Origin of the sequence: Nocardioides lijunqiniae, assembly GCF_015024225.1 — a bacterium.
Lineage (GTDB): Bacteria > Actinomycetota > Actinomycetes > Propionibacteriales > Nocardioidaceae > Nocardioides > Nocardioides lijunqiniae.
This window is the reverse complement of sequence record NZ_JACJGM010000015.1, coordinates 1-111,208: the sequence shown is the minus strand read 5'-3', so window position 1 is coordinate 111,208 and position 111,208 is coordinate 1. Positions and strand designations below refer to the sequence as shown.

At 72.7% G+C, this 111,208-nt stretch carries 106 protein-coding genes, 7 tRNA genes and 1 pseudogene (1 of these 114 cut by a window edge); 75 read left to right on the top strand and 39 right to left on the bottom strand.

The window, feature by feature from the left end:
• A protein-coding gene (locus tag IRQ30_RS11235; RefSeq protein WP_338089660.1) for a hypothetical protein crosses the window boundary here: on the bottom strand, positions 1-485 show its start. It extends 865 nt beyond the left edge of the window; 485 of the gene's 1,350 nt are visible here — the first part of the coding sequence; it begins with the start codon at positions 483-485; the stop codon falls past the left edge of the window.
• A 7-nt stretch (positions 486-492) separates the two neighbouring features.
• The gene (locus tag IRQ30_RS11230; protein ID WP_193612949.1) at positions 493-2,805 is read right to left on the bottom strand and encodes an aminotransferase class III-fold pyridoxal phosphate-dependent enzyme; all 2,313 of its coding nucleotides are present in this window, start codon (positions 2,803-2,805) and stop codon (positions 493-495) included.
• 67 nt (positions 2,806-2,872) lie between these two features.
• On the opposite strand from IRQ30_RS11230, the gene IRQ30_RS11225 reads away from it, so the two are divergent.
• Entirely contained in the window at positions 2,873-3,124 is a 252-nt protein-coding gene (locus IRQ30_RS11225) for a hypothetical protein (RefSeq protein ID WP_193612948.1), read from the top strand.
• 6 nt (positions 3,125-3,130) lie between these two features.
• On the opposite strand, the gene IRQ30_RS23785 is transcribed toward IRQ30_RS11225, so the two are convergent.
• Positions 3,131-3,262 (bottom strand): hypothetical protein, encoded by a 132-nt coding sequence (locus IRQ30_RS23785; protein ID WP_264674597.1) that lies wholly within the window; start codon positions 3,260-3,262, stop codon positions 3,131-3,133.
• A gap of 210 nt (positions 3,263-3,472) precedes the next feature.
• On the opposite strand from IRQ30_RS23785, the gene IRQ30_RS11220 reads away from it, so the two are divergent.
• Both IRQ30_RS11220 and IRQ30_RS11215 read left to right on the top strand, forming a co-directional pair.
• Positions 3,473-3,859: a hypothetical protein gene (locus tag IRQ30_RS11220; protein ID WP_193609426.1), complete on the top strand. Its 387-nt coding sequence runs from the start codon at positions 3,473-3,475 to the stop codon at positions 3,857-3,859.
• Entirely contained in the window at positions 3,859-4,359 is a 501-nt protein-coding gene (locus tag IRQ30_RS11215) for a hypothetical protein (RefSeq protein ID WP_193612947.1), read from the top strand. The genes IRQ30_RS11220 and IRQ30_RS11215 overlap by 1 nt, the downstream gene beginning before the upstream one ends.
• 9 nt (positions 4,360-4,368) lie before the next feature.
• On the opposite strand, the gene IRQ30_RS11210 is transcribed toward IRQ30_RS11215, so the two are convergent.
• Positions 4,369-5,958 carry an AMP-binding protein gene (locus tag IRQ30_RS11210; protein WP_193612946.1) on the bottom strand — a complete coding sequence of 530 codons (1,590 nt, stop codon included), beginning with the start codon at positions 5,956-5,958 and terminating at the stop codon, positions 4,369-4,371.
• 64 nt (positions 5,959-6,022) lie between these two features.
• Between IRQ30_RS11210 and IRQ30_RS11205 the strand changes: the two genes are divergently transcribed.
• Complete coding sequence (locus IRQ30_RS11205) at positions 6,023-6,652, top strand: TetR/AcrR family transcriptional regulator (RefSeq protein ID WP_193612945.1); 630 nt, start codon at positions 6,023-6,025, stop codon at positions 6,650-6,652.
• Here IRQ30_RS11205 and IRQ30_RS11200 read toward each other — a convergent pair.
• On the bottom strand, positions 6,649-7,515 hold the full coding sequence (locus IRQ30_RS11200; RefSeq protein ID WP_193612944.1) for a LysR family transcriptional regulator: 867 nt from the start codon (positions 7,513-7,515) through the stop codon (positions 6,649-6,651). The genes IRQ30_RS11205 and IRQ30_RS11200 overlap by 4 nt on opposite strands.
• A gap of 68 nt (positions 7,516-7,583) precedes the next feature.
• On the opposite strand from IRQ30_RS11200, the gene IRQ30_RS11195 reads away from it, so the two are divergent.
• Positions 7,584-8,330 (top strand): SDR family oxidoreductase, encoded by a 747-nt coding sequence (locus tag IRQ30_RS11195; protein ID WP_193612943.1) that lies wholly within the window; start codon positions 7,584-7,586, stop codon positions 8,328-8,330.
• A gap of 29 nt (positions 8,331-8,359) precedes the next feature.
• On the opposite strand, the gene IRQ30_RS11190 is transcribed toward IRQ30_RS11195, so the two are convergent.
• Positions 8,360-8,935, bottom strand: a complete 576-nt coding sequence (locus IRQ30_RS11190; protein WP_193612942.1) for a TetR/AcrR family transcriptional regulator — start codon at positions 8,933-8,935, stop codon at positions 8,360-8,362.
• A gap of 73 nt (positions 8,936-9,008) precedes the next feature.
• On the opposite strand from IRQ30_RS11190, the gene IRQ30_RS11185 reads away from it, so the two are divergent.
• From IRQ30_RS11185 to IRQ30_RS11175, 3 genes and pseudogenes are all read left to right on the top strand, one after another.
• A complete protein-coding gene (locus IRQ30_RS11185; RefSeq protein WP_193612941.1) occupies positions 9,009-9,278 on the top strand; it encodes a hypothetical protein in 270 nt (89 codons plus the stop codon).
• A gap of 79 nt (positions 9,279-9,357) precedes the next feature.
• Positions 9,358-10,139: pseudogene (locus IRQ30_RS24370) on the top strand (phosphotransferase).
• A 160-nt stretch (positions 10,140-10,299) separates the two neighbouring features.
• The gene (locus IRQ30_RS11175; protein ID WP_193612939.1) at positions 10,300-11,244 is read left to right on the top strand and encodes an NADP-dependent oxidoreductase; all 945 of its coding nucleotides are present in this window, start codon (positions 10,300-10,302) and stop codon (positions 11,242-11,244) included.
• A gap of 4 nt (positions 11,245-11,248) precedes the next feature.
• Here IRQ30_RS11175 and IRQ30_RS11170 read toward each other — a convergent pair whose 3' ends face one another.
• Genes IRQ30_RS11170 through IRQ30_RS11160 form a run of 3 tightly spaced genes read right to left on the bottom strand, consistent with a single transcriptional unit; the run spans position 11,249 to position 14,516 of the window.
• Positions 11,249-12,349: an acyl-CoA dehydrogenase family protein gene (locus IRQ30_RS11170; RefSeq protein WP_193612938.1), complete on the bottom strand. Its 1,101-nt coding sequence runs from the start codon at positions 12,347-12,349 to the stop codon at positions 11,249-11,251.
• A 2-nt stretch (positions 12,350-12,351) separates the two neighbouring features.
• Positions 12,352-13,329: an acyl-CoA dehydrogenase family protein gene (locus IRQ30_RS11165; RefSeq protein ID WP_193612937.1), complete on the bottom strand. Its 978-nt coding sequence runs from the start codon at positions 13,327-13,329 to the stop codon at positions 12,352-12,354.
• Positions 13,326-14,516: an acyl-CoA dehydrogenase family protein gene (locus IRQ30_RS11160; RefSeq protein ID WP_193612936.1), complete on the bottom strand. Its 1,191-nt coding sequence runs from the start codon at positions 14,514-14,516 to the stop codon at positions 13,326-13,328. Before IRQ30_RS11160 ends, IRQ30_RS11165 begins: the two co-directional genes overlap by 4 nt.
• Positions 14,517-14,563: 47 nt before the next feature.
• Between IRQ30_RS11160 and IRQ30_RS11155 the strand changes: the two genes are divergently transcribed.
• From IRQ30_RS11155 to IRQ30_RS11145, 3 genes are read left to right on the top strand one after another with little or no spacing between them, the layout of a single operon-like run.
• Entirely contained in the window at positions 14,564-15,745 is a 1,182-nt protein-coding gene (locus tag IRQ30_RS11155; RefSeq protein WP_193612935.1) for an acyl-CoA dehydrogenase family protein, read from the top strand.
• Entirely contained in the window at positions 15,742-16,542 is an 801-nt protein-coding gene (locus tag IRQ30_RS11150) for an SDR family oxidoreductase (RefSeq protein ID WP_193612934.1), read from the top strand. The genes IRQ30_RS11155 and IRQ30_RS11150 overlap by 4 nt, the downstream gene beginning before the upstream one ends.
• Before the next feature lie 30 nt (positions 16,543-16,572).
• Positions 16,573-17,724, top strand: a complete 1,152-nt coding sequence (locus tag IRQ30_RS11145) for an acetyl-CoA C-acetyltransferase (RefSeq protein WP_193612933.1) — start codon at positions 16,573-16,575, stop codon at positions 17,722-17,724.
• A gap of 46 nt (positions 17,725-17,770) precedes the next feature.
• On the opposite strand, the gene IRQ30_RS11140 is transcribed toward IRQ30_RS11145, so the two are convergent.
• A complete protein-coding gene (locus tag IRQ30_RS11140; protein WP_134740171.1) occupies positions 17,771-18,049 on the bottom strand; it encodes an HU family DNA-binding protein in 279 nt (92 codons plus the stop codon).
• A gap of 242 nt (positions 18,050-18,291) precedes the next feature.
• Between IRQ30_RS11140 and IRQ30_RS11135 the strand changes: the two genes are divergently transcribed.
• Entirely contained in the window at positions 18,292-18,720 is a 429-nt protein-coding gene (locus IRQ30_RS11135) for a Fur family transcriptional regulator (RefSeq protein ID WP_193612932.1), read from the top strand.
• Between the two features lie 4 nt (positions 18,721-18,724).
• On the opposite strand, the gene IRQ30_RS11130 is transcribed toward IRQ30_RS11135, so the two are convergent.
• Both IRQ30_RS11130 and IRQ30_RS11125 read right to left on the bottom strand, forming a co-directional pair.
• On the bottom strand, positions 18,725-19,456 hold the full coding sequence (locus IRQ30_RS11130; protein ID WP_193612931.1) for a TIGR03943 family putative permease subunit: 732 nt from the start codon (positions 19,454-19,456) through the stop codon (positions 18,725-18,727).
• Complete coding sequence (locus IRQ30_RS11125; RefSeq protein WP_193612930.1) at positions 19,444-20,430, bottom strand: permease; 987 nt, start codon at positions 20,428-20,430, stop codon at positions 19,444-19,446. The genes IRQ30_RS11130 and IRQ30_RS11125 overlap by 13 nt, the downstream gene beginning before the upstream one ends.
• A gap of 60 nt (positions 20,431-20,490) precedes the next feature.
• Here IRQ30_RS11125 and IRQ30_RS11120 point away from each other — a divergent pair, with 60 nt between their 5' ends.
• On the top strand, positions 20,491-20,979 hold the full coding sequence (locus IRQ30_RS11120) for a hypothetical protein (protein ID WP_193612929.1): 489 nt from the start codon (positions 20,491-20,493) through the stop codon (positions 20,977-20,979).
• Between the two features lie 45 nt (positions 20,980-21,024).
• On the opposite strand, the gene IRQ30_RS11115 is transcribed toward IRQ30_RS11120, so the two are convergent.
• A tRNA-Phe gene (locus IRQ30_RS11115) sits at positions 21,025-21,101 on the bottom strand.
• 126 nt (positions 21,102-21,227) lie between these two features.
• On the opposite strand from IRQ30_RS11115, the gene IRQ30_RS11110 reads away from it, so the two are divergent.
• The 3 genes from IRQ30_RS11110 to IRQ30_RS11100 all read left to right on the top strand — a co-directional run bounded on the left by IRQ30_RS11110 (position 21,228) and on the right by IRQ30_RS11100 (position 21,935).
• A tRNA-Glu gene (locus IRQ30_RS11110) sits at positions 21,228-21,300 on the top strand.
• Positions 21,301-21,417: 117 nt separating this feature from the next.
• Positions 21,418-21,494, top strand: a tRNA-Asp gene (locus IRQ30_RS11105).
• Between the two features lie 84 nt (positions 21,495-21,578).
• Complete coding sequence (locus IRQ30_RS11100; protein WP_193609445.1) at positions 21,579-21,935, top strand: metallopeptidase family protein; 357 nt, start codon at positions 21,579-21,581, stop codon at positions 21,933-21,935.
• On the opposite strand, the gene IRQ30_RS11095 is transcribed toward IRQ30_RS11100, so the two are convergent.
• Genes IRQ30_RS11095 through IRQ30_RS11085 form a run of 3 tightly spaced genes read right to left on the bottom strand, consistent with a single transcriptional unit; the run spans position 21,926 to position 23,519 of the window.
• Positions 21,926-22,264 carry a CrcB family protein gene (locus IRQ30_RS11095; protein ID WP_193612928.1) on the bottom strand — a complete coding sequence of 113 codons (339 nt, stop codon included), beginning with the start codon at positions 22,262-22,264 and terminating at the stop codon, positions 21,926-21,928. The genes IRQ30_RS11100 and IRQ30_RS11095 overlap by 10 nt on opposite strands.
• Positions 22,261-22,650 (bottom strand): CrcB family protein, encoded by a 390-nt coding sequence (locus IRQ30_RS11090; RefSeq protein WP_193612927.1) that lies wholly within the window; start codon positions 22,648-22,650, stop codon positions 22,261-22,263. Before IRQ30_RS11090 ends, IRQ30_RS11095 begins: the two co-directional genes overlap by 4 nt.
• Complete coding sequence (locus IRQ30_RS11085) at positions 22,647-23,519, bottom strand: ATP-binding protein (protein WP_338089659.1); 873 nt, start codon at positions 23,517-23,519, stop codon at positions 22,647-22,649. Before IRQ30_RS11085 ends, IRQ30_RS11090 begins: the two co-directional genes overlap by 4 nt.
• Positions 23,520-23,846: 327 nt before the next feature.
• Here IRQ30_RS11085 and IRQ30_RS11080 point away from each other — a divergent pair, with 327 nt between their 5' ends.
• Complete coding sequence (locus IRQ30_RS11080; RefSeq protein WP_227467423.1) at positions 23,847-25,337, top strand: NAD(P)/FAD-dependent oxidoreductase; 1,491 nt, start codon at positions 23,847-23,849, stop codon at positions 25,335-25,337.
• A 21-nt stretch (positions 25,338-25,358) separates the two neighbouring features.
• On the opposite strand, the gene IRQ30_RS24195 is transcribed toward IRQ30_RS11080, so the two are convergent.
• A complete protein-coding gene (locus tag IRQ30_RS24195) occupies positions 25,359-26,042 on the bottom strand; it encodes a hotdog family protein (RefSeq protein WP_193612924.1) in 684 nt (227 codons plus the stop codon).
• 39 nt (positions 26,043-26,081) lie between these two features.
• On the opposite strand from IRQ30_RS24195, the gene IRQ30_RS11070 reads away from it, so the two are divergent.
• On the top strand, positions 26,082-26,636 hold the full coding sequence (locus IRQ30_RS11070; protein ID WP_193612923.1) for a GNAT family N-acetyltransferase: 555 nt from the start codon (positions 26,082-26,084) through the stop codon (positions 26,634-26,636).
• Here IRQ30_RS11070 and IRQ30_RS11065 read toward each other — a convergent pair.
• Positions 26,624-27,808 (bottom strand): lytic transglycosylase domain-containing protein, encoded by a 1,185-nt coding sequence (locus IRQ30_RS11065; protein ID WP_193612922.1) that lies wholly within the window; start codon positions 27,806-27,808, stop codon positions 26,624-26,626. The genes IRQ30_RS11070 and IRQ30_RS11065 overlap by 13 nt on opposite strands.
• Before the next feature lie 250 nt (positions 27,809-28,058).
• On the opposite strand from IRQ30_RS11065, the gene hemL reads away from it, so the two are divergent.
• From hemL to ccsB, 6 genes are read left to right on the top strand one after another with little or no spacing between them, the layout of a single operon-like run.
• Positions 28,059-29,390 (top strand): glutamate-1-semialdehyde 2,1-aminomutase, encoded by a 1,332-nt coding sequence (gene hemL / locus IRQ30_RS11060; RefSeq protein ID WP_193612921.1) that lies wholly within the window; start codon positions 28,059-28,061, stop codon positions 29,388-29,390.
• Positions 29,387-30,067 (top strand): histidine phosphatase family protein, encoded by a 681-nt coding sequence (locus IRQ30_RS11055; protein ID WP_193612920.1) that lies wholly within the window; start codon positions 29,387-29,389, stop codon positions 30,065-30,067. Before hemL ends, IRQ30_RS11055 begins: the two co-directional genes overlap by 4 nt.
• 2 nt (positions 30,068-30,069) lie before the next feature.
• Entirely contained in the window at positions 30,070-30,648 is a 579-nt protein-coding gene (locus tag IRQ30_RS11050) for a TlpA family protein disulfide reductase (protein WP_193612919.1), read from the top strand.
• Positions 30,641-31,402, top strand: coding sequence for a cytochrome c biogenesis CcdA family protein (locus tag IRQ30_RS11045; protein ID WP_193612918.1), 762 nt, complete (start codon positions 30,641-30,643; stop codon positions 31,400-31,402). The genes IRQ30_RS11050 and IRQ30_RS11045 overlap by 8 nt, the downstream gene beginning before the upstream one ends.
• Positions 31,399-33,021: a cytochrome c biogenesis protein ResB gene (resB, locus tag IRQ30_RS11040; protein ID WP_338089658.1), complete on the top strand. Its 1,623-nt coding sequence runs from the start codon at positions 31,399-31,401 to the stop codon at positions 33,019-33,021. Before IRQ30_RS11045 ends, resB begins: the two co-directional genes overlap by 4 nt.
• The gene (ccsB, locus tag IRQ30_RS11035) at positions 33,018-34,022 is read left to right on the top strand and encodes a c-type cytochrome biogenesis protein CcsB (RefSeq protein ID WP_193612917.1); all 1,005 of its coding nucleotides are present in this window, start codon (positions 33,018-33,020) and stop codon (positions 34,020-34,022) included. The genes resB and ccsB overlap by 4 nt, the downstream gene beginning before the upstream one ends.
• Before the next feature lie 120 nt (positions 34,023-34,142).
• Here ccsB and IRQ30_RS11030 read toward each other — a convergent pair whose 3' ends face one another.
• Positions 34,143-34,364, bottom strand: a complete 222-nt coding sequence (locus tag IRQ30_RS11030; protein WP_193609458.1) for a hypothetical protein — start codon at positions 34,362-34,364, stop codon at positions 34,143-34,145.
• A gap of 44 nt (positions 34,365-34,408) precedes the next feature.
• Here IRQ30_RS11030 and IRQ30_RS11025 point away from each other — a divergent pair, with 44 nt between their 5' ends.
• Positions 34,409-34,711: a DUF4229 domain-containing protein gene (locus tag IRQ30_RS11025; RefSeq protein WP_193609459.1), complete on the top strand. Its 303-nt coding sequence runs from the start codon at positions 34,409-34,411 to the stop codon at positions 34,709-34,711.
• A 3-nt stretch (positions 34,712-34,714) separates the two neighbouring features.
• Here IRQ30_RS11025 and IRQ30_RS11020 read toward each other — a convergent pair whose 3' ends face one another.
• Together IRQ30_RS11020 and IRQ30_RS11015 are read right to left on the bottom strand one after the other, a co-directional pair.
• Entirely contained in the window at positions 34,715-34,909 is a 195-nt protein-coding gene (locus tag IRQ30_RS11020) for a hypothetical protein (protein WP_193612916.1), read from the bottom strand.
• Between the two features lie 104 nt (positions 34,910-35,013).
• Positions 35,014-35,889 carry a 1,4-dihydroxy-2-naphthoate polyprenyltransferase gene (locus IRQ30_RS11015; protein ID WP_193612915.1) on the bottom strand — a complete coding sequence of 292 codons (876 nt, stop codon included), beginning with the start codon at positions 35,887-35,889 and terminating at the stop codon, positions 35,014-35,016.
• Between the two features lie 95 nt (positions 35,890-35,984).
• On the opposite strand from IRQ30_RS11015, the gene IRQ30_RS11010 reads away from it, so the two are divergent.
• The 3 genes from IRQ30_RS11010 to menD are packed head-to-tail and all read left to right on the top strand — an operon-like array spanning position 35,985 to position 39,492.
• A complete protein-coding gene (locus IRQ30_RS11010; protein WP_193612914.1) occupies positions 35,985-36,962 on the top strand; it encodes an AMP-binding protein in 978 nt (325 codons plus the stop codon).
• A 26-nt stretch (positions 36,963-36,988) separates the two neighbouring features.
• Positions 36,989-37,918 carry an o-succinylbenzoate synthase gene (locus tag IRQ30_RS11005; protein ID WP_193612984.1) on the top strand — a complete coding sequence of 310 codons (930 nt, stop codon included), beginning with the start codon at positions 36,989-36,991 and terminating at the stop codon, positions 37,916-37,918.
• The gene (menD, locus tag IRQ30_RS11000) at positions 37,915-39,492 is read left to right on the top strand and encodes a 2-succinyl-5-enolpyruvyl-6-hydroxy-3-cyclohexene-1-carboxylic-acid synthase (RefSeq protein ID WP_193612913.1); all 1,578 of its coding nucleotides are present in this window, start codon (positions 37,915-37,917) and stop codon (positions 39,490-39,492) included. Before IRQ30_RS11005 ends, menD begins: the two co-directional genes overlap by 4 nt.
• 2 nt (positions 39,493-39,494) lie before the next feature.
• Here menD and IRQ30_RS10995 read toward each other — a convergent pair whose 3' ends face one another.
• A complete protein-coding gene (locus IRQ30_RS10995; protein ID WP_193612912.1) occupies positions 39,495-40,154 on the bottom strand; it encodes an alpha/beta fold hydrolase in 660 nt (219 codons plus the stop codon).
• Between the two features lie 217 nt (positions 40,155-40,371).
• Here IRQ30_RS10995 and IRQ30_RS10990 point away from each other — a divergent pair, with 217 nt between their 5' ends.
• On the top strand, positions 40,372-40,887 hold the full coding sequence (locus IRQ30_RS10990; protein ID WP_193612911.1) for a hypothetical protein: 516 nt from the start codon (positions 40,372-40,374) through the stop codon (positions 40,885-40,887).
• A gap of 7 nt (positions 40,888-40,894) precedes the next feature.
• Here IRQ30_RS10990 and IRQ30_RS10985 read toward each other — a convergent pair whose 3' ends face one another.
• Positions 40,895-41,113, bottom strand: a complete 219-nt coding sequence (locus tag IRQ30_RS10985; RefSeq protein ID WP_193612910.1) for a hypothetical protein — start codon at positions 41,111-41,113, stop codon at positions 40,895-40,897.
• On the opposite strand from IRQ30_RS10985, the gene IRQ30_RS10980 reads away from it, so the two are divergent.
• Entirely contained in the window at positions 41,112-42,977 is a 1,866-nt protein-coding gene (locus IRQ30_RS10980) for a Na+/H+ antiporter (RefSeq protein WP_193612909.1), read from the top strand. The genes IRQ30_RS10985 and IRQ30_RS10980 overlap by 2 nt on opposite strands.
• A gap of 7 nt (positions 42,978-42,984) precedes the next feature.
• Here the strand turns inward: IRQ30_RS10980 and IRQ30_RS10975 are convergent, their stop codons facing one another.
• On the bottom strand, positions 42,985-43,485 hold the full coding sequence (locus IRQ30_RS10975) for a GNAT family N-acetyltransferase (RefSeq protein ID WP_193609467.1): 501 nt from the start codon (positions 43,483-43,485) through the stop codon (positions 42,985-42,987).
• A 26-nt stretch (positions 43,486-43,511) separates the two neighbouring features.
• On the opposite strand from IRQ30_RS10975, the gene IRQ30_RS10970 reads away from it, so the two are divergent.
• The gene (locus IRQ30_RS10970; protein WP_193612908.1) at positions 43,512-44,144 is read left to right on the top strand and encodes an MBL fold metallo-hydrolase; all 633 of its coding nucleotides are present in this window, start codon (positions 43,512-43,514) and stop codon (positions 44,142-44,144) included.
• A gap of 4 nt (positions 44,145-44,148) precedes the next feature.
• On the opposite strand, the gene IRQ30_RS10965 is transcribed toward IRQ30_RS10970, so the two are convergent.
• Positions 44,149-45,420, bottom strand: a complete 1,272-nt coding sequence (locus IRQ30_RS10965; RefSeq protein WP_193612907.1) for an isochorismate synthase — start codon at positions 45,418-45,420, stop codon at positions 44,149-44,151.
• Between the two features lie 58 nt (positions 45,421-45,478).
• On the opposite strand from IRQ30_RS10965, the gene IRQ30_RS10960 reads away from it, so the two are divergent.
• Complete coding sequence (locus tag IRQ30_RS10960; RefSeq protein ID WP_193612906.1) at positions 45,479-46,099, top strand: hypothetical protein; 621 nt, start codon at positions 45,479-45,481, stop codon at positions 46,097-46,099.
• 10 nt (positions 46,100-46,109) lie between these two features.
• Here the strand turns inward: IRQ30_RS10960 and IRQ30_RS23780 are convergent, their stop codons facing one another.
• Positions 46,110-47,078, bottom strand: coding sequence for a L,D-transpeptidase family protein (locus tag IRQ30_RS23780; protein ID WP_193612905.1), 969 nt, complete (start codon positions 47,076-47,078; stop codon positions 46,110-46,112).
• Between the two features lie 123 nt (positions 47,079-47,201).
• On the opposite strand from IRQ30_RS23780, the gene IRQ30_RS10950 reads away from it, so the two are divergent.
• The 16 genes from IRQ30_RS10950 (at position 47,202) to IRQ30_RS10875 (ending at position 64,916) form a co-directional block, all read left to right on the top strand.
• A complete protein-coding gene (locus IRQ30_RS10950) occupies positions 47,202-47,912 on the top strand; it encodes a demethylmenaquinone methyltransferase (RefSeq protein WP_420827605.1) in 711 nt (236 codons plus the stop codon).
• A gap of 265 nt (positions 47,913-48,177) precedes the next feature.
• Positions 48,178-48,537 (top strand): NADH-quinone oxidoreductase subunit A, encoded by a 360-nt coding sequence (locus IRQ30_RS10945; protein ID WP_134740139.1) that lies wholly within the window; start codon positions 48,178-48,180, stop codon positions 48,535-48,537.
• A gap of 125 nt (positions 48,538-48,662) precedes the next feature.
• Entirely contained in the window at positions 48,663-49,217 is a 555-nt protein-coding gene (locus IRQ30_RS10940) for a NuoB/complex I 20 kDa subunit family protein (protein WP_134740138.1), read from the top strand.
• Entirely contained in the window at positions 49,214-49,939 is a 726-nt protein-coding gene (locus IRQ30_RS10935; protein ID WP_193612903.1) for an NADH-quinone oxidoreductase subunit C, read from the top strand. Before IRQ30_RS10940 ends, IRQ30_RS10935 begins: the two co-directional genes overlap by 4 nt.
• Positions 49,939-51,279, top strand: coding sequence for an NADH-quinone oxidoreductase subunit D (locus IRQ30_RS10930; RefSeq protein ID WP_193609474.1), 1,341 nt, complete (start codon positions 49,939-49,941; stop codon positions 51,277-51,279). Before IRQ30_RS10935 ends, IRQ30_RS10930 begins: the two co-directional genes overlap by 1 nt.
• The gene (nuoE, locus tag IRQ30_RS10925; protein WP_193612902.1) at positions 51,276-52,088 is read left to right on the top strand and encodes an NADH-quinone oxidoreductase subunit NuoE; all 813 of its coding nucleotides are present in this window, start codon (positions 51,276-51,278) and stop codon (positions 52,086-52,088) included. Before IRQ30_RS10930 ends, nuoE begins: the two co-directional genes overlap by 4 nt.
• Positions 52,089-52,108: 20 nt before the next feature.
• Positions 52,109-53,419 (top strand): NADH-quinone oxidoreductase subunit NuoF, encoded by a 1,311-nt coding sequence (gene nuoF, locus IRQ30_RS10920; RefSeq protein WP_193612901.1) that lies wholly within the window; start codon positions 52,109-52,111, stop codon positions 53,417-53,419.
• A complete protein-coding gene (locus tag IRQ30_RS10915) occupies positions 53,416-55,830 on the top strand; it encodes an NADH-quinone oxidoreductase subunit G (protein WP_193612900.1) in 2,415 nt (804 codons plus the stop codon). Before nuoF ends, IRQ30_RS10915 begins: the two co-directional genes overlap by 4 nt.
• A complete protein-coding gene (gene nuoH, locus IRQ30_RS10910; protein WP_193612899.1) occupies positions 55,827-57,167 on the top strand; it encodes an NADH-quinone oxidoreductase subunit NuoH in 1,341 nt (446 codons plus the stop codon). Before IRQ30_RS10915 ends, nuoH begins: the two co-directional genes overlap by 4 nt.
• A complete protein-coding gene (gene nuoI, locus IRQ30_RS10905; protein WP_193609479.1) occupies positions 57,160-57,720 on the top strand; it encodes an NADH-quinone oxidoreductase subunit NuoI in 561 nt (186 codons plus the stop codon). The genes nuoH and nuoI overlap by 8 nt, the downstream gene beginning before the upstream one ends.
• Positions 57,717-58,544 (top strand): NADH-quinone oxidoreductase subunit J, encoded by an 828-nt coding sequence (locus IRQ30_RS10900; RefSeq protein WP_193612898.1) that lies wholly within the window; start codon positions 57,717-57,719, stop codon positions 58,542-58,544. Before nuoI ends, IRQ30_RS10900 begins: the two co-directional genes overlap by 4 nt.
• On the top strand, positions 58,541-58,834 hold the full coding sequence (gene nuoK, locus IRQ30_RS10895; protein ID WP_134740130.1) for an NADH-quinone oxidoreductase subunit NuoK: 294 nt from the start codon (positions 58,541-58,543) through the stop codon (positions 58,832-58,834). The genes IRQ30_RS10900 and nuoK overlap by 4 nt, the downstream gene beginning before the upstream one ends.
• A gap of 16 nt (positions 58,835-58,850) precedes the next feature.
• Positions 58,851-60,782, top strand: a complete 1,932-nt coding sequence (gene nuoL / locus IRQ30_RS10890; RefSeq protein ID WP_193612897.1) for an NADH-quinone oxidoreductase subunit L — start codon at positions 58,851-58,853, stop codon at positions 60,780-60,782.
• Entirely contained in the window at positions 60,779-62,323 is a 1,545-nt protein-coding gene (locus IRQ30_RS10885; protein ID WP_193612896.1) for an NADH-quinone oxidoreductase subunit M, read from the top strand. Before nuoL ends, IRQ30_RS10885 begins: the two co-directional genes overlap by 4 nt.
• Positions 62,323-63,912 (top strand): NADH-quinone oxidoreductase subunit NuoN, encoded by a 1,590-nt coding sequence (gene nuoN / locus IRQ30_RS10880; protein ID WP_193612895.1) that lies wholly within the window; start codon positions 62,323-62,325, stop codon positions 63,910-63,912. The genes IRQ30_RS10885 and nuoN overlap by 1 nt, the downstream gene beginning before the upstream one ends.
• A 71-nt stretch (positions 63,913-63,983) precedes the next feature.
• Entirely contained in the window at positions 63,984-64,916 is a 933-nt protein-coding gene (locus IRQ30_RS10875) for a polyprenyl synthetase family protein (RefSeq protein ID WP_193612983.1), read from the top strand.
• Positions 64,917-64,934: 18 nt separating this feature from the next.
• On the opposite strand, the gene rarD is transcribed toward IRQ30_RS10875, so the two are convergent.
• Positions 64,935-65,846, bottom strand: coding sequence for an EamA family transporter RarD (rarD, locus tag IRQ30_RS10870; protein ID WP_193612894.1), 912 nt, complete (start codon positions 65,844-65,846; stop codon positions 64,935-64,937).
• A gap of 167 nt (positions 65,847-66,013) precedes the next feature.
• On the opposite strand from rarD, the gene IRQ30_RS10865 reads away from it, so the two are divergent.
• Both IRQ30_RS10865 and IRQ30_RS10860 read left to right on the top strand, forming a co-directional pair.
• A complete protein-coding gene (locus tag IRQ30_RS10865; RefSeq protein WP_193612893.1) occupies positions 66,014-68,245 on the top strand; it encodes an Ig-like domain-containing protein in 2,232 nt (743 codons plus the stop codon).
• A 100-nt stretch (positions 68,246-68,345) separates the two neighbouring features.
• Positions 68,346-68,789 (top strand): hypothetical protein, encoded by a 444-nt coding sequence (locus IRQ30_RS10860; RefSeq protein WP_193609486.1) that lies wholly within the window; start codon positions 68,346-68,348, stop codon positions 68,787-68,789.
• A 564-nt stretch (positions 68,790-69,353) separates the two neighbouring features.
• Here IRQ30_RS10860 and IRQ30_RS10855 read toward each other — a convergent pair.
• Both IRQ30_RS10855 and IRQ30_RS10850 read right to left on the bottom strand, forming a co-directional pair.
• Positions 69,354-70,439, bottom strand: a complete 1,086-nt coding sequence (locus IRQ30_RS10855) for a thiamine pyrophosphate-dependent enzyme (protein ID WP_193612892.1) — start codon at positions 70,437-70,439, stop codon at positions 69,354-69,356.
• Complete coding sequence (locus tag IRQ30_RS10850; protein WP_193612891.1) at positions 70,436-72,406, bottom strand: 2-oxoacid:acceptor oxidoreductase subunit alpha; 1,971 nt, start codon at positions 72,404-72,406, stop codon at positions 70,436-70,438. The genes IRQ30_RS10855 and IRQ30_RS10850 overlap by 4 nt, the downstream gene beginning before the upstream one ends.
• Before the next feature lie 282 nt (positions 72,407-72,688).
• Here IRQ30_RS10850 and IRQ30_RS10845 point away from each other — a divergent pair, with 282 nt between their 5' ends.
• From IRQ30_RS10845 to IRQ30_RS10825, 5 genes are all read left to right on the top strand, one after another.
• On the top strand, positions 72,689-73,729 hold the full coding sequence (locus tag IRQ30_RS10845; RefSeq protein ID WP_193612890.1) for a sulfate ABC transporter substrate-binding protein: 1,041 nt from the start codon (positions 72,689-72,691) through the stop codon (positions 73,727-73,729).
• Positions 73,726-74,604, top strand: a complete 879-nt coding sequence (gene cysT / locus IRQ30_RS10840) for a sulfate ABC transporter permease subunit CysT (RefSeq protein WP_193610459.1) — start codon at positions 73,726-73,728, stop codon at positions 74,602-74,604. Before IRQ30_RS10845 ends, cysT begins: the two co-directional genes overlap by 4 nt.
• Entirely contained in the window at positions 74,597-75,406 is an 810-nt protein-coding gene (locus IRQ30_RS10835; protein ID WP_193610460.1) for a sulfate ABC transporter permease subunit, read from the top strand. The genes cysT and IRQ30_RS10835 overlap by 8 nt, the downstream gene beginning before the upstream one ends.
• A gap of 25 nt (positions 75,407-75,431) precedes the next feature.
• Positions 75,432-76,403: a sulfate/molybdate ABC transporter ATP-binding protein gene (locus IRQ30_RS10830; protein ID WP_193610461.1), complete on the top strand. Its 972-nt coding sequence runs from the start codon at positions 75,432-75,434 to the stop codon at positions 76,401-76,403.
• A 214-nt stretch (positions 76,404-76,617) separates the two neighbouring features.
• Complete coding sequence (locus IRQ30_RS10825) at positions 76,618-86,778, top strand: calcium-binding protein (protein ID WP_193612889.1); 10,161 nt, start codon at positions 76,618-76,620, stop codon at positions 86,776-86,778.
• A gap of 66 nt (positions 86,779-86,844) precedes the next feature.
• Here IRQ30_RS10825 and IRQ30_RS10820 read toward each other — a convergent pair whose 3' ends face one another.
• The gene (locus IRQ30_RS10820; RefSeq protein WP_193612888.1) at positions 86,845-87,336 is read right to left on the bottom strand and encodes a YajQ family cyclic di-GMP-binding protein; all 492 of its coding nucleotides are present in this window, start codon (positions 87,334-87,336) and stop codon (positions 86,845-86,847) included.
• 103 nt (positions 87,337-87,439) lie between these two features.
• On the opposite strand from IRQ30_RS10820, the gene IRQ30_RS10815 reads away from it, so the two are divergent.
• Positions 87,440-87,522 (top strand) — tRNA-Tyr (locus tag IRQ30_RS10815).
• Between the two features lie 75 nt (positions 87,523-87,597).
• On the opposite strand, the gene IRQ30_RS10810 is transcribed toward IRQ30_RS10815, so the two are convergent.
• Complete coding sequence (locus tag IRQ30_RS10810) at positions 87,598-88,164, bottom strand: VanZ family protein (protein ID WP_338089656.1); 567 nt, start codon at positions 88,162-88,164, stop codon at positions 87,598-87,600.
• 267 nt (positions 88,165-88,431) lie between these two features.
• Here IRQ30_RS10810 and IRQ30_RS10805 point away from each other — a divergent pair, with 267 nt between their 5' ends.
• Both IRQ30_RS10805 and IRQ30_RS10800 read left to right on the top strand, forming a co-directional pair.
• Positions 88,432-90,081 (top strand): FAD-binding dehydrogenase, encoded by a 1,650-nt coding sequence (locus IRQ30_RS10805; RefSeq protein ID WP_193612887.1) that lies wholly within the window; start codon positions 88,432-88,434, stop codon positions 90,079-90,081.
• A 108-nt stretch (positions 90,082-90,189) separates the two neighbouring features.
• On the top strand, positions 90,190-90,915 hold the full coding sequence (locus IRQ30_RS10800; RefSeq protein ID WP_193612886.1) for a hypothetical protein: 726 nt from the start codon (positions 90,190-90,192) through the stop codon (positions 90,913-90,915).
• A gap of 6 nt (positions 90,916-90,921) precedes the next feature.
• Here IRQ30_RS10800 and IRQ30_RS10795 read toward each other — a convergent pair whose 3' ends face one another.
• Genes IRQ30_RS10795 through IRQ30_RS10780 form a run of 4 tightly spaced genes read right to left on the bottom strand, consistent with a single transcriptional unit; the run spans position 90,922 to position 94,327 of the window.
• The gene (locus IRQ30_RS10795) at positions 90,922-91,857 is read right to left on the bottom strand and encodes a metallophosphoesterase (protein WP_193612885.1); all 936 of its coding nucleotides are present in this window, start codon (positions 91,855-91,857) and stop codon (positions 90,922-90,924) included.
• A 14-nt stretch (positions 91,858-91,871) separates the two neighbouring features.
• Positions 91,872-92,339 carry a nitroreductase family deazaflavin-dependent oxidoreductase gene (locus IRQ30_RS10790; protein WP_193612884.1) on the bottom strand — a complete coding sequence of 156 codons (468 nt, stop codon included), beginning with the start codon at positions 92,337-92,339 and terminating at the stop codon, positions 91,872-91,874.
• Positions 92,340-92,372: 33 nt separating this feature from the next.
• The gene (fahA, locus tag IRQ30_RS10785; RefSeq protein WP_193612883.1) at positions 92,373-93,503 is read right to left on the bottom strand and encodes a fumarylacetoacetase; all 1,131 of its coding nucleotides are present in this window, start codon (positions 93,501-93,503) and stop codon (positions 92,373-92,375) included.
• A complete protein-coding gene (locus IRQ30_RS10780; protein WP_193612882.1) occupies positions 93,500-94,327 on the bottom strand; it encodes a hypothetical protein in 828 nt (275 codons plus the stop codon). The genes fahA and IRQ30_RS10780 overlap by 4 nt, the downstream gene beginning before the upstream one ends.
• An 80-nt stretch (positions 94,328-94,407) precedes the next feature.
• Here IRQ30_RS10780 and IRQ30_RS10775 point away from each other — a divergent pair, with 80 nt between their 5' ends.
• Positions 94,408-95,583 (top strand): homogentisate 1,2-dioxygenase, encoded by a 1,176-nt coding sequence (locus tag IRQ30_RS10775; protein WP_193612881.1) that lies wholly within the window; start codon positions 94,408-94,410, stop codon positions 95,581-95,583.
• A gap of 33 nt (positions 95,584-95,616) precedes the next feature.
• Here IRQ30_RS10775 and IRQ30_RS10770 read toward each other — a convergent pair whose 3' ends face one another.
• Positions 95,617-96,537 carry a DUF2189 domain-containing protein gene (locus IRQ30_RS10770; protein WP_193612880.1) on the bottom strand — a complete coding sequence of 307 codons (921 nt, stop codon included), beginning with the start codon at positions 96,535-96,537 and terminating at the stop codon, positions 95,617-95,619.
• A 140-nt stretch (positions 96,538-96,677) separates the two neighbouring features.
• Between IRQ30_RS10770 and IRQ30_RS10765 the strand changes: the two genes are divergently transcribed.
• The 11 genes from IRQ30_RS10765 (at position 96,678) to IRQ30_RS10715 (ending at position 105,265) form a co-directional block, all read left to right on the top strand.
• Positions 96,678-99,056: an FdhF/YdeP family oxidoreductase gene (locus IRQ30_RS10765; protein WP_227467421.1), complete on the top strand. Its 2,379-nt coding sequence runs from the start codon at positions 96,678-96,680 to the stop codon at positions 99,054-99,056.
• A 21-nt stretch (positions 99,057-99,077) separates the two neighbouring features.
• Positions 99,078-99,317: a DUF1272 domain-containing protein gene (locus IRQ30_RS10760; protein WP_193612879.1), complete on the top strand. Its 240-nt coding sequence runs from the start codon at positions 99,078-99,080 to the stop codon at positions 99,315-99,317.
• Positions 99,314-100,366, top strand: a complete 1,053-nt coding sequence (locus IRQ30_RS10755) for a pirin family protein (protein ID WP_193612878.1) — start codon at positions 99,314-99,316, stop codon at positions 100,364-100,366. Before IRQ30_RS10760 ends, IRQ30_RS10755 begins: the two co-directional genes overlap by 4 nt.
• Before the next feature lie 31 nt (positions 100,367-100,397).
• Positions 100,398-100,970 (top strand): DNA-3-methyladenine glycosylase I, encoded by a 573-nt coding sequence (locus IRQ30_RS10750; RefSeq protein ID WP_193610474.1) that lies wholly within the window; start codon positions 100,398-100,400, stop codon positions 100,968-100,970.
• A 569-nt stretch (positions 100,971-101,539) separates the two neighbouring features.
• Positions 101,540-102,943, top strand: coding sequence for an amidase (locus IRQ30_RS10745; protein ID WP_193612877.1), 1,404 nt, complete (start codon positions 101,540-101,542; stop codon positions 102,941-102,943).
• Positions 102,944-103,017: 74 nt separating this feature from the next.
• Positions 103,018-103,090, top strand: a tRNA-Thr gene (locus IRQ30_RS10740).
• Positions 103,091-103,126: 36 nt separating this feature from the next.
• Positions 103,127-103,200, top strand: a tRNA-Met gene (locus IRQ30_RS10735).
• Between the two features lie 33 nt (positions 103,201-103,233).
• Positions 103,234-103,404, top strand: coding sequence for a 50S ribosomal protein L33 (rpmG, locus tag IRQ30_RS10730; protein ID WP_134740103.1), 171 nt, complete (start codon positions 103,234-103,236; stop codon positions 103,402-103,404).
• A gap of 73 nt (positions 103,405-103,477) precedes the next feature.
• A complete protein-coding gene (locus tag IRQ30_RS10725) occupies positions 103,478-103,879 on the top strand; it encodes an FAS1-like dehydratase domain-containing protein (RefSeq protein ID WP_193612876.1) in 402 nt (133 codons plus the stop codon).
• Entirely contained in the window at positions 103,876-104,253 is a 378-nt protein-coding gene (locus IRQ30_RS10720; RefSeq protein ID WP_193612875.1) for a MaoC/PaaZ C-terminal domain-containing protein, read from the top strand. The genes IRQ30_RS10725 and IRQ30_RS10720 overlap by 4 nt, the downstream gene beginning before the upstream one ends.
• On the top strand, positions 104,246-105,265 hold the full coding sequence (locus IRQ30_RS10715; protein WP_193612874.1) for a UDP-N-acetylmuramate dehydrogenase: 1,020 nt from the start codon (positions 104,246-104,248) through the stop codon (positions 105,263-105,265). Before IRQ30_RS10720 ends, IRQ30_RS10715 begins: the two co-directional genes overlap by 8 nt.
• Positions 105,266-105,279: 14 nt before the next feature.
• On the opposite strand, the gene IRQ30_RS24190 is transcribed toward IRQ30_RS10715, so the two are convergent.
• The 3 genes from IRQ30_RS24190 to IRQ30_RS10700 are packed head-to-tail and all read right to left on the bottom strand — an operon-like array spanning position 105,280 to position 108,249.
• Complete coding sequence (locus IRQ30_RS24190; RefSeq protein ID WP_193612873.1) at positions 105,280-105,939, bottom strand: DUF4190 domain-containing protein; 660 nt, start codon at positions 105,937-105,939, stop codon at positions 105,280-105,282.
• Positions 105,940-105,982: 43 nt separating this feature from the next.
• Positions 105,983-106,990 (bottom strand): adenosine deaminase, encoded by a 1,008-nt coding sequence (locus tag IRQ30_RS10705; RefSeq protein WP_193612872.1) that lies wholly within the window; start codon positions 106,988-106,990, stop codon positions 105,983-105,985.
• On the bottom strand, positions 106,987-108,249 hold the full coding sequence (locus IRQ30_RS10700; protein ID WP_193612871.1) for a pyridoxal phosphate-dependent aminotransferase: 1,263 nt from the start codon (positions 108,247-108,249) through the stop codon (positions 106,987-106,989). Before IRQ30_RS10700 ends, IRQ30_RS10705 begins: the two co-directional genes overlap by 4 nt.
• Positions 108,250-108,415: 166 nt before the next feature.
• Here IRQ30_RS10700 and IRQ30_RS10695 point away from each other — a divergent pair.
• The 5 genes from IRQ30_RS10695 to rplA all read left to right on the top strand — a co-directional run bounded on the left by IRQ30_RS10695 (position 108,416) and on the right by rplA (position 111,155).
• Positions 108,416-108,488: transfer RNA gene (locus tag IRQ30_RS10695), tRNA-Trp, on the top strand.
• Positions 108,489-108,544: 56 nt separating this feature from the next.
• Entirely contained in the window at positions 108,545-108,799 is a 255-nt protein-coding gene (secE, locus tag IRQ30_RS10690) for a preprotein translocase subunit SecE (protein WP_193612870.1), read from the top strand.
• Positions 108,800-108,889: 90 nt separating this feature from the next.
• Positions 108,890-109,762 (top strand): transcription termination/antitermination protein NusG, encoded by an 873-nt coding sequence (gene nusG / locus IRQ30_RS10685; RefSeq protein ID WP_420827604.1) that lies wholly within the window; start codon positions 108,890-108,892, stop codon positions 109,760-109,762.
• A gap of 161 nt (positions 109,763-109,923) precedes the next feature.
• The gene (gene rplK / locus IRQ30_RS10680; protein WP_134740094.1) at positions 109,924-110,352 is read left to right on the top strand and encodes a 50S ribosomal protein L11; all 429 of its coding nucleotides are present in this window, start codon (positions 109,924-109,926) and stop codon (positions 110,350-110,352) included.
• 83 nt (positions 110,353-110,435) lie between these two features.
• The gene (gene rplA / locus IRQ30_RS10675; RefSeq protein WP_193610484.1) at positions 110,436-111,155 is read left to right on the top strand and encodes a 50S ribosomal protein L1; all 720 of its coding nucleotides are present in this window, start codon (positions 110,436-110,438) and stop codon (positions 111,153-111,155) included.
• The last annotated feature ends 53 nt before the right edge of the window (positions 111,156-111,208 follow it).

Sequence of the window (111,208 nt, the reverse complement as noted above, 5' to 3'; positions counted from 1 at the left end):
ACCAGGCGCAGGTCGCGCAGCCCGAGCTGGCCGAAGCCGCCCGCGCGCACCTCCCCGACCGGGCCGTCCGTCCCGGACCCCAGCCCGGCGAGCCACGTCTCGTCGCGGGTGTCGACGCGGCCGCCGAGGTCGACCCGTCCGCGCGCCGTCCACACCCCGCGCTCGCGACCCAGGACCGTCGCGTGGGTGCCGGTCAGCGTCAGCGCGACGGCCTCGAGGGGCCCCTCGGGTCTCGCGCCGCGGCGGCTGCGGTGCCGGGTGGTGCGGCCGCCGGCGGTCACCGCCAGCGCCAGGCCGTCGTCGTCGTCGTACGTGCCTACCAAGCGGGTGTCGCCGCTCGTCAGCTCGAGCGTGACTGGGCCCGGGCCGGCCACCTCGGCCTGCACGGCGACGTACGGCGCGACGCCGGCGACCTCGCTGCCGGGCACGACCAGGTCGACCGGTCGCAGGCGGGCGACCGTCTCGAAGCGGGGCAGACCCGTCACGCGGCGCTCACCTCGCAGCCACGACGTGGGCGCGCAGGTCGCCGAGCACGTCGTCCAGCGCGGCCACGAAGAGGTCGGCGTGCTCGGTCTCCCAGACCAGCGGCGGGCGCACCTTCAGGACCACGCCGCCCGGTCCGGTCAGGCCGGCCAGGACACCGCGCTCGACCAGCCCGGCCAGGACGTCGCGTGCGTGGTCGCGCCCGGCGAGCAGGTCGACGCCGGCGAGCAGGCCCGTGCCGCGCACCTCGCCGACGGCGTCGTGCCGAGCCGACAGCCCCCGCAGGCCGGCCCGCAGGTGCTCGCCGACGGCGACAGCGCGCTGGGGGAGTCGCTCGTCCTCCAGGACGTCGAGCACCGCGTTGCCGGCGGCCGCCGCCACGGGCGTGGCCGCGAAGGTCGAGAAGTACTCGTAGCGCCGGGCGAGCACGTCGGCGATCTCGCGTCGCGTGATGACCGCGCCGACGGGGTAGCCGGCGCCCATCGGCTTGCCGAGGGTGACGATGTCGGGGGTGACGCCGGCGAGCGCGAAGCGCCACAGCAGGGGCCCGGTGCGGCCGTAGCCCACCTGGACCTCGTCGGCGAGGTAGAGGGCGCCGGCCTCGTGGGCGCCGTCGACGAGCCCCTGGAGGTAGGAGGCCGGGGCGTCGCGCACGCCCTCGCTGGTGAACCCGCTGTCGGCCAGGACCAGCGCGGCGCGGTGACCGCTCGCCGCGAGCTCCGCGGCCGCGTCGCGCACCCGGCCCGCCGCGACCTCCGCGGTCAGTGCGCCGGCCGGACCGTACGGCGCCTCGAAGAGCGCCACCCCGTCGGGGCGGTGACCCTCGGGCCACTCGTTGGGGCTGAGGTCGGCCATCCAGCGGGTGCTGCCGTGGTAGGCGTGGCGCGCGATGACCGCGCCGTCACCGCCGGTCGCCTCCGTGGCCAGGCGCCAGGCGAGCTCGTTGGCCTCGGTGCCGGAGGTCGTGAAGAGGACGGTGTCCAGGCCGTCGGGCATGGTCGCGACCAGGCGCTCGGCGAGCCGGACCACCCCGGGGTGCAGGTAGCGGGAGTGGGTGTTGAGCCGCCCGAGCTGGCGGGTGACGGCCTGGGTGACGGTGGGGTGCGCGTGCCCGACCACGGCGACGTTGTTGTAGGCGTCGAGCATCCGGCGGCCGTCGGCGGTCACCAGCCACGGCCCCTCGCCGCGCACGACCTCCAGCGGCTGCCGGTAGAAGAGCGGCGACAGCGGGCCGCCCATGACGGCCGCCCGGCGGGTGCCGAGGTCGCCGTCGAGGTGCGGCGCGGCGGTGCCGGCGAGGCGGTGCATCCGGTCGCGCAGCCCGGCAGGCGTCAGGGTGGCCAGCTCGGCGAGGACGCGCGCGTTCGCGTCGTCGTACTGCGTGATGTAGGTGAGGTTGTCGGTGTGCTCGGCGGCCCGGGTGCGCGAGATCAGGGTCGAGACGGCCAGCCGGGCCAGCACCAGGTCGCCGAGCACGGCGACCTCCTCGGCGGTGAGTGGCGACCGGCGCTGGTAGCCGCGCAGCACCGCTGCGGCGAGGTCCCAGAGGGCGACGGTCTGTGGGCCGGAGTTGCGGAGGACGGCGGTGAGGGTCACGGCGAGGTCGGCGACGCGCGCGGTGTGGTGGACGTCGCCGAAGTCGATGACGCCGGTCACGCGGCCGTCGCGGGCCAGCACGTTGGTCAGCGTCACGTCGGCGTGCTGGACGCCCGACGGCAGCGCGGCGCACGCGCGCAGCGAGTCGCCCACCCGCTCGGGCAGCCCGGCGAGCACCGGCTCCCGCGCCGCGTCGAGCACGCCGGAGCCCAGCGCGCCCGCGACCACGTCGGGCAGGCGTCGTACGTCCCAGTCGAGGCCGCGGCCCCCGGCGGCCGGGTGGAAGAAGCCCTGCAGGGCGACGCTGGTGCGGGCCGCGAGCGCGCCCACCTGCTCGGCGAGGGGGACGGTGAGGCTCGTGCCCTCGAGGATCTCGCCGGGCACCACGGTGACGACACGGGCCAGGCAGGGTCGGCCGGTGTCGTCGGTGGTCTCCAGGAGCGGCGCGCGGGCGGTCGTAGGCACGGTGCGGGGCGCCACCAGGTCGGGGTCGGTGGCGGCGACGTGCGCCATCACCGCGACCTCCAGCTCGATGCTCTCGCGGGGCTCGGCGGGGTTGGAGACCTTGAGCACGTGCTCGTCGCCGACCAGCGCGTTGAGGTCCCGCTCGCTGGGCAGCGCCCGCACCCGCGCACCGCCGAGGTCCCACCCCCGGTCCAGCAGCCGGGTCACCGTCTCGGCGGCCAGCTCCGGGGCCGGCTCCTGCAGCACGTCGTCGAGCGTCATGGCCCCATCCTGTCGGAGCCACCCGTTGGGGCGGGTGTGCAGGCGGGGGAGCGGGGTACCCGCGAGCATGACCTTCACCGGCCCCCTTCGCGAGCAGGCCCGCTCCCACCTCCACCAGGTGGGCGGCGACTACGACCCCGCGGGCGAGGTGAACCTCCCCGGGTTCGCCGGCAGCATGACGGCATACGGCGTCGCGGTCACCGCCCTGGCGGCGCTGGCCCGCGCCCGCGGCGAGCAGGCGCCGGAGCGGTTCGCGGTGGTTGACCTCCTCGTGGGCGGCGTCGCCGCGCACAAGCTCACGCGGCTGCGCGCCGACTGAGCGGGCTCAGCCGAGCTCGACCAGGATCTGCGGGACCTGCGCGGGCAGCTCGCGGGCGAGGTATCGCGACCGCGAGCTTGCCCCCGCCCGCTCGCAGTGCTCCGTCCTCGGGTCGCTGTCGACGCTGGCGGTACCCATGCCGCTCGCTGCGGATGCAGGTCGGGCGCGGCCGGCGGCCGGTGACGTTTCACCAAGGTATGCAGGGAAGACGACACTTCCCGTGCGCTGCAGCCCGAGGGAAGTGACGCTTCGCCTGCATCCCTTGGGGAAACTGCGCCCGGCGCCCCGCGCCCCCGGCTGTGGAGGAACCGGTGACGCCGGGGGCGGCGTCGGTTAGCGTCTCTGGCCATGAGGCGGGTGCCGCATGAGAACGTCGCGACGGTGCTGGTCGCGCCGTCCGCGCTGCGCGACCTCGAGCTGGACCTGATGGCGCTCGACCTGTGGGTGTGGCCGGTGGCCACGGCGCCGGTGCACGAGGACGGGCCGCGGGCGGCGTTCCAGCTGCGGCGCCGGCTCGTCGAGGCCCGTCGAGGGGCGTGGGACGCCGCGGCCGAGTGGGTGCCGGTGTGGGTCGCGTTCGGTGCCAGCTGGCGCAGCGGCGACGAGCCGCTGCCCTGGGCCGCCCACCACGCCCTCTACGCCGCCCTCGACGAGCACGCCGAGCACGTCCGCTACCGCCGCGGGCTGGGCGGCGTGCGCCGGCTCGAGGTCACCCGCGAGCGGGAGGCCGGATAGTGCCCGACCCGACCCACGACGTCGACCGCCCGCTCAACCTCCGGCCCAGCCGCCGCCCGCTGCTGGTGCGGCTCGCGCTGCCGGTGCTGCTCGTCGGCTGCGCGGCCGTGCTGTTCGGTGCGCCCGTGTGGCTGTTCATGCACGGCGCCGCGAGCGGCTGGGTCGAGGACCGGGCGGTCACCGCCGCGGTCGCCGACGACGCCCGGTGCCGCACCGGCCCGCCGCCCGGCAAGCCGACCACCTGCGAGGCCACCTGGGGGTCCACCGACGGCGACGTCAGCAACCGCTACGGCGGACCGTCCCCGGAGGCAGGCGAGGAGGTGGGTGCGCGGGCCGTCTCCGACGACCTGGCCCTCACCGGCTTCAACCCTGTGCTCCTCGCCTGGGCGCGTGTCTCCCCGCACCTCACGATCGCCGGGGTGGTCCTGCTCGCCGTCGTCACCGCGGTCCTGACGCGGTTCGACCCGCGCTGGTGGTCCCGCCGCACCGACCTCACCTGACCGGCGAGGTCACGACGAGCGCAGGTCCTTCTTCAGCACCTTGCCGCTCGCGTTGCGCGGCAGCTCCGCGAGCACCACGAGCTCGCGCGGCACCTTGAAGTTGGCCAGCCGCTCCCGGCAGTACGCCGTCAGCGCGGCCTCGTCGGCCGCGACACCGTCGCGCAGGATGAGGTAGGCGCGACCGACCGTGCCCATGCGCTCGTCGGGCACGCCGACCACCGCGGCCTCGACGACGTCGGGGTGGCGGCTCAGGACGTTCTCGACCTCCGCGGGATAGACGTTGAAGCCGCCCACCGTGAACATGTCCTTGATCCGGTCGGTGATCTTCAGGCAGCCGTGCTCGTCGAGCCGGCCGACGTCGCCGGTGTGCAGCCAGCCGTCGGGGTCGATCGCCTCGGCGGTCGCCTCGGGGTCCTCGAAGTAGCCCAGCATGACGTTGTCGCCCCGCAGCAGGACCTCGCCGTCGGCGCCCACCGCGACGTCCTGGCCGTGCTCGTCGACCACGCGGACCTCGATGCCCGGGACGCCGGGCCCCGTGGTCTCGGCGACGTGACGAGGGTCCTCGCCGGGGCGCGACTGGGTGGCCACGACGCACTCGGTGAGGCCGTAGGCCTGCGCCACCTGGTCGAAGCCGAGCACGGTCAGCATCTGCTCGAACAGCGTCTCCGGCACCGTGGCCGCGCCGGCGATCGCGAAGCGCAGCGAGGAGAGGTCGAAGTCGGCGAGCCGGGGGTGGTTGATCAGGGTGAGGAAGAGGGTCGGTGCTCCGGGGAGCACGGTGATCCGCTCGCGCTCGACCAGCTCCATCAGGCTCTCGGGCGAGTAGACCGGGACCGGGTGGATCGCCGTCCCGGCGGTCATCGCGGTGATGATGCCGGCCTTGTAGCCGAAGCTGTGGAAGAACGGGTTGATGACGGCGTAGCGGTCCTGGTCGGTGAGTCCGGCGCCGGTGGCCCACACCTGAGCGACCCCCAGCGTCTGGCGGTGGCTGCTCATGACGCCCTTGGGCACGCCGGTCGTGCCGGAGGTGAAGAGGATGTCGCAGACCGTGTCGGGCGTGACCCCGGCCGCGAGCCCGGCCACCTCCGAGACGGGCACCTGCTCCCCGCGGGCGAGCAGCTCGGCCCACGCCAGCGTGCCCTCCTCGCCGCCGCCGCCCAGGTCGACGACCGTGTGCAGGCGGGGGAGCCCGGCGACCGGGGAGGACTCGTCGGACCCCTCGGGCGCCGACTCGCGCAGCATCCGCGTGTAGTGGGTGTCGAGGAAGCCGTCGGCGACGACCAGCACGCTCGCGCCCGAGCGCTCCAGGACGACCCGCGCCTCGTGGCCGCGGTAGCGGGTGTTGAGCGGCACCAGCGCCGCCCCCAGGCTCTGCGCGCCCAGCAGGGCCAGCGCGAACTCCGTGCGGTTGGGAGCCCACACCGCCACCCGGTCACCGGGCTGGACGCCGACGGCCCGCAGCCCGCGAGCGGCGCGCACGACCTCGGCGGCCAGCTCGGCGTAGGTGAGGACCGTGTCGCCGTCGACGAACGCCGGGCGGTCGCCGTGGCGCGCGGACGCCTGCTCCAGGAGGGCCGGGATGGTGTGCGCTGTCGCCACGGGTGCTCCTCACTGACCAAGTGCTTGTTTGGTAACCTACGGTACCGGACCGGAAGGGGCCTCGATGAGCGACGACGACCGACCCCGACGCCGTCCGGGGGGCGCCGGCTCGACCCGCCGCGCCGAGCTGCTGGCCATCGCCGAGGAGCTCTTCGCCACCCGCGGCTACTCCCAGACGACCGTGCGTGACATCGCCGACGAGGCCGGGATCCTCTCCGGCAGCCTCTACCACCACTTCCAGTCCAAGGAGGCGATGCTGCAGGAGATCCTCCAGGACTTCATGAGGACCCTGCTCGCCGGCTTCGTCGCCAGCACCGAGAGCGGCGGCGGGCCTCGCGAGAGCCTGGACGGGCTCGTGCGCAGCGCGTTCGCCACGATCCACGCCAGCCCGCACGCGGTCGCGCTCTACCAGAACGAGTCGGCCGTCATCGCCAGCCTGCCGGAGCTCGGCTTCGTCGGCGAGACCAGCACCCAGGTCAACCAGGTGTGGCTCGGCGTCCTCGAGGAGGGGCAGCGCTCGGGCGAGTTCCGCGACGACCTCGACCCGCTCGTCGTCTACCGCTTCATCCGCGACGCGGTATGGGCGACCGTGCGGTGGTACCGCCCCGACGGCCGGCTCCAGCACGAGGCCGTCGCCGACCAGTACCTCACGATGCTGCACGGCGGCCTGCTCCGCCGGCCCGGTCGGGACTAGAGCCGCAGCGCCGCCTGCACCAGCCCGGCGACGGCGCGTGAGCGGCTGTGCGCGGGCCACGCGATGACGGTGGTGACCTCGGGCGCGTCCGTCACCCGTACGGCGGACAGGTCGCGCCCGAGCGTGGCCGCGGCCGACTCCGGCAGGACCGCGCAGGCGCGGCCGAGCGCGATCAGCTGGAGCACCTGCGTGTGGTCGCGCACCTGCGGGCCGGCTCCGTCGGGGAAGCTGCCGTCGCGGCGGGGCCAGCGCGGCAGCGGCAGGCCGGGCAGGTCGGCGACCTCCGCGAGCGTCATCTCGCTCCGCAGGCTGAGCGGGTGCCCGGCCGGCAGCAGCACCACCTGGTGCTCGGTGACGAGGTCCTCGGTGTCGAAGCCGGCCGTCGCGTCGAAGGGCCGGTGCAGCAGCGCGACGTCGGCGCGCCCGTCGCGCAGCAGCCGCTCCTGCTCGCCGGGGCCGCACAGGTGCACGTCGACGGCGGCGGCGCCGGGCTCGGCGGCGTAGGCGTCGAGGAGCTTGGCGAGCAGCTCGCTGGAGGCGCCGGCCTTGGCCGTGAGCACCACCGACGCCTGCCCCGTTCCCGCGAGTGCCGCCCGCTGCGCGCGCCGTCCGGCGGCCTCCACCGCCTCGAGCGCGGCGCGACCCTCCTCGAGCAGCACCCGACCGGCCTCGGTCAGCGTCACCCGGCGGCTGGTGCGGTCGAGCAGCGTGGCCCCCACCCGGCGCTCGAGCTGGCTGATGGCACGCGACAGCGGCGGCTGCGCCATGCCGAGCCGCTCCGCGGCCCGGCCGAAGTGCAGCTCCTCCGCGACGGCCACGAAGTAGCGCAGCTCGCGCGTCTCCAGGCCGGTCGCGGTGTCCATACCCCCACGGTATCGGTGCCCACCTCATCGGTGTTGGGGAGCGGCGCGCGTCCGGACACGCTCGAGGCATGAGCATCCACACGAACGAGCAGACAGACAGCCCCAGGACCGCGCTGGTCACCGGCGCCAATAAGGGGATCGGCTACGAGATCGCGGCCGGCCTCGGCGCCCTCGGCTGGCGGGTCGGCGTCGGCGCCCGCGACGAGCAGCGCCGCGAGGAGGCGGTGACCCGGCTGCGGGAGGCGGGCGTGGACGCGTTCGGCGTACCGCTGGACGTGACCGACGACGCCAGCGTCGCGGCCGCCGCGCGGCTGCTGGAGGAGCGAGGCGGGCTCGACGCGCTGGTCAACAACGCCGGCATCACCGGCGGCATGGCGCAGACGCCCACCACCGCCGACCTCGACGTCGTGCGCGACGCCGTGGAGACCAACGTCATCGGCGTCATCCGGGTCACCAACGCGATGCTGCCGCTGCTGCGCCGCTCGTCGGCGCCGCGCATCGTCAACATGTCGAGCAGCGTGGGCTCCCTCGCCCGCCAGACCGACCCGGACGCCGACAGCGGCCCGGTGGCGGTGGCCTACTCCCCGTCGAAGTCGTTCCTCAACGCCGTCACGGTCCAGTACGCCAAGGAGCTGGCGGGCTCGCCCGTCCTCATCAACGCGGCCTGCCCGGGCTTCGTCGCCACGGACCTCAACGGCTTCCGCGGCCACCGCACCCCAGAGCAGGGCGCTGCGACGGCGATCCGGCTCGCGACCCTGCCCGACGACGGCCCGACCGGTGGCTTCTTCGACGACGACGGCGTCGTGCCCTGGTGACCTGAGCCCTCGGGGCCGGGGATCGGGGGTCAGGGGGTCCGGAGGCCGGCGAGGTAGGTGTCGAGCAGGCGGAGGCAGACCCGCTCCCACGCGGCGCCCGGCCGGCCGGGCTGCGCGAGGGTGGCGCCGAGCCAGGCGATGTCGGACACCGCGACGTCGCGCACGACGGTGCCGTCCGCCGCGCCCAGGTCCAGCACCTCGCGGATGCCACGGTGCAGCTCGGCCTGCACCGCCCGGGCCGCCTTCCCGGGGCTCGCCGGGCCGCCGGTCGACGGCAGCACCATGTCGTCGCGGTCGGCGATGACGGCTCGCAGGAAGGCGCGCAGGACCTCGGTCGCGGTGCCACCGGCCTCGCGGGCGTGCGCGAGCCGGTCGACCATCAGCCGGAACGACCGGTGGGTCAGCTCCTCCAGCAGCTCCTCCCTCGTGGGGAAGTGCCGGTAGAGCGTCCCGACCCCCACGCCGGCGTCCGCCGCGATCGTGGCCATCGGCACCGCCAGGCCCTCGCGGTGCAGCGCGGCGACGGCGGCCGTCACGACCCGCTCGCGGTTGCGGTGCGCGTCGCTGCGCAGCTCGCGCCGAGCCCCGGCGCCCGTGTCGGCCATGACTCATTCAACCGTGGGTGCAGGCCGAGGATGCAGACGCCCCGAGAAGCGCGGCCTGTGCCAGCATGCCGGCATGCGCCAGGTTCTGCGAGACACGCTTCCGTGGTGCGCGTTCGTGGTCGGCGGTGTGCTGCTCGCGATCGCAGGACGAATCGCTGAGAAGGACTGGCCGAGGGACAACACCTGCTTCGAGACCGAGGTCGGGCCCTGCAGTGCCCCGGCCACCTACGGCGACCAGGACGCGGCGCTCGTCGCGGTCATCCTGGGGGTCGTCGGGGTGTGCCTGCTCGCGTATGGCGCGGTCCAGGTGCTCAAGGCGCGCTGGCGTCCCGCCCGGCCCTGACGCGGGCCTATCGTGAACGGGTGCATCGACCGATGTCCGTGACCCCCCTCCGGTACGTGGCCGGTCTGGGGTCCCTTCGATGGTGAACGAGGCCGAGTCTCACGGCCTGGAGGGTCCCGACGACACCGAGGCCGCGTGGAACCTTCATTTCCGCACTCTCGAGCCGGGTGAGGATCCGGCCCCGATCCTGCAAGCGATCCTTCGGCAGAGCGCCGCGGCGGACCCAGTCGCGCCCGAGCTGGTGTGGCGGAACCAGGTAGGTGGCCAGACCTGGCGGATCGGCGACCGGTACGTCAAGTGGAGTCCACACACCGCCGGCGTCGACCTCGGCCGAGAGGTGGAACGACTGCGGTGGTTGGAGGGGCGGCATCCGGCGGCGCGAGGGCTGGCGGCCGGTGACGACGGGACCGGGCAATGGATGGTGACGGCCGCGCTGGACGCCGACAGTGCGGTGGACGAGTGCTGGCGCGCGGAGCCAAAGCAAGCCGTGCGCGCCATCGCCATAGGCCTCCGGCGCCTGCACGCGCTGCCGCTGGACGCAGTGCCGCCGCACTGGCTGTCCTGGGCCCCTCGAGCGTCACTCGAGCTCGGTCCACGTCCCCGGTCCAGGACCCGGTCCTCGTGCATGGCGATGCTTGCGCCCCCAACACGCTCGTCGACAGCCGGGGATCCTTCGCCGCGCACGTCGACGTCGGTGACCTCGCGGTCGCCGACCGGTGGGCCGATCTGGCCATCGGTGCCATGAGCCTCGAGTGGAACTACGGTCCGGGCTGGGACGGCCTCTTCTTCGAGGTCTACGGCATCGCTCCCGATGCGGAGCGGATCGACTACTACCGCGCCCTCTGGGACTCCCGGTCCTGACCGGCGCGCCGACCTTCGCGCCGCCTCTCCTGCTCCGCGCACGTCAGCGGGGCGCCCCGGCTGCCGAGGTGGACGAGGCCAGGGAATATATGGACGAATTCGTCCGCTTAGGACTAGCGTCAGCATCACTCACGCGAATCCCCGAGAAGGGCAGCACGCCATGAAGGCAGTTCGGTTCCACGAGTTCGGCGACCCGCAGGTCCTCCGCTACGAGGACGTCGAGACACCCACCCCCGGGCCGGGTCAGGTCCGCCTCCGCGTCGCCGCGACGACGTTCAACTCCGTCGAGGGCAACATCCGCGCGGGCTACATGCAGGGCCCGATCCCGGTCGCGCTGCCGCACACCCCGGGCCTCGACGTCGCCGGCACGGTCGACGCGCTGGGCGAGGGCGTCAGCGGCTGGGCGGTCGGCGACGCCGTCATCGGCTTCCTGCCGATGGTGGGCGACGGGGCGGCCGCCGAGCTCGCGCTCGCGCCGGCCGAGGCCTTGGCGGCCGCGCCGACGAGCATCCCGCTGACCGACGCCGCGGCCCTGCCGCTGGTGGGGCTGACGGCCTGGCAGGCGCTCTTCGAGCACGCCGGGCTCAAGGCGGGGCAGCGGATCCTGGTCAACGGCGCGAGCGGCGCGGTCGGCGGGTACGCCGTCCAGCTCGCCCACGAGGCGGGAGCCCACGTCATCGCCACCGCCGACCAGCGCAGTCGCCAGCACGTCCTGGACCTCGGCGCGGACGAGGTGGTCGACCACGCCGCCACCGAGGTCGCCGCCGCAATCGACCAGCCGGTCGACGTCCTGCTCAACCTCGCGCCCATCGAGCCCCAGACCTTCGCGGCGCTGGCCGCCCGGGTCGCCGACGGCGGCGTCGTCGTCAGCACGACGGTCTGGATGCCGGCTCCCGGCGACGAGGCCCGCGGCGTGCGCGCCATCGACCTCTACGTCCGCAGCGACGCCGACCAGCTCGCCGGTCTCGTCGAGCGGGTCGACCGGGGCGAGCTGCGCGTCGACGTCGCCCACCGGGTGCCCTTGGCGGACCTGGTCGACGTGCACACCCAGGCGGCCGCGGGCACGCTGAGCGGCAAGGTCGTGGTGCTCGCCCCCGACGCCTGACGCGTCAGAGGTGCGGCAGGATCCGTGCGCGGTGCTCGTGGGCGGCGCCGAAGAGCTGGGCGGTGGCGTGGGCGCGCTTGAAGTAGAGCTGCGCGTCGTGCTCCCAGGTGATCGCGATCCCGCCGTGCAGCTGCACGGCCTCGGCCGCGACGGCGTTGAAGGCGTCGGTGCACCAGGCCTTGGCCAGGGAGGCCTGGAGCTGCAGGTCCGGGCCGTCCTCCGACGCCGCCCAGGCGGCGGACCACGACATCGAGCGGGCGGTCTCCACGGCGACCAGCATGTCGGCGGCCCGGTGCTTGAGGGCCTGGAACGACCCGAGCGGTCGGCCGAACTGCTCGCGTTCCTTGAGGTAGGCGACGGTGCGGTCCATCGCGGCCTGGGCGCCACCGACCTGGAGTGCGGTCACGGCCACGGTGGCGACCGCGCGGACGCGCTCAAGCGCCTCCCCGGCGTCCGTCGACAGTGCGGTCGCGGGGGCGGACTCGAGGGTCACCTCGGCGAGCTGGAGGGTGAGGTCCACGGCCGGGGTGGGGGTCCGCGTCACGCCGGCGTCCGCGGGGACGACCTCGAAGAGGCCGAGGCCCGCGCCGGTGTCGGCGACCACGAGCAGCACGTCGGCCGTGGGGCCGCCGAGCACCAGGGTGGCGCTGCCCGTGAGGGTCCAGCCGTCACCCTCGGTCGCCCGGACGTCGGTCGTGTCCGTGCGCCAGCGCCCGCGGGCGTCGGCCCACGCCAGCGCCGCGATCGAGGTGCCCTCCGCGATGCCGGGCAGCAGCCGCTCGCAGTCGGCGGGACCCGCTGCGGCCAGGACCGCCTGCGCGGCCAGGACCGCCGAGCCCAGCAGGGGCGAGGGGGTCAGCGAGGCCCCGAGCTGCTCCAGGACGACGTGGGTCTCGAACAGCCCGAAGCCGGCGCCGCCGTAGTCCTCCGGGATGGCGAGGGCCGCGACCCCGATCTGGCTGCTGAGGGTGCCCCAGAGCTCCTCGTCGTAGCCGCGCTCCGAGGCGGCGGCCGCGCGGACGTCGACGCTTCCGGCGCGGCGCTCGACCAGCCCGCGCACGGCGGTGGCCAGCTCCTCCTGCTCCTCGCTCAGCGCGAACCGCATCGTCAGGCTCCCGTCAGGCTGGCGAGGACGCGGGCCCGGTGGTGGGCCGGTGTGCCCCACGCGCCGACCAGGGCCCGCACCTTGAGGATCCAGATGCTGAGGTCGAGCTCGAGGGTGTAGCCGACGGCGCCGTGCACCTGCAGGGCGGTGCGGGCGGCGAGGTGGGCGGCCTCCGAGGCGGCGACCTTCGCGGCGGAGACGTCGCGCGCGGCGACGTCGGAGCGGTCGCCGAGCTCGAGTGCGGCGCCGTGCACCAGCGGGCGCGCGAAGTCGAGGGCCACGCGCACGTCGGCCAGGGCGTGCTTGACCGCCTGGTACTCACCGATCGCGCGGCCGAACTGGCGCCGCTGGCCGACGTAGACGACCGCCTCGTCGAGCAGCCGCTGGCCGGCGCCGACCAGGACGGCCGAGGCGGCGAGGGCGGCGTGGCCCAGCGCCAGGTCGACGGTCGCCTGCCCCACCTGGCCGACGGCCTCGCCGGCGGTCACCGCGGCGAGCCGACGGGCCGGGTCGACGGAGGTGAGCGGCCGCTCCACGACCGCGTGCGACAGCGCGCCGTCGGCGAGCAGGAACGTGTGCGAGGACTCCGCGTCGAGCGCGTACGGCGCGAGGGGAGGTGCCGCGACGCTCACCCGGGCGGCGCCCTCGGCCAGCTGCTCGAGCAGTCCGTGCTGCGAGGTGCCGGCCAGGAGCAGAGGGGCCAGGGCGAGGGACTCGACGTACGGGCCGGGCGCACCGTGGTAGCCGATCCGGTCGAGCGCCACGACGAGGTCGAGCGGCGAGCCGCCGATGCCGCCGAGCTCCTCGGGGATGGCCAGGGCGGTGACCCCGAGCTCGCCGAGCCGGCCCCAGAGGGCCTCACCCGCGGTGGTGTCGCCGCTCGCCCAGGCGCGCGTCGCGGCGGGGACGTCGGCGGCCGCGAGCAGGGCCTGGACCGCCTGGCCGAACGCCTGCTGCTCCTCCGAGAGGGAGAACCTCATGCGCCCGCCCTCCGGTTGTCGCCTCGGGGCAGCCCGAGCACGCGCTCGGCGACGATGTTGCGCTGGATCTCGTTGGTGCCGGCGTAGATGGGGCCGCCCAGCGAGAAGAGGTAGTCGTCGACCCAGGCGCCGTCGCGGGGCGCGCCCTCGCTGCGCAGCTCCTGCTCGGGGCCGAGCAGGTCGAGCGCGGTCTCGTGCAGGTCCACGTCGAGCTCGGACCAGAACAGCTTGTTGACGCTGCCGTCGGCGCCCAGGTCGCCGCCGCCCTGGAGCCGGTCGACGGTGCCCCACGTGTAGAGCCGGTAGGCGTGCGCGCCGATCCAGGCGTCGACGACCCGGTCGGCCAGGCCCGGTGCGGTGGCGCCGCGCTCCTGCCAGAGCGCGACGAGGCGGTCGGCGGCGGCGAGGAACCGGCCGGGGGCGCGCAAGGAGAGCCCGCGCTCGTTGCCGGCGGTGCTCATCGCGACGCGCCAGCCGTCGCCCACGCCGCCCAGCACGTCGGCGTCGGGGACGAACACGCCCTCGAAGAAGATCTCGGCGAAGCCCGCGTCGCCGTCGAGCTGGGCGATCGGGCGCACCGTGACGCCGTCGGCGTCGAGGGGGAAGAGGAAGTACGTCAGGCCGCGGTGCCGCTCGGCGTCCGGGTCGCTGCGGAAGAGGCCGAAGCCGCGGTCGGCGAACGGCGCGCGCGAGCTCCAGATCTTCTGGCCGTCGAGCACCCAGCCTCCACGCGCGTCGTCGCGGGTGGCGCGGCTGCGGATCCCGGCGAGGTCGCTGCCGGCCTCGGGCTCGGACCAGGCCTGGGCCCAGACCTCGGTGCCGTCGGTCATCGGCGGCAGGAAGCGCTGCTGCTGGTCGGGGGTGCCGTGCTCGAAGATGATCGGCGAGAGCAGCGAGATGCCGTTCTGCGCGATCCGGGTCGGAGCGCCGCTGAGGTAGTACTCCTCCTCGAAGATCACCCACTCGGTGAGCGAGGCGTCGCGCCCGCCGTACTCCTCGGGCCAGCCCACGACCGACCAGCGGCCCTCGGCGAGCGTGCGCTCCCAGGCGCGGTGGGCGGCGGCGCCCTCGTCGGTGTCCATGGAGGGGAGCCGGCCCGGGTGGTGCTCGGCCAGCCAGGCCCGAGCCTCCGCCCGGAAGGCCTCCTCGGACTCGGTGAACCCCAGGCTCGTCGCGGGCTCGCTCATGCGTCGCACCGTACCAAACAAGTGCTTGGTTTGGTACGGTGCGGAGCATGGACCTGACCTACTCCGCGGCGGACGAGGCCTTCCGCGACGAGGTGCGGTCCTGGCTCGGGGACAACCTCGTCGGGGAGTTCGCCGAGCTCAAGGGCCTGGGCGGGTCGGGGCGCGAGCACGAGGCCCACGCGGAGCGGCTCGCGTGGAACCAGCACCTGGCGACTGCCGGGTGGACCTGCCTCGGCTGGCCCGAGGAGCACGGAGGTCGGGGTCTCAGCCTCTTCCAGCAGGTGATCTTCCACGAGGAGTACGCCCGCTCGGACGCCCCCGCGACCGTCAACCACCTCGGCGAGGAGCTCCTGGGCCCGACCCTGATCGCGCTCGGCACCGACGAGCAGCGCGCGCGCTTCCTGCCCGGCATCGTCGGCGTCACCGAGCTGTGGTGCCAGGGCTACTCCGAGCCGGGCGCCGGCTCCGACCTGGCCGGCGTGCGCACCAGGGCGCGGCTCGAGGGCGACCGCTGGGTGCTCGACGGCCAGAAGGTGTGGACCTCGCTGGCCCACCAGGCCGACTGGTGCTTCGTGCTCGCGCGCTCCGAGGCCGGCTCGCAGCGCCACGCCGGGCTGTCCTACCTGCTGGTGCCGATGGACCAGCCCGGCGTCGAGGTGCGTCCGATCCAGCAGCTGACCGGCACCTCGGAGTTCAACGAGGTCTTCTTCGACGGCGCCGAGACCGAGGCCGGACTGGTCGTGGGGGAGCCCGGCGACGGCTGGCGGGTCGCCATGGCCACGCTCGGCTTCGAGCGCGGTGTCTCCACGATCGGCCAGCAGGTCCGCTTCGCCCGCGAGCTCGACCGGGTGGTGGCCGAGGCCCGGCGCACCGGCGCCTTCGACGACCCGGTCGTCGCCGACCGCATCGCGCAGGCGCGGCTGGGCCTCGAGGTCATGCGCACCCACGCGCTGCGCACCCTGAGCGCCTACGACTCCGGCTCGCAGGGCCCCGAGGCGTCGGTCTCCAAGCTCCTGTGGGCCCGCTGGCACCGCGACCTCGGCGAGCTGGCCATGGACGTGCTGGGCGCCGAGGCACTCACGGTGACCGCACCGCCGTACGGTCTGAGCGACCTGCAGACGCTCTTCCTGTTCAGCCGGGCCGACACGATCTACGGCGGCTCCGACGAGGTCCAGCGCAACATCATCGCCGAGCGGGTGCTCGGCCTACCGAAGGAGCCGCGAGGATGACCTCCCGCGCCGAGCAGCCCGCCCCCGCCTACGTCCCCGGCCACGGCCTGCTCGCGGGCCACACCGTCGTGGTGACCGCCGCTGCCGGCGCCGGCATCGGCGCCGCCGTGGCGCGCAAGGTGCTCGAGGAGGGTGCCCAGGCTGTCGTCCTCGGCGACACCCACGAGCGCCGCCTCGCCGAGGCGACCGACGCGCTGGGCGCGGAGTTCGGCGCGGAGCGGGTCGCCTCGGTGCGCTGCGACGTGACGAAGGAGGAGGACGTCCAGGCGCTGCTCGACGCGGCGGAGCCGTTCGGCGGCGTCGAGGTGATGATCAACAACGCCGGCCTCGGCGGCACCGCCTCGATCCTCGACATGACCGACGAGCAGTGGTCGCTGGTCCTCGACGTCACCCTCACCGGCACCTTCCGGTGCGTGCGCGCCGCGTCCCGGCGGATGATCGCCCGCGGCACCCGCGGCGTGATCGTCAACAACGCCTCGGTCATCGGCTGGCGCGCCCAGGAGGGCCAGGCCCACTACGCCGCCGCCAAGGCCGGCGTCATGGCGCTGACCCGCAGTGCGGCGATGGACGTCGCCGAGCACGGCATCCGCGTCAACGCCGTCTCCCCGAGCCTGGCCATGCACCCCTTCCTCGCCAAGGTCACCAGCGACGAGCTGCTCGCCGAGCTGAAGGGTCGCGAGGCCTTCGGGCGCGCGGCCGAGCCGTGGGAGATCGCCAACGTCATGGTCTTCCTCGCCAGCGACTACTCGTCCTACCTCACCGGCGAGGTCGTCTCCGTGAGCAGCCAGCACGCATGACCGGCGCCCCGACCATCCCTGGAGGATCCCGTGCCTGAGGCCTACATCGTCGACGCCGTGCGCACCCCGGTCGGCCGCCGCGGCGGCGGGCTCTCCGGCGTCCACTCCGCCGACCTGGCTGGGCACGCGCTGAGTGCACTGATGCGCCGCAGCGGCGTCGACCCCGGCGCCGTCGACGACGTCATCCTCGGCTGCTGCGACACGATCGGCTCCCAGGCCGGCGACGTGGCGCGCACCGCGTGGCTCGTGGCGGGCCTGCCCGAGCACGTCCCGGGGGTCACGATCGACCGGCAGTGCGGCTCGAGCCAGCAGGCCGTCCACTTCGCCGCGCAGGGCGTGATGTCGGGCACCGTCGACCTGGTCGTGGCCGGCGGCGTGCAGAACATGTCGGCCATCCCGATCTCCTCGGCGATGGTGGTCGGTCAGCCCTACGGCTTCACGACGCCGTTCGCGGAGTCGCCCGGCTGGGTCGCGCGCTACGGCGACCAGGAGGTCTCGCAGTTCCGCTCGGCGCAGATGATCGCCGAGAAGTGGGAGATCAGCCGCGAGGACATGGAGGCCTACGCCTACGAGAGCCACCGCCGGGCGATCACCGCGATCGACGAGGGGCGCTTCGTCCGCGAGATCGAGCCGCTGGGCGACGTCGCGGTCGACGAGGGGCCGCGGCGGGACACCAGCCTGGAGAAGATGGCCGGCCTCAGGCCGCTCGAGGAGGGCGGCCGGATCACGGCCGCCGTGGCGTCGCAGATCTCCGACGCCGCCAGCGCCATGCTCCTGGCCTCGGAGCGGGCCGTCGCGGAGCACGGGCTCACGCCGCGGGCGCGCGTCCACCACCTCAGCGTGCTGGCCGACGACCCGGTGTGGATGCTGACGGGCCCGATCCCGGCCACGCAGCGGGCGCTGTCGAAGGCGGGGATGCGGGCGGAGGACATCGACCTCTTCGAGGTCAACGAGGCGTTCGCCTCGGTCGTGCTGGCCTGGGCCAAGGAGACCGGGGCCGACCCGGCGCGGACGAACGTCAACGGCGGCGGGATCGCGCTGGGCCACCCGATCGGGGCGACCGGCACCCGACTGATGACCACGATGCTGCACGAGCTCGAGCGCACCGGCGGCCGCTACGGCCTGCAGGTGATGTGCGAGGGCGGTGGCCAGGCCAACGTCACGATCATCGAGCGCCTCTGAGCGAGGGGGTGCCGGGGCCGGCCGGTGGCCGGCCCCGGCGTCGGTCTCAGCCCTCGGAGACGAGCCGCTTCAGCGCGGCGGCCGGCTTGAACGCGGGCGCGGTGCTGGCCGCGATCTCCATCGTCTCGCCGGTCTGGGGGTTGCGGCCGGTGCGCGCGGCGCGCTGGCGGGTCTCGAAGATGCCGAAGCCCGAGACGGTCACCTTGTCGCCGGCGGCGAGGCTCGAGGAGATGGCGCCGAAGGCGGCGGTGATCGCCCGGTCGGCGTCGGCGGCGCTCAGGCCGGTCTCGGTGGCGACGGCTTCACGCAGTTCGTTGCGGTTCATGTGTGCTCCTTTGTGCGGGTGTGTGCGGGCTCTCCCGCGGTGGGGGTGCGTCCCCTCGGCGGGGGACGGAGTCGTGCGGCGGGCAACCCTACCCGCGCTGAGGGCCGTTCTCATTAGCAGGGGCTGTGGACGCCCTTTCGACGTGGCGCGGCCGACGTCCGTTCACGCGGGCGCTAGATTGAGAAGCGTTCGCAGGTCCGTCGCTCGACGGGCCGCCCTCGACCCCGGTGAGAGTGGAGCCCATGGCTGCAGGGAGTGCCGACACCGATCCGTCGCGCGTGGTGCGCTCGACGCGCCAGCGGCGCGCGATCGAGGAGGTCATGGCGTCCACGGACGACTTCCGCAGCGCCCAGGACGTCCACGAGCTGCTGCGCAGCGCCGGCGAGCGGGTCGGTCTCGCCACCGTCTACCACGCGCTGCAGGCCATGGTCGACTCGGGCGAGCTCGACGTCCTCAAGACCGACGCCGGCGAGGCGGTCTACCGCCGCTGCGGCGCCTCGCACCACCACCACCTGGTGTGCCGCCAGTGCGGCCGGACCGTGGAGATCAAGGGCCCCACGGTTGAGCGCTGGGCCACGACGGTCGCGGAGAAGCACGGCTACGACGACGTGCGCCACACGCTCGAGCTGTTCGGCGTCTGCACGCCCTGCCAGCAGAAGTCCGGCACCTGACCCCTCACTCGTACTCGTAGCGCGGGGCAGGCACGGTCTCCACGTCCTCGGCGTCGACCGCCGGCGTGGTGCCCTTCTCGGTGCCGGAGCCGTCGACCCAGGTCCCGGTCACGCGGACCCACTGGTCGCGCGGCGGTGCGTCCGCGCCCGTGACCACGACCCGGGTCACGGTGGCGTCGGCGGCGCAGCAGTTGATGCCGAGGCGGGTGACGTACCAGTGGCCGTCGTCGTCCAGGCTCACGAAGCCCACGAGGCTGACGCGGCGCTCGGGCAGTGACACGCCCTGGTCGTAGACCGCCCGCACGAAGAACTCCGTGACGCTGATCTCGACCGGGTCCTCCTCGGGGAGCGGCGCCAGCATCGAGTCCAGCTGCTCGCTGCTCGGAGCCGGCGCCTCGGTGGCGCGCTCGGCGAGGAACGCGCCCAGGGCCGGGGGAGAGACGAAGAAGATCACCAGCGGCGGCAGGAACAGCAGCCAGGCGGTCCGCGGGGCCCGGTGCGGCTCCTCGCCGGGCTCCCCGTCAGGCTCCTCGTCGCTGCCGTCGTGGGGGCCGCGTGAGGACGTGACGAGGTCGGAGACGGACAGCAGCACGAGGACCACGCCGCAGACCAGGATCGGCCACCGCATCCAGGTGTTGACGTAGCGCAGGTAGGTGTCGTCGATCGTGATCCGGATCAGGACCGCGCCCACGAGGGTCAGCAGGACGCCCTGCGTCGCCCGGGTCACAGGAGCCACCAGCCGATCGCGCAGGCCGAGCCGACGGCGACGGTCAGCACGAGCGGGACGAACCTCGTCGCGAAGGTGCGGCCGAACTGTCCGGCCTCCATCGAGGCGAGCTTGATGTCCATCGCGGGCCCCACGACCATGAAGACGAGCTTGGCGGTGTCGGAGAACGCCGTGAGGCTGGCCGCGACGAACGCGTCGGCCTCCGAGCACAGCGCGACGACGAAGGCGAAGACCGCCATCGTCACGACCGCCAGGACCACGTGCCCGGCGACGCCGTCGACGACGTGGCGGGGGACGAAGGTGTTGACCGCCGCGGCGAGCATCGCGCCGAGGACCAGGAAGCCGGCCGCGTGCACGAAGTCGTGGCGCACGTTGTCGAGGAACCGCTGCGTGGCGCCGGCTCCGTGGGCGTGGGTGGCGCGGGCGTTCAGCATCGGGACCTTCCCGCCCAGGCGCAGCCACAGCCACCCGACCAGCACCGAGGTGAGCAGCGAGGCGACGAACCGCGCGAGCACCACCTCCGGGCGGCCGGGGAACGCGACGGCGGTGGACACGAGCACGACCGGGTTGACCGCCGGCGCGGCGAGCAGGAACGTGAGCGCGACCGCGGGGGCGACCCCGCGGCTCATCAGGCTGCTCGCGACCGGGACGGACGCGCACTCGCAGCCGGGCAGCGCGATCCCCGCCAGCCCGGCGACCGGGACGCCGAGCGCCGGGTTCGCCGGCACCATCCGTCGTACGACGCGCTCGGACAGCAGGGTCGCGATCACCGACGCCAGCAGCACGCCCCCCACGAGGAACGGCGTCGACTGCACGACGATGGCCACGAAGATCGTGCTCCAGGTCGAGAGCGCCGCGTGGTCCACGTGGCTCACGAGGAGGCGCTGGCAGGCCAGCAGGACGATGACGACGCCGAAGACGACCCACATCTGCTTCAGCGAGTCGTCCATACGCCGCTGGACGGGCGTCTGGGTCTCGGTCATGGGCTTCCCGGAGTCCATCAATGCGGAATGACGATCATTCTCGATAGCATTCTGCACGTCATGCCTCCCTCGCGCAGCACGAACACGCCGTCGCCCGCGCGACGGCGGCGGGTGCTGCTCCAGCTGGGGGTGGCCGCCGGCCTCGTGGCGGCCGTCCTCCTGCTGCGTCCCTCCGGCGCAGCAGACGACGAGCCGCCCGCCGACCAGCCCTCGCTGGCGCCTCCCGTCGTGGCGCCGGCGGGCCCGGAGCAGTTCTGCGCGGGGTTCCGCGCGGTCGCCGCCGCCCACGCCCAGCACCTGGCCGCGCCGAGCGACCGGACCTCGGTCGCGCTGGTCGACGAGGCGGGCGCCCTGGTCGACCTCGGGGTGCCGGCCGGGCTCTCCGACGCCGGCTACGCGGCGCTCGCCTCGCTCGTCGACGGCGTGCTGCAGTCGGTGGACACCTCCGAGGGCCTGCGCGCGGAGCTCCAGGACGCCCAGGACGCCGTGGACGCCGGGCCCGGCCAGGCCGCCCTCGACCGCTACCTCTCCGACGTCTGCCCGGCCTAGGAGACACGAACGCCCCCACCGGGATCCGGCGGGGGCGATCGGTGCTGGTGGCCAGGGGCGGGGTCGAACCGCCGACCTTCCACTTTTCAGGCGGACGCTCGTACCAACTGAGCTACCTGGCCAAGCGAGTCGAAACCATACAGGAGCCGTCGGGTCGGCACGAAAGCGAGACCGGGCGCAGCCGACGCCCGCGTCCCGTGGCGCTTTGGAGGCCGCCGCGAGGCGGCCCTATGCTGAGCGCGCAGCAGGCCCCCATCGTCTAGCGGCCTAGGACGTCGCCCTTTCACGGCGGTAGCACGGGTTCGAATCCCGTTGGGGGTGCGCCAGCACGGGGCTCGGACACCTCCGGTGCCCCGGATTGGGACGTGCTCGAGTCGATGGGTTAGAGTTCCAGCGCTTCGGCCGAGCCGCAGCGAAGCACGAGAAACAGCACAACCTGGCCCCGTAGCGCAGTTGGTTAGCGCGCCGCCCTGTCACGGCGGAGGCCGCGGGTTCGAGTCCCGTCGGGGTCGCCACAAGACGCCCCGGACCACCACGGTCCGGGGCGTCCGTGCGTCTACGGCCGACGTGGGCCTGGGCCGCTCGGGCACAATGACCGGGTGCCGATCGAGATGGAGCCCGAGCGCTTCGACGAGCTCGTCGACCAGGCGCTGGACGGGATCCCCGACGAGCTGGCCTCCCTGGTGCGCAACGTCGTGGTGCTCGTCGAGGACGAGCCGCCGGAGGGCGAGCCCGACGACCTGCTGGGCCTCTACGACGGCGTCGCGCTCACCGAGCGGCAGTGGACGCCGGGTGTGGACCTGCCCGACCGGATCTTCGTCTTCCGGGGGCCGCTGCTGGACATGTGCGCCGACGAGGCCGAGCTCGTCGAGGAGGTGCGGATCACCGTGGTGCACGAGGTCGCCCACCACTTCGGCATCGACGACGAGCGCCTGCACGAGCTCGGCTACGCCTGAGCCAGTCCCAGCCCCAGCCAGAACCCCAGGCCGCAGGCACCCAGCGCCGCCAGGACCGTCACCGCGGCGTACGCCGCCCCGCGCCGGCCGAGCGAGTGGGTCTGGACCGCGAAGGCGCTGTAGGTCGTGAGGCCGCCGCAGAAGCCGGTGCCGAGCAGGGCCAGGGCGTCGCCGTCGAGCGCGAGCCCGGACAGCACTCCCAGCAGGAGCGACCCGGCGACGTTGACGAGCAGGGTGCCCAGCGGCAGCTCGCGGTCGAGGCGCCGGCCGACGAGGAACCGCAGTGCCGCCCCCACGCCGCCGCCGAGCGCCACCAGCAGGGCGGTCACCGGTCGTCCTCCTGCGGACGGGCGAGGCGGGAGGCCAGGAGCACGGCGACCAGCGAGGCGGCCAGCGTGCCGAGCAGGTAGGCCGCGGCGAGGGTGGGCCGGCCCTGGTCGAGCAGGTGGCGGCTCTGCTCGGACGTCGCGGACAGCGTGGTGTAGCCGCCCAGCAGCCCGGGGCCCAGCGCGGCCGCCAGCACCCGCGAGCGCCGTACGGCGGACAGCGCGGGCAGCAGCGCGAGCGTGCCCGCGCCGGAGACGTTGATCGCGAGCGTCGTCCACGGGAACCCCGACCCGTCGGGGGCCAGCTCCCCCAGCACGTAGCGCAGCAGAGCGCCCAGGGCGCCGCCGATCGCCACCGCGCCGAGCAGGCGCGGCAGCGGGGGACTCACGACAGGGAGCTCTGCCGCACGGACTCCTCGGGCGCGCCGACCCACGGCAGCGGCTCCTCGCCGTTGGCCTGGCGGACGAACTCACCGAGGAACCACTCCTGGAAGCGCTGCTGCTCCACCGTGCGGGCCAGCGACAGCAGCCGCTCCTCACGGCAGAACGCGTCGGCGAGGTCGAGCAGCTCGATGAAGCGGCCGATGACGTCGGCGGAGGCGGCGTCCATGACGACGTGCACGTCGGTGGTGGTGCTGCCGGCCTCGAGCGCCGCCTCGACCTGGTCCAGGCCCATCCCGTCGTGCAGCGGCTGCTCCAGGGCGCCGAAGAGGTCGGAGAGGCTCTTGGCCAGCGGGTAGTCGGCCTCGTGCGCCAGCGCCAGCAGCCGCACCTCACGGCGCAGCTCGCGGTAGTGACGGTGGAAGGCGACGTAGGAGCGCAGCGGCACGTCGCGGATCTCGAACTCGATCATCCCCGGGGAGTCCGACATCGAGCGTGGCTCGCTGACGATGCCGGTGATGACGCCCTCCGCGCCGTCCTCCTCGGAGAAGACCGGTGCGGGGTTGAACCAGACGATCTTGCCGTCCTCCTCGATCTCCGCCCCCCACGCCTCCGAGCTGCGGGCGACGATGCTCAGGCCCCGGCCGAACGTCAGCAGCAGGTCGTCCTCGTCGGTCGGCTCGACGGTGGACGGCAGCAGCGGCGGGGTGGTGGAGCCGTCGCGCACCTCGACCCGGGGGTGCTCCCACGTGCCGCGCACGCGCACCTGGATCGGGGGCGCCCCGTGGAGCAGTGCGTTGGTGACGAGCTCGGAGACGCCCAGCTCGGCGCACTCGACGAGGTCGGCACGCCCGATGTCACGGCAGGTCGCGACCACCCAACGGCGTGCGTCTTGCACACCTCGGGGTCCGGAGCCCAAGGACAGGGCAGGCCGGTTCAACGGCACGTGTGATCTCCGACGGTCATGGGCAGGCTGAGGCCATTGTCGGCCCGTCTACCCGCGGCCCTCCGGAACGAAACCTGTGTCGTTGAAAAATCCTCGAACGAGGTACCGGTGGTCTAGCGCCCTCCGTCGTCGGGGCGGTGGGTGAGAGGTCGGGTATTCCCCCGGCGGCTGTGACGATCCGGACGCCGTCCGGATTCGCACCAGCGGCGGCGCGGCGGGACAATGGAGTCAGCACAGCGAGCGAAAGGGATGAGCCACATGGACACGGCATCGACGCAGGAGGCCGGCACCCGGCGCCACCAGGTCGTCGTGGTGGGGTCCGGCTTCGGCGGGCTCTTCGGCACCAAGGCGCTGAGACGCGCCGACGTGGACGTCACGATGGTCGCCAAGACCACGCACCACCTCTTCCAGCCGCTGCTCTACCAGGTCGCGACCGGGATCCTCTCCCAGGGCGAGATCGCGCCGCCGACGCGCGAGGTGCTGAGCAGCCAGGACAACGTCCAGGTGCTGCTCGGCGAGGTGACCGGCATCGACCTCGAGCGCCAGGTCGTCACCTCCCACGTCCTGGGCCGCGACTCGACCATCCCCTACGACTCGCTGATCGTGGCGGCCGGTGCGGGACAGTCCTACTTCGGCAACGACCAGTTCGCCGAGTACGCCCCCGGCATGAAGAGCATCGACGACGCCCTCGAGCTGCGCGGCCGGATCTTCGGCGCCTTCGAGATGGCCGAGCTCGGTGCCAAGCGCGGCGACAACGTCGACCACCTGCTGACCTTCGTGGTCGTGGGTGCCGGCCCGACCGGCGTGGAGATGGCCGGCCAGATCGCCGAGCTCGCCCACCGCACGCTCAAGCGCGACTTCCGCGCCATCAACACCCGCTCGGCCCGCGTGGTCCTCCTGGATGCGGCGCCGCAGGTGCTGCCGCCGTTCGGCGCCAAGCTCGGCGCCTGGACCTCCCGCGAGCTGGAGAAGCTCGGCGTCGAGGTCCAGCTGGGTGCGATGGTCACCGACGTCGACGAGCGCGGGCTCGAGGTCAAGTACAAGGACGGGCGCACCGAGCGCATCAACACCGTCACCAAGATCTGGGCGGCCGGGGTGCAGGCCAGCCCGCTCGGCAAGACGCTCGCCGAGCAGAGCGGCGCGCCGCTCGACCGCGCCGGGCGCATCGGCGTCAACCCCGACCTCACGCTCCCGGGCCACCCCGAGGTGTTCGTCGTCGGCGACATGATCTCCCTCGACAACCTGCCGGGCGTCGCCCAGGTCGCGATCCAGGGCGCCAAGTACGCCGCCAAGGAGATCGACGGGCGACTCAAGGGCAAGCCGGCCCAGCCGCCGTTCAAGTACCGCGACAAGGGGTCGATGGCGATCATCAGCCGCTTCCGTGCGGTCGCCATGGTGGGCAGGGTCCGCCTGACCGGCGTCATCGCCTGGCTGATGTGGTTGGCCGTCCACCTCGTCTACATCACCGGCTTCAAGAACCGCATCACCGCGGTCCTGCACTGGTTCGTCTCGTTCCTGGGTCGCGGCCGCGCGGAGCGCACCACGACCGAGCAGCAGATCTTCGCGCGAGCCGCGCTCGGTCGGTTGCGGCGCGGGGCGACGGACCTGGTGTCCGCGCCCGGTGCCTACGACGCCGCGCGGGAGCTGCTCGACGAGAGCCGTCGCCACGAGCTGGAGCAGCAGGCCATCGAGGAGGCCCGGCTCAGCGACGCCGGCGAGCGCGGCGTCAAGACCGGCGAGCGGGTCTGAGACCTCGCGCGGCGGCGCCCCTCACTCGAAGTACCGCGGTGTGGGGCGCTCGTCGCCGTTCTCCTCCTGGTGACGCGCGATCGCCTCGCGCGCCCAGCGCGGCAGGATGAACACGCCCTCCGCCTCCACCGTCACGCCCTCGGGCCCGATCAGGTGTCCCTTCGCCCAGGTCTTGATGCCCTCGCTGCGGTCGATCCACGACTCCGCGCGCAGGTCGCCCAGCGGCGTCGCCCGCCGGTAGCGCAGGGTCAGCGTCCCGGTCATGCCCGGCTTGCCGCCGGCTCCGGCGGCCTCGCCGAGCATCTGGTCCAGGATCATCGCCGACACCCCGCCGTGCACCAGGCCCGGCGGACCCTCGTAGGCCGCGCCGAGGTGGAAGTCCGACCACGCGTTGCCCTCGTCGTCGTGGTCGATCAGCAGCGGCGGCGCCGCGGCGTTGCGGAGTCCCACCACCGTGTTGCCCCAGGGGCGCCCGCGCCCCTCGGCGCCGAACCGCACGCCGTACGGGCCGTCGAGCTGACGGGCGCGCAGCCGAGCCACGACCGCCTCGATGTCGGCCTGCGCGCGCCGGATCTCCTCGTCGTCGACCGTCGTGCGGATCGTCGCGTCGAGCAGCTCGCGCACCGACTGCGCCAGCGGCCCGTAGAGCGCCCGCTGCCGCTCGATCTCGGCGGGCTCGAGGTCGTCCTGCACGTATCCGGTCACCGCCGGAGTCTAGAACAGGTTCCACTTTAGGATGACGCCATGACCGCGCTCGCCGTCCCCGACGTCCGGCTCCACGCGAGCTGGGTCGCCGCCGTGCGCGACTTCGGCGACGAGACGATGCACGGGTCGGGGGACTGGCACGTCCCGGGCGGCTGGCGCGACCTCACCGAGGACGGCTGCCGCACGATCGTGGCGTGGCTGCGCCGGTCGGCGGACCCCACGGCGCCGGTGGCCGACGGCCTCGTGCACTGCGACTTCCTCTGGATCACCGACGGCGAGCCCGAGGAGGTCGTGGGCTTCCTCGCCCTGCGCCACCGGCTGACGCCGTGGCTGCTCGAGCAGGGCGGTCACATCGGCTACTCGGTGCGCCCCGCGCGGCGGCGCCAGGGTCACGCGTCGCGGGCGCTCGCGCTCGCCGTACGGCGAGCGGCCGAGCTCGGCCTCGACCGGGTGCTCGTCACCTGCGACGACGACAACGAGGGCTCACGCCGCACGATCGAGGCCGGCGGCGGGCGCTACGAGGACACCCGCGGCGTGAAGCGTCGCTACTGGATCGACACCGGACTCGCCGGTGGCCGGGCTCAGGTCGTGTAGCCCTTCACGCACTTGTCGAAGGCGGCGGGGTTCAGCAGCTGGTTCAGCCCGTCCGCCGCGCACTGCACGATCGCCTGGGCGACCGTCAGCAGGTCATCGACGGGGGGCACGTTGGTCTCGGGCAGCGGCGGCACCGTGACCGGCGGCAGCGGGAGGTTGGGCGCCTGCGTCGGCACGCTGGGAGCGGGGTTGCTCCCGCCCCCGCCACCGCTGGTCGGCGGCGGCGGAGCCACGGGCTGCGACGGGGTGCTGGGGGTGGGCTTGGAGCCGCGACCGCCGTCGCCGAGGTCGGCGCCGCCCTGGTCGCCGCGTCCGCCACCGCCGCCGGTGTAGCTGGGCTGCGGCACGATGTAGCCGGCGGCCGAGGTGGAGTTGGGCACCGAGGTGTAGTCGCCGGACATGTAGGCGTCCATGATCGAGAGCACCAGGTCGACGTAGGCGTCGGAGTGGTTGTAGCGGTAGACCGCGGCGCGCTGGCCGGTCAGGGTCGCGAGGTCGTCGTCGCCGGAGCAGAGGTAGACCGCGGAGGCGAGCGCCGCGTCGTCGATGTCCTGCGGGTTGCGCTCGGCGTCGCCGTCGGCGTCGACGCCGACGACCGACCAGGTCGAGGGGATGAACTGCATGGGGCCGATAGCCCGGTCGTAGGCCTGGTCGTTGTCGTAGAGGCCGGCGTCGGTGTCGCGGATGACCGCGGTGTCGTTCTTGCCGTCGAGCGCGATGCCGTAGATGCCGGGCGTGGCGACACCGTCGTCGTTGAGCGTGTTGCCGCCGAAGCGGCCGTGGTTGGACTCGACGCGGCCGATCGCGGCGACGAGCTGCCAGGGGAGGTGGCAGCCCTCGTCGGCGGAGTTGATGACCTGCTCGGCGCGCATGTAGGCGGCCAGCGCCGCCGAGGGGATGCCGTTGGTCGAGGAGCTGGCGATGACCTGCGCGGCGTTGCCGTCGACGGCACCGCCCATGCCGGAGCCGGCCGTCACCGAGGCCGGCGCCTCGATGGCCTCGGTGGGCACGCTGGTGCCGTCGGGGAGCGCGGCGACCTCCGGTGCGGAGCTCGAGGCGGAGACGGTGGCGGGACCGATGCCGGCGAGGCTCGCGGTCCAGGCGGCCGAGAGCAGGGCGAGCGGCAGGATCGTCGCGACCTTCTGCGCTCGACCGAATCGCTTGGCGGACATGTTCTCTCCCCTTGGTTGCAGCCATGCTTCCCACCAGCATGCTGTTCCAATCCAACGAATGTCGTCACACCCAGTTACGCGGAGGTGAGCAGTCGATGGACCGGACGTCGCCGGCGCCTCCCGAGCCTGGGACGAGTATGCGCCTCGTCGGGCCCGCAGTACACAGCGGGAGTGGGATGCGTCACACCGCCCGCTCCGCCGCGGTGGAGCCGATTGCCCGCACGTTGGTCGCCTCGGCGACAATGAAGGGGTGACGCCTCCAGAGCCCGCCCCCGAGTCCGCCGCGCTGTTCGCGCGGGCCCGCGCGGTCACCCCGGGCGGGGTCAACTCCCCGGTCCGGGCCTTCAACGCCGTCGGGGGCACGCCCCGCTTCATCCGCTCCGCGGCCGGCGCGTGGCTGACCGACGTCGACGGACACGAGTACGTCGACCTGATCTGCTCGTGGGGCCCGATGCTGCTCGGGCACGCCCACCCCGAGGTGCAGGCGGCCGTGAGCGCAGCGGTCTCGCGCGGCACGTCGTACGGCACGCCCACCGAGCCCGAGGTCCTGCTCGCCGAGGAGATCGTGGACCGGGCGCCGGTCGAGCGGGTGCGGTTCGTCTCCTCCGGCACCGAGGCCACGATGTCGGCGATCCGGCTGGCCCGCGGCTTCACCGGCCGCGACGTCGTCGTGAAGTTCGCCGGCTGCTACCACGGCCACGTCGACTCCCTCCTGGCCTCCGCCGGGTCCGGGCTGGCGACGTTCGCGACGCCGGGCACGCCCGGGGTTCCGGCGTCCTCGACCGAGCTCACGCTCGTGCTGCCCTACAACGACCGCGCCGCCGTCGAGCAGGTCTTCGCCGAGCACGGCGACCGGATCGCGTGCCTGGTCACCGAGGCCGCCCCCGGCAACATGGGGGTCGTCCCGCCCGAGCCCGGCTTCAACCGCTTCCTCGCCGAGACCTGCACCCGGCACGGCGCGCTGTTCGTCAGCGACGAGGTGATGACCGGGTTCCGCGCCACCCGCCAGGGCCAGTGGGGACTCGACGGCGCCGTCGAGGGCTGGCGCCCCGACCTCGTGACGTTCGGCAAGGTCATGGGCGGCGGCTTCCCGGCCGCGGCCTTCGGCGGCCGCGCCGACGTGATGGCCCGGCTCTCGCCCGAGGGACCCGTCTACCAAGCCGGCACGCTCTCGGGCAACCCGGTCGCGACCACCGCCGGGCTCACCACCCTGCGCCTGGCCACCGACGAGGTCTACGCCCACATCGGCTGGGCCGCCGACACGATCAAGACCGCGGCTGCCGAGGCCCTGACCGCGGCCGGCGTGCCGCACGTCGTGCAGAGCGCCGGCACCATGTTCTCGGTGTTCTTCACCGACCCCGCCGACGGGCCCGTGCGCGACTTCGCGGCCGCCTCGCGCACCGACGCCGTCGCCTACGCCGCCTTCTTCCACGCCATGCTCGACCGGCAGGTCTACCTCCCGCCGTCGGCGTACGAGGCGTGGTTCCTCTCCTCCGCCCACGACGAGCGGGCCGTCCAGACCGTGCTCGACGCCCTCCCGCACGCCGCCGCCGCGGCCGCCGCCTCCCAAGGAACCCGATGAGCCAGACGCCCGACACGATCGTCCACCTGATGCGCCACGGCGAGGTCTACAACCCCGAGGGCGTGCTCTACGGGCGCCGCGACGGCTTCCACCTCTCCGAGCTGGGCCGGCAGATGGCCCAGAAGGTCGCCGACACCGTCAAGGACCGCGACATCGTGCACCTGCGGGTCTCGCCGCTGGAGCGCGCCCAGGAGACGGCCGCGCCGCTGGCGACGCTCCGGGGTCTCGACATCGTCACCGACGAGCGGATCATCGAGTCGACGAACGTGTTCGAGGGCAAGCGCTTCGGCGAGGGCGACGGCACCCTGAAGAACCCCCGGAACTGGCGCTACCTCTACAACCCGTGGAAGCCGTCGTGGGGCGAGCCCTACCGCGACGTCGTGGTGCGGATGATGTCGGCGGTGCGCGATGCCCGCGAGGCCGCGGCGGGCCACGAGGCCGTGCTCGTCTCCCACCAGCTGCCGATCTGGATCACCCGCCTGCACGCCGAGAAGCGGTCCTTCCTGCACGACCCGCGCAAGCGCCAGTGCACCCTCACCTCGCTGACGTCGCTGCACTTCGTGGGCGACCGGCTCACCCAGGTCTCCTACAGCGAGCCCGCGGGCGACCTGATCCCCGTCGCCGACAAGAAGGCGCCGTTCTCCGCCGGCGGCGCCCGCCAGGAGCACCGTCCCTGACCATGCCCCTGCCGTCCGCGCTGCGTCGTACCGCCTCGCTGCTCGCCGTCGCCGTCCTGGCGTCGGGGTGCACCGGCCTGCAGGGCACCGGTGACGGCGACTACGTGCCGGGCGCGGTCGGCAACAACGCCAGCGAGGTCGCGGTCGACGACCGCGAGGCGCCGGTGGACCTCGACGGCACGACGCTCGACGGCGAGAGCCTCGAGCTCGACGACCTGCGGGGCGAGGTCGTCGTCGTCAACGTGTGGTGGTCCGGCTGCGCGCCCTGCCGCTCCGAGATGCCGATGCTGGTGGAGGCCTCGGCCGACCTCGACGCGACGTTCGTCGGGATCAACATCCGCGACCAGAGCGACGCCGCGGCGCGTGCCTTCGAGGAGCGCTACGACGTCACCTACCCCTCCATCTTCGACCCCGGCAGCGAGACCCTGCTGGCCTTCGGCAAGCGGTACTTCCCGCGCTCCATGCCCAGCACGGTCGTCCTGGACCGCGACGGCCGGGTCGCCGCGCTGGTGAGCGGGGTCATCCCGTCGCGGACCACCCTCGACACGATCGTCGAGAAGGTCGCTGCCGAAGATGGGTGAGTGGTTCCAGACCCAGGCCTCCGGCGGCTCGCTGGCCCTGGCCCTCCCCGTCGCGCTCGTGGCGGGGCTGGTCTCGTTCTTCTCCCCGTGCGTCATCCCGCTGCTGCCGGGCTACCTCTCCTACGCCACCGGACTGTCCGGCGCCGACCTCGCCTCGGGTGAGGGCGACGCGCGGCGCGGCCGGATGGTCCTCGGCTCCGTGCTCTTCGTGCTCGGCTTCGCGGCGGTGTTCGTGGCCATCGGCACGGCGATCGGCTCGGTCGGCTACTGGCTGCGCACCTGGCAGGACGAGATCACGATCGGCCTGGGCGTCCTCACCATCCTCTTCGGCCTGGCCTTCGCCGGGCTGATCCCGTTCCTCCAGCGCGACTGGCGCGTCCACCGGGTCCCCTCGGTGGGGCTCGCGGCCGCGCCGCTGCTGGGCGTGCTCTTCGGCCTGGGCTGGACGCCCTGCATCGGCCCGACGCTCGGCGCCATCACCGCGCTGTCCTTCAACGAGGCCACCGCCGGCCGGGGCGCGCTGCTGTCGGCGGTCTACGCGCTCGGCCTCGGCATCCCGTTCGTGGTCGTCGGTCTCCTCTACAGCCGCGCCCTGGGTGCGATCGCGTTCGTGCGGCGGCACCAGGCGTGGGTGACCCGCGCCGGCGGGCTGATGCTCGTCGTGGTCGGCGTCCTGCTGGTCACCGGCTGGTGGGACGTCGCCGTGACCTGGGTGCAGGGCGAGCTGGTCTCCGGCTTCGAGGTGAGCGTGTGAGCACCGCGCCCCCCGACACCCGCCCCGAGGCCCGCGAGCGGCGCGCCGGCGAGCTGAGCCCGCGCGAGCTGGGCCGGTGGCTCTGGCGCCAGCTGACCTCGATGCGCACCGCGCTGATCCTGCTGCTCATGCTCGCCCTCGCGGCGGTGCCCGGCTCGATCATCCCGCAGGAGGGCGTCGACTCGGTCAAGACCGCCCGCTGGCAGGACGAGCACCCGACGCTCACGCCGATCTACGAGAAGCTGAGCCTCTTCTCGGTCTACGACTCGCCGTGGTTCTCGGCGATCTACCTGCTGCTGATGATCTCGCTCGTCGGCTGCATCATCCCGCGCACCTTCGTCTACCTGCGCGCGATCCGCGCCGCCCCGCCCGCGGCCCCCCGCAACCTCGGCCGGCTGCCCGACCACACGTCGTACGAGACCGACGAGGAGACCCGCGCCGTGCTCGAGCGCGCGCGGGCGGCGCTGAAGGACCGCGGCTACCGGCTGCGGCCCGACGACGGCAGCGACGCCGTGAGCGCCGAGCGCGGCTACCTGCGCGAGGTCGGCAACCTGCTCTTCCACCTGTCGGTGGTCGTCGTGCTGGTCGCCTTCGCCATGGGTGGGCTGTTCGGCTTCCGCGGTGGCGCGATCATCGTGCAGGGCACGACGTTCACCAACACGCTGACCCAGTACGACGACTTCGAGCCCGGGCAGCTGTTCTCCGCCGGCCAGATGGACCCCTTCACCTTCCGCTTCGACGACTTCGACGTCGAGTGGCAGAACACCCCGCGCCGCGGCGTGCTGGCCCGCGCGTTCAAGGCCGGGCTGACCTACCGGGAGACGCCGGACGCGGCCGAGAAGTCCTACGACCTGCGGGTCAACCACCCGCTCAGCGTCGGCGACACCGACGTCTTCCTCATCGGCCACGGCTACGCGCCGGTCATCACGGTCAAGGACGGCAACGGCGAGGAGGTCTTCAACGGGCCGGTGCCGTTCCTGCCGCAGGACCAGACGTTCCTGTCGTTCGGCGTGCTGAAGGTCCCGGACTCCCCGACGGGCGAGATCGGCCTCGAGGGGCTGTTCTACCCGACCTTCCAGCTCGCCGACGGCAACCCCGTCACGATCTACCCCAACGACGCCAACCCGCTGATCTCGATGCAGGTCTACACCGGCGACCTCGGCCTGGAGACGTCGTCGCAGTCGGTCTACGACCTCGACAAGACCAACGCCGAGCAGCTGCTCACCGACGACGGCAAGCCGCTGCGCCTCGACCTCGAGCTGGGGGAGAGCGCGACGCTGCCCGACGGTCTCGGGACCGTGACCTTCGACGACGTCCGCCCGTGGACCCGCATCCAGTTCAGCCAGAGCCCCGGCAAGGAGGTGGCGCTCGTCGGCGTCGTCCTGGCCCTGGTCGGGCTGCTGGGCTCGCTCTTCATCCGCCCCCGCCGCGTCTGGGTTCGCGCCCGTCGCGAGGGGGGTGTCACGATGGTGGAGGTCGCAGCGCTCGACCGCTCCGGCGGCGGGGACGTGGTCCCCGTGCTCGAGGAGCTGGTCGGCGAGCTGCGGACCGCCGTACCGACCGGCACAGCAGGCACGACACGCGACACACGCGAGGACGAGGGTAGGAACGACACATGACCAACTCAGCGTGGGAGACCCTGAGCGACCAGGCGGTCGCCGTGGCGGGGGTCGTCTACTTCCTGGCCCTGCTCGCCCACCTGGTCGAGTGGGCCTCGCTGCGCGAGGTCGCGCCGGCGACCGCGGGTGCCGGCGCTGCCGGCGCTGCTGACGGGGAGGGCGGGACCGGCTCGGTCGCCGTCGACACCGGACCCGACCGCGGGGCCGAGCGCGAGCGCCGCGTGGCGCTCTTCGGCCGGCTCGGGCTGCTCCTCACCGGGCTCGCCTGCGCGGTGCACCTGGTCGCGCTCGTGGGGCGCGGCCTGGCCGCCGACCCCAACCGGGTGCCCTGGGGCAACATGTACGAGTTCACGGTCTCGGGCACCTTCGTCGTGACGCTGATGTACCTCGTGCTGCACCGCCGCTTCTCGCTCGCGTGGATGGCGCCGTTCGTCACCGCCTTCGTGCTGAGCACGCTGATGATCGCGGTGATCTGGCTGCACAGCGAGGTCACCCCGCTCACCGAGGCGCTCAACTCCTACTGGCTCGTGATCCACGTCGTGTCGGCGGTCATCGCCACCGGCGCGTTCACGCTCGGCGGCATCCTGTCGGCGGCGTACCTGGTCAAGGACCGGCGCGGCGAGGCCACCACGGGTCCGCTGGCCCGCGTGCCGTCGCTCGCGACGCTGGACCGGGTGTCCTACCGGATCCACGCCTTCGCCTTCCCCGTCTGGACCTTCGCGGTGCTGATCACCGGTCCGATCTGGGCGCACGAGGCGTGGTCGTCGTACTGGAACTGGGACCCCAAGGAGGTGTGGGCGTTCATCACCTGGGTCGTCTACGCCGCCTACCTCCACGCCCGCTCGACCGCCGGCTGGAAGGGCCGCAACGCCGCCATCCTCGCGCTCGTCGGCGTCGCCACCCTGTGGTTCAACTTCATCGGCATCAACTTCTTCTCCACCACCACCCAGCACGGGTACGCCGAGTCCGCCCCGGCGTTCGTCGAGCCTGTTGGGCGCTGAGCGGGGGCAGGGTTTTCAGCAGATGCTGAAAACCCTGACGTTCTGGGCCAGAACTTCGGCCCAGAACGTCAGGGAAAAGCCCAGAAGCGTCGCGGTGCGAGGACGGCCGGGCCGATGACGCTAGGCGTCGGGGTCCTCCGGGCGCTCGGGGTGGCGCCGCTTGCGGTCGAGGTCACGCAGGAAGTCCTCGTCGTCGTCAGGTCCCAGGACTCGCGGGGGAGGCTGCGGACGGCGCCGCTGCAGCGGGGCACGCCCGCCGCCGGGGCCGCGCTGCTGCAGCAGCCGGGTGACGACGTAGACCGCCACGGCGAACAGCGCCACGATGACCAGGAACTTGAGCACCCCTCAAGAGTAGGCGGCACCTGGTCACGAACTACCCTGGCAGCGTGAAGGAGTTCGCTGTCTATACCGCCCTGCGCCTCGCGCTGTTCCTCGGGTCGTTCGCGATCGTGTTCGGGGCATGGTTCGCGGTGACCGAGGACGTGCCCCTCGTGTGGGCCGTCGTCCTCGCGTTCGTGATGAGCGGCATCGGCTCCTACTTCCTCCTCAGCGCCCAGCGGGAGGCCTTCGCGCGGCGGGTCGAGGCGCGCGCCGGCGCCGCGACCGCGCGGTTCGAGGAGATGAAGGCCAAGGAGGACGCCGAGGACGCCCAGGGCTCCGATGGCCCGTCCTCGAGCGACCGCCCGTAGCGGCTACCGCTTGCGGCGGTTGAGCTGCCGGTCGACGCGACCCTCCGACTGCCCGAGGATCCGGGCGAGAAGCGGGACCCGCATCCGATAGGCCACGACTCCGACGACCACCAGCGCGACGAGGATGAAGAACCACATGCCCTCGAGCGTACGCCGCACGCGTGCGGCGTACGCGGTGGCGAGCAGGCGCCGGGTCACCGACCCGGATCTCGGGCGGAGCTTCTGGGCATTTCCCTGACGTTCTGGGGCGGAACTTCGGCCCAGAACCACAGGGTTTTCAGCATCTGCTGGTAAACCTGCCGCTACCCGCGCACCACCAGCGCGGCGGCGACGAGTGCGGCCCAGGCGAGCTCGGCGACGCCGGTCTGCTGGAGGACCGGCACCAGGGTGGGGCCGGTGGCGCCGCCGAGGACCGTGCGCAGGGCCGGGAGCGTCGGCACCAGGAAGAGCAGCCCGACCAGCACCCACCACGACGTCGCGGCGGCGACAGCCACGACCGCGGCCGCCGCGGCCAGCACGAGCAGCAGGTAGAGCGCGCGGGTGCGCGGCGCGCCGAGCCTGACGGCGAGCGTGCGCTTGCCGGCCACGGTGTCGGTCGGGATGTCGCGCAGGTTGTTGACGACGAGGATCGCGCAGGCGAGCGCGCCCACGCCGACGCCGGCGTACAGCGCGGCCCAGTGCCACTCCTCGGTCTGCACGTAGGTCGTGCCGACCACCGCGACCAGCCCGAAGAAGACGAAGACCATGACCTCGCCGAGGCCGAGGTAGCCGTAGGGCGTCGATCCGCCGGTGTAGTACCAGGCCGCGACCACCGCGACCGCGCCCACGGCCAGCAGCCACCAGGCGGTGGTGGCGGCGAGCACCAGCCCGGCCACGCCGGCGACGCCGAAGGCCAGGAACGCCGCCCGCTTGACCGCTCCCGGGCTCGCGACGCCCGATCCGACGAGCCGCATCGGGCCCACCCGGTCGTCGTCGGTGCCGCGGATGCCGTCGGAGTAGTCGTTGGCGTAGTTGACCGCCACCTGCAGCGCCAGGCTCACCACGAGGGCCAGCAGCGCCTTCCACCACACCAGCTGGTCGTCGTACGCCGCCACGCCGGTGCCCGCCAGGACCGGCGAGACGGCAGCGGGGAGGGTGCGGGGTCGCGCGCCGGCGAGCCACTGAGCGGGGGAGGCCACGAGCAGTGATTCAACCGCAGCCGGGCCGCGATCGGCGGCGCGGGTCGCCGACGGCGCGTGCCGGCAGCAGACCACGCCGCACTAGCGTGGAGCACATGGACGAGGCGGCGAGCACGGTCGACGCGCTCCGGCGCTGGCTGGACGCACCCGGCGAGCCCGAGCCGTGGGTCGTGGAGACGTCCGGATCCACCGGCCGGCCCAAGCGCGTGGCCCTCGCGCGACGCGCCGTGCTGGCGTCGGTGACGGCCAGCGCCCGACGGCTCGGCGCCGGTGGCCGCTGGGTGCTGGCGCTCCCCCCGACGTACGTCGCCGGCCTGCAGGTCCTCGCCCGCTCGCTCGTGGCGGGGCACGAGCCCGTGCTCGACGCGACGTGGCCGCGCGAGGGGACGTGGTTCACCTCGCTGGTGCCCACCCAGCTGCACCGTGCCCTCGAGGACCCCGACCGGCTCGCGGCCCTGCGCACCGCCCACACGATCCTGCTCGGCGGCGGCCCGATCGACCCTGCGCTGCGCCGCCGCGCCGCGGACGAGGGCCTGCGGGTCGTCGCGACGTACGGCGCCGCCGAGACCGCCGGCGGCTGCGTCTACGACGGCATGCCGCTCGACGGCGTCGCAGTGGCGCTCGGCGAGGGCGGCCGGATCCGCATCGGCGGCCCCACGCTCTTCGACGGCTACGTCGGCGACCCCCAGCTGACCGCCGAGGCACTGGTCGACGGCTGGTACCTCACCCAGGACGCCGGCCGCCTCGACGAGGACGGCCGCCTGCAGGTGCTGGGCCGCCTCGACGACATGCTGGTCAGCGGCGGCGTCAACGTCCCGGCGGCCGCGGTCGCCGCCCGGCTGCGCGAGCACCCCGACGTCAGCGCCGCCGAGGTGCTGGGCGTCCCCGACGAGGAGTGGGGCACCCGCGTGGTGGCCTTCGTGGCCGGTCGGCTGTCGCTGGACGACGCGCGCGACTTCGTGGCCGAGCGCCACCCGCGGTCGTGGGCGCCGCGGCAGCTGGTCGCGCTGGACGCGCTGCCGCTGCTGGCCAACGGCAAGGCCGACCGCGTCGCGCTGCGGGACCTGGCGTGAGCGGGCTCGCGGTCTTCAGCATCCCGATGCGCACGCGCTTCCGCGGCATCACGGTGCGCGAGGGTCTGCTGGTCCGCGGAGAGGCCGGCTGGGGGGAGTGGAGCCCCTTCCTGGAGTACGACGCCGAGGTCGCCGAGCCCTGGCTGCGCTGCGCGGAGGAGGCCGCCGCGGGCGACTGGCCCGCGCCGGTCCGCGACCGGGTCCCGGTCAACGTCACCGTGCCCGCCGTCGGGCCCGAGCAGGCCCACGCCATCGTGACCGCGGGCGGCTGCACGACCGCCAAGGTGAAGGTCGCCGAGCCGGGACAGACCCTCGCCGACGACGAGGCGCGCCTGGAGGCGGTGCGCGACGCGCTCGGCGCGGGCGGCGCGGTGCGGGTCGACGCCAACGGCGGCTGGTCCGTCGACGAGGCGGTCGCCGCGGTCGCCGCGCTCGACCGGGCCGCGGGCGGCCTGGAGTACGTCGAGCAGCCGTGCGCGAGCGTGCAGGACCTGGCCGCCGTACGTCGCCGGGTCGGCGTGCCGATCGCCGCCGACGAGTCCATCCGGCGGGCCGCCGACCCCTACCTGGTGCGCGACCTCGAGGCCGCCGACATCGCCGTGCTCAAGGTCCAGCCGCTCGGCGGGGTGCGCGCCTGTCTGCGGATCGCCGAGGACATCGGGCTGCCCGTCGTGGTGTCGTCGGCGCTGGAGACCTCGGTCGGGATCGCCGCCGGCGTGGCCCTGGCCGCGGCCCTGCCCGAGCTGCCCTACGCCTGCGGGCTGGCGACCGTGCAGATGTTCACCGCCGACGTGGTCGTCGACTCCCGGCTGCCCGTCGACGGCGCCCTGCCCGTCGGGGCCGCGCCGGTCGACGAGGCACTGCTCGCGGCCGTCGCCGCCGACCCGGCGCGGGTCGCGCACTGGGAGTCCCGGCTGGCCGAGGTGCGGGCCCTGCGGCAGGATCGTCGCTCGTGACCGACCCGTCGACCGAGCTCGCGCGAGGGCTGCTGGCGACCCTGGTGGAGGCCGGCGTCACCGAGGTCGTGGTGGCGCCCGGGTCGCGCAACGCGCCGCTCTCGTTCGCGGCGCTGGGCGCCGCCGCGGGGGGTGCGGTGCGGCTCCACACGCGCATCGACGAGCGCAGCGCCGGCTTCCTGGCGGTCGGCCTCACCCGCAGCCACGCCCGCGCCGCCGTCGTCTGCACCTCCGGCACCGCGGTCGCCAACCTGCACCCGGCCGTGCTGGAGGCGGCCCACGCCGGCCTGCCGCTCGTCGTGGTCACGGCCGACCGGCCGGCGCGGCTGCGCGGCACCGACGCCAACCAGACGACCGACCAGGTCGGCGTCTTCGGGCGCCTGGTGCCCACGGTCGACGTCGCCGACCCGGCCGCGGTCGTCCTCGCCGAGGCCGGGCCCACCCACCTCAACGTGCAGCTCGACGACCCGCTCGTCCCCGACGGCGGCTGGACGCTCGGGCCGGTCGCGTCACCGGAGCCGCACTGGTCCGCCGACCACCCCGAGGCCACCGAGCTCCCGCTCGGCCCGCGCACGGTCGTGGTCGCGGGCGACGACGCCGCCCAGGGCGCGCGCCAGCTGGCCGAGTCGGCGGGGTGGCCGCTCCTGGCCGAGCCCACGAGCGGCTCGCGCACCGGCGACCACGCCCTGCGCTGCTACCGCCTGCTGCTCGACACCGACCTCGGGCGCCGCATCGAGCGCGTGGTGGTCTTCGGCCGCCCGACGCTCTCCCGGCCCGTGACCCGCCTCCTCGGTCGCCGCGACGTCGAGGTGTGCTCGGTGCCGGCGCGCGGCGTGTGGTCGCAGCGCCCCTACGCCGTGGCGCTCACCGCCCCCGCGTTCGCGGTCTCCGCCGCGGACGACCCGGCCTGGCTCGCCGAGTGGCGCGACGCCGACCGCTCCGTGGCGGCCCGGCTCGACGCGCTGCTCGCCGCCGAGCCGGACCTCACGCCGTACGAGGTGGCGGGGGCGGTCACCCGCGCGCTGCCGCCGGGCGGGCAGCTGGTCGTGGGGGCGTCGAGCCCGATCCGCGACCTCGACCTGATGGTGCGTCCCTACCCCGTGGGCAGCCGACGCAAGACGATCGCCAACCGCGGGCTCTCCGGCATCGACGGCGTGGTCTCGACCGCGATCGGCGCCGCCCTGGGCCGGTCCTCGGACGCGCCGACGTACGCGCTCATGGGCGACGTGACGTTCCTCCACGACAGCAACGGGCTGGTGCTCGGGCCCGACGAGCCCCGCCCGGACCTCACGATCGTCGTGGTCAACGACGACGGCGGCTCGATCTTCACGATGCTCGAGCAGGGCGCCCCCGAGCACGCCGCGGCGTTCGAGCGGCTCTTCGGCACCCCGCACCGCGTCGACCTCGCGGCGCTGTGCGCCGCCACCCGCACGCCCCACTGGCGCGTCGAGAGCCTGCCCGAGCTCGAGCAGGCCCTCGCCTCCCCGAACGGCGGCATCGAGGTCGTCGAGGTGCGCGTGCGCCGAGACAACCGGCGCGAGCTGGACGCCCGGATCCGCGCCCTCGGCGCCTGAGCTCAGGCGGTCAGCGACCGGGCCAGCCGCAGGACCTCGTCGGCCACGGCCGCGGGCTCGTGCAGGGCGTGCAGGTGGCCGCCGGGCATCGTCGACACCGGCCACCCCCGGCCGCGCGCGAAGGCCAGCTCCTCGGCGTAGGTGTCCCCGAAGCCGAGGTACGCCGCCGGGCGGTTCGCCCAGCCGGCCGGCACCGGCACCCGCTGGGTGAAGTACGACAGCGGCAGCCGCGGCTGCTCGGCCGCCACGGCCGCGCGCGCGGCGTCGTCGGGGAAGAGGCCGTCGGTGTCGTCCCACCACGCCGTCCACGGCGGCAGCAGCCCGTCGTCGTCGGCCAGGCCGCGCAGGAAGTCCAGGAACCCCGCCGGAGCCAGCGCGGTGTCCGGGCTCCCCGTGGGCAGGGCGGCGTCGACGTAGACGGTGGCGGAGACGTGGACCAGCTCGCCGAGGCGGGGCGCGTAGAGACCCGCGTTGCTGTGGGGCACGAGCACCACCGGGCCGTCGCCGCCGGCGGCCCCCACGACGGCGTCGAGCACGCCGGCGACCGTGCGTCGTACGAGGGGGACGTGGGTGGCGTCGTGCCCGCGCTCGCGCAGCCGGTCGACCACGGGTGACCACGTCGCCGGCCCGAGCAGGGGGCTGGGGACGAGGACCAGGTGCACGCGCCGACCGTACCGGCAGCTGTCGCGCAGGAGGTTCTGGGCATTTCCCTGAGGTTCTGGGCCGTTGTTCCGGCCCGGAGGCGCCGGGTTTTCAGCAGATGCTGGTAAACCTGCCCGCCGCACGCCGCCCGCGCCACCCCCTCCCACGAGCTCCGCGGACGTCGCTAGGGTGGGGCGCTCTCGGGGTCCCGAGCCTCTCTCGAAGTCTGGTGCCCACATGCGTGCTCGTCCCGTGCGGTCCGCCGCCACGGCGTGCCTGCTGCTGACCCTCGCGGCGTGCGGCGGAGGCGGTGGCGACGACGCCGCCGGCGGCGCGGAGGGCGACCCGGCCCGGGGTGCGGCGGCCGCCCTGCAGGTCCCCTCGGACGCGCCGAGCGTCAGTGCCGACGACGCCGCCGCCTACGACGCGGCCATGCGCGACATGAGCTCGGCGTTCGACGCGTTCACCGCCGACTACGCCGTCGCCAGCGAGAGCCGGGACGGCGCCGGCGTGGTCGCGGCCGCCGGCGCGCTGCGCGACGCCGTGTCCGACTTCGACGACGTCGTGCGCTCCCTCGACCTGGAGCCCGTGCAGTCCCTGGCCGACCGCCTGCTGCGCTACCACGCCGACGTCGTGGAGATGCTCGACGAGGTGCCCCGGGCGCGCACGGCGGCCCGCGCGATCCGGATCATGGAGATGCTGCCCTACCAGGACTACGTCGCCGCCTACGAGGCGCTCGCGCGGGCCATCTGAGCAGCGGTCACCCCGCGGTGGGCGCCCCTCCGGCGGATAGGCTGGGGAGGTGGCCGTCGACTCGCAGACCCCTGGTGCGCACGAGGATCTGGAGCTCGACCGCCGGCTCCTCGTCGGGGACCAGCGGGTCCTCGTCGCCGACGACGCCCGGGCGCGGGTCGAGCAGCTCGAGAGCCCGGGTCGCCGACCGGCCGGCGACGGTGTGACGAGCCCGAGGGACTGACATGGAGATCGCGTTCTTCCTCGTGGCCCTCGCGGTCGCGGTCCTGGCCGTCACCGCCCTGGCCGAGCGGGTCGACCTGCCGCCGCCGCTGGTCCTGATCGCGGTCGGCGTCGCGGCGTCGTACGTCCCGGGCATGCCCGAGGTGCACCTCGAGGCCGAGGTGGTCCTGCTGGGGCTGCTGCCGCCGCTGCTCTACGCGACCGCGATCCAGACGTCGCTGGTCGACTTCAACGCCAACCGGCGCACCATCTTCCTGCTGTCGGTCGGCCTCGTGGTGTTCACGACCGCGGGCATCGGCGCGCTGGTGCACGCCCTGGTGCCCGGCATCGGCTGGGCCGCGGCCTTCGCGATCGGCGCGGTCGTGGCGCCGCCGGACGCGGTGGCCGCCACGGCGATCGCCCGCCGGATCGGGCTGCCGCGCCGCATCGTCACGATCCTCGAGGGCGAGTCGCTGCTCAACGACGCCACGGCGCTGGTGGCCCTGCGCACGGCCATCGCGGCGGGCGGCACGGGCATCACGGCCATGAAGGTCGGCGAGGACTTCCTGCTCGCGGCTGGCGGCGGCGTCGCCATCGGCGTCGGCTTCTTCCTGCTCGTCGCGATGCTGCGCAAGCGCATCACCGACCCCCTGATGGACACCGCCATCTCGCTGGTCGTGCCGTTCGCGGCGTTCGTCATCGCCGAGCGGATCCACGCCTCCGGCGTGATCGCGGTGGTCATCGCCGGCCTGCTGCTCGGGCACAAGGCGCCCATCGTGCAGACGGCGCAGTCGCGCATCGCCGAGCGGGTCAACTGGCGCACGATCGCCTTCCTGCTCGAGAACGCCGTCTTCCTGCTGATCGGCCTGCAGGCCGAGTGGCTCTTCCGCGACGTCGAGCGCAGCGAGCTGTCGGCCGGCCGGATCGTCACCGTCTGCGCCGCCACGCTCGCCGGGGTCATCGCGCTGCGGATGGTCTGGGTCTTCGTCACCCGCTACCTGCTCGTGCGGCCCGGGGCCGACCCGGTCACCGGCAAGGTCCCGCCCTGGACGTTCACGCTCGTGCTCGGCTGGGCCGGCATGCGCGGGGTGGTCACCCTCGCCGCGGCGTTCCTGATCCCCGACGACACCGAGCACCGCGAGGTGCTGCTGCTCATCGCGTTCACGGTGGTGGCCGGCACCCTGTTCATCCAGGGGCTGACCCTGCCCTGGCTGGCCCGGCGGCTGGAGGTGCCCGCGCCGGACCCGATGGACGACGCGCTGGCCCGGGCGACCCTGCTCCAGCAGGCCTCGAAGGCAGGCTTCGCCAAGCTCCAGGAGCTCGAGTACGACGACCCGCACGGCGTCGTCGACCTGATCCGCCAGCGCATCGACCAGCGCAACTTCGCCGCCTGGGAGCGGCTCGGCACCACGGTGGACGAGGAGAGCCCGAGCGACCTCTACGCCCGCATCCGCCTGGACATGATCGAGGCCGAGAGGCGCCGGGTCCTCGAGATCCGGTCCTCGGGGACGGTGGCCTCCGACGTGGTCGCCAACGTGCTGGCGATGCTCGACGTCGAGGAGTCGATGCTCGACAACGCCACCCAGCAGCGGCAGGAGATCCGGGCCGTGACGGGCCGCCGACGGCGTACCGGCGAGCAGTGCGACCACCTGCTCTCCGCCCCGACGGTCGAGACCGTCGCCGACCCTGTCTGCCGGCGCTGCCTGGAGGACGGGACCCGGTGGGTGGCGCTGCGCCAGTGCCTCACGTGCGGCGAGGTGGGCTGCTGCGACTCCTCTCCCGGTCAGCACGCGACCGAGCACTTCCACGAGAGCACGCACCCGGTGATGGAGTCCGCCGAGCCCGGCGAGGACTGGCGGTGGTGCTACGTGCACCACCTCACGGCGTGATCGTCGATCAGGTGCCGGCGCGGACCATCCGCACGTGCCGGCCCTCGTCGTGCTCGTCCTCGGTGCCGTCGAGGCGGAACCCCTGCCGCTCGTAGAAGCGGATCGCGCGGTCGTTGGACGCCAGCACCCACAGGTACGCCGCCCGGTCGCCGAGCGCCTCCTCGAAGAGCACGTAGCCGACCCCGGTGCCCCACCAGGCGGCGCGCACGTAGAGCGCCCACAGCTCCAGCTCGGTGTCGACGTCGTTGTCGCGGCCCGGGCCCGCGGACACGAAGCCCACCAGCCCGTCGGGCCCGACGGCCAGCCGGGTCCGCCCGGCGCCGTCGCCCTCGAGGATGGTGCGCCAGCGCTCGACGCGCTCCTCGACCGCCGTACGACGGTCGTCGAGGATCTGCTGGGGCATCAGCCCGGTGTAGGCGTCGTCCCAGACGTCGACGTGGAGGTGGGCGAGGGCCTCCGCGTCGTCCGGGGTGGCCAGGCGGACGGAGACGTCGTGAACGTTCGGCACGCCCCGAGCATAGGTAGTGTCGGGCCATGCGGATCACGAAGTTCGGGCACGCGTGCGTGCGGATCGAGCACGACGGTGCGGTCGTCGTCCTGGACCCCGGCGTCTTCACCGACGCCGAGGCCGTCGAGGGGGCGACGGCGGTGCTGATCACCCACGAGCACCCCGACCACTACCACCCCGACCACCTGCGCGCCTGTGACGCACCGGTCTTCACGATCGACGCCGTCGCGGCCCGGCTGCGCGAGGACGCGCCCGACGTCGCCGAGCGGCTGACGGTCGTGGCGCCGGACGACCAATTCGACGTGGGCGTCCCCGTGCGCGCCGTCGGCGAGCTGCACGCGGTCATCCACGACGACTACCCGCGCTTCCACAACAGCGGCTACCTCCTGACCGTGGACGGCACGACCGTCTTCCACCCCGGCGACGCGCTCACCGTGCCCGACACGGCGGTCGACCTGCTGCTCGCCCCGGCGTCCGCGCCGTGGCTCAAGCTCAGCGAGGCGGTCGACTTCGTCCGGGCCGTCGGCGCGCCGCGCAGCCTGGCGATCCACGACCGCGTCTACTCCGAGGTCGGCCTCGGCATGGTCGAGCAGCACATGGGCAACCTGCTCGGCGACAGCCAGGAGTTCGTCCGGCTCGCCGACGGCGCCGACCTGTAGCCGCTCAGCTCCCGGCGAGGGCGTCGCGCACGGGCACGAACTTGGCCTGCGCCTCGGCGAGCTCCGCCTCGGGGTCGGAGTCGGCCACGATGCCGCAGCCGGCGAAGAGCCGCACGGTGTCGCCGACGACCTCGGCGGAGCGCAGCGCGATGCCCCACTCGCCGTCGCCGTTGGCGTCCATCCAGCCCACCGGACCCGCGTAGCGACCGCGCGCCATGCCCTCGATCTCGTCGATCAGCTCGGTGGCGACCACGGTCGGCGTGCCGCCGACGGCCGCCGAGGGGTGGAGCGCCTCGGCGAGCTGCAGCGACGACACGGTGCCGGCGTCGTGGACGACGCCGTTGACGTCGGTGGCGAGGTGCATGACGTTGGGCAGGTGCAGGACGAACGGCGCCTCGGGCACGTTCATCGACGAGCAGTGCGGCTCGAGGGCGTCGGCGACCGACCGGACGGCGTACTCGTGCTCCTCGAGGTCCTTCGACGACCGGGCCAGCGTGGCGGCGAGCGCGAGGTCGCGCTCGTCGTCGCCGGTGCGCCGGATGGTGCCGGCGAGGACCCGGGAGGTGACCAGGCCGCGCTCGCGCCGCACCAGCATCTCGGGGGTGGCGCCGAACATCCCGTCGACGTGGAAGGTCCAGCACATCGGGTAGGACTCGGTGAGCCGGTGCACCGGCCAGCGCACGTCGATCCGCTCGTCCGCCCGGACGACGAGGTCGCGCGCGAGCACGACCTTCTCCAGGTCGCCGGCGCTGATGCGGGCGACGGCGTCGGCCACGACCGACATCCACTGCTCGCCGTTCAGCGCACCGTCGGCGAAGCTCACCGCGCTCGGCGGGAGGGGCGCCTCGGCCGGGGCCACCGTCGGGGTCGGGGCGGGGGAGCCGGTGGTCGAGATCGTGGTCAGCCACGCGCGGTCGCCGCGACGACCGACGACGACCTCGGGGAGCACGAGCACCGAGTCGCCGGGCAGGTCGCCGAAGGCGAAGGAGCCGAAGCAGACCGGGCCGGTGCCCGGCTCGCCGACGGAGTCGTCGACGTCGGCGCGGGCGATGGTCTCGCGCCACCACTTGTCGGCGTCGGAGAAGCGGGTGGGACCGCTCGAGCGGAGCACCGCGGCCTCGCCCCAGCCGACCAGGCCGTCGCCACGGCGCAGCCAGGCAACCGGGTGGTCCGCGGGGAGCAGGGAGACGAGCGAGACGGCCTCGGCCAGGTCCAGGGCGACGGTGCGCGCGACCAGCGAGGGTGCGGGACCGCTCGGGGTCGCAGGACTCGTCACGGCGTCGAGCCTACCCAGCGGTGGCGCCGCCCGGGGCGGACGTGGGTAACGTCACCGCGTGACCGATTCCGCACGTGGCTCCCGTCCCTTCGTCCTCGGGCTCGTCGGCGGCATCGTCGTCCTGGGCCTGCTCTTCGCGTTCACGGTCCTCCTCCCCAAGAGCGGCGGCGGCGAGCCGGACGCGCTGCCCGACTCCCTGCCGGGAGGGCTGCGGGCCTCCGACGTGGTGCGCGACCAGGACGACGCCGAGCAGCAGGGCCGCGCGGAGGACTTCGCCGAGCGCCAGCGCGGCGTCAACGAGTCGGGAGCCGAGCAGCTCGAGGAGCTCTTCGACGCGCCGGCCGCCGTCCGCACCTACCAGGACGAGCAGCTCCAGCGGCAGGCCACGATCACCGTGGTCGAGACCGGCGCGGGCCCGTTCCTGCCCAACGGCCCGCCCTTCGACCCCGCGTTCGTCGACCTCGAGCGCAACGTCAGCGACCTGGTGAAGGTCGGCGACGGCGTCTGCGCCCTCTACTACCAGCAGCCGGTCCCCGAGGGGCAGGACGTCCCCGCCGACCAGGACCAGCCCCAGGCGCTGCAGTGCCAGCTCGGCGCCGACGGCGCGACGTACCAGCTCTTCGGCCGCGGCCTGGACGCCGACGAGGCCGTCGAGATCCTCGAGGGCCTCGCCGACTGAGCCGGCCCGCTCAGGAGCGGTAGACGATCACCGTGTCGCCCACCCGCACCTGGTCGTAGAGCCAGGCGATCGCGTCGTGGTCGCGCACGTTGACGCAGCCGTGAGAGGCGCCGGCGTAGCCGACCGCCGCGAAGTCCGGTGAGTAGTGCACGGCCTGGCCGCGCGAGAAGAACATCGCGAACGGCATCGAGGTCTCGTACAGGCTCGAGACGTGGTCGCGGCTCTTGGAGTCGACCGCGAACCGGCCCTCGCGGGTCGGGGTGGCCGGCCCGCCGAACCGGGTGTCGACCGTCTTGAGCACCTGGCCGTCGACGACCCATCGCAGCGTGCTGCTGGTCTTGTCGATGCACAGGGCGCGCCCGGTGCGGCAGCGCGGGTCGAGCGCGCCGGGGCTGTTGCCGCCGAGCTGGTTGGTCAGCTCGGCCTCGGTGGGCGAGCTGGTCATCGCGTGCAGCCGGTCCAGGGTGCGGCGGTCGACCTCCCCGGTCGCGGGGATCTCGCGCTTGGCCTGGAAGCCGCGGACGGCGGTGGCGGTGACGTCGCCGTAGAAGCCGGTGACGTCGGCCTCGAACCAGTCGATCTGGCGCAGCCGGGCCTGCAGGTCGCGGACCTCGTCGCCCTGGTCGCCGTCGCCCAGCAGGCGCGGGCCCGGGCGGAGCTGCGGCTCCGGCTGGGGCGCCGGCGCCGGCGCGGAGTCCGGGGTGGTCGGCGTCTCCGGCGTCGGGGTGGGCGTCGGCACCGGGGACGGCGACGCGTCGGCGTCCGCACCCGGCGCCGGTGACGACGGGGCCGGCGTCGGCGTCGGTACGCCGCCGGGCCGTCCGGGCTGCGCGCCGGGGTCGGTGCCGGGCCGCTCGCCCTGCGCGGGGGTCGAGCGCGGGGCGTCGGCCGATCGGGTGGCCCAGCCCACGCCCAGGGCGGCTCCGGACAGCAGGGCGGCGACGACGACGGTCGTCGCGAGGCGGCGGACGAGCAGCATGGCGGTTCCTTCTCGAGCAGGTGGTGGTACCCAGGTGACGCTGCTCGGGCCGAGGAGGTTGCGGGGCCGGGCCCGGAACCTTCCCGTCGTGACCAACCCGTTACCGGCTGCGGCGCACACCCCGTGCACCCGTACGCTCTGCGAGTGGCCCGTGCAGAGCTCGACAAGCAACCCACCGACGTCCGTCGGATGTTCGACGCGGTCGCCCGCCGCTACGACGTCACCAACGACGTGCTCTCCCTCGGCCAGGACCGGCGCTGGCGCCGGGACGTGATCGAGGCCGTCGACCCGCAGCCGGGCGAGCGCGTGCTCGACCTCGCCGCCGGCACCGGCACCTCCAGCCAGCCCTTCGCCGACCGCGGCGCCGTCGTGGTGCCGTGCGACTTCTCGCTGGGCATGCTGCAGGTGGGCAAGCGGGCCCGCCCCGCGCTGCCGTTCACGGCCGGCGACGGCACCCGGCTGCCGTTCGCCGACGCGACCTTCGACGCGGTCACGATCTCGTTCGGGCTGCGCAACATCGTCGACCCCACCGCCGGCCTCGCCGAGATGCTGCGCGTGACCCGCCCCGGCGGGCGGCTCGTGGTCTGCGAGTTCAGCCACCCCACCTGGGCGCCGTTCCGCACCGTCTACATCGAGTACCTCATGAGGGCGCTGCCGCCGATCGCCCGTGCGGTCTCGTCCTCGCCCGACGCCTACGTCTACCTCGCGGAGTCGATCCGGGCCTGGCCCGACCAGCGCCGCCTCGCCGACCAGGTCGCGGCCGCCGGCTGGCGCTCGCCCGAGTGGCGCAACCTCTCGGGCGGCATCGTCGCCCTGCACCGCGCCACCAGGTAGCGCTGCTCGCCCTAGCACGGGACCGACCCGAGCGGGCTCCGGAAGCTGCGTGACGGTGCCCACAGGCCCCTCACCAGCGGGTTCGTCGCTCCGGCAATTAAGCAACGTTGTCGTGCGCTAAATGCCCAGGTGAGAAGGGGTGTCGGGGTGGCGCCCCTGGGTGTGACGAGCGACGCCGCGAGTGGCAGGATGTGGGCTGCGCCACCTAGTGATTCGCTTCACAAAGTCACAATCCGGGCGTGCCAGCACCAGGGAAGGACTGCGGATGGAGCTCTACACGCCGGTACTGGCGCTGGCCATCCTCGCGGCACTGTTCGCGATCGGCTCCGTGGCCATGAGTGCCGTGGTCGGACCCAAGCGCTACAACCGGGCCCGCCTGGACTCCTACGAGTGCGGCATCGAGCCGACGCCCCAGCCAGTCGGCGGCGGCCGGTTCCCGGTGAAGTACTACATCACCGCGATGCTGTTCATCGTCTTCGACATCGAGATCATCTTCCTCTACCCGTGGGCCGTGCGCTTCGACGCGATGGGGTTCTTCGGCCTGGTCGAGATGGTCGTCTTCATCGCCACCGTGTTCGTCGCCTACGCCTACGTATGGCGCCGCGGCGGACTCGAGTGGGATTGAGGGCCACGATGCACGCACTCCGCCGGCGTTGTCGTCACTCGACGACCGCTTCGCTCTTCAGGTCGCCTTCGCTCCTCCGCCTTGGCGGAGCACGCGCCTCGCGGCCCTCAACCGGAGGTAACTAGATGGGTATCGAGGAGAAGCTTCCGAGCGGCGTCCTGCTGACGACCGTCGAGGGCGTGGCCGGCTACATGCGCAAGGCGTCGTTCTGGCCCGCGACGTTCGGGCTGGCCTGCTGCGCCATCGAGATGATGACCAGCGGCGGCCCCAAGTACGACCTGGCCCGCTTCGGCATGGAGGTCTTCCGGGCCAGCCCGCGCCAGGCCGACCTGATGATCGTGGCGGGACGCGTGAGCCAGAAGATGGCACCGGTCCTGCGCCAGATCTACGACCAGATGCCCGGCCCCAAGTACGTCCTCGCCATGGGCGTCTGCGCCAGCAGCGGCGGCATGTTCAACAACTACGCCATCGTGCAGGGCGTCGACCACGTCGTCCCCGTCGACATGTACCTCCCCGGCTGCCCGCCGCGACCGGAGATGCTGATCGACGCGATCCTCAAGCTGCACGACCAGGTGCAGGCCACCAAGCTGGGCGTCAACCGCCTCGCGGAGATCGAGACGCTCGAGACCGCCGCGCTGACCGCGCTGCCCACCTCCGCGATGCGGGGTCAGCTGCGATGAGCGAGGGCCAGAAGGACGTCGTCCCCGAGCCGAAGCCGCCCGAGCAGCCCGCGGTCGAGCAGTCCCCGGAGAACGTCCCGGCGCCCCCGGGCGAGGTCACCGCGGTCGGCGCCCGCACCGGCATGTTCGGCGCCTCCGGAACCCCCGACACCAGTGGGTACGGCGGTCTGGTCGCCCCGATCGTCTTCCCCGGCCCGGCCCAGCGCCCCTACGGCGGCTGGTTCGACGAGGTCGCCGACGCGCTCGAGGGCCACCTCGGCCACGTCGTGATCCACCGCGGCGAGCTCACCCTCCACGTGCAGCGCGACCAGCTGCTGCACGTCGCGCAGACCCTGCGCGACGACCCGCGGCTGCGCTTCGAGCTCTGCTCGGGCGTCAGCGGGGTGCACTACCCCGACGACGCCGGCCGCGAGCTGCACGCCGTCTACCACCTGCTCTCGATGACGCACAACCGTCGGGTCAGGGTCGAGGTCAGCGTCCCCGACGGCGACGCGCACATCCCCTCGCTGGTGGGCATCTACCCCACCACCGACTGGCACGAGCGCGAGACCTACGACATGTTCGGGATCGTGTTCGACGGCCACCCGGCCCTCACCCGCATCCTCATGCCCGACGACTGGCCGGGCCACCCCCAGCGCAAGGACTACCCGCTGGGCGGCATTCCCGTGGAGTACAAGGGCGGCACCATCCCGCCGCCCGACCAGCGCAGGAGCTACAACTGATGGCCACCGACCAGGACATGTACGCCGGCAGCAGCGACACCAGCGAGGGCCGCGTCTTCACCGTCACGGGCCAGGACTGGGACCAGATCGTCGAGGGCCTCGCCGAGGAGGCCGACGAGCGCGTCGTCGTCAACATGGGTCCCCAGCACCCCTCCACCCACGGGGTGCTCCGGCTGATCCTCGAGCTCGAGGGCGAGACGGTCACCGAGGCCCGCTGCGGCATCGGCTACCTCCACACCGGCATCGAGAAGAACATGGAGTACCGCTCCTGGGTGCAGGGCACGACGTTCGTCACCCGCATGGACTACCTCAGCCCGTTCTTCAACGAGGCGACGTACTGCCTGGGCGTCGAGCGGCTGCTCGACATCGAGGACCAGATCCCCGAGAAGGCCAGCGTCATGCGGGTCCTGCTCATGGAGCTCAACCGGATCTCCTCGCACCTGGTCGCCATCGCCACCGGCGGCATGGAGATCGGCGCGCTCACGGTCATGACCATCGGCTTCCGCGAGCGGGAGCTGGTGCTCGACCTGTTCGAGCTGATCACCGGCCTGCGCATGAACCACGCGTTCATCCGCCCCGGCGGAGTGGCGCAGGACCTGCCCCCGGGCGCGCTCGACGAGATCCGCGGCTTCATCGCCCTGATGAAGAAGCGCCTCCCCGAGTACGCCGCGCTGTGCAACGCCAACCCGATCTTCAAGGCCCGCCTCGAGGGCGTCGGCCACCTCGAGCTCGACGGCGTGCTCGCGCTCGGCATCACCGGCCCCGTGCTGCGCAGCACCGGCTACGGCTGGGACCTGCGCAAGACCGAGCCCTACTGCGGCTACGAGGACTACGACTTCGACGTCCAGACCTGGGACACCGCCGACTCCTACGGGCGCTTCCGGATCCGGCTCAACGAGATGTGGGAGTCGCTCAAGATCGTCGAGCAGGCCGCCGACCGCCTGGCCGGCCTCGAGGGCGCCCCGGTGATGGTCGCCGACAAGAAGATCGCCTGGCCCAGCCAGCTCGCGATCGGCAGCGACGGCATGGGCAACAGCCTCGACCACATCCGCCACATCATGGGCGAGTCCATGGAGGGCCTGATCCACCACTTCAAGCTGGTGACCGAGGGCTTCCGGGTCCCGCCCGGCCAGGCCTACGTCCCGATCGAGTCGCCGCGCGGCGAGCTCGGCGCGCACATCGTCTCCGACGGTGGCACCCGCCCGTTCCGCGTGCACTACCGCGACCCGTCCTTCACCAACCTGCAGGGCACGAGCGTGATGAGCGAGGGCGGCATGGTCGCCGACGTCATCGTCGCCATCGCCTCGATCGACCCCGTGATGGGAGGCGTCGACCGATGACGCTGACGCAAGAGACGCACGACGAGCTGCGCGCGATCGCGGCCCGCTACCCCGAGGCCCGCTCCGGCCTGCTGCCGATGCTGCACCTCGTGCAGTCGGTGGAGGGACGGGTGACGCCGGAGGGCATCGAGGCGTGCGCCGCGATCCTCGGCATCACCGCGGCCGAGGTCAGCGGCGTGGCGACGTTCTACACGATGTACAAGCGCAAGCCGGTCGGCGACTACCACGTCGGGGTGTGCACCAACACGCTCTGCGCGGTCATGGGCGGCGACCTGATCTTCGAGCGCCTCAAGGGCCACCTCGACGTCGGCAACGACGAGACGACCGAGCGACGCCCCGAGGACAAGGCCAGCATCACCCTGGAGCACATCGAGTGCAACGCGGCGTGCGACTACGCGCCGGTGATGATGGTCAACTGGGAGTTCATGGACAACATGACCCCGCAGTCGGCCACCCAGCTGGTCGACGACCTGCGCTCCGGCGCCGAGGTCCACTCCACGCGCGGGCCGCGCCTCGGCACCTGGCGCGAGGCCGAGCGGGTGCTCGCGGGCTTCCCCGACGGCCGCGCCGACGAGGGCCCCTCCGCCGGACCGGCCAGCCTGGCCGGCCGCGAGATCGCCCGCGAGCGTGGCTGGACCGCCCCGTCCTCGAACGGCACTGCGGGCGAGACCGCCGGCGAGGTCCCGGAGGAGCCGGCCCAGCGCGAGCAGGCCGTCGCCGAGAGCGACGACACGGTGGCCGAGCAGGCCGTCGTCGAGGACAAGAGCCCCAGCGGCGAGACCGCCGCAGACAAGGACGAGGCCCAGTGAGCGACTCAGTGACTGGTTCAGTGAAGGGCACCCTCACCCCGGTCCTCACCGACAACTGGGGCTCCGAGCGCAGCTGGACGCTGGCGGCGTACGAGGCCCAGGGCGGCTACGGCGCGCTCAGGAACGCGCTCGCGATGGCGCCGGACGACGTCATCTCCGCGGTCAAGGACTCCGGGCTGCGCGGCCGCGGCGGCGCGGGCTTCCCGACCGGCATGAAGTGGAGCTTCATCCCGCAGGACAACCCCAAGCCCAAGTACCTCGTCGTCAACGCCGACGAGTCCGAGCCGGGCACCTGCAAGGACATCCCGCTGATGATGGCGACGCCCCACACCCTCGTCGAGGGCGTGATCATCAGCTCCTACGCCATCCGTGCCAACACCGCGTTCATCTACATCCGCGGCGAGGTGCTCCACGTCATCCGCCGGGTCCAGGCCGCCGTCGCCGAGGCGTACGCCGCCGGCCACCTCGGCAAGGACATCCACGGGTCGGGCTACGACCTGGACCTCGTCGTCCACGCGGGCGCCGGCGCCTACATCTGCGGCGAGGAGACCGCCCTCCTCGAGGGCCTCGAGGGCCGCCGCGGCCAGCCCCGCCTGCGTCCGCCGTTCCCGGCCGTCGCCGGCCTCTACGCCAGCCCGACAGTCATCAACAACGTCGAGTCCATCGCCTCCGTGCCCAGCATCCTGGAGCACGGCGCCGAGTGGTTCGCCTCGATGGGCACCGAGAAGTCCAAGGGCTACGGCATCTTCTCGCTCTCGGGCCACGTCACGAGGCCCGGGCAGTACGAGGCCCCGCTCGGCATCACGCTGCGCGAGCTCATCGACCTCGCCGGCGGCGTTCGCGAGGGCCACTCGCTGAAGTTCTGGACGCCGGGCGGCTCCAGCACCCCGCTGCTCACCGCCGACCACCTCGACGTCCCGCTCGACTTCGAGGGCGTGGGCGCCGTGGGCTCCATGCTCGGCACCCGCGCGCTGCAGATCTTCGACGAGACGACCTGCGTGGTGCGCGCCGTCCTGCGCTGGACGGAGTTCTACAAGCACGAGTCCTGCGGCAAGTGCACCCCGTGCCGCGAGGGCACGTGGTGGCTGGTGCAGACGCTGGCCGCGCTCGAGCGGGGCCAGGGCACGGAGGCCGACCTCGACCTGCTGCTCGACCAGTGCGACAACATCCTGGGCCGGTCGTTCTGCGCCCTCGGTGACGGCGCGACGAGCCCGATCTCGAGCTCCATCGCCCACTTCCGCGAGGAGTACCTCGCCCACCTCCAGCACGGCGGCTGCCCGTTCGACCCGGCCGCCTCGACCACCTTCGCCGCCGAAGGGGCACTCGCATGACCACCACGCCCGAGAAGACCGACGTCGACCTGGTCTCGGTGACCATCGACGGCATCCAGGTCAGCGTCCCGAAGGACACCCTGGTGATCCGGGCCGCCGAGCAGGTGGGCGTCCAGATCCCGCGCTTCTGCGACCACCCGCTGCTCGCGCCCGTCGGCGCCTGCCGCCAGTGCCTGGTCGACGTCCCCGACGCCGGCAACGGCCGCGGCTTCCCCAAGCCGCAGGCCTCCTGCACGCTCCCGGTCGCCGAGGGCATGGTCGTCAACACCCAGGCCACCAGCGAGGTGGCCGACAAGGCGCAGCAGGGCGTCATGGAGTTCCTGCTCATCAACCACCCGCTCGACTGCCCCGTCTGCGACAAGGGCGGCGAGTGCCCCCTGCAGAACCAGGCGATGTCCAACGGCCGCGCCGAGTCGCGCTTCTCCGCCTCGGGCGGCGTCAAGCGCACCTACCCCAAGCCCATCAACATCTCCGCGCAGGTGCTCCTCGACCGCGAGCGCTGCGTGCTCTGCGCGCGCTGCACGCGCTTCTCCGAGGAGATCGCCGGCGACCCGTTCATCGCGCTCATCGAGCGCGGCGCCCTCCAGCAGGTCGGGATCTACGAGAAGGAGCCGCTGCAGTCCTACTTCTCGGGCAACACGATCCAGATCTGCCCGGTCGGCGCGCTGACCTCCGCCGAGTACCGCTTCCGCTCGCGGCCCTTCGACCTGGTGTCCTCGCCCTCGGTCGGCGAGCACGACGCGTGCGGCTCGGCCATCCGCGTCGACCACCGACGCGGCAAGGTCATGCGCCGCCTCGCGGGCAACGACCCCGAGGTCAACGAGGAGTGGATCACCGACAAGGACCGCTTCGCGTTCCACTACGCCACCCAGGACGACCGGATCACCTACCCGCAGGTCCGTGACGAGGACGGCTCGCTGCGGCCGGCCTCGTGGCCGGAGGCGTTCGCCGTCGCCGCCCGCGGGCTGCGCGACGCCGGTCCGTCCGCGGTGCTCATGGGCGGTCGCCACACCGTCGAGGACGCCTTCGCCTACAGCACGTTCGCCCGCGTCGCGCTCGGCACGAACGACATCGACTTCCGCGCCCGCCCGCACTCCGCCGAGGAGGCCGACTTCCTGGCCTCCAGCGTCGTGCTCACGGGTCCCGGCGGCGGTGCCGTGACGTACGCCGACCTGGAGCGCGCCGCGACCGTCGTCCTCGTGGGCCTCGAGCCCGAGGACGAGGCCGGCGCGATCTTCCTGCGCCTGCGCAAGGCCACCAAGCACGGCACCCGCGTCGTCGCCGTCGCGCCTTTCCGCTCCCGTGGTCTGGAGAAGCTGGGCGGTCACCTCATCGCCACGCTCCCGGGCGAGGAGGTCGCCGCGATCGACGGTCTGCTCGGCCACGCCGACCACGGCGTGGACGCCTCCAGCGTCGTGCTCGTCGGCGATCGGATGGCCTCGGTGCCGGGCGCCCTGTCCGCTGCCGCCGCCCTCGCGGCCACGTCCGGTGCCCGGCTCGCCTGGGTGCCCCGTCGCGCCGGTGACCGCGGTGCGGTCGAGGCCGGCTGCCTGCCGAACCTGCTGCCGGGCGGTCGGCCCGTCGCCGACGCCTCCGCGCGCGTCGACGCCGCCGCCGCCTGGGGCGTCGACTCCCTGCCCGATGTCGCGGGACGCGACGGCGCCGCCATCGTGGCCGCGCTCGCCTCCGGTGAGCTGGGCGGCGTCGTGATCGGCGGCATCGACCCCGACGACACCGCCGATCCCGCCGCCACCCGCGCGGCGCTCGCGGCGGCCCGCTTCGTCGTGGCCGTCGAGCTGCGCGAGACCGACGTGACCCGCGGCGCCGACGTCGTGTTCCCGGTCGCCCCGGTGACCGACAAGGCCGGCACGTTCGTCACCTGGGAGGGCCGCACCCGGCCGTTCGAGGCCGTGCTCTCCAACCCGGCCTCGCTGCCGGACCTGCGCATCCTCGCCGGCATCGCCGAGGAGCTGGCCCAGCTCGGGCACGGGAGTCCGCTGGGCTTCCGCACCGTGCCCGAGGCGCGCGCCCGGATGATCGAGATGGGTGCCTGGGACGGCGAGCGCCCGGCCGCCCCGACCGTGTCCGCCGTACCTGCCGGGAGTGGTGAGGGCCTGGCCCTCGCGACCTGGAAGCAGATGATCGACGACGGCTCGATGCAGGACGGCGACAAGCACCTCGCCGCCACCGCCCGGCCCACCGTCGCCCGGGTCTCCCGTGCCGTCCTCGACGCCGTCGGCCCGACCGTGACCGTCACCGGCGACCGTGGCTCGGTGACGCTCCCGGCCGTGGTGGCCGACGACCTCGCCGACGGCGTGGTCTGGCTGCCCGCCCGGTCGTTCGGCCGCGGCGTGCTCGCCGACGTGGCCTCGCCCGGATCCCGTGTGACCGTGAAGGGAGACCCCTCGTGAGCCCGACCCTCGTCTCGGTCCTCGCCGCCGACGACCTCAGCGCCTTCGGCAAGGACCCGTGGTGGCTGGTCATCGTCAAGGCCGTGCTGATCTTCCTCGTGCTGGTGCTGCTCACCCTGTTCAACATCTGGTGGGAGCGCCGGGTCGTGGCCCGGATGCAGCACCGCATCGGCCCCAACGTCAACGGCCCCTTCGGCCTCCTGCAGTCCCTCGCGGACGGCGTGAAGCTGGCGCTGAAGGAGGACATCATCCCCAAGGCCGCCGACAAGGTGGTCTTCCTCCTGGCGCCCGTCATCGCGGTGGTGCCGGCGTTCGTGACGTTCAGCGTGATCCCGTTCGGCCCCGAGAACGTCGGGCTCCCGTTCACCGACCGCACCACCCCGCTCCAGCTCACCGACATGCCCGTGGCCGTGCTGTTCGTGATGGCCATCGCCTCGGTGGGCATCTACGGCATCGTGCTCGGCGGCTGGTCCAGCGGCTCGACCTACTCGCTGCTCGGCGGCCTGCGCTCGAGCGCGCAGATGATCTCCTACGAGGTCGCGATGGGCCTCGCGCTCGTCGCGGTGTTCCTCTACGCCGGCTCCATGTCCACCTCCGAGATCGTGGAGGCCCAGGACGACCTGTGGTTCGGCCTGATCCTGGTGCCGTCGTTCGTGATCTACGTGATCGCGATGGTGGGGGAGACCAACCGCGCGCCGTTCGACCTCCCCGAGGCCGAGGGCGAGCTCGTGGGCGGCTTCCACACCGAGTACTCCTCGCTGAAGTTCGCCCTGTTCTTCCTCGCCGAGTACATCAACATGGCGACCGTCTCCGCACTGGCCACGACGCTGTTCCTCGGCGGCTGGCACGCGCCGTTCTGGATCGACGAGATCTGGGCGGGCGCCAACGAGGGCTACGTGCCGCTGATCTGGTTCTTCGGCAAGGTGCTGTTCTTCGTCTTCTTCTTCATCTGGCTGCGCGGCTCGCTGCCCCGCCTGCGCTACGACCAGTTCATGGCGTTCGGCTGGAAGCGGCTCATCCCGATCGCGCTGGTCTGGATCATCGCGGTCGCGACGATCCGCACGATCTCCCTGGACGGCGACGGCATCGACCGGCGCTACCTCCTGATCGGCATCGGCGTGCTCGTGGTCGCGTTCCTGCTGCTGTTCTTCTTCGGGGAGGAGCGCGAGGACGCCGACGAGGCGCCGGCCCCCGCGCCGACCCCCGGCGGCTTCCCGGTCCCGGCGATGCCGGCCGGTGGCCCGGTGCGCGGTGCCGCGGCCCCGCTGACCTTCGACACCCCGATCTCGAGCCCCGCCCCTGCCGGCGCGGGCAAGGAGGCACACGCAGATGGCTGAGTCACGCGGCGTGAAGGAACAGTTCTGGGACCCCATCGCGGGGTTCGGCGTGACCTTCCGCACCATGTTCCGCAAGGTCGTCACCGAGCAGTACCCCTTCGAGAAGATGCCCACGGCGCCGCGCTTCCACGGCCGGCACCAGCTCAACCGGTACCCCGACGGCCTCGAGAAGTGCATCGGCTGCGAGCTGTGCGCGTGGGCCTGCCCGGCCGACGCCATCTACGTCGAGGGCGACCAGAACACCGAGGACGGCCGCTTCTCGCCGGGTGAGCGCTACGGCCGCGTCTACCAGATCAACTACCTGCGCTGCATCCTGTGCGGGCTGTGCATCGAGGCCTGCCCGACGCGCGCCCTCACGATGACCAACGAGTACGAGCTGGCCGACGACAACCGCGAGGACCTCATCTACGAGAAGTCCGACCTGCTGGCGCCGCTGCTGCCGGGCATGGAGCAGCCGCCGCACGCGATGCTCCTCGGCGACGACGAGGGCGCCTACTACCGCGGCGAGTTCTCGGCGCCGGCGCCCGCGCCGCGCGGGGAGGCCGCCCCGTGATCGCGTTCTGGGTGCTCGCCCCCGTCATGGTGCTCGCCGCCCTGGGGATCCTCTTCGTGCGCAAGGCCGTGCACGCCGCGCTCCTCCTGGCCGTCGTGATGATCAGCCTCGCGGTGCTCTACGCCGTGCTCGAGGCGCCGTTCCTCTTCGCGGTCCAGATCATCGTCTACACCGGCGCCATCCTGATGCTGTTCCTCTTCGTGATGATGATCGTCGGCGTCGACGCCTCCGACTCGGTCGTGGAGACCATCCGCGGCCAGCGGGTGCTCGCGATCCTCGGCGGCCTGCTGCTCGGCCTGGTGCTGGTCGTCGGCCTCGGCCAGATCACGCTCGGCACGACGGTCGGCCTGGAGCGGGCCAACTCCGAGGGCAACATCCAGGGCCTGGCCGACATCCTGTTCTCCCGCTACGTCTTCGCCTTCGAGGCCACGAGCGCGCTGCTCATCACCGCGGCCGTCGGGGCCATGGTGCTCGCCCACCGCGAGCGCCTGACGCCCAAGCCCGGCCAGGCCGAGCTGGCGCAGCAGCGCATGCGCGACTACGCCGACAAGGGCACCCACCCCGGCCCGCTGCCGCCGCCGGGCGTCTTCGCCCGGCACAACGCGGTCGACACCCCGGCCCTGCTGCCCGACGGCACCGCCTCGCGGGCCTCGGTCTCGCGGGTGCTGTCCGCGCGCGGCACCGTGCGCAGCGCGCCCGAGCTCGCCGACGACATCGAGGAGGTCCAGCGCTCGCTCGGCCTCGACGACCAGTCGCGGACCGACGCCACGCCCGAGACCAGTGGCAAGAGCGGCGCCACGGCCCACACGGAGGAGCAGCCGTGAACGAGTACATCGTCCTGTCGGCGATCCTGTTCAGCATCGGGTGCGTCGGGGTCCTGACCCGGCGCAACGCCATCGTGGTGTTCATGTGCGTCGAGCTGATGCTCAACGCCAGCAACCTCGCGCTGGTGACGTTCGCCAAGCAGCACGGCAACCTCGACGGCCAGATCGCGGCGTTCTTCGTCATGGTCGTGGCCGCCGCCGAGGTCGTCGTCGGGCTCGCGATCATCATGACCATCTTCCGGACGCGTCGCTCGGCCTCGGTCGACGACGCGAGCCTGCTGAAGTTCTGAGAGGGCCACGTCCGAGATGCACCTATTGACTGAGTCTGCCCACATCCCGGTGGTGAACCCCACCTCCGCCGACGGGATCTTCTCCCTGATGTGGCTCGTGATCGCGCTGCCGCTGGCCGGCGCCGTCGTGCTGCTGCTCGGCGGCCGCCTGACCGACCGGTGGGGCCACCTGCTCGGCACCGCGACCGCCGCCGGGTCCTTCGTCGTCAGCCTGCTGATGTTCCTCTCCCTGATGGACCGGGGCGAGGGGGAGCGGCAGATCTCGCAGGAGCTCTACAACTGGATCCACGTCGGCGGGCTCGAGGTCGGCATGGACCTGCTCTACGACCCGCTGTCGTCGCTGTTCCTGCTGCTGATCACCGGTGTGGGCACGCTGATCCACGTCTACTCCATCGGCTACATGGAGCACGACCCCCGCCGCCGCCGCTTCTTCGCCTACCTCAACCTCTTCGTCGCCGCGATGCTCATGCTCGTCATGGCGGAGAACTACGTCGGGCTCTTCCTCGGCTGGGAGGGCGTCGGCCTGGCGTCGTACCTGCTGATCGGCTTCTGGCAGCACAAGCCCACCGCCGCGGCCGCCGCCAAGAAGGCGTTCGTGATGAACCGCGTGGGCGACATGGGCATGGCCCTGGCGATCTTCCTGTTCTTCGTCACCTTCGGCACGACCAGCTTCAGCGGCATCAGCGCCGCCTCGTCGGGAGCCTCGGAGGCCACGCTCAACGCGCTCGGCCTGCTGCTCCTGCTCGGCGCGTGCGGCAAGTCCGCCCAGGTCCCGCTGCAGGCCTGGCTGCTCGACGCGATGGAGGGCCCGACCCCGGTCTCGGCCCTGATCCACGCCGCCACCATGGTCACCGCGGGCGTCTACCTCATCGTCCGCTCCAACTTCGTCTTCGAGCTCGCTCCGGCGGCCCAGACGGTCGTGGTCATCGTCGCCACGGTGACGCTGCTGTGGGGTGCGGTGCTCGGCTGCGCCAAGGACGACATCAAGAAGGCCCTGGCCGGCTCCACCATGAGCCAGATCGGCTACATGATGCTGGCCGCCGGTCTCGGCACCGCGGGCTACGCGTTCGCGATCTTCCACCTGCTCACGCACGGCTTCTTCAAGGCCAACATGTTCCTCGGCGCCGGCTCGGTCATGCACGGCATGAACGACGACGTCGACATGCGCCGCTACGGCGCGGTCCGTCACGCCATGCCGGTGACCTTCCTGACGTTCGCGATGGGCTACCTCGCGATCATCGGGTTCCCGGGGTTCTCCGGGTTCTGGTCCAAGGACAAGATCATCGAGGTCGCGCTGACCGAGAACCTCCTGGTCGGCATCGCCGCCCTCATCGGCGCCGGCATCACCGGCTTCTACATGACCCGGCTGATGCTGATGACCTTCTTCACCAACAAGCGGTGGAAGGAGGACGTGCACCCCCACGAGTCGCCGGCGCTGATGACCGTGCCGCTGATCGTCCTCGCGGCGCTCTCCGTCCTCGCGGGCGTGCTGCTCCTCGGCGACTGGATCGTCGAGTGGCTCACCCCGGTCGTCGGTCACGTCGAGCACCACGAGCCCCCGCTGCCCGCCCTGGCGATCACCGGCATCGTCGTGGCCGTCGTGGCCCTCGGCGTCGCCGCCGCGTGGTTCCTCGTCGCCCGTCGCGAGATCTCGCTGACCCCGCCGGAGGACGTCTCCTTCGCCACTCGCGCGGCGCGCGCCGACCTCTACGGCGACGCGATCAACGAGGGCCTGGTGGTCACCCCGGGCCGTCACCTCGTCAGCGGCCTGCTCACCTTCGACCGCCACGGCGCCGACGGCGTCTTCACCGGGGGCGCGTCCGCGGTCTCGGGGATCGGCGGTCAGCTACGGAAGATCCAGAACGGTTTCGTGCGCTCCTATGCCCTCTCCCTCCTCGCCGGCGTGCTCATCGTCGTCCTGGCCCTGCTGGCGGTGAACCTCGGATGAACGAGTTCCCCTGGCTCACCCTGCTGATCCTCGCCCCCCTCGTGGGTGCGGTGGTCGTGGGCTTCGCGCCCGCCGCCGTCACCAAGACGGCCGCGGTCGGCGTCGCCCTGCTCACGCTCGCGCTCGGGGTCGCGGTGGCCCTGCAGTTCGACCTCGACTCCGGCGGCATGCAGCTCGAGGAGCAGCACAGCTGGATCGAGGCGTTCGGCGTCCACTACGCCCTCGGCGTCGACGGGCTCGGCCTGCTGATGGTCCTGCTGACCGTCGTCCTCGTGCCGATCGTGCTGGTGGCCGGCTGGTTCGACGGCGACGACGGGAACACCCGGGCGTTCTTCGCGTGGGCGCTGGCCCTCGAGGGCCTCTCGCTCGCGGTGTTCTGCGCGACCGACGTCTTCCTCTTCTACGTCGTCTTCGAGGCCACGCTCATCCCGGCCTACTTCCTGATCGGCGGCTACGGCCGGGCCGGGCGGGGTGCGGCGGCCGTGAAGTTCCTGATGTTCCAGCTCGCGGGCGGCCTGATCCTGCTCGCCGCGGTCATCGGCCTGTACGTCGTCTCCGCGCAGCAGGGCAGCCCGTCGTACCTGCTCTCGGACCTGACCGAGCTCGACATCTCCACCGAGGCCGGACGCTGGCTGTTCGCCGGCTTCTTCATCGCCTTCGCGATCAAGGCGCCGCTGTTCCCGGTGCACACCTGGCTCGCCGACACCACGGAGAAGGCGACGCCCGGCGTCAGCGTGCTGCTGGTCTGCGTGCTCGACAAGATCGGCACCTTCGGCATGCTGCGCTTCTGCCTCGGGATCTTCCCCGAGGCCTCGCAGTGGGCCACGCCGCTGGTGATGGTGCTCGCCCTGATCTCGATCGTCTACGGCGCGCTCGTCGCGATCGGCCAGGACGACGTCCTTCGCCTGATCGGCCTCACGTCCCTGAGCCACTTCGGCTTCATCACCATCGGCGTCTTCGCCATGACCACCCAGGGCGGCTCCGGCGCGATCCTCTACATGGTCAACCACGGGCTCGGGACGGCCGCGCTGTTCCTGCTCGCGGGCTACCTGATCCGCCGTCGCGGGACCAGCCTGATCAGCCAGATGGGCGGCCTCGAGAAGGTCACCCCGGTGCTGGCGGGGCTGTTCCTGGTCGCCGGCCTGGCGACCCTCGGCCTCCCCGGCCTGAGCCCGTTCGTGTCGGAGTTCCTGGTGCTGCTCTCGGCCTTCGACTACGCCTGGTACGTCGGCGCCGTCGCGGTGACCGGCATCGTGCTGGCGGCGATCTACGTGCTCTGGATGTACCAGCGGGTCTTCACCGGCCCCGGGCTCCCCGAGCACGAGGGCACGCCCGACCTGGACCGGCGTGAGGTCGGCGCGGTCGCCCCGCTGATGCTGGCGCTCGTGCTGTTCGGCTTCTACCCGATGCCGCTGCTCGACGTGGCCAACCCCACCGTCGAGACGCTGCTCACCCACGTGGGGGTCAGCGACGACGAGCCCGACGTACCGGCCGACTCCGTGCCGGACCATGCCGCGACCGAGGAAGGGGGCGAGCACTGATGGAGTTCGTCAAGCCCACGCTCCAGTACTTCGAGCTCTCCCCGATGCTCATCGTCTTCGCAGCGGCCTGCCTCGGCGTCATCGTCGAGGGCTTCCTGCCGCGCGCCCGGCGCCACCTGGTGCAGGTCGTGGTGGCCGGGCTCGGCCTGGTCGCCGCCCTCGCCGTGACGGTGTGGGTCGCCACCGACCTCACCGAGCGCGGCAGCGGCGAGGCGCGCGGCCTGCTCGCCGCCAGCGGCACGATCGTCATCGACGGGCCCACGGTCTACCTGTGGGGCCTGGTCCTGCTCTTCGCGATCGCCGGTGTCGCCCTGTTCGCCGAGCGCCGCCTCGAGGGCGGGGTCTCGGCCTTCGCCGGCCAGGCCGCCGCGCTCCCCGGCACCGAGGCCGAGCGCCAGGCGTCGACCCGCGGGCTGGACCACACCGAGGTCTACCCGCTCCTGATGTTCGCCGTCGGCGGCATGATGCTCTTCCCGGCGTCCAACGACCTGCTGACGATGTTCGTCGCGCTCGAGGTGCTCTCCCTGCCCCTCTACCTGCTCTGCGGCCTCGCCCGACGTCGTCGCCTGCTGAGCCAGGAGGCGGCGCTGAAGTACTTCCTGCTCGGTGCGTTCTCCTCCGGCTTCTTCCTCTACGGCGTCGCGCTCGTCTACGGCTTCGCCGGCTCGATGCAGCTCGCCGAGATCAACGAGGCCGTGCGCAACGACGTCGGCAACGAGTCCCTGCTGCTGATCGGCATGGGCATGCTCGCCGTGGGCCTGCTCTTCAAGGTCGGCGCCGCGCCGTTCCACAGCTGGACCCCCGACGTCTACCAGGGCGCCCCGACCGCGGTCACCGCGTTCATGGCGGCCTGCACGAAGGTCGCGGCGTTCGGTGCACTGCTGCGCCTGTTCTACGTCGCCTTCGGCTCCGACCGCTGGACCTGGCAGCCGATGATGTGGGTCATCGCGATCCTCACGATGCTCGTCGGCGCCGTGCTGGCCATCGTGCAGACCGACGTGAAGCGGATGCTCGCCTACTCGGCCATCTCCCACACGGGGTTCCTGCTCACCGGCGTCCTCGGCGCGCAGGCGAGCGGGGAGCTGGCGGACGGCCAGGTCACCTCGCTGGAGGCCGTGCTCTTCTACCTCACCACCTACGGCTTCGCGACCGTCGGCGCCTTCGCGGTGGTGACGCTCGTGCGCGACTCCGGCGGCGAGGCGACGTCGTTCCCGCGCTGGGCCGGCCTGGGCCGCCGCTCGCCGTGGGTGGCCGGGGCGTTCGCGTTCTTCCTGCTCTCCATGGCGGGCATCCCGCTGACGGCGGGCTTCGTCGGCAAGTGGGCGGTCTTCACGGTCGCGATGTCGGCCGGCGCGTGGCCGGTCGTCGCCGTGGCGATCGTGGCCAGCATCGTGGCGGTCTACTTCTACATCCGGCACATCCGCCTGATGTTCTTCTCGGAGCCGGAGGACGAGGTCGCCGCGGTGACCGCGGCGTCCCCGCTGACGACGGTGACCATCGCCGTCTGCGCCGCGGGCACCCTGGTGCTCGGCGTCGTACCGGGGCCGGTGCTCGATCTCGTGACCCATGCGGGAGACTTCATCAGGTGAGCTCGATCCCCGCCCCGGAGCTGGCGCTCCCCATCAGTGACGAGGGGCTGGCCGCACGCCTCCGCGAGCGGATGGCGGTGGTGGAGACAGCCCTCTTCGAGCACGCGCAGAGCCGGGCGCCGTACGTCACCGAGGCGGCGCGCCACCTGCTCTCCGCGGGCGGCAAGCGGTTCCGGCCGCTGCTGGTGCTGCTGGCCGCCGAGGCGGGGCACCGCGCGGCGTCCGAGGAGGTGGTCACCGCGGCGTGCGTCGTCGAGATCACCCACGTGGGCTCGCTCTACCACGACGACGTGATGGACGAGGCGTCGCTGCGCCGGGGCGCCGACTCGGCCAACTCCCGCTTCGACAACCACGTCGCGATCCTCACCGGCGACTTCCTGTTCGCGAAGTCCTCCGAGCTCACGGCGCGGCTGGGCGCCGACGCGGTCCGCATCCAGGCCGAGACCTTCACCCGCCTGGTCGAGGGACAGATCCTCGAGACCGTCGCGCCGGGTCCCGACGACGACCCGCTCCAGCACTACCTCGACGTGGTCGCCGGCAAGACCGGCTCGCTGATCGCGACCTCCGCGCGCTACGGCGCCCGCTTCGGCGGCGCGAGCGCCGAGGTCGAGGAGGCGCTGACGGCCTACGGCGAGATCGTCGGCGCGGCCTTCCAGCTCTCCGACGACATCCTCGACGTCGCCTCCGAGTCCGTGGAGTCCGGCAAGACCCCGGGCACCGACCTGCGCGAGGGGGTGCCGACGCTGCCCGTGCTCATGGCCCGCGCCTCCACCGACCCCGCCGACGCGCGCCTGCTGCAGCTCCTCGACGCCGACCTCACCGACGACTCCCTGCACGCCGAGGCGCTCGACCTGCTCCGCAAGCACCCGGCCATGCAGGAGGCCCAGGCCTACGTCGTCGCCCGCGCCGAGGAGGCCAAGGCCCTGCTCGTGGCGCTGCCCGAGGGCTCGGTGCGCACGGCGCTCGAGGCCTTCGCCGACGTCGTGGCGGTCCGCTCCGCCTGAGGCCTCGGGCCCGACCCGCTACGAGCCGCCCGAGGCATGGGCAGCGAGCGTCAGCTGGCGCCTGCGGTGGCGCAGCGCGTCCACGGTGAAGACCGTGAGCGCGACCCAGACCAGGACGAAGCCCGCCCAGCGGCCGGGCGGCATCTCCTCGTGGAACCAGAAGACGCCCAGCCCGAACTGCAGCACGGGCGCGAGGTACTGCAGCAGGCCCAGCGACACCAGGGGGATCCGCGTCGCGGCGGCGCCGAAGCACAGCAGCGGCACGGCGGTCACCACCCCGGTGGTGGTCAGCAGCAGGGCGTGCTGCGCGCCGTGGGCGCCGAAGTCGGCGCCCCCGGTCGCGCCCAGCCAGGCGACGTACGCCGCGGCGAAGGGGGCGATCAGCGTGGTCTCGGCCATCAGCCCCTCGATCGCCCCGACGCCGGCGGTCTTCTTGGCCAGGCCGTAGGTGCCGAAGCTGAACGCCAGCACCAGCGCCACCCAGGGCAGCCGCCCGTAGTCCCAGCTGAGCACGAGCACGGCGACCAGGCCGACCCCCAGCGCCAGCCACTGCGGCCGCCGCAGCCGCTCGCCGAGCAGCAGCACGCCCATCAGGACCGTCACCAGGGGGTTGATGAAGTAGCCCAGCGAGGTCTCCACGACCCTGCCGTTGTTGACGCCCCAGATGTACATCGCCCAGTTGACCGTCACCGCGGCCGCGGACACCACGAGCAGGGCGAGGACGCGCCGGTCGCGCGCGAGCGCGCGCACCCGGGAGCCGCGTCGCAGCGCGAGGACCAGCAGCCCCATCGTCGCCAGCGACCACAGGATCCGGTGCGAGAGGATCTCCAGCGCGCCGGCGGGCTCCAGCAGCGGCCAGTAGAGCGGGAAGGCGCCCCACATCAGGTAGGCGGCGACGCCGAGGAGCAGCCCCTTCCTCGACTCAGCCACGGGCTCACCCTAGTGACGGGTGCGACCGCTGCCCGGCCGGGGCCGCGACAGCAGTTATCCCAAACAACTGCGCACGGGGCTGGCCCCTGCCTAGGTTGTCCAGGACGGCCCAGAACCCTGCGCGCTGGTGGACGACGTCCTCACTCTTCTCGACTGCTAAGGACAACATGAACACCACCGGCATCAAGCGGGGCCTCGCCCTCTCCGCCGTCACGGCTCTCGTGACGTCGGGGGCCGCCCTCCTCGGACCCGCCGCCACGGCCGCTCCGGGGGACCTGAAGCTGATCGGCGCCTCCGAGGACGGACTGGCCTTCGACCTCGACGAGCACGACCCCGATGACATCACCGTCACCCTCACCGACTCCCTCGGCCCCGTGGACATCGACGACGCCCAGGACCTCGAGTACTACTGGACCGTCACGCCGTTCGACGGGTCCCCCGCCACCGTCCGCGTGCCGGCGACGGGCACGGACGTGCAGACCGTCGACACCCTCGGAGAGTTCGTCGTGCCCCTCCCGACCCAGGAGTCCGGCACCTACGTCCTGACCGCCGGGCTCGGCGCCGGGCCCGTCACCGGGCCCGAGGCCGCCATGTCCACCGTCCTCACGGTCAAGGCCGGCGAGGCGCAGGTCGTCCTTGACGACAGCCCCCTGCAGGCGCCCGCGGGCAAGGACACCCCGGTCGCGGGCAGCCTCGAGCTCGAGGACGGCACCGGCCTGGCCGGCCGCGTCGTCGACCTCGAGCTGACCCGCGGGACGGCGGGCAACGACCCCGTCGCCGACGCCGGCTTCCTGGAGGACCCGCCGTCCGGGACGCTCGTGACGTCCCGCGCGGTGACCACCGACGCCGACGGCGGCTTCGCCGTCACGCTCAGCGACCCCGCCGAGGACGGTCAGGGCACCGAGCTCGGCGGCTCGGTCCTCGCGGCGACCGGCACCACCCCCGACGTCGGCGACGCCGACGCCGACGTGACCGTCGACCTCGACCTGGTCAGCGAGACGCTGCCGGCCGGCGCCACGATGGCGATCGGCGACCTCGGCGCCAGCACCCCCGGGCTGCCGCTGTCCAGCCAGCTGCTCGTGACCGCCCCCGACGACACCTTCGACGCCGACGGCACCCAGCCGGGCGTCCAGGGCGACGGCGACACCGACCGCGACCCGGTCGTCGGCCAGGTCTACGCCCTGGACATCGACAAGGGCTTCTTCACCACCGGCAGCGAGGAGCTCCCCTCGGTCCCGGGCGACCCGGCCGGCAACCTCGAGTCGCTCGGCACGTCGCTGTCGGGACTCACCGACGCGAACGGGGAGGTCCCCTTCGCGACCGGCATCGAGCGCGACCCCGGCTTCGACGACGACGGGCTCGTCACCGCGACCGTCACGGCCACGGCCGGCGACCGCACCCGCGAGGCGGAGGCCGACTGGGACACCGCCTTCGCCCTGAACGGCGGCGAGGTCAAGATCGTGCTCTCCCCGGCGAGCGAGCAGGACGCGGCGGTCAACCCGGCCCTCGAGGGCAACCGCGCCTACTACGACGTCTTCACGCTCGACCAGTTCGGCAACCCCGTGGCCGAGCAGAGCGTGCCGATCGACTACAGCGGCGACACGGACAACTTCGACTACAGCGAGGACTTCGTCACCTCCGACTTCGACCGCAAGGGCGACCTGTGGCTCGTCTCCTTCCAGCCCGGCGCCATCAAGCTCACCGGCACCTGGGACGCGCCGACGTACCTCTACGACGACGCCGCCGGCAACGCCAGCCCCGGCTCGTCGTCGCTGGTGACCGGCAGCGCCACCGCGGCGTTCTACGAGCTCGACTTCACCCGCTCGAGGTTCGCCATCGAGTCCTCCGCCCCCGGCGTGGTGGCGGTCGGGAGCGCGGTCACCCAGACCGTGCGGGTGCTCGACCAGCGGGGCAACCCGGTCCGCGGCTACACCGTGGACTTCTTCCGCGCCGGCCCCGACGCCGCAGGGAGCGGTGAGCCGCGCGCCAAGCGGGTCACCAACGCCCAGGGCCGGGCCTTCTACACCTTCGTCGGCGGCGCGGTCGGCAGGGCGCGGATCACCGCCCAGGTCAGCGACGGCCTGCGCCTGCGCACCCTCAGCGACGTCGTCACCTTCGGTGCGCCGGTCAACGCCCGGCTGGCCGGCGCCAGCAACGGCCGCGCCGCCGACGTGCTGACCGTGAGGGCGGGCAAGGCCGCCTCCGGGGCCCGCGTCACGTTCTACCGCGTCGTCAAGGGCAAGCGGGTCGCCGTCGCCACGCGCAAGCTCGACGCCACCGGCACCGTGCGCATCACGGCCAAGGACCGCAACCGGGGCCGCGCCACGGCGTACGTCGCCGAGGTCCGGGCCTCCGGCAAGTCGGTCGCGGACACCTCCAACACCAAGCGGGTGCGCTGACCTGGGCACATGGTGGGAAACTCACCCCACCCGCGTGTTTGAGCGGGGGGCCGCTGGGATAGGTATAGGGGGCGCCATTCCCCATTACCTAGGAGAACCCATGCGGCCCACCCGCCTCATCACTGCCCTCATCGCCGTCCTGGTGATGCTGGGTGCATCGCTGTCCGTCGGCTCGGCCTCCGCCGCCGAGGGCGTCAGCAACAAGACCATCAGCACCAAGGGTGCCTCGGCCGAGGCTCCGGCCGCGACCGCTGCCCGTGCCAAGCCCAAGCACGACGTCCGGATCTCGAAGGCCGGCAAGATCTCCCGCAACACGTTCGTCGTGAAGGGCAAGGTCGTCACCTTCCGCGGCAAGGTCATCCTGCAGAAGGCCAACCGTCGCGGCGGCCCCTACAAGACCTACAAGAAGGACCGCACGTCGCGCACGGGCGCCTTCCGCATGACGTTCGGCGGCAAGATCGGCACGCACTTCCGCATCGCCGTGCCCAGCAACAAGCGCTACCGCAACACCAACGTCTACATCGGTCGCATCGTCCGCGCCTGATCGACACGCCACACCCGACCAGGGCCCAGCCGTTCGGCTGGGCCCTGGTCGCATTTCTGGACGGTGGGGGGGGCTGGTGTTGGCCCGCGCGCTAGCAGCCCGGGTCTCGGCGTCAAGGAGCTTCGCCCGCTTCGCGGCGGCCTTCGGCCGTCCTTGACTCCGAGCCTCTCCCGGGCTGCTGTGGCGGCGCACGGGCGGCGGCGGCTTCGCCGCGCCGCCCGCAAACAGCGCGGGCCCTGCCTATGGGTCATCAGCGTCGGCAGTTCGGGCCTGACGCCGACCTCTCCACGCTTGGCCGGCCCGATGCAGTGACCAACTGCCGACGCTGAGTGTCGGTAGACGCACCACCAGTCACACCAGCCCCACCAGTGTGGTGCCGCGCTTGCGCGGGCGGCGCGGCGAAGCCGTGTCCGCCCCGTGCGCCGTCGAGCCGGTCGAGAGAGGCTCCGGGTCAAGGACGGCCGAAGGCCGCCGCGAAGCGGGCGAAGCTCCTTGACGCGGAGACGCGACCGGCTAAGCGCGCGGCACCCCAGTCCGACCCGAAGACACAGTCAGAGGAAGCTCTCAGACCACGGTCCAGGTGTCGCCCGAGTTGATCAGGGCGTCCAGGCGCTGCTGGGGGTCGCCGGGGGCGCCCTCCTTGGCGGTGGCGATCTGGTCGCGGGCCTGGTCGTCGTAGGTGGGCCGCTCGACCTGGCGGAAGATCCCGATCGGCGACTGGTTGAGGTAGCCCGAGTCGGTGAGCCGGCTGATCGCGAACGCCGTCGACGGGTCGGGGTTGTGGGCGTCGTGGACCAGGAGCTGGTCCTCGGCGACGTCGGCCACCAGGGCGGCCTTGACGCCGCCGGTGGCGCTGTCGCGGATCAGGCCCTTGGAGCCTTCGACGCCGAAGCGGATCTGCTCGCCGTGAACCAGCGGGATGATCGCGTCGGCCTTGGTGTCGTTGCTCTTGATCGCGTCGAACGCGCCGTCGTTGAAGATCGGGCAGTTCTGGTAGATCTCGACCAGCGAGGTGCCGCGGTGGGCGGCCGCCGCCGAGAGCACGTGGGTGAGGTGCTTGCGGTCGGAGTCGATCGTGCGCGCGACGAAGGACGCCTCGGCGCCCAGCGCGAGCGAGACCGGGTTGAACGGGTGGTCGAGCGAGCCCATCGGCGTGGACTTCGTGACCTTGCCGGCCTCCGAGGTGGGGGAGTACTGGCCCTTGGTGAGGCCGTAGATCCGGTTGTTGAACAGCAGGATCGTCATGTTGACGTTGCGGCGCAGCGCGTGGATCAGGTGGTTGCCCCCGATCGACAGCGCGTCGCCGTCTCCGGTCACGACCCACACCGACAGGTCCTCGCGGGCCGTGGCGATGCCGGTGGCGATCGACGGGGCGCGCCCGTGGATCGAGTGCATGCCGTAGGTGTCGAGGTAGTAGGGGAAGCGGCTGGAGCAGCCGATCCCGGACACGAAGACGATGTTCTCCCGGCGCAGGCCGAGCTGGGGCAGGAAGCCCTGCACGGCCTTGAGCACGGCGTAGTCGCCGCAGCCGGGGCACCAGCGCACCTCCTGGTCGGAGGTGTACTCCTTGCCGGTCTGGGGCTGGTCGTTGGTCGGGACGAGCTCGACGCCCGAGCGGACGCCGGGGAAGGGGAGCTGTTCGGTGCTCACGGGGTGACCTCCGGGGTGGTCGTGGGGGGCGTCAGGTCGACCTCGATGCCCTCGGCCTCGGCGACGAGCGCGCCGATGGCGTCGGCGAGGACGGCGGCCTTGATGGGCATGCCGTTGACCTGGTTGTAGCCGATGGCGTCCACGAGGTACCGGCCGCGCAGCAGCAGCGACAGCTGGCCGAGGTTCATCTCGGGGACGAGGACCTTGTCGTAGCGCCGCAGGATCTCGCCGAGGTCCTTCGGGAACGGGTTGAGGTGGCGCAGGTGCACCTGGGCGACGTCGTAGCCGGCCTTGCGCACGCGCCGGCAGCCCGCGCCGATCGGGCCGTACGTCGAGCCCCAGCCGATGACGAGCACCTTGGCCTTGCCGCTGGGGTCGTCGACCTCGAGCGGGGGCAGCGAGTCGGCGATGCCGTCGACCTTGGCCTGCCGGATCCGGACCATGCGCTCGTGGTTGGCGGGGTCGTAGGAGATGTTGCCGTGCCCCTCGCCCTTCTCGAGACCGCCGATGCGGTGCTCGAGGCCGGGGGTGCCGGGGATCGCCCAGGGGCGGGCCAGCGTCTCCTCGTCGCGGAGGTAGGGCCAGTAGTCCCTCTCCTCCGGCGTGGCCGTGCCGTCCTCGGCCGTGCCGGCCGGGGTCACGACGTGGTTGGCCTCGGTGGCGAAGTCGGGGTCGATGCGGGGGAGGTCGTCGATCTCCGGCACGCGCCACGGCTCGGAGCCGTTGGCGAGGTAGCCGTCGGAGAGGAGCATCACCGGGGTGCGGTAGGTGACCGCGATCCGGGCGGCCTCGACGGCGGCGGCGAAGCAGTCGCCGGGCGACTGCGGCGCGACGATCGGCACCGGGGCCTCGCCGTTGCGGCCGAACATCGCCTGCAGGAGGTCGGCCTGCTCGGTCTTCGTGGGAAGCCCGGTGGACGGACCGCCGCGCTGCACGTCGATGACCAGCAGCGGGAGCTCGGTCATGACGGCCAGGCCGATCGCCTCGGACTTCAGTGCGATGCCGGGCCCGGAGGTGGTCGTCACCCCGAGGTGGCCGGCGAAGGAGGCGCCGATCGCGGCGCCCACGCCGGCGATCTCGTCCTCGGCCTGGAGCGTGGTGACGCCGAACGACTTGTGCTTCGACAGCTCGTGAAGGATGTCGGAGGCGGGGGTGATCGGGTAGGACCCGAGGAAGATCGGCAGGCCGGAGCGCACGCCCGCGGCCACCAGGCCGTAGGAGAGCGCGAGGTTGCCGGTGATGTTGCGGTAGGTGCCCGGGGAGACCTTCGCCGGCTTGATCTCGTAGGAGACCGCGAACGCCTCGGTGGTCTCGCCGAAGTTCCAGCCGGTCTTGAACGCCGTGATGTTGGCGTCGCGGATGGCGGGGACCTTGGCGAAGCGCTTGGTGAGGAACGCGATGGTCGACTCGGTGGGGCGGCCGTACATCCAGGAGAGCAGCCCCAGGGCGAACATGTTCTTCGCGCGGGCGGCGTCCTTGCGGGACAGGCCGAACTCCTTGACGGCCTCGACCGTCATCCCGGTCAGGTCGACGGGGTGGACGTGGAACTCGCTCAGCTCACCACCCGCGCCGCCTTGCTCGAGGGCGTCGAGGGGGTTCGTGTCGTAGCCGGCCTTGGTGAGGTTGCGGCCCGTGAAGTCGTGGGTGTCCACGATGATCGAGGCGCCCTTGGGCAGGTCGGCGAGGTTGGCCTTGAGGGCCGCGGGGTTCATCGCGACCAGCACGTCGGGGGCGTCGCCCGCGGTGAGGATGTCGTGGTCGGCGAAGTGCACCTGGAACGACGAGACCCCCGGCAGCGTGCCCTGGGGAGCCCGGATCTCGGCCGGGAAGTTCGGCAGCGTGACGAGGTCGTTGCCGAAGACCGCCGACTCCTGCGTGAAGCGGTCGCCCGTCAGCTGCATGCCGTCACCGGAGTCGCCCGCGAACCGGATGATCACCCGATCGAGCTGCTTGACCTGCTTGGACACTGTGCCACCTTCGACTGCCGCCGTTGACCTGAGACCTGCCCCGGCGATGCTACGCGGGGCGTCGCGAGAACTGGAACACGTTTCAGTTTCTCACGTCAGCCCTTCACGACTTCCACGATAGTCCGCCGCGCGGGGGAGCCCAGCCCGTCTCCCGGTCTGGACAGGTGAGGCGCGACACACGCGATGCATTCGCCTTTAACTCTGTAATCCGACTAGTCTGCTCGACATAACTGGATTACACGTCGCGGCGCAGCAGGCCTCGGCACGACAGAGAGAGAAACGATGAAGAAGACGATCAAGGCCGCGGTGGCCGCAGCTGCCACCGGGGTGCTGGCCTTGACCGGGTGCTCTACTTCAAACGGTAGTGACTCCGGCGAGACGATCAGCCTCAACGCGTTCTCGGTGATGGAGGCGGCCAACGAGCCCGTCTTCGAGGACTTCAAGGGCACCGACGACGGCGACGGGGTCTCGTTCACGACCTCCTACGGCGCCTCCGGCGACCAGAGCCGCGCGGTCGTGTCCGGTGCGGACGCCGACGTCGTCCACTACTCCCTGGAGACCGACGTGACCCGCCTCGTGGGCGAGGGCCTGGTCGCCGAGGACTGGAAGGACAACGCCACCAAGGGCATCGCCACCTCCTCGGTCGTCGTCTTCGTCGTGCGCAAGGGCAACCCCGACGGCATCGAGACGTGGGACGACATCGTCAAGCCCGGCGTCGAGATCATCACGCCCAACCCCGGCTCGTCCGGCTCCGCCCGCTGGAACATCCTGGCGGCCTGGGCCCACATCACCGGCAACGGCGGCAGCGAGGACGAGGCGCGGGCGTTCGTCACCCAGCTGCTCGACAACACCATCGCGCTCCCCGGCAGCGGACGCGAGGCGACCACCGCCTTCACCGACGGCTCCGGCGACGTCCTCCTCTCCTACGAGAACGAGGCCATCCTGGCCAAGCAGAGCGGCGCCGACATCGACTACGTCGTCCCGCCCGACACGCTGCTCATCGAGAACCCCGCCGCCGTCACCAAGGACGCCGACGACACCGCCCAGGCGTTCCTCGAGTTCATGACCTCGCCCGAGGCCCAGGCCGACTACGCCCAGTCGGGCTTCCGCCCGGTCGTCGACGGCGTGGAGGTCGACGAGGTGGAGGGGGCCAACGACCCCGCCGACCCGTTCCCCACCCCCGAGAAGCTGTTCACCCTGGACACCGAATTCAACGGCTGGGGCGAGGCCGCCGACAAGTTCTTCGGCGACGGTGAGGACGGCAACCCGCTGGGGATCATCACCGAGCTGCAGCAGCAGACCGGAACGGCAGACGAGGAATGACCTCCGCCCTCATCGGGGCGAGTGAAGTTGCCAGGCCGGCGTCCCCCGAGGGACGCCGGCCACGGCGCTTTCGCCGATCGACCCCCCGCAACACCCTGACCCGCGGCGCCGGCCTCGGCCTGGGCATCGCCATGATCTGGTTCAGCCTGCTGGTCCTGATCCCCCTGTCCGCGGTGATCGCCGCGGCCGGCTCCGGCGGCTGGGACCGCTACTTCTCGGTCCTCCGCAACGACCAGACCTGGGCCGCCGTCACGCTCACCGTCGGCCAGGCGGGCATCGTCACGCTCGTCAACATCGTGATCGGCACCGTCATCGCGTGGGTGCTGGTGCGCGACCAGTTCTGGGGCAAGCGGCTGCTCGACGTCATCATCGACGTGCCGTTCGCGCTGCCGACGATCGTCGCCGGGCTGGTGCTCCTCTCGCTCTACGGTCCCAACAGCCCGCTCGGGATCCACTGGGCCTTCACCGAGAACGCCGTCGCGCTCGCACTCGCGTTCGTGACGCTGCCGTTCGTCGTCCGGACCGTGCAGCCGGTCCTCGAGGAGCTCGAGGCCGACGTCGAGGAGGCCGCGGCCTCCCTGGGCGCCAGCCGGGGCACCATCCTGCGCCGGATCATCCTGCCGAGCCTCGCCCCGGCCATCGCCGCCGGCGCCGCGCTCTCCTTCGCGCGGGCGATCTCGGAGTACGGCTCGCTGGTCCTGCTCAGCGGCAACCGGCCGTTCGAGACCGAGGTCGTGTCCGTGCGGGTGCTGACGTTCATCGAGAACGGCAACAACGGCTCGGCCGCCGCCCTGGCCTCGGTGATGCTCTTCGTCGCCCTGGTCGTCATCGTGGCGCTCGACATCGTCCAGCGACGGGTGGCCCGCCGTGGTTGACGTCTCGACGCCCGTGAAGTGGCTGCTGCGACTGGTCGCCGTCGGCTACGTCTTCTTCCTCGTCGCCTGGCCGGTCGGGCTGGTCGTCCAGCACACCTTCGACGCCGGCTTCGACAACCTCACCGAGGCGCTCTCCGACGAGCAGGTCGTCGGTGCCCTGCAGCTGACGCTGATGGTCGCCGTCTGGGCCGTCGTCATCAACCTGGTCTTCGGCGTCGGCATCTCGCTGCTGCTGGTCCGCTTCGAGTTCCCCGGCAAGCGGGTGCTCTCGGCCCTGATCGACCTGCCCCTGTCGGTGTCGCCGGTCGTGGTCGGCCTGGCCCTGCTCCTCGTCTACAACGGGCGCGACGGCTGGATCGGTCCGGCGGCGGAGAGCGCGGGGTTCCAAATCATCTTCGACTCGCCGGGCATGATCATGGCGACCTGCTTCGTCGCGCTGCCGCTGATCATCCGTGAGGTGGTCCCGGTGCTGCACGAGATCGGCGACGACCAGGAGCAGGCGGCCCGCAGCCTGGGTGCCAGCACCCGGCAGACGTTCTGGCGGATCACGCTGCCGAGCATCAAGTGGGCGGTCGTCTACGGCGTCGTCCTCAGCCTCGCCCGCAGCCTGGGCGAGTTCGGCGCCGTCAAGATCGTCTCGGGCAACATCACCGGCCAGACCCAGACCGCCACGCTCGTCGTGGAGGCGAAGTACCAGAACTTCCAGCAGCAGACGGCGTACGCCACGTCGTTCCTGCTGATCCTGGTCAGCATCGCCTGCCTGGTCGTCGTCGCCTTCCTGCGCCCCAAGCGCACCCACTGACCCGCTCGACCCCGAAGGAACCACCATGAGCATCGAAGTCACCAACGTCACCAAGAAGTTCGGGGACTTCGTCGCACTCGACGACGTCTCCGTGTCCCTGCCCACCGGTCAGCTGACCGCGCTCCTCGGCCCCTCGGGCGGGGGCAAGTCGACGCTCCTGCGGATCATCGCCGGACTCGACAGCGCCGATTCCGGCACCATCAACATCGAGGGGACCGACGCCACCCGGCTGCCCGCCCAGAAGCGCGGCGTGGGCTTCGTCTTCCAGCACTACGCGGTCTTCAAGCACATGACCGTCGCGAAGAACGTCGCCTTCGGGCTCGAGATCCGCAAGCGGCCCAAGGACGAGGTGAAGCGTCGGGTGGAGGAGCTCCTCGAGCTGGTCCACCTCTCGCAGTTCTCACACCGCCTGCCCTCGCAGCTCTCGGGCGGCCAGCGCCAGCGCATGGCCCTGGCGCGGGCGCTCGCCGTGGAGCCCAAGGTGCTCCTGCTCGACGAGCCGTTCGGCGCGCTCGACGCGAAGGTCCGCAAGGAGCTGCGCGACTGGCTGCGCCGCCTGCACGACGAGGTGCACGTCACGACGGTGTTCGTGACCCACGACCAGGAGGAGGCCCTCGAGGTCGCCGACGAGATCGTGGTCATCAACGAGGGCCGCGTCGAGCAGATCGGCACGCCCGACCAGCTCTACGACGAGCCGGCGAACGACTTCGTGATGGGCTTCCTCGGCGAGGTCACCCAGCTCGGCGACGTCCGCCTGCGTCCGCACGACATCGAGGTCGCCGTGACTCCGGGGCTCGCCGGCGCCATCGAGGGCACGGCCACGCGGGTGCTGCGCGTGGGCTTCGAGGTGCGCGTCACCGTCGCCACCTCCGGCGGCGACGTGACCGTCGTGCTCACGCGCACGCACGCCCGCCAGCTGGAGCTCGTCGAGGGCACGAAGGTCTGGCTGACGGCCGCCTCGGGGGCGACGACCGTCCCCGCGATGGTCGCCGTCTGAGGCCGGCCGACGGGGGTCGTGTGCCGCAGGCCGCGCGGAGGCGCCGCGTGCGGCACACGACCCTGCCGCGACCCCGGCGCCACCCCCACCTCTCGGTGGACTAGCCCACCGTGGTTCTTTGGCTGTTCGACGATGCGGCCCCAGCGGGTGCAGTTGACTCGCGGGAGGAGTGGTGCTGAGACCTCTTCTGCCTACTGTCAGCTGAGGATCTCCCGTGTCTCGTGTGCCTGCCCCCCTCCGGAACCGACGCATCGGCGGTGCCGTCGTCACCACCACGGTCGCCGCCCTGCTGGCCTCCATGCTGTCCGGAACGGCGCCCGCCGTCGCCGCCGCTCCGGCGGACGACCCCGGTGCCTCCGCCGTCCTCCAGGGGCTGATCTCGCTCGGGGACGCGCTGGGCGCGGCGTCCGAGCAGCCGGCCCTCGCCACCGACCTGCCCCTCACCGACCAGTCCGTGCGCGACGTCCTGCAGCTGCGGACCGCGATCGGCCGGCGCGTCAACGACGCGATCGCCGGCAAGAACCCCACCCTCAGCACGCTCGACGACGTCTTCGCCTCCGACCCCACCCTCGAGCTCACGGAGACCCAGACGCTGCCCGGTGCGCCCGCGGGCAGCATCGAGTGGCTGCTCGACGTCGACCTCAAGGACGCGGTCCCGGTCGCACTCAGCTACGAGGACGAGCGGCTGACGTTCGGTGCCGCCGAGCTGGACGGCGAGCTGGCCGGTCGCCTCCAGGGCCGCATCCGGATCCGCTACGACGCGAGCGCCGAGACGCTGCGGGAGTTCTCGGTCGTCGGGGAGTCCCGGCTGACGTCCCATGTGTGGACGCGCGGCGACGACACCTCGGCCCAGACGGGCCAGGAGCTCCCGATCCCGGCCTTCCCGGCCGTCGACGGCTTCCTCGAGCTCCAGGGCGCCGGTGCCGGCACGGTCGACACCACGACCGTCCTGCGGCTGCGCGACCCCAACGGCCGTCCGGTCATCACGACGGAGGACCTGCGCTTCTCCACGCCCGCCGAGCTCTTCGCCACCGAGACCCTGCCCGGCCCGGACGACGTGGCGATCCGCGTCGACCTCACGAGCGACCTGGCCCCCGGGGCCGACGGCGCCGTCGTCGTCGGGACCCGCGACCCCGAGGCCGACCCGGCGACGCTGCCCTACGCCACGCCGACCATCAGCCGCGACGCCGGCCTCGACGAGCTGACGGCGCTCACGCGCAACCAGGCGGTCACCGGCTTCGCGCAGTACACCACCGCGATCCTGGCCGCCGAGAGCTCCGTGGACGCCGAGCTGCCGCTGCTGGACGCGACCCTCACCGACCTCTACTCGCCCGGCAACCGTCTCCTCGAGCTCCTCACCGAGCAGGCGACCGCCACGATCACCTGCGGCGCGGCCGACAGCTCGCCGCCCTCGGGCGCGCTGCGGCCCGGTCAGGTGCAGTACTGCCAGGCGACCACCAGCGGCTTCACGCCCGAGGCGGGGTCCGTCCAGTGGTCCACCCCGGACGACGGCGTCACGATCACCGGCGGCGGTGACGCGACCGTCGGCACCTCCCCGACGGCCAACGTCGCGGTCAAGGGCGGGGACGGCTTCCCGGTCCTCAAGGTCTCCTTCGTCAGCGACGGCGAGCGCCACCGCGCCCGCACGCTCATGAACTCCGTGCAGGAGCTGGGCGAGGCGGTGGGCCAGCTCGGCCTCGACGGCACGCTCAGCTACGACGCCACCAACCGCTCGCTCGAGGTGGCGGTCCAGGAGGACCGCCCGGCCGCCGACGTCACCGAGCGCCGCACCGGCGGCAGCGGCAGCCTCGCCCCGCTGACCGGCCTCACCGGCCTGTGCCAGGCCAAGACCGGCACCGTGCCGAGGGTCTGCCCGCGCACGGGTGACCGCCCCGACGGCGCCGAGTACGCCGAGCCGGAGTCCGGCCAGGCCGAGGTCACCACCACCGGCCGCGCCTTCGCCGCGACCTTCGGCATCGGGCTCGTCCCGTTCGCGCCGGCCCCGGCGCCGGGCGAGCAGGCGCCCACCGAGCCGGTGACCTACGTCAAGCCCGGCACCGACGGCCTGCTCTACCAGATCGAGGACGTGAGCGCCGAGCTCGCCGAGGACGCCGCGATGGTGGCCCGGATCGGCTTCCTCCAGGTGGACGTGGACGTCGCCGACTACGCGCTGACGACCGACGAGGTCGCGGCCCGGGTGAGCATCCCCACCGAGGACGTCGCGATCGACGGGGGCACCGTGCCGGGCGCCGTCGACATCCGTCAGCTGCTCGGCGCCGATCCCGACCAGGGCGCCGGGGACCCGGTCGACCCGGAGACGACGCGCGGCCTCACCGCCACCGCCGACCTCGTGGTCAAGGACTCGCCCCAGAAGGGCACTCCCGTCGAGCGTCCGCTGGACGTCGAGGGCACCATCGCCGCCACCTGGGCCGACCTCGCGCCCGGCCGCCTGCCGACCGTCGTGACCGGCGGCGCCTACGACCGCCTGCGCCTGCTCGACCTGGTCCCCTCCCGCCAGGGCGTCATGGGCGACGGCTCCGAGGACGACACGCTCGTCGACACCGGCGCCGACTTCTACCGCCAGTTCGGGATCGACGACCAGACCCCGGCCGGGGAGCGCACGGTCACGCGCCAGCTCTACGACCAGGACCCGAGCGACGCCGAGAACACCGTCTGCACGACGTTCGACGTCGTCGACGAGCACACCCTCACCTGCACGGCGGGCACCCTGACGGCCGACGGCTCGATGGCCCCCGGCCACCACTACGTGATCAACGGCGACCCCGAGGCGCTGCGCGACGTCCTCATCGACGACCTCGCCGCCGTGCTCACGACCTACGACAGCCCCGCCGAGTCCCTCGACAGCGAGCGCACCTTCCCGCTCGTCGACCTGGTGCCCTCCGAGGTCAGCGCCGCGCGCACCAAGCTCACCCAGATGCTCGCCGACATCCAGGCGGCGACCACCGACGAGACCCCCGACGTCGACGTGTCCACGATGCAGGCGTTCGCGGAGGCCGCCGAGACCTACCTGCCCGCCAGCACGACCACCCTCTCGCTGCCCACCGGAGGCACCCGCCTGGAGCTCACCACCACGCTGAGCACGCCGGACGTCACCAGCGTGGCACCCCTGCGGGTGACCGCCGGCTCCAGCGAGGTGCGCGTGCTCGGTGGCGGCGTCGACGACGAGGGCCTGCCCAAGCGCGTCACGGTGCCGCTCAAGACGTCCTCCAGCGCCGACGTGCGCCTCGCGGTGGACCTCTCCGACGCCACGTCCTACGTCGGCAACCAGACGAGCGTGCAGGAGACGGTGTCGGGCTTCACCGCCGGCGCGCAGGGGATGCGGGACTCCCTGGCCAACCTCCTCACCGAGTACGGCGCGACGCAGACCAGGACCGGTGCCGCCTCGGGCATCGCGATCGGGATCGGCGTCCAGGCCAGGACCGCTCCGGCCTCCTCCTCCGCCGCGTGGATCCCGATCGGGGACTTCCGCGACTCCCTGGAGCACAAGCGCTCGGTCAACGGCCCGGCGCAGACCTGCGGCGGAGGCACCGGCACCCAGATCGCCGCCTGCATCGACCTGCCCCTCGTGAGCACGGCGACGCCCAGCACGTCGCTGGCCACGGTGCGCGTCGCCCTCGGTCCCGAGGACAGCTCCGGTGGCACCGGCGCCGGTCTCGCGGCCCAGCCGCTCGCCTACCGGTTCCTCACCGACGGACTCGCCGGCCTGAGCCGCACCCTCGGCGACTCCCTGGACGGCAACCTGTCGGGCCAGAGCCTGCCGCTGGTCGGCACCGACCTGGACGCCGCCGCCGACATCCCCGACGCCGTCTCCGGCTACGTCGGCGCCGCCCGCACCGCGCTGACCAACGTGAGCGTCGCCGAGACCGCCACGGCCTCCTCGCTGGCCACCGCCCTGACCGCGGCGCTCAACGGCGTCACCGTGACCGGTCTGACCCTGCCCGACACCACGGTGACCGTCAGCTGCGGAGGGAGCGCGTGCGCGTCCAGCGCCCTGGTGTCCAGCGTGACCGCCGTCAACGCGCCCCTGGTGGTCCAGGGCAGCACCAGCGACGACGTCGGCTTCGAGCCCGGGCTCGCCGGCATCGCCATCTCCACCAACCTGGAGATCCCCGCGACCACCAGCTGGGAGCTGAAGGTCAGCGTCGGGATCGAGCGCGGCACCGGCCCCTACGTCGTCCTCGACCCCGAGGACGGGGAGGACGCCGTCTCCGTGCTGACCGCCCAGGTCGAGGCCGCACTGCCCGACTACGCGGCCGACACCTGCCACGACTGGGACCGCTCCGGCAAGTGGGAGCAGAAGCAGAGCGCCGCCGTCGCCTCGGTGGTGGTGGCCAGCAAGTCGCCCGCCGCCACCTGCATCGACGCGTTCGTGGGCAAGCTGCCCTCGGTCCTGGTCGACCGCGTGGCCGCCGCCGGTGAGGGCACCGGCCTCGACGCCGAGCTCACGGTCAACCTGACGCCCGGGGACGCGGCGGACTCCGAGCACCGCGTCTACCTGCCGGCGCTCTACGACCGCAAGCTGGGCTTCGCGACCGAGGCCGAGGGTGAGGGCCGCCTGGCGGTCTACTTCGAGTCCTACGCCTCCAAGCTCGGGTTCTTCGACGTCCTGGGCGCCATCGACCTGTCCTGGTCCGACGGCGAGTTCGCGACGGCCGGCCTGGAGTTCGACCAGCTCCAGATCGACGCCCGCACCGTCTACCAGGCGCTCGACACCGGCTACTCCAAGGCCCGCAAGTGGCTCGCGCCGCTCAACCCCGTGGTCGACGTGCTCGCCAAGCCGATCCCGGTCATCAGCGACCTGTCCGAGCTCGTCGGCGGCGGTGAGGTGTCGCTGATGTCGATCCTCGTCAAGCAGAACGCCGCGGTCGGCATGATCGCCAACCTGCTGCAGTTCCAGCAGCTGCTCGCCCGCCTGCCCGGCGCCGGCACCGAGGCCGAGCTGGTCTCGCTCGGCGCCGGCGTGCCCGGCGCCTTCCACCTGCCCGCCGCCCAGCTCGGCGCCGGCTCGTGCACGAAGGTGGTCGCCAAGGCCGCCGCCGGCACCGCCACGCCGACGCCCACGCCGACGCCGGGCACGCCCGCCGCGCCGAAGCCCGCCAAGCCGCCGTGCGACGAGGCCAGCCTCTCCGACATCAAGAAGGCGCGTGCCGCGAGCGCCGCCGCCACCCCGGTCGCTGCGACGGCCCCGGGCGGCACGCCCGGCACCCCCGCCCCGGCGCCCGCCGGCAAGAACGTCAAGAAGGAGATGTCCAAGGACGTCTACTTCAGTCTGCCGAGCATCACGGTGCCGGTCCTCGAGGACTCCACGCAGGTCTACGACCTGCTCCTCGACGCCGGCGACGCGACGATGCTGTACGTCGACCTGGGTCACGCGGGCGCCTCGGCGTCGCTCGTGCGCAAGTTCGGCCCCTTCGCCATCGGCCCCGTGCCGGTCGTCGCGTCCATCGGCGGCACCGTCGGGCTCGACGGCCGCTTCGCCTTCGGGTTCGACACCAAGGGCCTGACCCGCACCATCGAGGCGGCCGAGCCCGGCGACGTGCGCGGGCTCCCGGAGTCCTCGCAGAGCCAGGTCTTCAGCGACGGCTTCTACATCGACGACCTCGAGGACGGTGAGGACGTCCCGGAGATCCAGCTGACCTTCACCGTCCAGGCCGGTGCCTCGATCAGCATCGGGTTCGCCGAGGCGGGCATCAGGGGCGGCGTCACGCTCGACCTCTCCCTCGACGCCTTCGACCCCGACAACGACGGCAAGATCTACTCCACGGAGTTCGCCGGGTCCGCGAGCGGACCGGACTGCGCCTTCAACGTGTCGTCGGGCATCGTGTTCTTCCTGACGTTCTACTTCTCGGTCGACCTCTTCCTCTTCAGCATCGAGAAGGAGTTCGACATCGTCCGCAGCCCCCGGCTGAAGCTGTTCGAGTTCAACTGCGCCACCGTCGAGCCGAAGCTCGCGGTCAAGGTGGGCGACGACCTCCGGCTGACCATGGGCTCGCACGTCGGCTCCCGCGGCGCCTACCCGCTCACGACCGACGAGCAGTACACCGTGCGCCAGATGGCGGCCACGGACGCCAACGGGGACACCAAGGTCCAGGTCAGCGCCTTCAACCTGGTGCAGGACTACGTCGTGCCGCGGAACGGGCGGATCCTTGCGGACGGCCTCGAGGGCAAGGACGCCGTGCGGCTCTACCCCGGACAGCTCCTGACGGTGTCCGGCGACACCACCACGCTCCAGGAGATCCCGTTCACCCTCCCCGCCGTCGTCAACGGCGGCGAGGGTGACGACACCATCGTCACCGCCGACGGCGGCGACGACGTCCAGGGCGGCGGCGGCAACGACTCGATCGACGTCGGCGCGGGCGCGGACCCGGTCGTCAACGGCGGCCCCGGCAACGACCTGATCGACGGCGGCAAGGGTCGCGACATCGTCTCCGGCGGCGTCGGGGACGACCACGTCAGCGGCGGCCCCGGCGGCGACCAGGTCAACGGCGACGCCGGCGACGACGTGATCGACGGGGGCGTGGGCGCGCTGCCCACGATGATCTTCCCCTCGCGTCGCGCCGAGGTGATCGGCCCGCTCCTGGACGCCGGTGACCTGCTGGTCGGCGGCGACGGCTCCGACCAGGTCGGAGGTGGCGACGGCTCCGACGTCGCCGTCGGTGGCACCTACGACACCTCCGCGACCACCTGGGAGAGCACCCAGACGACCGAGGTCTACGGCGTCAACGAGGCCAACGTCATGGACACCGTGTCCGTGACGGTCGAGACCGTGACGGTCCCCACCCTGGACGCCGCACGCACGTCGTGCGCCGCGACGGGTGGCGCGACCCCGGAGGGACGCGACGAGGTGACGGGCGGCCCCGACCGCGACTACGTCATCGGCGGCGCGGGAGCCGACCAGCTCTCCGGCGGCGCCGGTGCCGACCTCGTCTGCGGACGCGGCGGCGACGACGTGCTGGACGGCGACGGCAGCGACGTCGTCGAGTCGCTGCAGGGCGTCGACGAGATCCGCGGCGGACCCGGACGCGACCGGATGCAGGGCGACGGCAGGAACGACGACCTGCACGGTGACGCGGGCGACGACCTCGCGCGCGGCGGCGAGGGTGACGACACCATCGCCGGCGGCGAGGGCCGCGACCTCCTGGTCGGCGAGAACGGCGCGGACACCCTCGTGGGCGACGACGCCGGCAGCACCGAGGCCGCCATCGAGTCGGCGCGCGCCATCACGTGCGGCCCGACGACGAGCGTGGTCAACGGCATGGTCGACCTCAACGGCGACCTCAACGGCGACGGCCTCGACGACGGTCAGCTCGAGGGCCTGGAGGTGGCGGACGGACTGGTGCGCGACTCGGCCGGCGCCAGCTACACGGGCATCCTGAACGGCCTGGTCGTGGCGCAGGGCAAGATCGACCTCGACGGCAACGGCACCATCCAGGTGCGCAGCGGCGCACGCACCGGGGACACCGGGGTCGCCGACCTGGCGAGCCTGACCGGCGCGGTCGGCAACGGCGACTGCCTGCTCGGCGGCGAGGGCGTCGACCCCCGCCTCGACGGCCAGCTCGGTGGCGACTACGTCGACGCCGGTGTGGGCGACGAGCGCAACGTGCACGGCGGTCCCGGCCCGGACCTGGTCCGCGGCGGCGACGGCGCCGACACGGTGCACGGCGACGCCGGCGACGACCTCGTCGTCGGTGACGCCCAGGCCGACGTGCTCTTCGGCGACGGCGGCGACGACACCGTCCGCGGTGGGTCGGACAACGACCTCCTCGCCGGGGGCGGCGACACCGCCGGCGCCGACGACGGCGCCGACGAGCTGCTCGGCGACGGCGGCGACGACGTCCTCGCCGGAGGCAACGCGACCCTCTCGCGCACCCCGCTCGCCGGCACGGCGGTCGCGGGTGTCGGGGTGACGCTCCTGGCCACGACCGCGTCCGGCACGGACGACGTCGCCTACGGCGGCTACGGCGCGGACTGGGTCTTCGGCCAGAACGGCGACGACCGCGTCTACGGCGGTCCCGACGCCGACGTCGTGGAGGGCGGTCCCGGCTCCGACCGGGTGCAGGGCGACGACGGTGCCGACCTGCTGGTCGGCGGGTCCTCGACGACGGGTGCGGTGACGCTCACGCGCTCGGCCCCCGACGCCCCCGACGGCAACGACGAGGTCGTGGGCGACGAGGGTGTCGACGACAAGGACGCCAGCGACGTCATGGCCGGCGACAACGCCCGCCTGAACCCGACGACGACGACCGGGCCGGCACGTGCCCGGTGGACGCGCATCAGGCCCGCGGTCGAGGTGGTCCTCTTCGACCTCACCACCACGGCGCCCCCCGCCGGGGCCTCGAGCGCCGGCGACACCATGCGCGGCGGCGGCGCCGACGACCTGATCCTGGGTCAGGGCGGCGACGACGACATCGAGGGCGGCGACGGCGCCGACGGCATCGAGGGCGGCGCCGACGGCGACCTCATCCACGGCAACGTCGGCAACGACGAGCTGCTGGGCGGGTCCTGGACGGCCGGCTCCTACGACGGCGGCGCCGGCGACACGGTCGAGGGCGACGAGGGCGACGACCTGGTCCTCGGCGACAACGGCACGCCGGTCACCGACGGGTCGCCGCACGTGCGGCTCCTGGACGCTCCGGCGCCCGGCGCCGTGGCCCCGGCCTCGACGTTCGGCTCCGACACCCTCGGGGGAGGCCCGGGCGACGACCGGGTCTTCGGCCAGGGCGGCAACGACACCGCCCGCGGCGGCGAGGGCCAGGACGTGGTCGAGGGCGACGCCGGCGCCGACATCCTCTGGGGTGACGGCGGCAGCGACACCCTGACCGGTGGCAGCTCCTCCAACGACGGCGTGATCAGCCCGACCCGGGTGGCCGACGGTCAGCGCGACGGCAACGACCAGGTGCACGGCGGCCTGGGCGAGGACGTCATGGCCGGCGACAACGCGCGCCTCGACCCGACGCTCACGGCGCGGGCCGACGGCACCCTGCTGCGCTCGGTGCAGCTCTTCGACGTGGTCACCTCGGCCAAGCCCGCGGCCGCGGGCACGGGCGGACCCGACGTGATGACCGGCGACGACGGGCGCGACCTGGCCTTCGGCCAGGCCGGCAACGACCGCGTCGCGGGCGGCACGGGCGACGACTACCTCGAGGGCAACGTCGGCGACGACACCCTCGGCGGCGACGCCGGCGAGGACGACCTGGTGGGAGGCGGCTCCGTCGCCACCGGCGCCGTCATCACGGTCAACGGCGCCAGCACCGTGGACCGGCTGCTCACCCCGGTGACGGGGACGGGCGACCGCTCCGCGGCCGGCCTGGTCGACGGCAACGACGCCCTCACCGGCGGCGACGCACGCGACGTGCTGCTCGGCGACAACGGGCGGATCACCCGCGACGGGCCCAACACCACGCTCGCGGGCGGCGCGTCCGGCCCGCACGTGGTGCGCCAGGTGGCCATGGCCGACGAGCGCCCGGGCGTGTGGTCGGGCAGCGACCGGCTGCTGGGCGGGCAGGGCGACGACGACCTCTACGGCCAGTTCGACAACACCCGCACGGCGCGGCCCAAGCAGCCCTTCCTGGGCCAGCAGGTCCAGGGCGACATCCTCGACGGCGGCGACGGCGACGACGCCCTCGTCGGCGACCAGGGCGTCGACGTGCCGACCCCGGCGGCCGCGCTCGGCGCGGTCGACCGCACCGTGTCGGACAGCGCGGGCTTCATCAAGGAGCTCGTGCGCCCGGCCGGCACGCTGGTCCGCGTGGTCACGCAGACCCAGCCCACGCTGGGCGGCGACGACGTCGTCCTCGGCTCGGCGGGTGCCGACTCGGTGCACAGCGGTGCCGGCAACGACGTCACCAACGCGGGCGTGGGCGACGACGTGGTCTTCGCCGGCGACGGCGCGGACGCGCTGTGGGGCGGCGTCGGTCACGACCGGCTGTTCGGCGGGGCCGGCAGCGACGTGCTGGACATCAAGCGGCGTACGCAGGACGCGAAGGTGTGGCAGCTCGTGGCGCCGGTCGAGGACACCGACCGCCGCCGACGCACCCTCAACGGCGTCGACGTGCTGTTCGGCGGCGCCGGCCCGGACGCGTTCCAGGCCGACCAGGGCGACGAGGGTGGCCCCCGACGGGTGCAGGGTGACCGGCTCATCGACTGGCGGGGCACGATCAACTTCTACAAGCTCTGCGAGTCGGGCTTCGGTCTCGGCAAGGTGCAGAACCTGCCCACCGCGTCGATGACCTCGGCGCTGCGCCAGCTGGCCCTGGCCGGCGGGTCCGTGGGCTCGGCCGAGCTCTCGATCCCGGGCGACGAGCGGGTGACGGCGTACCCCAACCAGGGGAGCTTCGTCTGCGAGACCAGCTGAGACCGGCTGGACCCGGCGGCCGTGTGGCAGCCGGGTCCAGCGGGCTCAGCGGGTCCTGCGGATCCGTCAGCGGTAGTTGGTGAACTGCACCGCGAAGTCGTAGTCCTGCGACTTCACCAGCGCCTGCACGGCCTGGAGGTCGTCGCGCTTCTTCGACGAGACCCGCAGCTCGTCGCCCTGGATCTGCGCCTTGACGCCCTTGGGGCCCTCGTCGCGGATCAGCTTGGAGATCTTCTTGGCGTCCTCCGACGAGATGCCCTCCTTGAGCGCGATCGCGATCTTGGAGACCGTGCCGGACTGGCGCGGCTCGGAGGGGTCGATGACCTTGAGCGACACGTCGCGCTTGATCAGCTTGCCCTTGAAGACGTCGAGGACGGCGCTGGCGCGGTCGTCGGCGGAGGCGGTGATCTCGATCGCCTCGTCGCCGAGCCACTCGATGCTCGCCCCCGTGCCCTTGAAGTCGAAGCGGGTCGAGATCTCGCGCGCGGTCTGGCCCAGCGCGTTGTCGACCTCCTGCCGGTCGTACTTGCTCACGATGTCGAAGGACGAGTCGCCCATCTGGCTCACCTGCTCCTGGTCTGCGGTTTTTCGTTCGCGGTTGTGGCTGCGCTATTGTTTCGCCTCGTTGCCGACCAGCCAAACACCCGGTCGTCGAACACCCGGCAGGTTGCCCGAGCGGCCAATGGGAACGGACTGTAAATCCGTCGGCTTATGCCTACGCAGGTTCGAATCCTGCACCTGCCACAGAGCGCCAGATGTTCTGGCCGAGGACCCCCACCGGTCGGTGGGGGTCCTCTGCGTCTCCCGGAGGGCCGCTCGTCACTCCCAGCGGAAGCGGTCGACCAGGCGCGGGGCGCGCGGGACCTGCGTCAGCGCGAGCAGCAGACCGTTGCCGACCGCGGCGCCGACGACGTTGAACGCGAGGTCGTTGACGTCGGCGACGTGGCCGCCGCCCAGGAGGTGCGCGGTGACGTAGTGGCTCAGCTCGATGCCCATGCTGAACACCGCGGCCCCCGCCAGCACCCGCCACCACGGCCAGCGGGGGAGCGCCAGCAGGAGGAGCGCCCCGAGGGGCACGAAGACCGCGATGTTCGTCAGGGCGTCCGCGGCCTCGTAGTCGACCAGCGGCGTGACCACGAGGTAGGTGTGCCACGGAACGGACGCGGCGGGCTTGTCCAGGTAGATCGGGAACACCGTGTTGGCGACGACTCCCGCGACGTAGACGCTCAGCGCGAGCGCCACCGCCGCGCGAGGCAGCGTGAGCAGCCCTCGACGCCGCAGGTGCCACACGAGCACGCCCAGGGTCGCCACCCCGAGCGGCACCACCACCGGAAGGACCGGGACCTCGTCGAACAACTCGTCCTGCTCCCACTCGCGCACGGGCACGCCCGGGTGGCGACCACGGACTCCATCCTCGTCGCGCGCTGCACACCTCGCCTCACTCCCAGGTACCGACCGACGGACACGAGGATGAGACGAGGGTGTCGACGTCGCCGGACGCGACGGATCCGACAGGTCCGGGCCTCGGGCCGCCCGACCTCCCGGCACGCGGGGACGGCATGCTAGGCGCCGTACCGGGGGGCGCGACGCTGCCCCGCGACGTGAGGGGGCTCCCGGACGAGCCGTGAGCGCCCCGTGAGAGAAGGAGTCCTGGTGGACGCAGACGTGGTGGTGGTGGGAGCCGGCCTCGCCGGGCTGGTGGCGGCCGCGGAGGCCGCGGACGCCGGCCGCTCGGTCGTCCTGGTCGACCAGGAGGGCGAGCAGAACCTCGGCGGGCAGGCGTTCTGGAGCCTCGGCGGGCTGTTCCTCGTCGACAGCCCAGAGCAGCGCAGGATGGGCGTCAAGGACTCCCACGAGCTCGCCTGGCAGGACTGGCTGGGCAGCGCCCAGTTCGACCGCGAGGAGGACCGCTGGCCGCGTGCCTGGGCCGAGGCGTACGTCGACTTCGCGGCCGGCGAGAAGCGCTCGTGGCTGCGCGAGATGGGCCACCGCCTCTTCCCCGTCGTCGGCTGGGCCGAGCGCGGCGACGGCCGCGCCGACGGCCACGGCAACTCGGTGCCCCGCTTCCACATCACGTGGGGGACCGGGCCCGGCGTGGTCGACCCGTTCGAGCGACGGGTCCGCGCGCACGTCGCCGCCGGCCGGATCACCTTCGCCTTCCGGCACCGCGTCGACGGGCTGGTCGTCGAGGCCGACGCCTGCGTCGGCGTCCACGGCCGCGTCCTCGAGCCGAGCTCGGTCGACCGCGGCCGGCCGAGCTCGCGTGTCGAGGTGGCCGACTTCGAGATCCGCGGCCAGGCCGTGGTCGTCACCAGCGGTGGCATCGGCGGCAACCACGAGCTGGTGCGCAAGGCCTGGCCCGAGCGTCTCGGCGCCCCGCCGAGGACGATGGTCTCCGGCGTGCCCGCCCACGTCGACGGCCGGATGCTGGCGATCACCCAGGACGCCGGCGCCCACGTGATCAACCCCGACCGGATGTGGCACTACGTCGAGGGCATCCGCAACTGGGACCCGATCTGGGAGAACCACGGGATCCGGATCCTGCCCGGCCCCTCGTCGCTGTGGCTCGACGCCACCGGCAAGCGGCTGCCTGCGCCGTACTACCCGGGCTTCGACACCCTCGGCACGCTCACCCACCTGCGGACGACCGGCTACGACTACTCGTGGTTCGTGCTCACGCAGAAGATCATCGAGAAGGAGTTCGCGCTGTCGGGCTCCGAGCAGAACCCCGACCTGACCGGCAAGGACGTCAAGCTCCTGCTCTCCCGGATCAAGAAGGGCGCCCCCGGCCCGGTCGAGCGCTTCAAGGAGCACGGCGAGGACTTCGTGGTCGCGGACTCGCTGGGCGAGCTGGTCGCCGGCATGAACCGCGTCGGCGACGAGCCGCTGATCGACGAGGCCTCCCTGCGCACGCTGATCGAGGCCCGCGACCGCGAGCTGGACAACGACTTCACCAAGGACGCCCAGCTGACGGCCATCCGCGGCGCCCGCAACTACCGGGGCGACAAGCTGATCCGGGTCGCGACGCCGCACAAGATCCTGGACCCGAAGGCCGGGCCGCTGATCGCCGTACGGCTCAACATCCTGTCGCGCAAGACCCTCGGCGGGCTGGAGACCGACCTGCAGGGTCGCTGCCTGCGGGCGGACGGCACGCCGTTCCCGGGGCTGTACGCCGCCGGCGAGGTCAACGGCTTCGGGGGTGGCGGGATGATGGGCTACAACGCGCTGGAGGGCACCTTCCTCGGCGGCTGCCTCTTCTCGGGGCGGGTCGCCGGCCGCGCTGCGGCAGGGGCGGTCGGCTGACCCGCCACCGGTGACCGGTCGCCCCGCGGGCAATCCGGTGGGGCGACCGCGACGAAGAGGGGGTACGGCGGCCCACCCGGGGTCCTCGGTCCGACCGGAAGGTCCTCCATGAAGCTCCCCAGTCCCTCGATGTTCGTCAGCGTCGCCGCCCTCGTCGTCGCCGCCAGCGGGACGTCGTACGCCGTCGCGTCGATCGGCTCGGCCGACATCCGCAACAACTCGATCCGCTCCCTCGACGTGAAGAACGAGTCGCTGCTGAGCCGCGACGTGCGTGACGGGGCGCTGCGCGCCCGCGACTTCGCCCCGGGCCAGCTCCCGAAGGGCGCCCAGGGCGACATGGGCCCGGCGGGCATCGGCCGGTGGGCGCTGGTGGACCGCGAGGCCGGCATCGTGGCGCAGTCGGGTGGCTTCGAGGTGCGCTCCGGCTACGACATCGTCAACAACACGGGCGCTCCGGTGCCCGGCGGCGCCGTGGGCAACGTCTACCTCGACGCCAACGAGGACCTCAGCGACAACGGCATCGTGGTCTCGATCGCCCTGCAGAACAAGCTGGACCAGAACAACGACACGATCCTCAACGGCCGCGGGGGACTCGCCGACGGCAACCCGGAGTTCTCCGGCGAGATCACCGCGACCAAGTGCAACATCCCCTCGGTCGTCGCGTGCGCGCCGGTCGGCGCCGACAACGACGAGCACCTCGTCGTGAGCCCGCGGATGAGCGACGGGACCGTGACGGTCACCGGCGACGGCACGGCGGCGAACCCCAACACCCACAAGCGCTTCTACGTGGTCATCACCGGCGACTCCTCCGACTACGTCGCGCCGGCCGCCTGATCCCGGTCAGCGCGGGGTGTGGTCCTCGTGCTGGTTGTTGAAGTCGGAGTCCTTGCGTGACAGCGCCTCGCGGCGCTCCTCCGGCGTCAGTGCCTCGAGCTGGGCGATGACGTCGGAGGGGTAGCCGCTGACCTCGGGCGCGTGCGCGAGGGGGACGACGGTGTGCACGATCCGGTCGCCGTAGACGTGGGTCATGGTGAGGGCCGTGTGGCCGTCGACCCCGGACACGAAGCGGCTGTCCGGCGCCGGGTCGGAGGTGTAGCAGGAGGCCGAGGCCACGCTGACGGGCACGCCCGCGAACTCCGAGTACGTCGAGTAGTGCAGGTGGCCGCCCAGGATCTGGCGCACGTCGGTGCCGCGGACGACCTCCTCCAGCCGGTGCTGGTCGAGCAGCTCGATCAGCTCGGCGGCCCGCAGCATCGGCACCGGGATCGGCGGGTGGTGCATGGCGATCACCGTGCCGTGCTCCGCCGGGGTGGCCAGCACGTCCGCGAGCCACGAGAGCTGGCTGTCCTCGAGGTCGCCGTGGTGGTAGCCCGGGACGCTGGTGTCCAGCGCCACGATGCGCAGCCCGTCGACCTCGTGGACCCGGTCCTGGGGGCCGTGGGCCTTCTCGCCGAACAGCGCGGCGGCGTACTCCGAGCGCTCGTCGTGGTTGCCCATCGTCCACACCACCTGCGCGCCCATCGCCTCCGCCGCGGGCTCGACGAGCTCGCGCAGCCGGTGGTACGCCGCCGGCTCGGCCTTGTCGGCCAGGTCGCCGGTGAACACCAGGACCTGAGGGGCGACCTCGAGGTTGGCGAGACGCTGGAGCGCCAGGTGCAGCCCGGCCTCGGGGTCGACCACGCCGTACTGGCGCACGCCGCCGGCCAGCAGGTGCGGGTCACTCAGGTGTGCGATGACGTGCGAGGGCGCGGGGTGCTGGCCGAACTGCGCGTACATGCCCGAAACCCTAGTCAGACGGGCTCGAGGTGGAACACCGGGATGACGCGGCTGGTCCGCTCCTCGTACTTCGCGAAGTTGGGCCAGGTCCGCAGCATCACCTGCCAGAGATCGGCCCGCTCCTCGCCCTCCACCTCGCGCCAGGTGACCTCGCGCTCGACGCCCTTGAAGCGGATGGTCGCGGTCGTCGTGGCCCGGAGGTTGTTGACCCACAGGGGCATCTTCGGCCCGCCGAAGTAGGACCCCGCGACCAGGAACCCGGAGTCGTGAGGGACGCACAGCAGCGGGGTGGTGCGCGGGATGCCGCTCTTGCGGCCCGGCACGGTCAGCGCCAGGTTGGGCAGCCCGGCGACGTCCAGGATCGTGACCCGGCCGCGCGTGAGTCGCTGCAGCCGGGTGTCGGTCCACACCACCTGCGGCAGCAGTCGCGGCATCCACGAGAGCGCGCCGATGCGCACGGCGAGCGGAGTCAGCAGTCCCATGGGTGCAGCGTAGGGCCGGGACGAGAACCTGTTCTAGCGAACGGCCGGCTCGATCCGGCCGCGCACCTCGCCCAGGGTGAGGCGCCCGCCCTCGGTCGAGGGGGCGGAGTAGCGCAGCACGACCTCGTCGCCGTCCTCGAGGAAGGTGCGTCCCTCGCCCCAGGGCTCCTTCCCGCCCCAGCTGAGCTCGAGCAGCGAGCCCCGCTGGTCGGCCTCCGGGCCGCTGATGGTGCCCGAGGCGAACAGGTCGCCCGGTCGCAGCGACGCGCCGTTGGCGGTCAGGTGGGCGAGCATCTGGGCGGGCGACCAGTACATCGAGGAGTACGGGGGTCGGCTCACGACCTCGCCGTCGATCTCCACCTCGACGTCGATGTCGAGCCCGCGGGCCCGGTCGGGCGCGAGGTAGTCGAGCGGACGCGGATCCTGGCCCGGCAGGTCGACCCAGGCCGCGTCCAGCGCGGCGAGCGGCGTGACCCAGTGGGAGATGGAGGTCGCGAAGGACTTGCCGAGGAACGGCCCGAGCGGGACGTACTCCCACGCCTGGATGTCGCGCGCCGACCAGTCGTTGAGCCCCACCACGCCGAAGACGTGCCGGGCGAAGTCGTCGTGCGCCACGGGCTCCCCGAGCGGGGAGCCGGCGCCGACCACGAAGCCCAGCTCGGCCTCGATGTCGAGCCGCCGGCTGGGGCCGAAGTCGGGGGCGTCGGCGTCCGGGGGCTTGCGCTGGCCGCTCGGGCGCACGATCGGGGTGCCGCTGGGCACGACGGTGCCGGCGCGCCCGTGGTAGCCGACCGGGAGGTGGCGCCAGTTGGGCAGCAGCGGCTCCTGGTCGGGGCGGAAGATGCGGCCCACGTTGGACGCGTGGTGCAGCGAGGCGTAGAAGTCGACGTAGTCGGCGACCTCGAACGGCAGGTGCAGCGTGACGTCCTCGAGGGCGTAGGACATCGTGTCGGCCTCGGCGGCCGCCCGAGCCTGCTCGCGCACCTCGGCCCAGACGTCCGGGCCGAGCGCCATCAGCGCGTTGAGCGAGCCGGTGGCCAGGACGCTCCGGCCGGTGGCGACGTGCAGGTCGAGCACCCGGCTACCCACCCTCACGCCGACCCGCGGCGCCTGGCCGGCGGGGGAGAAGACCCCGTAGGGGAGGTGGGGCAGCTCGGGGCTCACGGGACCAGCCCCAGGGTGCGCAGGTCGGCCAGCGGCTCGGCGACCGAGCAGGAGCCGAACGACGTGAACCACCGCCGCGTGCCCGTCAGGCCGCGCGCGGCGAGCACGGAGCCGTCCCGCTCCTCGAGCGTCGCGACGACCTCGTCGTGCGGCGCACCGTCGAAGGCCAGCCGGGTCGCGGCCAGCACGTTGAGGAAGCCATGGCCGGAGTCGTGGCGAACGGCGTGGTGCAGGCCCGCGGTGCACTTGAACGGCGTCTCGCGGTCGAGCGCGGCGTCGATCCAGGCGGCGAGCGTCGCGGACGACGGGACCTGGTGGGCCTCGACGCCGCCGGTGCGGAGCTTGAGGCGCAGCTCGGCGCCGGCCACCTCGTCCGCGGCCTGCCGCCAGGAGTGGCCCGGCTCGACCTGGGGCAGCTCGACGTGGACGGGCACGTCGTCGTCGAGCGAGCCCTCCGCGCGGGCCGCGTCGACGGCCGCGATGACGCGGCGGGCGTTGCCGGCCAGGTCGTCGAGGTCGCGCAGCGCGACCTCCAGCCCGGCCAGGCGCAGCCCGAGGCGCTCGCACAGCGCGGCGGGACCGGCGAGCTGCCCGGCGCCCCCGGTCACGACGACCGACAGCGGTGCGTCGAAGCCGCGCACCTGCGGGAGGTCGGTGTCACGCAGGACGAACGTGCCGACGATGCCGGCACCCTGCTCGGCGGTGCGGGCGGCGTAGGCGGCCGTCGCCTCGCTCAGGGGCGCGTCGCCCGGCGGGAAGATGGCGGCGTCGTCGACCAGGCCGGACCAGAGGTCGTCGAGCGCGGGTTCCGAGAGTGAGGACACCCGGCTACTCTAGCCAGAGGCCAGATAGCGGACACAAGCGTCCGCTGAGCGGACGCACGAGGACGGGACAGGAGCACGCCATGGCGTACTACCGGCAGGTCGGCGAGGTGCCCCCAAAGCGGCACATCCAGTTCCGCGGCCCGGCGGGGCGGCTCTACCACGAGGAGCTGATGGGCGAGGAGGGCTTCTCGTCCGACTCCGCGCTGCTCTACCACCGCGGCGTCCCCTCGGCGATCGTGGCGAGCGAGGTCTGGGAGCTGCCCGACCAGACGACCGCTCCCAACCACCCCCTCAAGCCGCGCCACCTCCGCCTGCACGACGTCGAGACGTCGGGCGACGCCGTGACCGGCCGGCGGCTGGTGCTCGGCAACAGCGACGTGCGGATCGGCTACGTCGTCACCGGCACCGAGCCGTCCGCGCTCTACCGCAACGCCACCGGTGACGAGTGCGTCTACGTCGAGGCCGGCGCGGGCACGGTCGAGACCGTCTTCGGCACGGTCGCCTACCGCGCCGGCGACTACGTCGTGATCCCCCGGGCGACCACCCACCGCTGGGTGCCGTCGGAGGCCAGCCGTCTCTACGCCATCGAGTCCAACAGCCACATCGCGCCGCCGAAGCGCTACCTGTCGCGCTACGGCCAGCTGCTCGAGCACGCGCCGTACTCCGAGCGCGACCTGCACGGCCCGGAGACTCCGCACCTCGAGGAGGGCGCGGACGTCGACGTGCTGGTCAAGCACCGCGCCGGGGGTCGGATCCTCGGCTCGCGGATGACCTACGCGACCCACCCGTTCGACGTCGTCGGCTGGGACGGCTGCCTCTACCCCTACACGTTCAACATCGACGACTACATGCCGATCACCGGCAAGATCCACCAGCCGCCGCCGGTGCACCAGGTCTTCGAGGGTCACCGCTTCGTGGTGTGCAACTTCCTGCCCCGCAAGGTCGACTACCACCCGCTGTCGGTGCCGGTGCCCTACTACCACTCCAACGTCGACAGCGACGAGGTCATGTTCTACGTCGGCGGCGACTACGAGGCGCGCAAGGGCTCGGGCATCGGGCTCGGCTCCATCTCCCTGCACCCCGGCGGGTACGCCCACGGGCCCCAGCCGTCGGCGATCGAGGCGTCGCTGGGCGCGGAGTTCTTCGAGGAGTCGGCCGTCATGGTCGACACCTTCGCCCCGCTCGACCTCGGCGAGGCCGCGCTGGCGTGCGAGGACCCCGCCTACGCCTGGACGTGGAGCAGGGACCTGCCCTGAGGGCAGGTCCCCGCGTCTGATGCTGCGTCCGGGTCAGGCCGCGACGGGCTGCCCGGTGAGGTGCTTGTACGTGTAGGCGCTGCCCAGCAGGAAGATCGGCAGCGTCACCAGCAGGCCGACACCACAGGCGAGGGCACCCGCGCCGGCGACGAGGCCGCCGACGATGTACCAGATGAGCGCCGTGCCGATGTTGTCCTTGACGAGGTTGAAGCTGGCCGTGATCGCCTCGATCGGCGAAAGGCCCTTGTCCATCACGAAGTACAGGCTGTAGCTGGTGAAGAAGCCGATCACCAGGCCCGGCAGGTAGCACAGGATCGTGCCGACGAACGTCGCCGCGGCGATGATCAGGCTGGTCACCAGCACCGGGCCGATACGGTCGAACCGGAAGACCGTCGAGGTGAGGAACGGCTTGCCCTCGGTCACGTCGAGGGACGCCCGGATCAGGCCGGCACCGACGACCTGTGCCGCGATGAGGATGAGCGCCACCGTCAGCGCGGCGACGAACAGGACCATGAGGAAGCCGCTGCCGTCCTCGTACCTCGTCACTCCCGTCTCCGGGTCGATCGTGTACTCCGCCGAGCTGAGCAGGGCCGACTGCAGGCCGATGCCGACGCCGGCCATGACCGCGATCGCCGCCAGCATCGCCAGCGAGGCGAGGATGATCTGGCCGACGTTCGCCTGGAACTTGCTCCAGCCGTAGCTGAGGGCCGCGCCGACGTCCCAGCCGGACCCGGCCTGCGGCGGTCCGCCGTACGCGCCCGGAGGCGTCGCGCCCCAGCCGCCCGTGGCGGGCGGGGGCGGAGGCGGGGCGCCGTAGCCACCGGCCGGGGGCGCCGGCGGCGGGGGAGCGCCGAAGCCGTCCGCCGGGGGCGGCGGGGGCGGTGGGGGAGTCTCGCCACCGCCGGCGGGCGGCTCGGGGGGAGGGTTCTCTCCAGGGGGTCCGTAGTTCGACATCGAGGCTCCTTCGGTGGGCCCGCGCAGGGTCGGGGGTGCGCTGGGCTGCGCCTGAAACTAGCGGGTCCGGGACCGGCCCGAACAGAGGTCGCCGCGATGAGTCGGCGGGTGCCCTCATGGAGGCTTGTCAGGATGGGTACATGCGGAGCATGGGACGACGGGCACGAGAGACCGAGATCAACGAGGCCGACGTCGAGGTCGGTGGCCGGTCGCACGCGGCGGCAGGCCCGGTGGCGGTGGCCGTGGCGCTCAAGCGCGCGGTCGAGCACATGGGGGTGGTGCGCTCGGGGCGCACCCTGCTCAAGCTCAACCAGACCGACGGGTTCGACTGCCAGGGCTGTGCCTGGCCCGACCCCAGCCCGGACCACCGGCACACCGCCGAGTTCTGCGAGAACGGCGTCAAGGCTGTCGCCGACGAGGCGACACGGGACCTGATCGGCCGCGAGTTCTTCGCCGAGCACTCCGTGGCCGACCTGGCCGAGCACACCGACTACTGGCTCAACCGCCAGGGTCGTGTGGTCGAGCCGATGGTGCTGCGGGCGGGCGGCACCCACTACGAGCCCATCGCCTGGGACGACGCCTACGCGCTCATGGCCGACCACCTGCGAGCCATCGACCCCGACCAGGCGATCTTCTACACCTCCGGCAAGGTGTCCAACGAGGCGGCCTACCTCTACCAGCTCTTCGTGCGCGCCTACGGCACCAACAACCTGCCCGACTGCTCGAACATGTGCCACGAGTCGACGTCCGTGGCGCTCGCCGAGTCCATCGGCATCGGCAAGGGGTCGGTGTCGCTGGACGACGTCCACCAGGCCGAGCTGATCGTGATCATGGGCCAGAACCCCGGCACCAACCACCCGCGCATGCTCTCGGCGCTGGAGGTCGCCAAGCAGAACGGCGCCAAGATCATCGCCGTCAACCCGCTCAAGGAGACGGGACTCGTCCGGTTCAAGAACCCGCAGAACGCGCGCGGGATGATCGGGCCGGGCACCGGTCTGGCCGACCTCTACCTCCAGGTGCGCACCAACGGCGATCTCGCGCTGATGCAGGCCATCGGCGCGCTCCTGCTCGAGTGGGGCAGCATCGACCGCGACTTCATCGAGCAGTACACCTCCGGCTTCGAGGAGTACGCCGCCGCGCTGGGCGAGCTCGACTGGGACCAGGTCCTGGAGTCCACCGGCCTCTCCCGCGCGGAGATCGAGCAGGCGGCGCGGATGTTCCAGGCGTCGTCGAAGACGATCACGTGCTGGGCGATGGGGATCACCCAGCACCACAACGCCGTCGCGACGGTGAAGGAGATCGTCAACGTGGCGTTCCTCCAGGGCAACATCGGCAAGCCCGGCGCCGGGCTGTGCCCGGTGCGTGGCCACTCCAACGTCCAGGGCGACCGCACGATGGGCATCTGGGAGCGGGTGCCCGACCACTTCCTCGATGCGCTCAAGGACGAGTTCGGCTTCGAGCCCCCGCGCGAGCACGGCCTCGACAGCGTCGCTGCGATCAAGGCCCTCAACGACGGGGATGCCAAGTTCTTCATGGGCCTCGGCGGCAACTTCGTCTCCGCGGCCCCCGACACCTCCGTGACCGAGGACGCCATGCGCTCGGCGGCCCTCACCGTGCAGGTGTCGACCAAGCTCAACCGCTCGCACGTCGTCCACGGGCGTGAGGCCCTGATCCTGCCGGCGATGGGCCGCAGCGAGCGCGACCTGACGGGTGGGCGCCTGCAGAAGGTGACCGTCGAGGACTCGATGTCGGCCGTGCACACCTCGCACGGCCCCCTCAAGCCGGCCTCGCCGCACCTGCGGTCGGAGGTCGACATCGTCACCTCGCTCGCCCTGGCGACGCTCGGCGAGTCGGGCCCGGTCCCGTGGGCGCGCTTCCGCTCCGACTACAGCGAGATCCGCCACTCCATCTCCCGCGTGGTCCCGGGGTGCGCGGCCTACGACGAGAAGTCCAGCCAGCCCGGCGGCTTCGTGCTGCCCCACCCGCCGCGTGACACGCGGACCTTCCCCACCGACGCCGGGAAGGCGATGTTCCAGGTCAGCCCGCTCGAGGTGCTGCAGATCCCCGAGGGCAAGCTCGTGCTGCAGACGATCCGGTCGCACGACCAGTTCAACACCACGATCTACGGGCTCAGCGACCGCTACCGCGGCATCGAGGGCGGTCGCCGCGTGGTGTTCCTGCACCGCGACGACATCACCTCGCTGGGCTTCGAGGAGGGCGACCTCGTCGACATCATCAGCGAGTGGAAGGACGGCTCGGTGCGCCAGGTGCCGACCTTCCGGATCGTGGCCTACGACCAGCCGCGCGGCTGCGCGGCGGCCTACTACCCCGAGGCCAACCCGCTGGTGGCGCTCGAGCACACGGCCGAGGGCAGCAACCAGCCGGCGTACAAGTCGGTGATCGTGCGCCTCAAGAAGTCCGACGGCGGCCGGACGGGGGTCGTGCACACCAGCGACGCCCACTCCTTCGCCCGCGGCGACGAGACGAAGCGCTACACCGACCCCCCGCAGCTGTCCTGACCCGTCGGGCACACTGGGTGCATGCTGGAGCTGCGTCCCAACTGCGAGTGCTGCGACCGCGACCTGCCGCCCGACTCTCCCGACGCGGTCATCTGCACGTTCGAGTGCACGTGGTGCCGTGACTGCGCCGAGACGGTGCTGCACGGCGCCTGCCGCAACTGCGGGGGCGACCTCGTGCCGCGGCCGGTCCGGCCCGCGGCGCTGCTGGCGACCAACCCGGCCTCGACCGTGCGGGTCGTGGCGCAGGGGTGCGGCGCATGAGCAACCTCGACGACCGGCCCGACGTCGTGACGTGCGCCGCCGAGGAGGGCGCGGGCGTGCAGCTGCTGACCCCGCGGGAGGTGCCGCTCGGCGGACCGCGGGCCATGACCGTGCGCCGTACGCTGCCGCAGCGGGAGCGCTCGCTGGTGGGCGCGTGGTGCTTCGTCGACCACTACGGCCCCGACGACGTCGTCGACTCGGGGGGCATGTCGGTCGCGCCGCACCCCCACACCGGGCTGCAGACCGTGAGCTGGCTGTTCACCGGCGAGATCGAGCACCGCGACAGCGCGGGCAACCACGCCATGGTCCGCCCCGGCGAGGTCAACCTGATGACGGCAGGGCGCGGCATCAGCCACTCGGAGGTCTCGACCGACGAGACCCGCACGCTGCACGGCGCCCAGCTCTGGGTCGCCCTGCCCGACGCCGTTCGGGACCAGCCGCCGGGGTTCGCCCACCACGCGCCCTCTCCGGTCACGGGGGAGGGCTGGGAGGCACGGGTCTTCCTCGGCTCGCTGCTGGGCGACACCTCGCCGGTGGCCACCGCCACGCCGCTGCTCGGCGCCGAGCTGCTGCTCGACGCCGGCGCCACGCTCGAGCTGGACGTCGACCCGACGTACGAGCTCGCCGTGCTGGTCGACCTCGGCCGGCTCGACGTCGCCGGCACGGCCGCCGAGCGCAGCGACCTGGCGTTCGTGCCGCCGGGGCGGGACCTCCTCCGGCTGACGGCGCACGACGAGCCGGTCCGGGTGCTGCTGCTCGGCGGGCCGCCGTTCGGCGAGGCCATCGTCATGTGGTGGAACTTCGTCGGCCGCAGCCACGAGGAGATCGTCGGCTTCCGCGAGCAGTGGCAGGCCCAGATCCTCGACGACGGGGGAGTCCCGGCCGACCCCGACGAGGCCGGCGGCCTCCGCGAGGGCGACGGCCGCGAGCGCGTCGTGCCCGACGGCCAGCAGGTGCGCGACGGCCGCTTCGGCGTCGTCGTCGGCGAGCACCTGCCGCCGATCCCGGCCCCGGGCCTGCCCAACGCGCGGCTGCGCGAGCGCCGCTGAGGCGTCGGCGCTCGGTGGCAGGATGCCGGTCATGGGACCGGTGGAGGGTGAGGACGGCGTGCTGCGGTGCCCGTGGGCCGGCGGCCCGGGCGTCATGCGCGACTACCACGACACGGAGTGGGGGGAGAGGGTCAGCGGCGAGGCCGCCTACCTCGAGCGGCTGACGCTCGAGGCGTTCCAGTCGGGCCTGTCGTGGTCGACGATCCTGAACAAGCGGGAGGCCTTCCGCGAGGTCTTCCACCGCTTCGACGCCGACGCGATCGCCGCCTTCGGCGAGGACGACGTCGAGCGGCTCATGCAGGACGCCCGCATCGTGCGCAACCGGCTCAAGATCGAGGCCACGCTCACCAACGCCCGCGCGACGGTCGCCCTGCGCGACGACGTCGGCCTGGAGGCATTCGTGCTCGGCTTCCGCCCCGAGGTCGCGCCGTCGCCGGCGACGACCGAGGAGATGGTGACGACCTCCCCGGAGTCGGTCGCCCTCTCCAAGGCCCTGAAGAAGCGCGGCTTCGCGTTCGTCGGCCCCACGACGATGTACGCCCTCAGCGAGGCGATCGGCCTCTTCGACCCCCACCTCCTGGGCTGCCACCGCCGTCGCGCCTGATCGCGTCCCGGTGGTCGAGCAGTGAGGAGCGCCAGCGAGCCTCGAAACCACACCGCCGATGCGTGGCTGGTGTCGGCCCGCGCGCTAGCAGCCCGGGTCTCGGCGTCAAGGAGCTTCGCCCGCTTCGCGGCGCCCTTCGGGCGTCCTTGACTCCGAGCCTCTCCCGGGCTGCTGGGACGGCGCACGGGCGGCGGCGGCTTCGCCGCGCCGCCCGCAAACAGCGCGGGCCCTGCCTATCGGTCATCAGCGTCGGCAGTTCGCGCCTGACCCCGGCCTCTCCACGCTTGGCCGGCCTCATGCGGTGACCAACTGCCGACGCTGAGTGTCGGTCGTCGCACCACCAGTCACACCAGCCCCACCCCAGTCCGGCCCCGAGGAGGCAGTCAGAGGTGCAGGGGTCTCGACGGGCGCTCGTCGCTGGCGCTCCTCGCTGCTCGACCACCGGTAAGTGGTTTCGAGGCTCGCTGCGCTCGCACCTCAACCACCGTGACGGACGTGGTTTCGGGGTTCGCTGGCGCTCGCACCTCAACCACCGGCGCGGGGTGTCGCGAGGCGTTAGGTTGCTGGGCATGAACCGTGTGCACGCCTTCAGCGACGACGCCCTGGGAGAGCTCGACGCGGTCGGGCTGGTGGAGGCCCTGCACGCGGGGACGGTGTCGGTCCCGGAGGTGGTGGAGGCGGCGGTCGCGCGGACCGAGCTGGTCGACCCGGACCTGAACGCCGTGGCGTTCCGGGCCTACGACCGGGCGCGGGCCGAGGCGCGGGCGCCGCGGGCGGGCTACTTCGCCGGGGTGCCGACGTTCGTCAAGGACAACGTCGACGTGCAGGGGATGCCGACCCAGGCCGGCACCGACTCCTACGTCGGTCGCCCGCAGCCGGCCGACGGGGACTTCGCCCGGATGTACCTCGCGACCGGGCTGCTGCCGCTGGGCAAGACCCAGCTGTCCGAGTACGGCTTCTCGGCCGCCGCCGAGCACCCCCGCCTGGGCGCGGTGCGCTCGCCGTGGTCGACCGACCACGTCGCGGGGGCCTCGTCGGCGGGGTCCGCAGCGCTCGTCGCGGCCGGGGCGGTGCCGCTCGCGCACGCCAACGACGGCGGCGGCTCGATCCGCATCCCGGCGGCGGTCAACGGGCTGGTCGGGCTCAAGCCGACCCGCGACCGGCTGGCCCAGGACAAGATGGCGCGCGACATGCCGATCCGGATCGTCTCGGACGGCGTGCTGACGCGCTCGGTGCGCGACACGGCGGCGTTCTTCCGCGAGGCCGAGAAGGTCTACCGCGCGCTGCACCTGCCCCCGATCGGCGACATCACGCGACCCGGCAAGGCGCGGCTGCGGGTCGCGCTCAACACCACCGGCATGGGCGTGCCGGCCAGCCCCGAGGTGAGGGAGCTGACCGAGGACGTCGGCATGCTCCTCGAGGGGCTCGGGCACCGGGTCGAGCCGGTCGAGGCGATGATGGTGCCCTCGACGTTCCCCGACGACTTCCTGCTCTACTGGTCGATGCTGGCGATGTTCCTGGTGCGCACCGGTCGTCGCACCCACGGCCCCTCCTGGGCCCCGCAGAACCTCGACAACCTCACGCTCGGCCTCGACCGCCACTGCCGCCGCAACCTGCACCGGCTGCCCCGCGCGATCACCCGGCTGCGCCGCACCAAGGCCCAGTCGGAGGTCTTCTACCGCCGCTACGACGTCCTCCTGACGCCCACGCTCGCCACGGGCACCCCGGAGGTCGGCCACCTCGACCCCACTCGCGACTTCGACACCATCATGGGCCGGCTCCTGGACTGGGTGGCCTTCACGCCGCTGCAGAACGCCACGGGCGACCCGGCCGTCTCGTTGCCTCTCGCCAGCACCTCCGACGGGCTGCCGCTGGGGGTCATGCTCGGGGCCGGCGCGGGCCGCGAGGCGACCCTCCTGGAGCTCTCCTACGAGCTCGAGCAGGCCCGTCCCTGGGCGCGGATCCAGGCCTGAGAACGGGGCGCCGACGCCGGGGTCCGAACCGATTTCTCCATCCGTGGGACCCCTGTGTATCGTTCTCCGTCGTTGCCCCTTTAGCTCAGTCGGCAGAGCGTCTCCATGGTAAGGAGAAGGTCTACGGTTCGATTCCGTAAAGGGGCTCTGGGTAGGCTCTGATGAGCCTGATCCCTTCCCCATGGCGGGGTAGCTCAGGTGGTTAGAGCACACGGCTCATAATCGTGGTGTCGCGGGTTCGAGTCCCGCCCCCGCTACGCACAACGACTGATTACGACAAAGGACTTCCCGTGGCCAGCAAGAGCTCCGACGTTCGCCCCAAGATCACGCTCGCGTGCGTGGACTGCAAGGAGCGCAACTACATCACCAAGAAGAACCGCCGCAACGACCCCGACCGGTTGGAGCTGGCGAAGTTCTGCCCGCGCTGCCGCTGCCACAAGGCGCACCGCGAGACCCGCTGATCCCAGCTCACCGATCGACCCGCCGCCGACCCGCGGCGGGTCGATCGCATTTCGGAGCGACTAGATTCGAGCCATGCCAGTCGACCAGTCCCTCGTCGGCCGGGTCTTCCCGCCGACCCCCCGCCTCGAGGTCACCGAGGACCGGGTCCGCGAGTTCGTGGCCGCCACGGGCGGCGAGTACGCCGGTGGGCCGGCGCCCGCGACGTTCCCGATCGTGCTCGCGTTCGACGCCATGAACGCCTTCCTCGAGGCGGAGGCCATCGAGCTGCACCGCATCGTGCACGGCGCCCAGGACTTCTCCTACGAGCGCCCGGTCCTGCCCGGCGACGTGCTCAGCGCCACCCTGACCGTCGCGAGCCTGCGCCAGATCGGCGGCAACGACATCATCGGCACCACCAGCGAGATCGCCGACGCCACCGGCGCGGTCGTCTGCCGCACCTCCGCCACGCTCGTCCACCGGGGAGCCGACGCATGAGCCTCGAGACCCGCACGTTCATCATCACCCGCGACGACCTGGTGCGCTACGCGCAGGCCAGCGGCGACCACAACCCGATCCACCAGGACGAGGCGGTCGCGCTCAGCGTCGGCCTGCCCGGTGTGATCGCCCACGGCATGTACACGATGGCGCTGGCCGCCCGCGCCGTCGGCGACTGGTTCCCGGGCGCCGAGGTGGTCAGCCTCGGCTGCAAGTTCACCAACCCCGTCGTCGTACCCGTCGAGGGCGGCGTCGAGCTCGAGGTCGCCGGCGAGGTGAAGGGCGCCGAGGGCGACCTCACCACCGTGGCCCTCACCGTCACCAGCGGCGGCCAGAAGGTCCTGGGGATGCCCAAGGCCGTGGTCCGTGCCTGACCTGCGCGACCTCACGACCCTGCGTCTGGGCGGGCCCGCGGCCCGGCTCGTGACGGCCACCACCGAGGCCGAGGTGGTCGAGGCGGTCTCCGCCGCGGACGCCGCTGGCGAGCCGGTGCTGGTGCTCGGCGGCGGCAGCAACCTGGTGGTCGCCGACGAGGGCTTCCCGGGCGTGGTGGTGCGCGTCACCACCCGCGGCGTGACGCCCGACGTCGAGGACGACGCCTCGTGCGGGGGCGCGCTCGTGAAGGTCGCGGCGGGGGAGCCGTGGGACGAGCTCGTCGCCACGGCGGTCGCGCGCGGCTGGGTGGGTCTCGAGGCGCTGTCGGGGATCCCCGGTGCGGTCGGCGCAAGCCCGATCCAGAACGTCGGCGCCTACGGCCAGGAGGTGTCCCAGACGATCGCCTCGGTGCGGGTCTGGGACCGCACCCTGCGCGGCGTCCGCACCTTCGCCAACGCCGACTGCCACTTCGGCTACCGCCACTCGCGCTTCAAGGCCGACCCCGGACGGCACGTCGTCCTCGAGGTGACCTTCCAGCTGGCCCAGGGCTCGCTGAGCGCCCCGGTGCGCTACGCCGAGCTCGCCCGGACCCTCGGCGTCGACGAGGGCTCCCGCGCGCCGCTGGCCGACGTCCGGGAGGCCGTGCTCGGCCTGCGCCGCGGCAAGGGCATGGTGCTGGACGCCGCCGACCACGACACCTGGAGCGCGGGGTCGTTCTTCACCAACCCGGTGATCGCTCCCGACGAGCTGCCCGAGGGTGCGCCGTCCTGGCCGGTCGACGGCGGGGTCAAGACCAGCGCCGCCTGGCTGATCCAGCACGCCGGCTTCGACAAGGGCCACGGGAGCGCGCGCGTCGCCCTGTCCGGCAAGCACCCCCTGGCGCTCACCAACCGCGGCGGCGCCAGCACCGCCGAGCTGCTCGACCTCGCCCGCGAGGTGCGCGACGGCGTGGCGGCGCGCTTCGGCATCACCCTGGTCAACGAGCCGGTGCTCGTCGGCTGCGACCTCTGAGCCGTCCGGCCCGCTCAGTAGCTGTCGTAGTTGCTGGACCAGTCGGCGGCGCCGATGAAGACGACGATACCGATGACCACCAGCACCGCCAGGACGCTCGCGATAATGCCCATGACGAACCCCGCGACGGCCTGGCCGCGGTTGGTGTAGGCCGCAGGGTTGCGGTCGATCTCCCGCCTCGCGCTCCACCCCGTCCACACCGCGAAGGGCCCCACCAGCAGGCCCGGCAGCGTGATGCAGCAGAACGGCGTGAGCAGGAGCGAGACCAGGGCGACGATGCCCAGCACCATCGAGGTCGTGGCGGTGCCCAGCGACTGGGCGTAGTGGTAGCCCGGCACCGCCTGGCCGTAGCCGGCGAACCCCGGCGGTACGCCGTACGGCTGCTGACCGTACGGCGCCTGGGCGTAGGGCTGCTGGAGGTAGGGGTTCGGCGGGCCGGCCGGCGGCGCGTAGGGCGGCGGGGCCGGTGCTCCTGCCGGCGGCCCGGTCGGGGGCCCGGAGGGCTCGGGCGCCGGCGTCGTTGGCTGGCCGTACGTCGGCCACGCGGGCGTCTCCGGCGGCTCCGGCCGGTCCGCGCCGGAGGGGGAGACGAACGGCTCGTCCCCGCGGTCGCCGTAGGGGCGGTGCGTGAACGGCTGCGTCTCGTCCGGCTCGCCCGGTCCCTGGGTGGTCACGGGGAGCATCTTCCCCGGTGGTCAGTCGGGCAAACGACGCAGGTCAGGCCGCCCACGCGTCGATCTCGCCCAGGACCGCCGTGCGCACGTCGTCGGGGGCGCGCGAGGCCCACACCGACATCCGGGCCAGCTCGGCGAGCTGGTCGTCGGTGAGGTCGTGCGCCGCGCGCATCGTGGCGTACTGGCCGGCCAGCCGCGAGCCGAAGAGCAGCGGGTCGTCGGCGCCGAGGGCCACGGTGGCACCCGCGGCGAGCAGCGTCGGCAGCGGCACCGACGTCAGGTCGCTGTAGACGCCCAGCGCCACGTTGCTCACCGGGCAGACCTCCAGGGCCACGCCGGCCTGGACGATCCGGTCGAGCAGCTCGGGGTCCTCGGACGCCCGCACCCCGTGGCCCAGCCGGTGCGCGTGCAGCGAGTCCAGGACGACGCGGATGCTGTCGGGTCCGAGCAGCTCGCCGCCGTGGGGCGCCAGCAGCAGGCCCGCCCGCTCGGCGATCTGGAAGGCGCCCGCGAAGTCCGCGGTGCGGCCGCGGCGCTCGTCGTTGGACAGCCCGAAGCCGACGACGCCGCGACCGGCGTACTGGGCGGCGAGCCGGGCCAGCGTGCGGGCGTCCAGCGGGTGGCGGGTGCGGTTGGCCGCGATCACGACGGCCATGCCCAGTCCGGTCGCCTCCGAGGCCTCCCGGACCGCGTCGAGCACCAGGTCGGTGAAGGCGGTGATGCCGCCGAAGCGCGCGGCGTAGCCGCTCGGGTCGACCTGGATCTCCAGCCAGCGCCCGCCGTCGCGCACGTCGTCCTCCGCGGCCTCCCGCACCAGGCGCCGTACGTCGGTCTCCGTGCGGAGGACCGAGCGCGCGACGTCGTAGAGCCGCTGGAAGCGGAACCACCCCTTCTCGTCGGCCGCGCTCAGCCGGGGCGGCCACTCCGAGACCAGCGAGTCGGGCAGCGCGATGCCGTCGCGCTGCGCGAGCTCGAGCAGCGTCGCGTGCCGCATCGACCCCGTGAAGTGCAGGTGCAGGTGGGCCTTGGGGAGGGCGTGCAGGTCCCTCAAGCGAAGAGCTTCTGCATGCGGGTGATGCCCTCGACGATGTCGCCGTCGCCGAGCGCGTAGGAGAGCCGCAGGTAGCCCGGCGACCCGAACGCCTCGCCCGGGACGACCGCCACCTCGGCGGCGTCCAGGATGTAGGCGGCGAGGTCGGCGGAGGTCTCCACGAGCTGGCCCCCGTGCTCCTTGCCGAGCAGGCCCTTGACCTGGGGGTAGGCGTAGAACGCGCCACCGGGCATGGGGCAGACGACGCCGTCGATCTCGTTGAGCATCGACACGATGGTCTTGCGACGGCGGTCGAAGGCCTCCTTCATGGTGTCGACGGCGGACAGGTCGCCCTCGAGGGCCGCGATGGCGGCGCGCTGGGCGACGTTGGCGACGTTGGAGGTGGCGTGCGACTGCAGGTTGGTGGCGGCCTTGACCAGGTCGGCCGGGCCGATCATCCAGCCCACGCGCCAGCCGGTCATGGCGTAGGTCTTGGCGACGCCGTTGACGACGACGCAGTTGTCCTGGAGGAACGGGCACAGCACGGGCATCGAGCCGGTGTCGGCGCCGTCGTAGACGAGGTGCTCGTAGATCTCGTCGGTCAGGACCCAGAGGTCGTGGTCCTCGACCCACTGGCCGATCGCGCGGATCTCGTCGGCGGTGTAAACCGCGCCGGTCGGGTTGGAGGGGGACACGAACAGCAGCACCTTGGTGTGCTCGGTGCGTGCTGCCTCGAGCTGCTCGACGGTCACCTTGTAGTCCTGGGTCTCGTCGGCCAGCACCTCCACGGCCACGCCTCCGGCGAGCTGGATCGCCTCGGGGTAGGTCGTCCAGTAGGGCGCCGGCACGATGACCTCGTCGCCGGGGTCGATCATCGCGGCGAAGGCGGCGTAGATCGCCTGCTTGCCGCCGTTGGTGACCAGGACCTGGTTCGGCTCGACCTCCAGGCCGCTGTCGCGGCGGGTCTTGGCCACGATCGCCTTCTTGAGCTCGGGCAGGCCGCCGGCCGGCGTGTAGCGGTGGTTCCTCGGGTCGCGGCAGGCGTCGACCGCGGCGTCGACGATGTAGTCGGGCGTCGGGAAGTCCGGCTCCCCGGCGCCGAAGCCGATCACCGGCCGTCCCTCCGCCTTGAGCGCCTTGGCCCGGGCGTCCACCTTCAGCGTCGCCGACTCGGCGATGGCGCCGATGCGGCGCGAGACCCGGCGATCGCGCGGGGTGGCGGCGGCTTCGGGCCGCTCGGCGGGGGTGGCGGGGGACGGGGACGTGGGCGCGTCTGACATGTCTGTCATCGTAGAGGCGTCCGCCCAGGTGTCTCACCCGAGATCCCGGGGCGTGGGCGGAGTCATTTGGACGCGGTGATCACCCGCACCGTAGACTCCACGTTTGGTGGTTTCCCACATGTTGTCGCGCGCCCTGATCCTGGGGCTCGGGAGTGGGGATCCTCGGAGGGCACTAGCTCAACTGGCAGAGCATCGGTCTCCAAAACCGAAGGTTGGGGGTTCAAGTCCCTCGTGCCCTGCGTAGCAGGAACGACTCAGGCAAGACCCGGCAGGACGAGAAGAGAGAGGTGAGGGCGTGTCGGACAGCAAGGCAGTCGGCGACGGTCCCCGATCCCGCGACAGCAAGACCGACAAGCGCACCAGCCTCCCCACGTTCTACCGCCAGGTCGTGGCCGAGCTCCGCAAGGTCGTCTACCCGACCCAGGAGCAGCTGGTCACGTACTTCTTCGTGGTCATGGTCTTCGTGGTCTTCATGATGGCGCTGATCTCGGCCCTGGACCTCGGGCTCGGCAAGCTCGCGCTCGCCGTCTTCGCCGGCGGGGACGCCTGACCCGGCCCGGCGGCCCGTGACCTCGGTCCGGACGCGTCGGGCACCAAGACAGCACCCAGCAACTCAGTGACCAATGTGATGGAGCAACACGTGTCGGAGCAGTACGAGCAGGTCGAGACCGAGGAGACGCCGCTGGCGGCGGACGCCGAGGCGACGCCTGTCGTCGACGAGCCCACCGACGCGGCGCCCGTGGACGTCGCGCCCGACGAGGCGGTGGACGACTCCGCCGTGGAGCCGTCCGACCCCACGGACGCGCCGCTCGACGAGGACGCCGAGGCGACCGATGGCGACGCGACCGAGGGTGAGGCCGGCGAGGACGAGTCCGACGAGGACGTCGACCCGCTGGAGGCGTTCCGCGCCGAGCTGTGGGCCAAGCCGGGCGACTGGTTCGTGGTCCACACCTACTCCGGCATGGAGAACCGGGTGAAGTCCAACCTGGAGAACCGCATCATCTCCTTGAACATGGAGGACTACATCCACGAGATCGTCGTCCCCATCGAGGACGTCGTGGAGATCAAGAACGGCCAGCGCCGCACCCGCACCAAGCCGTCGCTGCCGGGATACGTCCTGGTCCGCATGGACCTCACCGACGAGTCCTGGTCGGCCGTGCGCCACACCCCGTCCGTCACCGGCTTCGTCGGCCACAGCCACCAGCCGGTGCCGCTGAGCATGTCCGAGGTCGAGAACATGCTGGCGCCGAGCGTCATCGCCCGCGCCGAGGCCGAGGCCGTCGCCGCCGGCACGCCCGCCAAGGCCGGCAGCTCGACCACCGCGAAGAAGCAGGTCGAGGTCGCCGACTTCGACATCTCCGACTCGGTCATGGTCGTGGACGGCCCCTTCGCCACGCTCCACGCCACGATCACCGAGATCAACGCCGAGTCGCAGCGGGTCAAGGCCCTCGTCGAGATCTTCGGTCGCGAGACCCCCGTCGAGCTCAGCTTCTCGCAGATCCAGCGGGTCTGAGACCCGGCCCGGGGGTCTGCTCCGGGTCGTCGCACGACAGCACCGCAGATTTCCCCATTCCCCGCGAACGGCGGAGAATGGAGCGGCTGCTCAGAACAGCAGGTGGCAGAGGGCGCCGGACGTCCTCGTCATGACCACAGAACAGGAAGAGAACAGAACAGATGCCTCCCAAGAAGAAGATCGCTGCGCTGGTCAAGGTGCAGCTGCAGGCCGGTGCCGCCACCCCGGCCCCGCCCGTCGGTACCGCCCTCGGTCCCCACGGCGTCAACATCATGGACTTCTGCAAGGCGTACAACGCCCAGACCGAGGCCATGCGCGGCAACGTCATCCCCGTCGAGATCACCATCTACGAGGACCGGTCCTTCACCTTCATCACGAAGACCCCGCCGGCCGCCGAGCTGATCAAGAAGGCCGCCGGCCTGAAGAAGGGCTCCGGCGTCCCGCACAAGGAGAAGGTCGGCAAGCTCAGCAAGGACCAGATCCGCGAGATCGCGCAGACCAAGCTGCCCGACCTCAACGCGAACGACCTGGACGCCGCGATGAAGATCGTCGAGGGCACCGCCCGCTCCATGGGCGTCACCACCGACTGACAGAGCACCGACCCGCACCTGTGGCAGAGCCGCGCTGGCTCACCTGACCACGACTGGCACCGAAAGAATCGAGAGAACCAGACATGCAGCGCAGCAAGACCTACCGCGCGGCGGCAGACACGTTCGACCAGGACGAGCTGTACGCCCCGCTGGCCGCGATCAAGATCGCCAAGTCCTCCAGCAAGAAGAAGTTCGACGAGACCGTCGACGTCGTCATGCGCCTCGGCGTCGACCCCCGCAAGGCCGACCAGATGGTCCGCGGCACGGTCAACCTGCCCCACGGCACGGGCAAGACCGCCCGCGTCCTGGTGTTCGCCAACGGCGACAAGGCCGACGCCGCCCGTGAGGCCGGCGCCGACGTCGTCGGTGGCGACGAGCTCATCGAGAAGGTCAACGGTGGCTGGCTCGAGTTCGACGCCGTCGTCGCGACCCCCGACATGATGGGCAAGGTCGGCCGCCTGGGCCGCGTGCTCGGCCCCCGCGGCCTCATGCCGAACCCGAAGACCGGCACCGTGACGCCCGACCCGGCCAAGGCCGTGACGGACATCAAGGGCGGCAAGATCGAGTTCCGCGTCGACCGCCACGCCAACCTGCACTTCATCATCGGCAAGGCGTCGTTCTCCGAGGCCCAGCTGGCCGAGAACTACGCCGCCGCCCTCGAGGAGGTGCTGCGGCTCAAGCCCGCCAGCTCCAAGGGCCGCTACCTGCGCAAGGTCACGGTCTCCACGACCATGGGCCCCGGCGTCCAGGTCGACCCCAACCGCACGCGCAACGTCGCCTCGGAGGAGGAGGGCCAGGCCTGAGGCCTCCCTCCCCACCAAGGCCGGACGGGCGCCCCCCCCCCCCGGGGGGGGCC

Excerpts from the sequence above, each read along its gene's own strand:
- IRQ30_RS11230 (WP_193612949.1), bottom strand. The coding sequence starts at position 2,805 with ATGACGCTCGACGACGTGCTGCAGGAGCCGGCCCCGGAGCTGGCCGCC.
- IRQ30_RS11225 (WP_193612948.1), top strand. The coding sequence starts at position 2,873 with ATGACCTTCACCGGCCCCCTTCGCGAGCAGGCCCGCTCCCACCTCCAC.
- IRQ30_RS23785 (WP_264674597.1), bottom strand. The coding sequence starts at position 3,262 with ATGGGTACCGCCAGCGTCGACAGCGACCCGAGGACGGAGCACTGCGAG.
- IRQ30_RS11220 (WP_193609426.1), top strand. The coding sequence starts at position 3,473 with ATGAGGCGGGTGCCGCATGAGAACGTCGCGACGGTGCTGGTCGCGCCG.
- IRQ30_RS11205 (WP_193612945.1), top strand. The coding sequence starts at position 6,023 with ATGAGCGACGACGACCGACCCCGACGCCGTCCGGGGGGCGCCGGCTCG.
- IRQ30_RS11200 (WP_193612944.1), bottom strand. The coding sequence starts at position 7,515 with ATGGACACCGCGACCGGCCTGGAGACGCGCGAGCTGCGCTACTTCGTG.
- IRQ30_RS11195 (WP_193612943.1), top strand. The coding sequence starts at position 7,584 with ATGAGCATCCACACGAACGAGCAGACAGACAGCCCCAGGACCGCGCTG.
- IRQ30_RS11190 (WP_193612942.1), bottom strand. The coding sequence starts at position 8,935 with ATGGCCGACACGGGCGCCGGGGCTCGGCGCGAGCTGCGCAGCGACGCG.
- IRQ30_RS11185 (WP_193612941.1), top strand. The coding sequence starts at position 9,009 with ATGCGCCAGGTTCTGCGAGACACGCTTCCGTGGTGCGCGTTCGTGGTC.
- IRQ30_RS11175 (WP_193612939.1), top strand. The coding sequence starts at position 10,300 with ATGAAGGCAGTTCGGTTCCACGAGTTCGGCGACCCGCAGGTCCTCCGC.
- IRQ30_RS11170 (WP_193612938.1), bottom strand. The coding sequence starts at position 12,349 with ATGCGGTTCGCGCTGAGCGAGGAGCAGGAGGAGCTGGCCACCGCCGTG.
- IRQ30_RS11165 (WP_193612937.1), bottom strand. The coding sequence starts at position 13,329 with ATGAGGTTCTCCCTCTCGGAGGAGCAGCAGGCGTTCGGCCAGGCGGTC.
- IRQ30_RS11160 (WP_193612936.1), bottom strand. The coding sequence starts at position 14,516 with ATGAGCGAGCCCGCGACGAGCCTGGGGTTCACCGAGTCCGAGGAGGCC.
- IRQ30_RS11155 (WP_193612935.1), top strand. The coding sequence starts at position 14,564 with ATGGACCTGACCTACTCCGCGGCGGACGAGGCCTTCCGCGACGAGGTG.
- IRQ30_RS11150 (WP_193612934.1), top strand. The coding sequence starts at position 15,742 with ATGACCTCCCGCGCCGAGCAGCCCGCCCCCGCCTACGTCCCCGGCCAC.
- IRQ30_RS11140 (WP_134740171.1), bottom strand. The coding sequence starts at position 18,049 with ATGAACCGCAACGAACTGCGTGAAGCCGTCGCCACCGAGACCGGCCTG.
- IRQ30_RS11135 (WP_193612932.1), top strand. The coding sequence starts at position 18,292 with ATGGCTGCAGGGAGTGCCGACACCGATCCGTCGCGCGTGGTGCGCTCG.
- IRQ30_RS11125 (WP_193612930.1), bottom strand. The coding sequence starts at position 20,430 with ATGACCGAGACCCAGACGCCCGTCCAGCGGCGTATGGACGACTCGCTG.
- IRQ30_RS11120 (WP_193612929.1), top strand. The coding sequence starts at position 20,491 with ATGCCTCCCTCGCGCAGCACGAACACGCCGTCGCCCGCGCGACGGCGG.
- IRQ30_RS11080 (WP_227467423.1), top strand. The coding sequence starts at position 23,847 with ATGGACACGGCATCGACGCAGGAGGCCGGCACCCGGCGCCACCAGGTC.
- IRQ30_RS11070 (WP_193612923.1), top strand. The coding sequence starts at position 26,082 with ATGACCGCGCTCGCCGTCCCCGACGTCCGGCTCCACGCGAGCTGGGTC.
- IRQ30_RS11065 (WP_193612922.1), bottom strand. The coding sequence starts at position 27,808 with ATGTCCGCCAAGCGATTCGGTCGAGCGCAGAAGGTCGCGACGATCCTG.
- IRQ30_RS11055 (WP_193612920.1), top strand. The coding sequence starts at position 29,387 with ATGAGCCAGACGCCCGACACGATCGTCCACCTGATGCGCCACGGCGAG.
- IRQ30_RS11050 (WP_193612919.1), top strand. The coding sequence starts at position 30,070 with ATGCCCCTGCCGTCCGCGCTGCGTCGTACCGCCTCGCTGCTCGCCGTC.
- IRQ30_RS11045 (WP_193612918.1), top strand. The coding sequence starts at position 30,641 with ATGGGTGAGTGGTTCCAGACCCAGGCCTCCGGCGGCTCGCTGGCCCTG.
- ccsB (WP_193612917.1), top strand. The coding sequence starts at position 33,018 with ATGACCAACTCAGCGTGGGAGACCCTGAGCGACCAGGCGGTCGCCGTG.
- IRQ30_RS11010 (WP_193612914.1), top strand. The coding sequence starts at position 35,985 with ATGGACGAGGCGGCGAGCACGGTCGACGCGCTCCGGCGCTGGCTGGAC.
- IRQ30_RS11005 (WP_193612984.1), top strand. The coding sequence starts at position 36,989 with ATGCGCACGCGCTTCCGCGGCATCACGGTGCGCGAGGGTCTGCTGGTC.
- IRQ30_RS10990 (WP_193612911.1), top strand. The coding sequence starts at position 40,372 with ATGCGTGCTCGTCCCGTGCGGTCCGCCGCCACGGCGTGCCTGCTGCTG.
- IRQ30_RS10980 (WP_193612909.1), top strand. The coding sequence starts at position 41,112 with ATGGAGATCGCGTTCTTCCTCGTGGCCCTCGCGGTCGCGGTCCTGGCC.
- IRQ30_RS10985 (WP_193612910.1), bottom strand. The coding sequence starts at position 41,113 with ATGTCAGTCCCTCGGGCTCGTCACACCGTCGCCGGCCGGTCGGCGACC.
- IRQ30_RS10970 (WP_193612908.1), top strand. The coding sequence starts at position 43,512 with ATGCGGATCACGAAGTTCGGGCACGCGTGCGTGCGGATCGAGCACGAC.
- IRQ30_RS23780 (WP_193612905.1), bottom strand. The coding sequence starts at position 47,078 with ATGCTGCTCGTCCGCCGCCTCGCGACGACCGTCGTCGTCGCCGCCCTG.
- IRQ30_RS10945 (WP_134740139.1), top strand. The coding sequence starts at position 48,178 with ATGGAGCTCTACACGCCGGTACTGGCGCTGGCCATCCTCGCGGCACTG.
- IRQ30_RS10940 (WP_134740138.1), top strand. The coding sequence starts at position 48,663 with ATGGGTATCGAGGAGAAGCTTCCGAGCGGCGTCCTGCTGACGACCGTC.
- IRQ30_RS10935 (WP_193612903.1), top strand. The coding sequence starts at position 49,214 with ATGAGCGAGGGCCAGAAGGACGTCGTCCCCGAGCCGAAGCCGCCCGAG.
- IRQ30_RS10930 (WP_193609474.1), top strand. The coding sequence starts at position 49,939 with ATGGCCACCGACCAGGACATGTACGCCGGCAGCAGCGACACCAGCGAG.
- nuoE (WP_193612902.1), top strand. The coding sequence starts at position 51,276 with ATGACGCTGACGCAAGAGACGCACGACGAGCTGCGCGCGATCGCGGCC.
- IRQ30_RS10915 (WP_193612900.1), top strand. The coding sequence starts at position 53,416 with ATGACCACCACGCCCGAGAAGACCGACGTCGACCTGGTCTCGGTGACC.
- nuoI (WP_193609479.1), top strand. The coding sequence starts at position 57,160 with ATGGCTGAGTCACGCGGCGTGAAGGAACAGTTCTGGGACCCCATCGCG.
- nuoL (WP_193612897.1), top strand. The coding sequence starts at position 58,851 with ATGCACCTATTGACTGAGTCTGCCCACATCCCGGTGGTGAACCCCACC.
- IRQ30_RS10885 (WP_193612896.1), top strand. The coding sequence starts at position 60,779 with ATGAACGAGTTCCCCTGGCTCACCCTGCTGATCCTCGCCCCCCTCGTG.
- nuoN (WP_193612895.1), top strand. The coding sequence starts at position 62,323 with ATGGAGTTCGTCAAGCCCACGCTCCAGTACTTCGAGCTCTCCCCGATG.
- IRQ30_RS10875 (WP_193612983.1), top strand. The coding sequence starts at position 63,984 with ATGGCGGTGGTGGAGACAGCCCTCTTCGAGCACGCGCAGAGCCGGGCG.
- IRQ30_RS10865 (WP_193612893.1), top strand. The coding sequence starts at position 66,014 with ATGAACACCACCGGCATCAAGCGGGGCCTCGCCCTCTCCGCCGTCACG.
- IRQ30_RS10860 (WP_193609486.1), top strand. The coding sequence starts at position 68,346 with ATGCGGCCCACCCGCCTCATCACTGCCCTCATCGCCGTCCTGGTGATG.
- IRQ30_RS10845 (WP_193612890.1), top strand. The coding sequence starts at position 72,689 with ATGAAGAAGACGATCAAGGCCGCGGTGGCCGCAGCTGCCACCGGGGTG.
- cysT (WP_193610459.1), top strand. The coding sequence starts at position 73,726 with ATGACCTCCGCCCTCATCGGGGCGAGTGAAGTTGCCAGGCCGGCGTCC.
- IRQ30_RS10830 (WP_193610461.1), top strand. The coding sequence starts at position 75,432 with ATGAGCATCGAAGTCACCAACGTCACCAAGAAGTTCGGGGACTTCGTC.
- IRQ30_RS10820 (WP_193612888.1), bottom strand. The coding sequence starts at position 87,336 with ATGGGCGACTCGTCCTTCGACATCGTGAGCAAGTACGACCGGCAGGAG.
- IRQ30_RS10800 (WP_193612886.1), top strand. The coding sequence starts at position 90,190 with ATGAAGCTCCCCAGTCCCTCGATGTTCGTCAGCGTCGCCGCCCTCGTC.
- IRQ30_RS10795 (WP_193612885.1), bottom strand. The coding sequence starts at position 91,857 with ATGTACGCGCAGTTCGGCCAGCACCCCGCGCCCTCGCACGTCATCGCA.
- IRQ30_RS10790 (WP_193612884.1), bottom strand. The coding sequence starts at position 92,339 with ATGGGACTGCTGACTCCGCTCGCCGTGCGCATCGGCGCGCTCTCGTGG.
- IRQ30_RS10775 (WP_193612881.1), top strand. The coding sequence starts at position 94,408 with ATGGCGTACTACCGGCAGGTCGGCGAGGTGCCCCCAAAGCGGCACATC.
- IRQ30_RS10770 (WP_193612880.1), bottom strand. The coding sequence starts at position 96,537 with ATGTCGAACTACGGACCCCCTGGAGAGAACCCTCCCCCCGAGCCGCCC.
- IRQ30_RS10765 (WP_227467421.1), top strand. The coding sequence starts at position 96,678 with ATGCGGAGCATGGGACGACGGGCACGAGAGACCGAGATCAACGAGGCC.
- IRQ30_RS10760 (WP_193612879.1), top strand. The coding sequence starts at position 99,078 with ATGCTGGAGCTGCGTCCCAACTGCGAGTGCTGCGACCGCGACCTGCCG.
- IRQ30_RS10755 (WP_193612878.1), top strand. The coding sequence starts at position 99,314 with ATGAGCAACCTCGACGACCGGCCCGACGTCGTGACGTGCGCCGCCGAG.
- IRQ30_RS10750 (WP_193610474.1), top strand. The coding sequence starts at position 100,398 with ATGGGACCGGTGGAGGGTGAGGACGGCGTGCTGCGGTGCCCGTGGGCC.
- IRQ30_RS10745 (WP_193612877.1), top strand. The coding sequence starts at position 101,540 with ATGAACCGTGTGCACGCCTTCAGCGACGACGCCCTGGGAGAGCTCGAC.
- IRQ30_RS10725 (WP_193612876.1), top strand. The coding sequence starts at position 103,478 with ATGCCAGTCGACCAGTCCCTCGTCGGCCGGGTCTTCCCGCCGACCCCC.
- IRQ30_RS10720 (WP_193612875.1), top strand. The coding sequence starts at position 103,876 with ATGAGCCTCGAGACCCGCACGTTCATCATCACCCGCGACGACCTGGTG.
- IRQ30_RS10700 (WP_193612871.1), bottom strand. The coding sequence starts at position 108,249 with ATGTCAGACGCGCCCACGTCCCCGTCCCCCGCCACCCCCGCCGAGCGG.
- rplK (WP_134740094.1), top strand. The coding sequence starts at position 109,924 with ATGCCTCCCAAGAAGAAGATCGCTGCGCTGGTCAAGGTGCAGCTGCAG.
- rplA (WP_193610484.1), top strand. The coding sequence starts at position 110,436 with ATGCAGCGCAGCAAGACCTACCGCGCGGCGGCAGACACGTTCGACCAG.